Origin of the sequence: Exiguobacterium sp. s50, from assembly GCF_018618175.1 — a bacterium.
Taxonomy (GTDB): domain Bacteria; phylum Bacillota; class Bacilli; order Exiguobacteriales; family Exiguobacteriaceae; genus Exiguobacterium; species Exiguobacterium chiriqhucha.
Genome location: NZ_JACSLP010000008.1, coordinates 1 through 115,343, shown reverse-complemented (window position 1 = coordinate 115,343; position 115,343 = coordinate 1). Strand labels below are relative to the sequence as shown.

Annotated in this window: 113 protein-coding genes, 1 tRNA gene and 3 pseudogenes (1 of these 117 running past the window's edge); 35 read left to right on the top strand and 82 right to left on the bottom strand. The window is 52.7% G+C overall.

The window, feature by feature from the left end; all coding sequences use genetic code 11:
* Both KNP68_RS12295 and arr read left to right on the top strand, forming a co-directional pair.
* Positions 1-264 carry the 3' portion of a GNAT family N-acetyltransferase gene (locus tag KNP68_RS12295; protein WP_029595529.1) on the top strand. Its footprint begins 183 nt before the window's first position, so the window shows 264 of its 447 coding nt (coding positions 184-447); its start codon lies off the left edge, out of view; the stop codon is at positions 262-264.
* Between the two features lie 140 nt (positions 265-404).
* Entirely contained in the window at positions 405-821 is a 417-nt protein-coding gene (gene arr, locus KNP68_RS12290; protein ID WP_029595530.1) for an NAD(+)--rifampin ADP-ribosyltransferase, read from the top strand.
* 149 nt (positions 822-970) lie between these two features.
* Here the strand turns inward: arr and KNP68_RS12285 are convergent, their stop codons facing one another.
* The 4 genes from KNP68_RS12285 to KNP68_RS12270 all read right to left on the bottom strand — a co-directional run bounded on the left by KNP68_RS12285 (position 971) and on the right by KNP68_RS12270 (position 3,908).
* A complete protein-coding gene (locus tag KNP68_RS12285) occupies positions 971-1,213 on the bottom strand; it encodes a hypothetical protein (RefSeq protein WP_165569448.1) in 243 nt (80 codons plus the stop codon).
* Positions 1,214-1,268: 55 nt separating this feature from the next.
* Positions 1,269-2,327, bottom strand: coding sequence for an ABC transporter permease (locus KNP68_RS12280; protein WP_131472536.1), 1,059 nt, complete (start codon positions 2,325-2,327; stop codon positions 1,269-1,271).
* Entirely contained in the window at positions 2,327-3,187 is an 861-nt protein-coding gene (locus KNP68_RS12275) for an ABC transporter permease subunit (RefSeq protein WP_214799754.1), read from the bottom strand. Before KNP68_RS12275 ends, KNP68_RS12280 begins: the two co-directional genes overlap by 1 nt.
* 307 nt (positions 3,188-3,494) lie before the next feature.
* A complete protein-coding gene (locus tag KNP68_RS12270; protein ID WP_035385672.1) occupies positions 3,495-3,908 on the bottom strand; it encodes a hypothetical protein in 414 nt (137 codons plus the stop codon).
* A gap of 75 nt (positions 3,909-3,983) precedes the next feature.
* On the opposite strand from KNP68_RS12270, the gene KNP68_RS12265 reads away from it, so the two are divergent.
* Positions 3,984-4,391: a hypothetical protein gene (locus KNP68_RS12265; protein WP_029595535.1), complete on the top strand. Its 408-nt coding sequence runs from the start codon at positions 3,984-3,986 to the stop codon at positions 4,389-4,391.
* Positions 4,392-4,432: 41 nt separating this feature from the next.
* Here KNP68_RS12265 and KNP68_RS12260 read toward each other — a convergent pair whose 3' ends face one another.
* From KNP68_RS12260 to KNP68_RS12250, 3 genes are all read right to left on the bottom strand, one after another.
* Positions 4,433-5,191 (bottom strand): DUF817 domain-containing protein, encoded by a 759-nt coding sequence (locus KNP68_RS12260; protein ID WP_138859450.1) that lies wholly within the window; start codon positions 5,189-5,191, stop codon positions 4,433-4,435.
* Positions 5,192-5,200: 9 nt separating this feature from the next.
* Positions 5,201-6,061 carry a metal-dependent hydrolase gene (locus tag KNP68_RS12255; protein ID WP_214711048.1) on the bottom strand — a complete coding sequence of 287 codons (861 nt, stop codon included), beginning with the start codon at positions 6,059-6,061 and terminating at the stop codon, positions 5,201-5,203.
* Between the two features lie 219 nt (positions 6,062-6,280).
* Positions 6,281-7,276 (bottom strand): helix-turn-helix transcriptional regulator, encoded by a 996-nt coding sequence (locus KNP68_RS12250; RefSeq protein ID WP_034777546.1) that lies wholly within the window; start codon positions 7,274-7,276, stop codon positions 6,281-6,283.
* 115 nt (positions 7,277-7,391) lie between these two features.
* On the opposite strand from KNP68_RS12250, the gene KNP68_RS12245 reads away from it, so the two are divergent.
* On the top strand, positions 7,392-8,237 hold the full coding sequence (locus KNP68_RS12245) for an alpha/beta fold hydrolase (protein WP_214755045.1): 846 nt from the start codon (positions 7,392-7,394) through the stop codon (positions 8,235-8,237).
* A 22-nt stretch (positions 8,238-8,259) separates the two neighbouring features.
* On the opposite strand, the gene KNP68_RS12240 is transcribed toward KNP68_RS12245, so the two are convergent.
* From KNP68_RS12240 to KNP68_RS12200, 9 genes are all read right to left on the bottom strand, one after another.
* Positions 8,260-8,679, bottom strand: a complete 420-nt coding sequence (locus KNP68_RS12240; protein ID WP_214799752.1) for a YhfM domain-containing protein — start codon at positions 8,677-8,679, stop codon at positions 8,260-8,262.
* Positions 8,680-8,756: 77 nt separating this feature from the next.
* Positions 8,757-9,173 (bottom strand): YhfM domain-containing protein, encoded by a 417-nt coding sequence (locus tag KNP68_RS12235; RefSeq protein WP_214799750.1) that lies wholly within the window; start codon positions 9,171-9,173, stop codon positions 8,757-8,759.
* Between the two features lie 81 nt (positions 9,174-9,254).
* A complete protein-coding gene (locus tag KNP68_RS12230) occupies positions 9,255-9,542 on the bottom strand; it encodes a hypothetical protein (RefSeq protein ID WP_214711047.1) in 288 nt (95 codons plus the stop codon).
* Between the two features lie 107 nt (positions 9,543-9,649).
* Positions 9,650-11,068 (bottom strand): sucrose-6-phosphate hydrolase, encoded by a 1,419-nt coding sequence (locus tag KNP68_RS12225; protein ID WP_214711046.1) that lies wholly within the window; start codon positions 11,066-11,068, stop codon positions 9,650-9,652.
* An 18-nt stretch (positions 11,069-11,086) separates the two neighbouring features.
* Positions 11,087-12,517 carry a sucrose-specific PTS transporter subunit IIBC gene (locus KNP68_RS12220; RefSeq protein WP_214797652.1) on the bottom strand — a complete coding sequence of 477 codons (1,431 nt, stop codon included), beginning with the start codon at positions 12,515-12,517 and terminating at the stop codon, positions 11,087-11,089.
* Complete coding sequence (locus tag KNP68_RS12215; protein ID WP_214708666.1) at positions 12,514-13,458, bottom strand: carbohydrate kinase family protein; 945 nt, start codon at positions 13,456-13,458, stop codon at positions 12,514-12,516. The genes KNP68_RS12220 and KNP68_RS12215 overlap by 4 nt, the downstream gene beginning before the upstream one ends.
* Before the next feature lie 109 nt (positions 13,459-13,567).
* The gene (locus tag KNP68_RS12210; RefSeq protein ID WP_214799748.1) at positions 13,568-14,554 is read right to left on the bottom strand and encodes a LacI family DNA-binding transcriptional regulator; all 987 of its coding nucleotides are present in this window, start codon (positions 14,552-14,554) and stop codon (positions 13,568-13,570) included.
* A 47-nt stretch (positions 14,555-14,601) separates the two neighbouring features.
* Positions 14,602-15,078, bottom strand: a complete 477-nt coding sequence (locus tag KNP68_RS12205; protein WP_021067359.1) for a GNAT family N-acetyltransferase — start codon at positions 15,076-15,078, stop codon at positions 14,602-14,604.
* 86 nt (positions 15,079-15,164) lie between these two features.
* Positions 15,165-16,028: a cation diffusion facilitator family transporter gene (locus KNP68_RS12200; protein WP_214799746.1), complete on the bottom strand. Its 864-nt coding sequence runs from the start codon at positions 16,026-16,028 to the stop codon at positions 15,165-15,167.
* 180 nt (positions 16,029-16,208) lie between these two features.
* Here KNP68_RS12200 and KNP68_RS12195 point away from each other — a divergent pair, with 180 nt between their 5' ends.
* From KNP68_RS12195 to KNP68_RS12165, 7 genes are all read left to right on the top strand, one after another.
* Positions 16,209-16,520: a hypothetical protein gene (locus tag KNP68_RS12195; protein ID WP_021067357.1), complete on the top strand. Its 312-nt coding sequence runs from the start codon at positions 16,209-16,211 to the stop codon at positions 16,518-16,520.
* 38 nt (positions 16,521-16,558) lie between these two features.
* On the top strand, positions 16,559-17,344 hold the full coding sequence (locus KNP68_RS12190) for a class I SAM-dependent methyltransferase (protein WP_214799744.1): 786 nt from the start codon (positions 16,559-16,561) through the stop codon (positions 17,342-17,344).
* A 144-nt stretch (positions 17,345-17,488) separates the two neighbouring features.
* On the top strand, positions 17,489-19,861 hold the full coding sequence (locus KNP68_RS12185) for an immune inhibitor A domain-containing protein (RefSeq protein ID WP_214799741.1): 2,373 nt from the start codon (positions 17,489-17,491) through the stop codon (positions 19,859-19,861).
* 110 nt (positions 19,862-19,971) lie between these two features.
* Positions 19,972-20,042 (top strand) — tRNA-Thr (locus tag KNP68_RS12180).
* A gap of 560 nt (positions 20,043-20,602) precedes the next feature.
* The gene (locus tag KNP68_RS12175; protein WP_214799739.1) at positions 20,603-21,613 is read left to right on the top strand and encodes an Rv1352/Rv1906c domain-containing protein; all 1,011 of its coding nucleotides are present in this window, start codon (positions 20,603-20,605) and stop codon (positions 21,611-21,613) included.
* Between the two features lie 340 nt (positions 21,614-21,953).
* Positions 21,954-22,514: a putative periplasmic lipoprotein gene (locus tag KNP68_RS12170; RefSeq protein ID WP_214799737.1), complete on the top strand. Its 561-nt coding sequence runs from the start codon at positions 21,954-21,956 to the stop codon at positions 22,512-22,514.
* Positions 22,515-22,663: 149 nt separating this feature from the next.
* On the top strand, positions 22,664-23,359 hold the full coding sequence (locus tag KNP68_RS12165; protein ID WP_021067354.1) for a queuosine precursor transporter: 696 nt from the start codon (positions 22,664-22,666) through the stop codon (positions 23,357-23,359).
* Positions 23,360-23,390: 31 nt separating this feature from the next.
* Here the strand turns inward: KNP68_RS12165 and KNP68_RS12160 are convergent, their stop codons facing one another.
* Entirely contained in the window at positions 23,391-23,639 is a 249-nt protein-coding gene (locus tag KNP68_RS12160; RefSeq protein WP_029595550.1) for a hypothetical protein, read from the bottom strand.
* 145 nt (positions 23,640-23,784) lie between these two features.
* Here KNP68_RS12160 and KNP68_RS12155 point away from each other — a divergent pair, with 145 nt between their 5' ends.
* The 3 genes from KNP68_RS12155 to KNP68_RS12145 all read left to right on the top strand — a co-directional run bounded on the left by KNP68_RS12155 (position 23,785) and on the right by KNP68_RS12145 (position 25,257).
* On the top strand, positions 23,785-24,141 hold the full coding sequence (locus KNP68_RS12155; protein ID WP_214755923.1) for a PilZ domain-containing protein: 357 nt from the start codon (positions 23,785-23,787) through the stop codon (positions 24,139-24,141).
* Between the two features lie 87 nt (positions 24,142-24,228).
* A complete protein-coding gene (locus KNP68_RS12150; RefSeq protein ID WP_029595552.1) occupies positions 24,229-24,861 on the top strand; it encodes a hypothetical protein in 633 nt (210 codons plus the stop codon).
* A gap of 123 nt (positions 24,862-24,984) precedes the next feature.
* Positions 24,985-25,257: a hypothetical protein gene (locus tag KNP68_RS12145; protein ID WP_021067350.1), complete on the top strand. Its 273-nt coding sequence runs from the start codon at positions 24,985-24,987 to the stop codon at positions 25,255-25,257.
* Positions 25,258-25,329: 72 nt separating this feature from the next.
* Here KNP68_RS12145 and KNP68_RS15255 read toward each other — a convergent pair whose 3' ends face one another.
* Both KNP68_RS15255 and KNP68_RS12140 read right to left on the bottom strand, forming a co-directional pair.
* Positions 25,330-25,464 (bottom strand): hypothetical protein, encoded by a 135-nt coding sequence (locus KNP68_RS15255; protein ID WP_021067349.1) that lies wholly within the window; start codon positions 25,462-25,464, stop codon positions 25,330-25,332.
* A 56-nt stretch (positions 25,465-25,520) separates the two neighbouring features.
* On the bottom strand, positions 25,521-28,184 hold the full coding sequence (locus KNP68_RS12140) for a cation-transporting P-type ATPase (RefSeq protein WP_214799736.1): 2,664 nt from the start codon (positions 28,182-28,184) through the stop codon (positions 25,521-25,523).
* Positions 28,185-28,436: 252 nt separating this feature from the next.
* Between KNP68_RS12140 and KNP68_RS12135 the strand changes: the two genes are divergently transcribed.
* Complete coding sequence (locus KNP68_RS12135) at positions 28,437-29,471, top strand: PTS sugar transporter subunit IIC (RefSeq protein WP_214799734.1); 1,035 nt, start codon at positions 28,437-28,439, stop codon at positions 29,469-29,471.
* Positions 29,472-29,511: 40 nt separating this feature from the next.
* Here the strand turns inward: KNP68_RS12135 and KNP68_RS12130 are convergent, their stop codons facing one another.
* From KNP68_RS12130 to KNP68_RS12115, 4 genes are all read right to left on the bottom strand, one after another.
* Positions 29,512-30,558 (bottom strand): lipid II:glycine glycyltransferase FemX, encoded by a 1,047-nt coding sequence (locus tag KNP68_RS12130; RefSeq protein WP_214799732.1) that lies wholly within the window; start codon positions 30,556-30,558, stop codon positions 29,512-29,514.
* A 231-nt stretch (positions 30,559-30,789) separates the two neighbouring features.
* Positions 30,790-31,788 (bottom strand): Gfo/Idh/MocA family oxidoreductase, encoded by a 999-nt coding sequence (locus tag KNP68_RS12125; RefSeq protein ID WP_214755919.1) that lies wholly within the window; start codon positions 31,786-31,788, stop codon positions 30,790-30,792.
* Between the two features lie 59 nt (positions 31,789-31,847).
* Complete coding sequence (locus KNP68_RS12120; RefSeq protein ID WP_214713666.1) at positions 31,848-32,336, bottom strand: GNAT family N-acetyltransferase; 489 nt, start codon at positions 32,334-32,336, stop codon at positions 31,848-31,850.
* A gap of 79 nt (positions 32,337-32,415) precedes the next feature.
* A complete protein-coding gene (locus tag KNP68_RS12115; protein WP_214755917.1) occupies positions 32,416-32,841 on the bottom strand; it encodes an OsmC family protein in 426 nt (141 codons plus the stop codon).
* 95 nt (positions 32,842-32,936) lie between these two features.
* On the opposite strand from KNP68_RS12115, the gene cls reads away from it, so the two are divergent.
* Both cls and KNP68_RS12105 read left to right on the top strand, forming a co-directional pair.
* Positions 32,937-34,394: a cardiolipin synthase gene (cls, locus tag KNP68_RS12110; RefSeq protein ID WP_214799730.1), complete on the top strand. Its 1,458-nt coding sequence runs from the start codon at positions 32,937-32,939 to the stop codon at positions 34,392-34,394.
* A 232-nt stretch (positions 34,395-34,626) separates the two neighbouring features.
* Complete coding sequence (locus KNP68_RS12105; RefSeq protein WP_214713670.1) at positions 34,627-35,532, top strand: GGDEF domain-containing protein; 906 nt, start codon at positions 34,627-34,629, stop codon at positions 35,530-35,532.
* A gap of 44 nt (positions 35,533-35,576) precedes the next feature.
* Here KNP68_RS12105 and KNP68_RS12100 read toward each other — a convergent pair whose 3' ends face one another.
* The 10 genes from KNP68_RS12100 to adhE form a co-directional block, all read right to left on the bottom strand.
* Positions 35,577-37,556 (bottom strand): methyl-accepting chemotaxis protein, encoded by a 1,980-nt coding sequence (locus KNP68_RS12100; RefSeq protein ID WP_214799727.1) that lies wholly within the window; start codon positions 37,554-37,556, stop codon positions 35,577-35,579.
* 171 nt (positions 37,557-37,727) lie between these two features.
* On the bottom strand, positions 37,728-38,195 hold the full coding sequence (locus KNP68_RS12095) for an SRPBCC domain-containing protein (RefSeq protein ID WP_214799725.1): 468 nt from the start codon (positions 38,193-38,195) through the stop codon (positions 37,728-37,730).
* Positions 38,196-38,269: 74 nt separating this feature from the next.
* The gene (locus KNP68_RS12090; protein WP_214799724.1) at positions 38,270-38,662 is read right to left on the bottom strand and encodes a hypothetical protein; all 393 of its coding nucleotides are present in this window, start codon (positions 38,660-38,662) and stop codon (positions 38,270-38,272) included.
* Positions 38,663-38,860: 198 nt separating this feature from the next.
* Entirely contained in the window at positions 38,861-39,382 is a 522-nt protein-coding gene (locus tag KNP68_RS12085) for a GNAT family N-acetyltransferase (protein ID WP_138859476.1), read from the bottom strand.
* A gap of 133 nt (positions 39,383-39,515) precedes the next feature.
* The gene (locus KNP68_RS12080; RefSeq protein WP_214708640.1) at positions 39,516-41,423 is read right to left on the bottom strand and encodes a PTS fructose transporter subunit IIABC; all 1,908 of its coding nucleotides are present in this window, start codon (positions 41,421-41,423) and stop codon (positions 39,516-39,518) included.
* Entirely contained in the window at positions 41,420-42,349 is a 930-nt protein-coding gene (gene pfkB, locus KNP68_RS12075) for a 1-phosphofructokinase (protein ID WP_214799722.1), read from the bottom strand. The genes KNP68_RS12080 and pfkB overlap by 4 nt, the downstream gene beginning before the upstream one ends.
* Entirely contained in the window at positions 42,346-43,092 is a 747-nt protein-coding gene (locus KNP68_RS12070) for a DeoR/GlpR family DNA-binding transcription regulator (protein WP_029595570.1), read from the bottom strand. Before KNP68_RS12070 ends, pfkB begins: the two co-directional genes overlap by 4 nt.
* A gap of 139 nt (positions 43,093-43,231) precedes the next feature.
* Positions 43,232-44,143 carry an alpha/beta hydrolase gene (locus KNP68_RS12065; protein WP_214755909.1) on the bottom strand — a complete coding sequence of 304 codons (912 nt, stop codon included), beginning with the start codon at positions 44,141-44,143 and terminating at the stop codon, positions 43,232-43,234.
* Positions 44,144-44,246: 103 nt separating this feature from the next.
* Complete coding sequence (locus KNP68_RS12060; protein ID WP_214755908.1) at positions 44,247-45,437, bottom strand: zinc-binding metallopeptidase family protein; 1,191 nt, start codon at positions 45,435-45,437, stop codon at positions 44,247-44,249.
* Positions 45,438-45,578: 141 nt separating this feature from the next.
* Positions 45,579-48,170: a bifunctional acetaldehyde-CoA/alcohol dehydrogenase gene (gene adhE, locus KNP68_RS12055; RefSeq protein WP_214799720.1), complete on the bottom strand. Its 2,592-nt coding sequence runs from the start codon at positions 48,168-48,170 to the stop codon at positions 45,579-45,581.
* 386 nt (positions 48,171-48,556) lie between these two features.
* Here adhE and KNP68_RS12050 point away from each other — a divergent pair, with 386 nt between their 5' ends.
* From KNP68_RS12050 to KNP68_RS12040, 3 genes are all read left to right on the top strand, one after another.
* The gene (locus KNP68_RS12050) at positions 48,557-49,003 is read left to right on the top strand and encodes a MarR family winged helix-turn-helix transcriptional regulator (protein WP_214799718.1); all 447 of its coding nucleotides are present in this window, start codon (positions 48,557-48,559) and stop codon (positions 49,001-49,003) included.
* Between the two features lie 79 nt (positions 49,004-49,082).
* Entirely contained in the window at positions 49,083-49,796 is a 714-nt protein-coding gene (locus KNP68_RS12045; RefSeq protein ID WP_021067327.1) for a YebC/PmpR family DNA-binding transcriptional regulator, read from the top strand.
* A 145-nt stretch (positions 49,797-49,941) separates the two neighbouring features.
* A complete protein-coding gene (locus KNP68_RS12040; RefSeq protein WP_021067326.1) occupies positions 49,942-51,261 on the top strand; it encodes a Na+/H+ antiporter family protein in 1,320 nt (439 codons plus the stop codon).
* 149 nt (positions 51,262-51,410) lie between these two features.
* Here the strand turns inward: KNP68_RS12040 and KNP68_RS12035 are convergent, their stop codons facing one another.
* From KNP68_RS12035 to KNP68_RS12010, 6 genes are all read right to left on the bottom strand, one after another.
* Positions 51,411-52,862, bottom strand: coding sequence for a glutamate synthase subunit beta (locus KNP68_RS12035; protein ID WP_214799716.1), 1,452 nt, complete (start codon positions 52,860-52,862; stop codon positions 51,411-51,413).
* Positions 52,859-57,298, bottom strand: a complete 4,440-nt coding sequence (gltB, locus tag KNP68_RS12030; RefSeq protein WP_214799714.1) for a glutamate synthase large subunit — start codon at positions 57,296-57,298, stop codon at positions 52,859-52,861. The genes KNP68_RS12035 and gltB overlap by 4 nt, the downstream gene beginning before the upstream one ends.
* Before the next feature lie 279 nt (positions 57,299-57,577).
* Complete coding sequence (locus KNP68_RS12025; RefSeq protein ID WP_058763540.1) at positions 57,578-58,327, bottom strand: TspO/MBR family protein; 750 nt, start codon at positions 58,325-58,327, stop codon at positions 57,578-57,580.
* Between the two features lie 217 nt (positions 58,328-58,544).
* The gene (locus tag KNP68_RS12020; RefSeq protein WP_214799712.1) at positions 58,545-59,357 is read right to left on the bottom strand and encodes an aldo/keto reductase; all 813 of its coding nucleotides are present in this window, start codon (positions 59,355-59,357) and stop codon (positions 58,545-58,547) included.
* A gap of 66 nt (positions 59,358-59,423) precedes the next feature.
* Positions 59,424-60,221, bottom strand: coding sequence for an ABC transporter permease subunit (locus tag KNP68_RS12015; protein ID WP_214799710.1), 798 nt, complete (start codon positions 60,219-60,221; stop codon positions 59,424-59,426).
* Positions 60,222-61,094 carry an ABC transporter ATP-binding protein gene (locus KNP68_RS12010; protein ID WP_214799708.1) on the bottom strand — a complete coding sequence of 291 codons (873 nt, stop codon included), beginning with the start codon at positions 61,092-61,094 and terminating at the stop codon, positions 60,222-60,224.
* Between the two features lie 122 nt (positions 61,095-61,216).
* On the opposite strand from KNP68_RS12010, the gene KNP68_RS12005 reads away from it, so the two are divergent.
* Positions 61,217-61,786, top strand: a complete 570-nt coding sequence (locus KNP68_RS12005) for a TetR/AcrR family transcriptional regulator (RefSeq protein WP_214755901.1) — start codon at positions 61,217-61,219, stop codon at positions 61,784-61,786.
* A 62-nt stretch (positions 61,787-61,848) separates the two neighbouring features.
* Here the strand turns inward: KNP68_RS12005 and KNP68_RS12000 are convergent, their stop codons facing one another.
* The 4 genes from KNP68_RS12000 to KNP68_RS11985 form a co-directional block, all read right to left on the bottom strand.
* The gene (locus KNP68_RS12000) at positions 61,849-62,967 is read right to left on the bottom strand and encodes an NAD(P)/FAD-dependent oxidoreductase (protein ID WP_214799706.1); all 1,119 of its coding nucleotides are present in this window, start codon (positions 62,965-62,967) and stop codon (positions 61,849-61,851) included.
* A gap of 75 nt (positions 62,968-63,042) precedes the next feature.
* Positions 63,043-63,777, bottom strand: a complete 735-nt coding sequence (locus KNP68_RS11995) for a Bax inhibitor-1/YccA family protein (RefSeq protein WP_031200225.1) — start codon at positions 63,775-63,777, stop codon at positions 63,043-63,045.
* Between the two features lie 26 nt (positions 63,778-63,803).
* A complete protein-coding gene (locus KNP68_RS11990; RefSeq protein WP_021067315.1) occupies positions 63,804-64,328 on the bottom strand; it encodes a type 1 glutamine amidotransferase domain-containing protein in 525 nt (174 codons plus the stop codon).
* A gap of 99 nt (positions 64,329-64,427) precedes the next feature.
* Positions 64,428-65,348 carry an NAD(P)-dependent alcohol dehydrogenase gene (locus KNP68_RS11985; protein ID WP_214799704.1) on the bottom strand — a complete coding sequence of 307 codons (921 nt, stop codon included), beginning with the start codon at positions 65,346-65,348 and terminating at the stop codon, positions 64,428-64,430.
* Between the two features lie 222 nt (positions 65,349-65,570).
* Here KNP68_RS11985 and KNP68_RS11980 point away from each other — a divergent pair, with 222 nt between their 5' ends.
* Positions 65,571-66,365: a thymidylate synthase gene (locus tag KNP68_RS11980; RefSeq protein WP_214799703.1), complete on the top strand. Its 795-nt coding sequence runs from the start codon at positions 65,571-65,573 to the stop codon at positions 66,363-66,365.
* Entirely contained in the window at positions 66,362-66,841 is a 480-nt protein-coding gene (locus KNP68_RS11975) for a dihydrofolate reductase (RefSeq protein WP_029595585.1), read from the top strand. The genes KNP68_RS11980 and KNP68_RS11975 overlap by 4 nt, the downstream gene beginning before the upstream one ends.
* A 14-nt stretch (positions 66,842-66,855) precedes the next feature.
* On the opposite strand, the gene KNP68_RS11970 is transcribed toward KNP68_RS11975, so the two are convergent.
* The 6 genes from KNP68_RS11970 to KNP68_RS11945 form a co-directional block, all read right to left on the bottom strand.
* Positions 66,856-68,343, bottom strand: a complete 1,488-nt coding sequence (locus KNP68_RS11970; protein WP_214755896.1) for a GGDEF domain-containing protein — start codon at positions 68,341-68,343, stop codon at positions 66,856-66,858.
* A 169-nt stretch (positions 68,344-68,512) separates the two neighbouring features.
* Positions 68,513-69,913, bottom strand: a complete 1,401-nt coding sequence (fumC, locus tag KNP68_RS11965; RefSeq protein ID WP_058763516.1) for a class II fumarate hydratase — start codon at positions 69,911-69,913, stop codon at positions 68,513-68,515.
* Between the two features lie 106 nt (positions 69,914-70,019).
* Positions 70,020-70,409, bottom strand: coding sequence for a reverse transcriptase-like protein (locus tag KNP68_RS11960; RefSeq protein ID WP_214799701.1), 390 nt, complete (start codon positions 70,407-70,409; stop codon positions 70,020-70,022).
* Positions 70,390-71,175: a 5'-3' exonuclease gene (locus KNP68_RS11955; protein WP_251131506.1), complete on the bottom strand. Its 786-nt coding sequence runs from the start codon at positions 71,173-71,175 to the stop codon at positions 70,390-70,392. The genes KNP68_RS11960 and KNP68_RS11955 overlap by 20 nt, the downstream gene beginning before the upstream one ends.
* Positions 71,172-72,101: a CobW family GTP-binding protein gene (locus KNP68_RS11950; RefSeq protein WP_029595588.1), complete on the bottom strand. Its 930-nt coding sequence runs from the start codon at positions 72,099-72,101 to the stop codon at positions 71,172-71,174. The genes KNP68_RS11955 and KNP68_RS11950 overlap by 4 nt, the downstream gene beginning before the upstream one ends.
* Positions 72,102-72,116: 15 nt before the next feature.
* The gene (locus KNP68_RS11945) at positions 72,117-73,295 is read right to left on the bottom strand and encodes a DNA-binding protein (RefSeq protein WP_029595589.1); all 1,179 of its coding nucleotides are present in this window, start codon (positions 73,293-73,295) and stop codon (positions 72,117-72,119) included.
* A 156-nt stretch (positions 73,296-73,451) separates the two neighbouring features.
* On the opposite strand from KNP68_RS11945, the gene KNP68_RS11940 reads away from it, so the two are divergent.
* Positions 73,452-73,964 carry a hypothetical protein gene (locus tag KNP68_RS11940; protein ID WP_214799699.1) on the top strand — a complete coding sequence of 171 codons (513 nt, stop codon included), beginning with the start codon at positions 73,452-73,454 and terminating at the stop codon, positions 73,962-73,964.
* 43 nt (positions 73,965-74,007) lie between these two features.
* On the opposite strand, the gene hfq is transcribed toward KNP68_RS11940, so the two are convergent.
* The 7 genes from hfq to KNP68_RS11905 all read right to left on the bottom strand — a co-directional run bounded on the left by hfq (position 74,008) and on the right by KNP68_RS11905 (position 80,758).
* Entirely contained in the window at positions 74,008-74,256 is a 249-nt protein-coding gene (gene hfq, locus KNP68_RS11935; protein WP_021067304.1) for an RNA chaperone Hfq, read from the bottom strand.
* 12 nt (positions 74,257-74,268) lie between these two features.
* Complete coding sequence (miaA, locus tag KNP68_RS11930; protein WP_214799697.1) at positions 74,269-75,219, bottom strand: tRNA (adenosine(37)-N6)-dimethylallyltransferase MiaA; 951 nt, start codon at positions 75,217-75,219, stop codon at positions 74,269-74,271.
* A 238-nt stretch (positions 75,220-75,457) separates the two neighbouring features.
* On the bottom strand, positions 75,458-76,051 hold the full coding sequence (locus KNP68_RS11925) for an AmiS/UreI family transporter (RefSeq protein ID WP_214799695.1): 594 nt from the start codon (positions 76,049-76,051) through the stop codon (positions 75,458-75,460).
* A gap of 113 nt (positions 76,052-76,164) precedes the next feature.
* A complete protein-coding gene (locus KNP68_RS11920) occupies positions 76,165-77,025 on the bottom strand; it encodes a PPK2 family polyphosphate kinase (RefSeq protein WP_058763503.1) in 861 nt (286 codons plus the stop codon).
* A gap of 112 nt (positions 77,026-77,137) precedes the next feature.
* The gene (locus tag KNP68_RS11915) at positions 77,138-78,667 is read right to left on the bottom strand and encodes a M4 family metallopeptidase (protein ID WP_214799693.1); all 1,530 of its coding nucleotides are present in this window, start codon (positions 78,665-78,667) and stop codon (positions 77,138-77,140) included.
* 179 nt (positions 78,668-78,846) lie between these two features.
* Complete coding sequence (locus tag KNP68_RS11910; RefSeq protein ID WP_021067298.1) at positions 78,847-79,845, bottom strand: ABC transporter permease; 999 nt, start codon at positions 79,843-79,845, stop codon at positions 78,847-78,849.
* Positions 79,838-80,758 (bottom strand): ABC transporter ATP-binding protein, encoded by a 921-nt coding sequence (locus KNP68_RS11905; protein WP_031200222.1) that lies wholly within the window; start codon positions 80,756-80,758, stop codon positions 79,838-79,840. Before KNP68_RS11905 ends, KNP68_RS11910 begins: the two co-directional genes overlap by 8 nt.
* A gap of 117 nt (positions 80,759-80,875) precedes the next feature.
* Here KNP68_RS11905 and KNP68_RS11900 point away from each other — a divergent pair, with 117 nt between their 5' ends.
* Positions 80,876-81,625 (top strand): GDSL-type esterase/lipase family protein, encoded by a 750-nt coding sequence (locus KNP68_RS11900; protein WP_214799691.1) that lies wholly within the window; start codon positions 80,876-80,878, stop codon positions 81,623-81,625.
* A 35-nt stretch (positions 81,626-81,660) separates the two neighbouring features.
* Here KNP68_RS11900 and KNP68_RS11895 read toward each other — a convergent pair whose 3' ends face one another.
* Together KNP68_RS11895 and KNP68_RS11890 are read right to left on the bottom strand one after the other, a co-directional pair.
* Positions 81,661-82,332 (bottom strand): hypothetical protein, encoded by a 672-nt coding sequence (locus KNP68_RS11895; RefSeq protein ID WP_214799689.1) that lies wholly within the window; start codon positions 82,330-82,332, stop codon positions 81,661-81,663.
* Positions 82,319-83,449: a mandelate racemase/muconate lactonizing enzyme family protein gene (locus tag KNP68_RS11890; protein ID WP_214799687.1), complete on the bottom strand. Its 1,131-nt coding sequence runs from the start codon at positions 83,447-83,449 to the stop codon at positions 82,319-82,321. Before KNP68_RS11890 ends, KNP68_RS11895 begins: the two co-directional genes overlap by 14 nt.
* A gap of 78 nt (positions 83,450-83,527) precedes the next feature.
* On the opposite strand from KNP68_RS11890, the gene KNP68_RS11885 reads away from it, so the two are divergent.
* Positions 83,528-84,721: an HTH domain-containing protein gene (locus KNP68_RS11885; RefSeq protein WP_214799685.1), complete on the top strand. Its 1,194-nt coding sequence runs from the start codon at positions 83,528-83,530 to the stop codon at positions 84,719-84,721.
* 14 nt (positions 84,722-84,735) lie between these two features.
* Here KNP68_RS11885 and nhaC read toward each other — a convergent pair whose 3' ends face one another.
* From nhaC to KNP68_RS11815, 14 genes are all read right to left on the bottom strand, one after another.
* Positions 84,736-86,136, bottom strand: coding sequence for a Na+/H+ antiporter NhaC (nhaC, locus tag KNP68_RS11880; protein ID WP_214799768.1), 1,401 nt, complete (start codon positions 86,134-86,136; stop codon positions 84,736-84,738).
* Positions 86,137-86,297: 161 nt separating this feature from the next.
* Complete coding sequence (locus tag KNP68_RS11875; RefSeq protein ID WP_214799683.1) at positions 86,298-87,395, bottom strand: amidohydrolase; 1,098 nt, start codon at positions 87,393-87,395, stop codon at positions 86,298-86,300.
* A gap of 23 nt (positions 87,396-87,418) precedes the next feature.
* Positions 87,419-87,763 (bottom strand): DoxX family protein, encoded by a 345-nt coding sequence (locus KNP68_RS11870; RefSeq protein ID WP_214799681.1) that lies wholly within the window; start codon positions 87,761-87,763, stop codon positions 87,419-87,421.
* Between the two features lie 56 nt (positions 87,764-87,819).
* The gene (locus KNP68_RS11865; RefSeq protein ID WP_214799679.1) at positions 87,820-89,082 is read right to left on the bottom strand and encodes a S1C family serine protease; all 1,263 of its coding nucleotides are present in this window, start codon (positions 89,080-89,082) and stop codon (positions 87,820-87,822) included.
* A gap of 122 nt (positions 89,083-89,204) precedes the next feature.
* Positions 89,205-90,023, bottom strand: coding sequence for a fumarylacetoacetate hydrolase family protein (locus KNP68_RS11860; RefSeq protein WP_214799677.1), 819 nt, complete (start codon positions 90,021-90,023; stop codon positions 89,205-89,207).
* Positions 90,024-90,077: 54 nt separating this feature from the next.
* The gene (nrdG, locus tag KNP68_RS11855; protein ID WP_214755880.1) at positions 90,078-90,533 is read right to left on the bottom strand and encodes an anaerobic ribonucleoside-triphosphate reductase activating protein; all 456 of its coding nucleotides are present in this window, start codon (positions 90,531-90,533) and stop codon (positions 90,078-90,080) included.
* Positions 90,511-92,355: an anaerobic ribonucleoside triphosphate reductase gene (locus KNP68_RS11850; RefSeq protein ID WP_214799675.1), complete on the bottom strand. Its 1,845-nt coding sequence runs from the start codon at positions 92,353-92,355 to the stop codon at positions 90,511-90,513. Before KNP68_RS11850 ends, nrdG begins: the two co-directional genes overlap by 23 nt.
* Positions 92,356-92,544: 189 nt before the next feature.
* Positions 92,545-93,387 (bottom strand): formate/nitrite transporter family protein, encoded by an 843-nt coding sequence (locus KNP68_RS11845; protein ID WP_371819376.1) that lies wholly within the window; start codon positions 93,385-93,387, stop codon positions 92,545-92,547.
* Between the two features lie 208 nt (positions 93,388-93,595).
* Positions 93,596-94,264, bottom strand: a complete 669-nt coding sequence (locus KNP68_RS11840; RefSeq protein WP_214799673.1) for a 50S ribosomal protein L25/general stress protein Ctc — start codon at positions 94,262-94,264, stop codon at positions 93,596-93,598.
* A 163-nt stretch (positions 94,265-94,427) separates the two neighbouring features.
* Entirely contained in the window at positions 94,428-96,230 is a 1,803-nt protein-coding gene (gene mutL, locus KNP68_RS11835) for a DNA mismatch repair endonuclease MutL (RefSeq protein WP_214713713.1), read from the bottom strand.
* A 4-nt stretch (positions 96,231-96,234) separates the two neighbouring features.
* Positions 96,235-98,760, bottom strand: coding sequence for a DNA mismatch repair protein MutS (gene mutS, locus KNP68_RS11830; protein ID WP_214799671.1), 2,526 nt, complete (start codon positions 98,758-98,760; stop codon positions 96,235-96,237).
* A gap of 54 nt (positions 98,761-98,814) precedes the next feature.
* On the bottom strand, positions 98,815-99,246 hold the full coding sequence (locus KNP68_RS11825; RefSeq protein ID WP_021067281.1) for a YlbF/YmcA family competence regulator: 432 nt from the start codon (positions 99,244-99,246) through the stop codon (positions 98,815-98,817).
* Positions 99,247-99,347: 101 nt separating this feature from the next.
* On the bottom strand, positions 99,348-99,776 hold the full coding sequence (locus KNP68_RS11820; RefSeq protein WP_029595612.1) for a GNAT family N-acetyltransferase: 429 nt from the start codon (positions 99,774-99,776) through the stop codon (positions 99,348-99,350).
* Between the two features lie 15 nt (positions 99,777-99,791).
* The gene (locus KNP68_RS11815; RefSeq protein ID WP_214799669.1) at positions 99,792-101,255 is read right to left on the bottom strand and encodes a phytoene desaturase family protein; all 1,464 of its coding nucleotides are present in this window, start codon (positions 101,253-101,255) and stop codon (positions 99,792-99,794) included.
* Positions 101,256-101,395: 140 nt separating this feature from the next.
* On the opposite strand from KNP68_RS11815, the gene KNP68_RS11810 reads away from it, so the two are divergent.
* From KNP68_RS11810 to KNP68_RS11780, 7 genes and pseudogenes are all read left to right on the top strand, one after another.
* A complete protein-coding gene (locus tag KNP68_RS11810; RefSeq protein WP_214799667.1) occupies positions 101,396-101,896 on the top strand; it encodes a hypothetical protein in 501 nt (166 codons plus the stop codon).
* Between the two features lie 16 nt (positions 101,897-101,912).
* Positions 101,913-102,359 carry a GNAT family N-acetyltransferase gene (locus tag KNP68_RS11805; protein WP_021067277.1) on the top strand — a complete coding sequence of 149 codons (447 nt, stop codon included), beginning with the start codon at positions 101,913-101,915 and terminating at the stop codon, positions 102,357-102,359.
* Positions 102,360-102,372: 13 nt separating this feature from the next.
* Positions 102,373-102,894: a DNA topology modulation protein gene (locus tag KNP68_RS11800; RefSeq protein WP_214799664.1), complete on the top strand. Its 522-nt coding sequence runs from the start codon at positions 102,373-102,375 to the stop codon at positions 102,892-102,894.
* Positions 102,891-103,613: pseudogene (locus KNP68_RS11795) on the top strand (nucleotidyltransferase domain-containing protein). Before KNP68_RS11800 ends, KNP68_RS11795 begins: the two are co-directional and overlap by 4 nt.
* A gap of 9 nt (positions 103,614-103,622) precedes the next feature.
* Positions 103,623-103,748 (top strand): annotated as a pseudogene (locus KNP68_RS15195) (P-loop nucleotide/nucleoside kinase family protein); the annotation flags it as partial.
* 226 nt (positions 103,749-103,974) lie between these two features.
* A complete protein-coding gene (locus tag KNP68_RS11785; protein WP_021067270.1) occupies positions 103,975-104,733 on the top strand; it encodes a transporter substrate-binding domain-containing protein in 759 nt (252 codons plus the stop codon).
* Complete coding sequence (locus KNP68_RS11780; RefSeq protein WP_214799662.1) at positions 104,730-105,734, top strand: pyridoxal phosphate-dependent aminotransferase; 1,005 nt, start codon at positions 104,730-104,732, stop codon at positions 105,732-105,734. The genes KNP68_RS11785 and KNP68_RS11780 overlap by 4 nt, the downstream gene beginning before the upstream one ends.
* Before the next feature lie 39 nt (positions 105,735-105,773).
* On the opposite strand, the gene KNP68_RS11775 is transcribed toward KNP68_RS11780, so the two are convergent.
* Positions 105,774-106,328: a maltose acetyltransferase domain-containing protein gene (locus KNP68_RS11775; RefSeq protein WP_021067267.1), complete on the bottom strand. Its 555-nt coding sequence runs from the start codon at positions 106,326-106,328 to the stop codon at positions 105,774-105,776.
* Between the two features lie 90 nt (positions 106,329-106,418).
* Between KNP68_RS11775 and KNP68_RS11770 the strand changes: the two genes are divergently transcribed.
* Entirely contained in the window at positions 106,419-107,342 is a 924-nt protein-coding gene (locus KNP68_RS11770; protein WP_214799660.1) for a DUF7916 family protein, read from the top strand.
* Positions 107,343-107,384: 42 nt separating this feature from the next.
* Here KNP68_RS11770 and hisIE read toward each other — a convergent pair.
* From hisIE to KNP68_RS11720, 9 genes and pseudogenes are all read right to left on the bottom strand, one after another.
* Positions 107,385-108,022: pseudogene (gene hisIE, locus KNP68_RS15325) on the bottom strand (bifunctional phosphoribosyl-AMP cyclohydrolase/phosphoribosyl-ATP diphosphatase HisIE).
* Positions 107,971-108,738: an imidazole glycerol phosphate synthase subunit HisF gene (gene hisF / locus KNP68_RS11755; protein WP_021067263.1), complete on the bottom strand. Its 768-nt coding sequence runs from the start codon at positions 108,736-108,738 to the stop codon at positions 107,971-107,973. Before hisF ends, hisIE begins: the two are co-directional and overlap by 52 nt.
* Entirely contained in the window at positions 108,731-109,444 is a 714-nt protein-coding gene (hisA, locus tag KNP68_RS11750; RefSeq protein WP_021067262.1) for a 1-(5-phosphoribosyl)-5-[(5-phosphoribosylamino)methylideneamino]imidazole-4-carboxamide isomerase, read from the bottom strand. The genes hisF and hisA overlap by 8 nt, the downstream gene beginning before the upstream one ends.
* Positions 109,422-110,009 carry an imidazole glycerol phosphate synthase subunit HisH gene (hisH, locus tag KNP68_RS11745; RefSeq protein ID WP_021067261.1) on the bottom strand — a complete coding sequence of 196 codons (588 nt, stop codon included), beginning with the start codon at positions 110,007-110,009 and terminating at the stop codon, positions 109,422-109,424. Before hisH ends, hisA begins: the two co-directional genes overlap by 23 nt.
* Entirely contained in the window at positions 110,006-110,593 is a 588-nt protein-coding gene (gene hisB / locus KNP68_RS11740) for an imidazoleglycerol-phosphate dehydratase HisB (protein ID WP_214799658.1), read from the bottom strand. Before hisB ends, hisH begins: the two co-directional genes overlap by 4 nt.
* Entirely contained in the window at positions 110,580-111,593 is a 1,014-nt protein-coding gene (locus KNP68_RS11735; protein ID WP_214799656.1) for a pyridoxal phosphate-dependent aminotransferase, read from the bottom strand. Before KNP68_RS11735 ends, hisB begins: the two co-directional genes overlap by 14 nt.
* Positions 111,590-112,807: a histidinol dehydrogenase gene (gene hisD, locus KNP68_RS11730; RefSeq protein ID WP_214799654.1), complete on the bottom strand. Its 1,218-nt coding sequence runs from the start codon at positions 112,805-112,807 to the stop codon at positions 111,590-111,592. Before hisD ends, KNP68_RS11735 begins: the two co-directional genes overlap by 4 nt.
* Entirely contained in the window at positions 112,804-113,412 is a 609-nt protein-coding gene (gene hisG, locus KNP68_RS11725; RefSeq protein ID WP_214713732.1) for an ATP phosphoribosyltransferase, read from the bottom strand. Before hisG ends, hisD begins: the two co-directional genes overlap by 4 nt.
* Positions 113,409-114,332, bottom strand: a complete 924-nt coding sequence (locus tag KNP68_RS11720; protein WP_021067256.1) for an ATP phosphoribosyltransferase regulatory subunit — start codon at positions 114,330-114,332, stop codon at positions 113,409-113,411. The genes hisG and KNP68_RS11720 overlap by 4 nt, the downstream gene beginning before the upstream one ends.
* Positions 114,333-114,441: 109 nt before the next feature.
* Between KNP68_RS11720 and hisJ the strand changes: the two genes are divergently transcribed.
* A complete protein-coding gene (gene hisJ / locus KNP68_RS11715; protein WP_214799652.1) occupies positions 114,442-115,254 on the top strand; it encodes a histidinol-phosphatase HisJ in 813 nt (270 codons plus the stop codon).
* Positions 115,255-115,343 lie beyond the last annotated feature (89 nt).

Here is a 115,343-nt window from a genome sequence, read left to right as displayed (position 1 = left end):
ATCGTCTCGCTTGCGGGGATTGAGCTCCGCGTCAATCTATATCTCGAGAAACACGTCTTCATTTACGACCTCGTGACGTGCGTGAACCATCGCTCGAAGGGATATGGCGAGATGTTGCTTCACTTCATTCATGAATACGCACGCGACAGTGGTGCCAAATATGTCGCCCTCGAGTCCGGACTGGCAAGGACCGAGGCGCATCGCTTTTATAAAGACAAGATGGACTACGCCATCACGAGCTATTCGTTCCGAAAACAGCTTTGAATTCTATGTAACAAAAAAGGAAGAGCCGAACGCTCTTCCTGTCTTTATTATATCGCGATTCTCGAACCAAAAACAGACTGTGTTCTCCTAAATCCATCCACTATACTGTGAAGACAGCCTGACTGAAGGAGAGATAAAGCATGACCGATGACATGAAACCGCTCGACCCCGGCCCGTTTTTCCACGGAACGAAAGCCGAACTGAAACTTGGAGACTTGCTTGAACCGAAGCGACGCTCGAACTATCAAGACAAGCAGTCGAACTACATCTATTTCACGGCCACTCTCGACGCCGCCAAGTGGGGAGCCGAACTGGCGAGCGGAAATGCGCGTGAACGAATCTACGTCGTCGAACCGACGGGCGACTTCGAGAACGATCCGAACTTGACGGACAAGCGCTTCCCCGGAAATCCGACCCGGTCGTACCGGTCGAACGCCCCGCTCAAAGTCGTAGCCGAACTCGGGGCTTGGGAACGCCACCTTGACGATGTGATCGCGCATATGCGCGACTCACTTGAGAAACTGCGACACGCTGGAGAAGATATGATTGAAGACTGACACGAAGTAGATACACCTTGAATAAATCGTACAGGAAGCGCTGATATTCTGGAGAAATCGATTATAACAAGCTTAATGCATGGATTAATCGAGTCAAATCACAATCTGAAGATTAATTTATCATAGGTTTCTCATAATACTGAGCGAATTCAATCACTATGACTGGCTATCCGTCTTGATGAAAAGAAAGTAAAAATCCCACTCGCGATGGCTGAGAACACAATTTTAAAAAGAGAGTTGTGAGTAAAACCATCAATCACATATCCCTTCAGCTTTTGCAATAAAGCGGCTTCCGGAATCCAATCAATCACATAACCGATTCCTAACATTGAAGGAAGACTCATTAACAAGTACACCGAGACAAAAACGAGCATAAACGACTTCGTGTTCACCATCTTTACCTCCTTAGTTTTACGATAATCAAGTACTAAAAGAAAGCGGATGACATCAGTGTGTGATGCCGTCCGCTTTCTTTTGATTCATCTTTTGAAATGAGCCATCCGCATGCACAAGTGTGAACGGCTCGGCGAGCGACGCGGCCGCTGCCTCGGCTTGAGACATCGTCTCTTCCGTGATGACCGCTTCTTGTCGCCGTAACCGAAACGCCCGCTCGAGGCGACTCGTCAGCAAGTTACTGAGGAAGACGAGCATCGACAATCCAATCGCAGGGACGAGGAACATGTGACTCGTCATCCAGGTCGTCGCCGTGAACTGCTTGAAATAATAGCCGAACATCGACGACCATTCAAACAGTGTCGGCATCACACCTTCGAATAAGTAAATGGTCCCTCCGAAAAAGACGCCGAACAAGGACAGATGAATGAGTAACATCAATGTTTGCACAAACTGTTGCATGAAGACGATCACCATCGTCGGGACGAGGTGCGGCCACAGGTGTCGCCTCACTCGATGCCAGACGCTGCCGCCTAACGTCTCGGCGACAATCATAAACTCTTGTTGGAGCAACTGCCGGATTTCTGTAATCAAGTACAGCGTGACGGCAGGTAGACCGAGCAACACGAAGACCGTCAATTGAAGCGTCACGCGATCAACTAGCGGTGGCACCATCGTCGAGTCTGCGAACAACAGGGACGAAAACAGCATCATCATGGCAAGAAGGGAAATCGGTAGAATCAAAAACCCATCTAACAGCATTTTAAAGATTCGGTTCACGCGCGCCCCGCGAAACGCGAGTGGAATCCCAATCAATAGGCCGAACGCCATTCGTCCGAGCGCAACAATCGCACAAATACCAACCGTCCACTTGAAGCCTTCAATCATCATTTGGAACAAATCGTTCCCGGCCCGGTCGGTACCGAACCACTGATCTTTCGAAGGTTCGAGTGGCGGGATGCCAATCAACCGACCTTCGTCGGAGTAACGGTTCAAGAATTGATCGACTTGGCCATCACGGAATACGGTATTGCCGATACTGAGTAACAACAAGCTGACAAATATCACGAATCCAATCATAAATATCGGATCGCGCAGGAGTGCACGACGCATCAGATCCCTCCTTTCCAGGCATTCGGAATGAGCCATTCCGCTACTAAATCCAATAGGAAGATCGGGATATAAACGACCAACAAGATGACGAGCAGAATCGGCATGACCGGGTTATAGACGGCGAACCGGAAAATACCTTGGACGTTAAACAAATACTCGATAATCAACAGACTCGATAGCACCGTGATCAAGTTCGAACGGAAAAAGAGGTAGAAGCGATACACCAAATTCGGGAGCAAATGTCTCCAGAACAGGGCGGCCGGTCTGACGCCTTTGGCCCGGGCCAGTTCGAGAAACAACGACACCTCCTCCTCGAGGATATGTTTCGTCAACCACTTGAGGAAGAAGAACAGAATCGTGAGCGTCAACGTCACAATCGGCAAAAAGCGTATGTATTCGGCGAACCCACCTGCGACTTCAATTCGATCGAACCCTGTCTTCTTATAAATCGTGATGGCAAGAAATTGCGAGAAGATGAGCCAAAACAAATCCGGGATCATCTCGAGCGTCTGGCTCGTTTGCTGGAGCACCGTGCGCACGCGCTTCCCGCTCCGATAAAAGAAATAGGCGTACAGAAGGGCGAACCCGACCGAGACGATGAGTGACGTCATAAAGATGATGACCGTCTCTTTCATGAGCGGGGCGAGGTCTGGCAATAACGGTAACTCGCGTTGTGCGGTGACGTTGTAGTATGTAATCTCGTCGAGTTTCGCCAACTGACTGAATTGTTGTTGAATCCCGTTCCAGTAATTTGATGGCACGAACTCGAGTTCCACGACGAGTGACGGCAAGGCACTGATTGCAATCAATACAAATAGCGTGATGAAAAACTGAGCCGATTTTTGAGCAATCCAATTCATCCGATTCTCTCCTTTTGTGACATGAGTTTCTATTCTCTCAATGATTAGCCGCCTAAAACACAGTCAAAAAGAACTCTCTCCAAAATAAAACATTTTCTCGATACAAAAGTAAAATAAAACCATATGTGTGTTTTTTGATTCTATCACAGTAATATTGTAAATAATAACAATATTCAAAAAATAAGGAGGTGAATTATGCTATCTTTAAATTACGCACATACTCTGAGACAACTTTAAATGTGCTAGCTACATTGAACATCCCAATCAATAAGCAAATAAAAAAGTAGTCCTTCATGAAAGGAACACCTTAGTATGTTGAAAATAGAACGTCACCATCTTCAGACCGTAACTCATAGTCGACGAGCGTCTTCAACTCCTGCGTGAGCGTGATTGTGCATTCATATTCAATACCAGGACCGAACGGGATATCGGGACGATTGCGCGTTTCGTGCGGTACGCCATTCAAATATACATCGATATCACGGGCTTTAGCACCGTTATCGATTACATAGCACATTCCCGTCTCTGTCTTGTAGCGACTATGAATCCGATCATATGTGTCTGGAACCGTCACGAGCAACACTAGAATGACTAGCACGAGCGATCCAATAGACGCAAACAACTTTCCTAACTTTCGTCCTCTCCACCATTGGACGAAATACATGATCGTCGCACCCATAAGTGCGAGCGCAATACACCAAAACCCAATTATATCAATCAAACTTATCACCTCATCTTTTTATACGGGTGCTGCCAGACAAAGTTTCATCACCATTTCATTTTCAAGGAGACCTTCATGACACACTTTCTCAAAGTACAAAACCTCTCCATCCTGCTCGCACTCTGCCTACTTTTAAACATTCAACTACTCGCCAACAGCGGACGGATTCATTTGTTAATGGGTGATGCATATTTTCCAGCCATCACTATAATCGGCCTTATTTCACTCTTCGTGTTCACGCGGCTCATCGTTAAACGAATCAGGCAACTCGCCCCTTCACCATGGAACCTATCCCTGTATGTCTTATGGCTCCCTTATTTGACGCTGTTCACATACGTCTGGACGCGAATCGTCCCCGCTCCAAATGAAGCGGCATGGCCAAGTCGGGTCGTCGGGCTATTGATCATCGCGCTCACATTCACGTTCCCGCTCTATGTGTTCATCGTCCATATGGTCGCCCGCTCCAAACAACGAACGACGTAACCAAAAAACGTGTGCAACCCGAAGCGGGTGCACACGTTTTTTCATGAGAGCTCCTGTCTTCGTTTCTGCCACGCCACGAGCAAGATGCTGATGATGACGAGCAGGAACCACGACGACAGCTTGCCGAGGTCAACGAGCGCCCAACCGCTCAACTGGTTCGGATATGCCCAACCGTTGTAGAACGTGACGATATTTTCCGCGAACCAGATGAAGCAGGCAATCAAAAAGAAGGCGACGACGACGGGCATCGTGAAACGGCGGTCGTCGAGCCGGTACGTGACGATGGCACGGCCGAAGACGAGAAAGACGAGACCAATCAACACCCAGCGCAAATCGAGCCAAATGTGATGCCAAAAGAAGTTGAAATAGATGGCGATTCCCAGGCCGAACGCGATGAGCGGTGGAGGCATCTTGAGAAACTCCAAATCAAGGCGGCGCCACGACTGGACGACGTAGCTGCCGACGCTCGCATACATGAACCCCGCATAGAGCGGGACGCCGAACCATTTCGTCAACGCCTCGTCGGGATAGCTCCATGACCCCATCTGGACTTTGAACAGCTCGAGGCCGAGCCCGATAACGTGGAACCAACTGATGACCTTCACTTCTTCCATCGTCTCGAGCCCGGTCTTGACGAGCACGACTTGGACGAATAGGCACCAAATGAGGAGGACGTCGTAACGCGGAATCGGAAAGTCGAACCATTTCGTCAACGCGAGCGCCCCGAAGATGGCGACCGGGAAGATGCAACTGAGTGCCTGTTCGTAACCGAAGATGAACAAATAACGGATGCGCCGCATCGTAATCACCTACAATTCGATGTATTCGTAAAGGAATGACGACTCACCGTCAAAGAAGCGCGGATCGTAGAGGCCGAGCCGCTCATCATCCTCGACGACGACAACGAACGGGGACCACTGTTTGAGCGTGATCGCTTCTTTATTTTCGGCGAAGAGCGGATTCAAATCGGCATCGTCCGCACTCGTCAACTCGTATTGGACCTCGGGTTCTTGATAAACCGAGTCACTGTAAATCGACACCGACTCATCGGTCTTTGTGACGACCGTGAACTGGGTCGGGATGAACGAGGCCGACAGCGCCACTTCATCGTGATCGGCGGCATACGACTGATACAAGTACGCCCCTTGCGCACTTTGAATCAAGACGTGCACGACGATCGCTGCCCAGGCGTAGCGATACACCGTATGACTGATGTCAGTTCGCCATGCGATCAGCCAGGCGACGAGGAAAATGCCCCAATAGACGAAATCAACGATCGGGATGACACCGAACGTGACCCGGACATCCGATAACGGTTCGAAGTAACCCGTCCCCCAGGCGTTGAACAAGTCTGCCGTGTTATGGATGAACACGGACAAGAGCGCCCACCAGAAGTAACGGATATCGGTCACCTTGAACAAGAGGCGCACGAGTATGTAAATGAGTAGCGCGAACAACGGGACGAGGAAAATCGAATGAGTGATGCCGCGGTGCCACATCTGATACATCCCTTCCGTGTCCCATAACCGCGAGATGACGTCACTATCTGGGATTTGGCTCCCGACGAGCGTCGTGACGAACAAAGCACGTTTTTCGTTTTTCTGAAGCTCTCGCTTGTCGGCCGCCCCGTAGAGCGTCAGACCGAACAGCGTATGTGTGATGGTGTCCACCGGTCTCCTCCTTTTGGACGGAAAAGACATCCCCCTCATGACGAGAAGGATGTCCGTCCTAGCTTATTTCTCTTGGTCCATTTTCATGGCGCGTCTTGCGACGACAGCGACAAAAATGACAGCGACAATCGGAATGATTAATGGCATCCAATCTAACATCCGCCTGTCCCCCTTCTACAAGTGTCGCAAGCAGTATATCATACCTTCATTTCAATCGTTTCAGTGAATGCTCGCCTTCGCATATCGTTCGGCCATCGCCTCGATCGTCTCGCGCAAATGGTCGCGGAGCGTGATCGGTTCGAGCACCTCGACTTGCGTGCCGAGCGACAAGAGCCAGAAGACGAACCCGTCGGATACGGCCGCATCGAAGCGGATGAGGAAGCGTTCTCCGTCTTGAGTAATCGAGACGTCTTCGCCGAGCTTGTCGAAGATGACCGGGAGGACGCGCTCGTCGACGGCAAGGACGATTTCCTCGTCGAGCCCGTTGTACATATTGAACGACTTTTGGAAGTAGTCATCCGGCAAATGATGTTTCATGCGCGGCGTATCATCCTCGACAATCTCTGAGTTGACGATGCGGTCGACGCGATAGTTTCGGATTTCCCCGATCGACTCATCGATGCCAATCAAATAATATTGCTCATGGTTCCAGTGCAAGTCAATCGGATTGACGACATAACGCTCGCCGTCACGGCGAAGCGGGAACGTTCGCTTCGTGGCGTCAAAGCCGACGACGTCCGTATATTGGAACGAGATTGCCTTTTGTTCTTGGATCGCGCGCTGGATGCGATCGATATGGTAAGGAATCTGTCCGTGTTTCTTCTTCGGTGTCTTGATGATCGACTGGAGCGTTTCCGCTTCCGGAATACTCGTCAGTTTTTGAAGCTTTTCGACGATCCGCTCTGTCACGTCCTCCGAGATGAACTTCGCCGCGACGATGGCGTCGACCATCATCCGGAGCTCATGGATTTCAAACAAACGGGCCGAATGCCAATATTTTTTGGCGAGGCCGTTCTTCTCGAGCTCATCCTGCACCTCGAACCCCGAATCGGTCAATGCTTGGATGTCGTCTTTCACTGATTTTTTTGCTAACTTAGAAGTATCTCCGATCGTAGATAAATATTCGAGCAAGTCTTCTAACGTCTTTGGATGATTATCATCTGTGTGGCGTTCGAAAAACCGTCTCACCTCGAGTAACCTTTCTCGGTTGTTCACGGTTTAATCCCCTTTCACTTCTCTATGTAAAATATGTATAAACAGACAGTAGCATGTTATTTCCATGAAATAAAGGTATTTTCCATTACAAATCGTTTAAGGAGGCCCTTCCGCAGTGAAACATTACGCGCACGTCAACGGCACGAAAATCGAATATATGGACCGCGGTCATGGTCCGGTCATCGTTCTGATTCATGGGACCCAATCATCGAGCCTCGAACCGTACCATGTGGACCGGCTCGTCGTGTCCGGTTTTCGGGTCATAGTCCCATCCCGTCCCGGCTACGGTGAGACTCCGTACTCATTTTCAGCTTCACCGCAAGCGTTCGCCACCAACCTACGTCATTTGATGGAAATCATGGCAATCGATCGGTATCACGTGTACGGCATTTCGGCCGGTGGCCCGACGGCAATCGAGCTCGCATCGCAGAACGACCACGCGCTCAGCCTTACGCTCGCTGCCGCTGTGACGAGCGTCGTCGACTTCCCCTATCGGCAATACATCAGCCGTAACGTCGCTCAGCCTGCGTTCATCGCGCTGCAATTTGCGATGAAACAGTTCGTCGCCCGCGCCATTCAAAAACAACCGTTCGAGGCGACGGCCCGCATGATTCAATCGACGAGCCTGCTCGCACTCGATGTCATCCGCGACGAAGTGACCCCGTACGATATCTTCCTATTGAAACGAGTCGCTAGCCAAATGGCGTTCGGTCTTGGTGCCCAGTTTGACCTGCGGCAACAAGTGACCGATGAAGCGCTGCTCGGGGTGACGTGCCCGACGTATATCGTCCACTCCAAAAATGACAAGGCCGTGCCGGTCCGCCACGCGCATCACGCGAAACGGCTCATCCCGCACGCCCAGCTCACCATCTTGAACAGCCCCGGCCATTTGATTTGGATTGGTCGTCAAGCACGGAAGAGCGAGCAACAGATTGAACGCTTTATCCGCTTCAACTCATAAGACGCCATTCTAGGCGTCTTTTTTAGTCGCCTGGTTCGAGCAGATTGATCAATTTTTCCGTCACGTCAGCCGGAAGGCGGTAGCCGATATTTGTGTCGTCCGCGTCATAAAGACTGCTTGCCGACTTCGCATCATCGTTGAGCCAAAGGTAATAGCGGTCCGTCTCCCCGTCCTCGAAGCGGATTTCGATATCGTATTCCGGCCCAACCACATTGGCGACACCTGGAATTTCGTCTGCCTCACGCAGCATGTCTTCGAACACTCGAATCGATTCCGGTTCGTCGAACGTGACGATATCGCGCTCTTGAAAACTGCTGAATCCGTCCGATTCCGAGACGCGGACTTCTTCAATCCCATCCGTCCGAAAATCGTTCGAGGCACAGCCGGTCAAGGTAAGTGATAACGTGACGAGAGCAAAGACTGATGTATGTCGATGTTTCATAAATAGACTCCCTCTGTCTGTATATGGTTGATATACGCGATTCATGCAAGTAAAGTTTCACATTCCACGTCACTCGTTCACTCATCCACCCCGAGCACTTGAATCAACTGATTCGTCATATCTCTCGACACGAGATAGATGAGATGCGGATGCGTCACATCCATCAAAAAGCTCGGTTGATGTTTCTGTCCGAGCCAAAGATGATACTGTGCCATCATCCCGCCCTTCCAATGAAGCTCCAAGTCAAAGTCCGGTTCCCCGTGAATGGAATCTTCGAGCGCATCATCTGCATTACGCAGCATGTCCGCGAACGATCTCACTTTTTCGATTCCATTGAACATGATGAAATCTGTCTCATTGAACGAACCAATTCCTGACGACTCAGCAACTCTCGCTTGAATCATCTCTTCTCTATTCAACTCATTCTCCTCTGAGTTCATAAATGCTTTGAACATCGCCGAAGCCCCTGTGAAGATTGCCCGATCTAGTTTCATGTCCATCACCCCATTCATGTTGATCGTTATCTTTTACGAAAATCCGGACGAAAGGTTTCACAAATTTTGACATCGGATCATTCAGGCCTGTTTTCGCATTCGCTCCAAGAAAATCGGCAATATGTTCAATAGAATCGAGATGCTCGTTAAGACCCACCACGCTCGTCCCATACCTGGTATGACATCCGCCAACGCACTCCAATCCTCCGCTTCGACCCAGACTGATAAATAGCTGTAATCTGCACACACCGTCAATGCGGTCAAGGACAACGCAATCGCCATCGGTAGCTTATAGTCTTTCCCGATGCTGAACGTATACAAATTGAACAGTGTCGCCCCAATCGCGAGCAATCCTAAAACCATCCACACGTAAATCATCCCCTATGCTATATGTAATTTATTCCCTATTTCTAGAATAGCATATAGAGTTCATTCTGTAGGTAAACAAAAAAGCCAAGCCGAAGCTCAGCTCTTCCTTATTGATACGTCCAACCGGTCAGGCTCGCAGTCGCGCCTTCATAGCGCAACTGTTTCTCGAGCTCGCTCGGGAAGACGCGGAGCGTGGCGACCGCCTCACCGTCATTGACGAAGCATTCGACACTTGACGAGTCGACGAACACGTGAAGCGACGTCACATGAATCGCTTTCGTCCGTGTCGTGCCAAACTCGGTCGCGAACGGCTCTCCGGCATTCGTCCGGTCGATCGTCAATTCGCCTGCCGTCGCGTCGTAACGGATGACGAGTGACTCATTCTCGACCTGAAGCAGGTCGAGCGTGAAGTCTGACCCATCCGTTTTCACCTCAAGCTCATACCGGTCCGGTGTCGCGACGCTGATTGATGTGCCGGACGCGTCGAGGAATGTGTCTTTGCGAAGCGTTGTCATCTCCGCCACCGGACGCTGCTTGAGCATCCCTTCCTCAATTGTGAGCACACGCGGTAACGTCAAGGCGTGGGCCCAACCGAAGCGGTCCGTCGGATACTCGATTTCAGGGAGTCCCATCCAACCGACGAGAACGCGTCGTCCGTCCTGTTCTGTCGTCTGTGGGGCGTAAAAATCAAACCCGAAGTCGAGCTCCTCGAACGCTCCGTGGGTGAATGTTAACGTCTCAACGTCGAGCTTGCCGATCAAGAACCCAGACTGATAGATGTTGTGATAGCGATGCCCGTCCGGTTCAATCCCTTGCGGCGAGAAGACGAGGACGTGCTGCCCGTTCAGTTCGAACACGTCGGGACATTCCCACATGTAGCCGAACGAATCGAGTCCCGTCTTGATTTCACCGAGGAACGTCCAGTCATCCAAGTCGACCGAGTGATACAAGACGACGCAACCCGTCTCGTCCGTACGTTGTGCGCCGACGACGGCGTAATAGGCGCCGTCCTCGAGCCACACTTTCGGGTCACGGAAATGTTCCGTGTACCCGGCCGGCACGTCCGGAATCGCGACATTGCGACGTTCGATCTTGCCATCCCGCAACACGCCGAGCACTTGCGAGGCGTGACGCGTCCAGTCATCCGTCCGGTGATTGCCCGTGTACATGACGTGGAGTTCCCCGTCTTTCACGAACCCGCTGCCTGAATAGGCACCGTGTGAATCTTCGGTCGTCTCCGGGACTAACGCCACCCCGCGGTCCGTCCACGTGACGAGGTCGGGTGATGTGACATGATACCAGTGTTTGAGACCGTGTACCGGTCCGAGCGGGAACCACTGATAGAACATGTGATATTCCCCGTTGTAATACGTGAATCCGTTCGGGTCGTTCAGGAGTCCCGTCGGCGGTTGGATATGATATCCGAACCGCCACGGGGAAGCTGCCGTCTTCGTGCGGAGCGTCTCCATCTCGAGGGCACTCACGTCACGTAACGAGCGGTAACGCTCTGCCTTCGTCCAACTCATAACATCACTTCCTTTTCATTATGCTGCTTGTTTGACTGCTTCTTTTTTCGCTTGGCGTTTCGCGAGCACGAACGTCAATCCGAAGGCAACCGCGAAGGCGATAGCCATACCGATGATATACGAGACGATTGACGCTGGTGCGATTGAGATGATCCCTGGAAGACCTGCCGCACCGAGGGCAACGGCGAGGACTTCACGTCCGACGATGAACGCCGAGGCGACGCCTGAACCGATGATGGCCGCGATGAACGGATAACGAAGTTTCAAGTTGACCCCGAACATTGCCGGTTCCGTGATGCCGAGGAGTGCCGAGATCCCAGATGCTGAAGCGACACCTTTCATCTTTTGGTCACGTGTCAAGAAGAAGACAGCGAGTGTGGCCGCACCTTGCGCGACGTTCGACATGGCTGCGATTGGGAAGATGAATGATCCACCCGTACGTGCGATATCGGCAAGAAGCTGTGTCTCGATGGCGATGAAACTGTGGTGCATCCCTGTGATGACGATCGGTGCGTACAAGAGACCCATGACGAGACCGCCGAAGAAGCCGAGTGAGTCGTACGTCCAAACGAGACCGTCGATGATCAAGTTACCCGCTTCGCGTGTGATCGGTCCGACGAAGGCGAACGTGACGAACGCCGTAATGAGGAGCGAGAGGAGCGGTGTGAGCAAGATATCGAGTGATGCTGGCATGAATTTGCGAATATTGATTTCAAGTTTCGACAAGATATAAGCGGATACGAGGACCGGTAACACTTGTCCTTGGTAACCGAGTTTCTCGATTTCAAAGCCGAGAATGTTCCAAACCGGAATATCACCGACCGTTGCTTGCGCATAGGCGTTGACGAGATCCGGGTGAACCATGATCATCCCGAGCGCGGCGCCGAGGTACGGATTACCCCCAAACCGCTTGGCGGCGGAGAACCCGATCAAGACGGGCAGGAAGACGAAGGCGGCGTTCGCGAACGTGTTGATCATCGCGGCGAGATCGGCGATGCCTGGGTACTGATCGATGAGTGAGCTTCCTTCGAAGAACAAATCAGGTGCCGTGAGCAAGTTGTTGATCCCCATCAAGAGACCGCCGGCGACGATGGCCGGGATGATTGGGACGAAGATATCAGACAACATTTTGACGAACTGTTGGAGCGGGTTGCCTTTCTTCGCGCCGGCCGACTTGACGTCGCTTGTCGACATATCGCCGAGGCCTGTCAATTGGGCGAACTCAGCGTACACCTTGTTAACCGTACCTGCACCGATGATGATTTGATACTGGCCACCGGTCGAGAACGTTCCTTTGACGACGTCGAGGGCGTCAAGTTTCTTCTCGTCGACTTTCGATTCGTCGTTCAAGACGAGGCGGAGCCGGGTCGCACAGTGGGCCGCGGCGGCGACGTTGTCTTTCCCGCCGAGAGCCTCTAAAATCGCTTCTGCTTCTTGTCTGTAGTTCATGCTGGTTTGCCTCCTAGCGTTTCAAGCACGCGTTGTTGTGTTGGTATGGCCGGAATCGCGCCGTATGCCGTGCACGTCAAAGCGCCGGTCACGTTCGCGTATTCGATATCCTTCAGTAAGCGCTCGTCATCGATTCCTAGAGTCGCTAAGCGATACAAGTAGGCGCCGACAAAGGCGTCACCCGCTCCCGTCGAATCGACGCTTTCAATTTTCACTGAAGCGATGACGTCTTTGACGTCTTTCGTCGCAATCAGTGTCCCGCGCGAGCCGAGCGTGATGGCGATCCGTTTCGCACCCGTTTCGAGAAGCGACGCGATCGCTTGATTTAAATCGTCAAGCCCAGTCAACAAGTGCGCTTCTTCCTCGCTCAACTTGACGAAGTCTGCTTCGGCGATGAAGTGGAGCGAATCTTGTTTGAACGCCTCGAGGTCGGTCACAAGCGCGTCACGGTAGTTCGGATCGAACGAGACGAACAGGCCGTCACGCTTGGCGAACTGGAGCAGTTTGAAATAAGCGTTCTTTAACTCACCGTCGAGGAGTGCCGTCGCCGATCCGAAATGGACGATGTCTCCAGGCTTGAAGGCCGACAAGTCGATTGACTCGAAGGCATAGTCGCCATCGCTGCCGCGTCGGAACGTGAAATCTCGTTCCCCGTCTTCTTGAATCGACACGAATGCGAACGTCGTGTCACCTTCCTCCACCAAGTTTTCGACGCCGACGCCGTTGTCGACGAGCGTCTGTTTTAAAAAGCGTCCGAACGGGTCTGCCCCGACTTGACCGAGGAAACTTGAATTTCCTCCGTGTTTACTGACGACCGCCGCGACGTTTGCCGGTGCGCCCCCCGCTTTCTTTACGAATGTCGTTCCGTTGACGAGGTCGCTCGATGCGTCATCGCAAACCCAATCAATCAATAGTTCACCAATGCAATGTACGGTGTTCATCCGTCCACCTCCATGTCTGAATGTCGTGCTTCGTGCCATTTATCGAACCGGTTCCAAAAACAAATAAAAAATGTTGCGGAACCGGTTCCGCAACACAAATGTAATCGATTTAATTTAAAATGTCAACGCTTTCTCGCAGTTTTAATTCAAAAGTTGTGAACGTTTTCATCGGGATGGTTTCGCCTGTTAACAATTGGAGAATCATGTCAGCCGCACGAGACCCTGTCCGACGGTATGGAAGATGCACCGTCGTGATCGCTGGATGGAGCACTTCGGTGAAATCATAGCCGCCGAATCCGCTCACCGAGATGTCGCCCGGGACCGTCTTGCCGGCGTTGGCAAGTCCCTTCAACACGCCGAGTGCGATGTTGTCGGTCGCACAGACGACGAGTGACGCCGACAGCTCATGCCCTATCTGAGCCCCAATCGGAATCGCGTCATCGATTTTAAATGACGTCGTGTACGTCTTCACATCCGCCCCTGCCTCGTTGAAGGCGCGTAAGAAACCATCACGTCTCGTTTGACCGACGGCGATGTCGTACTCCTCGACGCCCACATAGATGATGTCGCGATGTCCCCAATCCATGAACTGCTTTCCGAGGGCGTACGCCGCGTCAAAGTCGGGATAAACGAGGCTATGAACGTGTCCATGTTCCTGACCGATCAATAAGACGGGGATTTGAATGTCTTGTATTGCCTGCAAGTGTCGCTCCGTCACGGTCGTCCCGAGCCAGATGATACCGGCCACTTTTTGTTTCGCCAAGTTATACAACTGCTCGATTTCCCGTTCGGTCTGTTGGGCCGTGTTGACGACAAGCATTTGATACCCGCGTTCGGTCAGTCGTTCATCGATGCCCATCATGGTCCGCGAAGCGGCATAGGAATCGAGCCGCGGCACGATGACACCAATCATTTTTGTCTGTTTCGACTTCAAGCTTTGCGCGAACTGGTTCGGCTCATAGTTCGTCTCTTGGATGACGCGCTCAATCTTGTCGCGGGTCGCCTGTCCGACCGAGCCCCCGTTCAAGTAACGGGAAACGGTGCTTTTCGCGACCCCGGCCAATTTGGCGATGTCATTGATTGTCACTTGTTTCATCTCAAAAACCTCCATACGAAAAAACTGACGCGTTAGACGCCGTCAGTTCAATGGTTGATTACATATCGTTTTTTAAAGTTTAAATAATAAAGGCCGTTCCGTTTCTCGAAGCCGTTCTTCTCGAGGACATGGCGTACCGCTTCCTGATGCGGACTCGTCGGCGGGATGCCGGCGCGGACCGTATGCCCTTCTTTCAAATCGGACTGCTCGAGCGCGAGGCGAAGCCCTTCAGTCGCATAACCCTTGTCTTTGAATGGGTCGAACACCATCAAATCAAGCTGATAGACGCGAGCCAGTTTCAAGAGCAACACTTTTCCGACGACTTGACCATCGACACGGAGGTCGTAATAGAAGTCCTCCCCATAGCTATGGGCGTCGGCTGAGTACACCTGCTCTTCGCCCATCTCGACAAAGATGCCTTTTAACTCTTCGGCTGACATGCCGTAAGAACTTTGACCGTATTTTTTAAAATGCTCATATTCGATCTCATCAATCTGACGAATAGGTTGACGCACGATTTCCATCCCGTGCCCTCCTTAACAGTTATCTCATTGTCTTTCCACACTCATTATATACGAACGGCGCCGTGAAGCGCAAAAGATAACCGAAATCAGACCGGTTCGATGTGAATGTGGACTGTATCGACGGCATGGTGTTCGTCGAGTTCGCGCTCGATGTCATCACATAAATCGTGCGCCTCCTCGACGGTGAGGCTTCCTTCGACGGCAATCGTCACATCGAGCATGACGTGATTGCCGAGGTGACGTCCTTTGATTTCACGGACTTCCTTGACGGCATCGAAATGTTGGATCGTCTCTTCATACGAATCGACAAGGTACGGAGGGAACCCGTCCGAGAGCTGATGGGTCGCGTCGAGAAAGATTTGAATCGCCGTCCGGATAATCATCCCGGCGATGAGGACGGCGAGCACCGTATCCATCCACGGTAATTTAAAGTAGGCAAACAGGACGCCGAGCGTCGCCCCGATTGAAATCATGGCGTCGGCGAGATTGTCTTTCGCTGCCGCCTTCAATGCGAGTGACCGGGTCTGTTTGGCCAATCTCGAATTGTACGCATATACGCCGAACATGACGAGCGCACTCACGAACGCGACGACGGCCGCGAGCGGGTTCGGTTCCACGTATTCGCCCTCGATCAGAGTGGCGATACTGTTCAATAGAACGAACACCCCAACGGCGACCATGATCAGTGATGCGACGAGTGCGGCGAGTGTCTCCATCTTGGCGTGCCCGTATTTATGTTCCGCGTCTCGGGGCAGCGCGGCGATGCGAATGCCGATATAGACGGCGATTGAAGCGATGATATCGGTCGTGTTATTGAATCCGTCGGCGAGGACGGCTTCCGAATTATACAAATAACCGAATACGACTTTTAGGACAGATAAGACCAAATACGTCGTGATGGATAAAATGGCGCCTTTGAGCGCTTTTGGTGGATGAGTTGTCGACTGCATCCGACCACCTCCTTATTAGCTAAGTCAGTATACCAGTCGAATGTCGTGTGGGCATAGAGAAACAGTGTTTCCCTCAGTCAAATAAAATGGAATATATTCCCGGTAGTTTCGTCTTTCGATAATTATGGTAAAGTAAATGAGAAGATACCTAACGGTTACCCAACAAAAGAGGTGAAACGAATGTTTACAGAACGTGATGGAATCAAGCTTCGTTTGGAACAAATTGACAGATTACTCGCCGATTTGAACCGAGAAGCAAAACAATTGATGGCTCGTCTACGAGAACTCGACGCAAGCGGTGAAAACCCGCATGAAGTGACGCTCAAACCGGAAGATCGTGATACGCTCAAATCGTCAATCGATGAGACGCTCGAAGCGCTTCAAAGCCGCTCGAAACGCCCGATCAACCCGAATGATGAGAAGAAGAAAGAACTCGCCTCGCATAAGGCGCTCATCGATGAACTGTCAGATTTACTCAGCAAGAAAAAATGAGACGCCTCCGCGTCTCATTTTTTCAGTAAGGAGATGCTATGACCTATATCGTTACGACTTGTTTACGCCCGACCGAGGCAACCATCGAACGGGCCGAGGCTCACGCAGCAAAGTACGGCGTCCGTTTTATCCCCCGGCGCAAACACTCCATCGACACGTTAAAGCAACGCCACCAGACAGGCGTCCTCGTCTTCGATAAGCGCCGTGTCGAATATACCCCACTCGACGGAGATGAACCGTTCTTTTTCCATCCATCGAGCTCGGTGTTCCGCGTCAAGCAGCTTGCACGTGGTGGGAACGACCCGCTCGTCGATGCTGCCGCAATCAAACCAGGTGACCGTGTCCTCGACTGCACACTCGGGCTCGGCTCGGACAGCATCGTCCTCAGTCATGCCGTCGGTCCGACCGGTCGCGCCGTCGGTCTCGAGAGTGAGTTCGTCACCGCGATGCTCGTCAAAGAAGGCTTGACCGTCTGGGAAGAGAAACACGACGCGGTCAATGAGGCGATGCGTCGACTCGAGGTCGTCTGGACGGATGCCCTCATCTATTTGAAGTCATGCCCGGACGATTCGTTCGACGTCGTCTACTTCGATCCGATGTTCGAAAAGACGATTTCAGAATCGGTTCACTTGAACCCATTACGTTCACTCGCCAACACAAATCCACTGTCTTTTGAACTCATGACGGAGGCCCGTCGTGTCGCGGCCAGACGGATTGTCCTAAAGGCTCATTTTGAGAGTGAGACGTTCGAAACGTTTGGTTTTACAAGGATTGTTCGCAAAACATCCAAATTTCATTACGGCATCATCGATTTAGAGACTTGACCCCTTAGGTCTTTAGGACCAATCGGGACGAAAGTCTCTTTTTTCGATTCTTATTTTCTGAATATTGACATTAATCTGACACAAGTTTAATGTTGGATTCAAGCTCACACAATTTCCCATTATTTTCACAGGAGGTTAGTACAAATGAAAAAACGTTCCATCCGTCGCACGACGCTCGCCGTCGCGCTGACATCGGTCATGAGCGTCAGTGCGATCCCGGCCGTCGGTGCCGCTCCACTCGCCGCCTCACCGCTACCAACCCCGAGCACGAATGCTCCATTCGATCACAACATCATCGATGAGGATCGGCTCGCCAAAGCGCTCGAGAAACGAGGCGTCATCAAAAAAGGGCTTTCGGCTACTGAGCGCCACAAGGCCGTCGATGCCTATATCGAGAAGAAGCAAGGCAATGCGAAAGACGTCCATAAGCACGGCTTGAACGATAAAGCCGCTGAAGCTAAAGAGAAGATACATAACCAATTCGAGAAAGAATCGAAACGTCTCCTCGACAAAGCGAAAAAAGGACAAGCGAACTATCGGAAAGGCAAGCCGAACGGCCAAGTCAAAGTCGACCCGGCCAAGCAAGCTGGCTATAACGGCGCCGTCCGTGAAGACAAAGTACTCGTCCTTCTCGTCGAATATAGCGACTTCAAACATAACAACGTCGTCCAAGAAGAAGGTTATCTTTATAGCGACAACTTCAGTAAAGAACACTACGAGCAGTATATGTTCGGCGACGAGTCGTTCGAACTGTTCAACGGTGAAAAAGTCCAAACGTTCAAACAGTATTATGAAGAGCAGTCGGGCGGCAGCTACACGGTCGACGGCACGGTTTCTGACTGGTTGACCGTCCCAGGCACGGCGAAAGACTATGGTGGTGACAATCCGGCTGGCGGGAATGACAACATCGGACCAGGCCCGCGTCAACTCGTTAAAGACACGTTGAACGCGGCAGTCGCTTCAGGCATGGACCTCGCCGAATATGATGAATACGATTTATATGACCTCGACGGTGACGGCGACTTCAACGAGCCGGACGGCTTGGTCGACCACTTGATGATCATCCATGCCGGTACCGGCCAAGAAGCGGGTGGCGGTGTCCTCGGTGATGACGCAGTCTGGTCACACCGTTGGGTCGTCGGGAACAGTCCTTACCGTGTAGCTGGAACGACAGCAGACGTCCCGTACTGGGGCGGTCAAATGGCGGCATTCGATTACACGATTCAACCGGAAGACGGCGCAGTCGGCGTCTTCGCTCACGAATATGGTCACGATCTCGGTCTTCCAGATGAATACGACACACAGTACACAGGTCAAGGCGAACCAGTCCAATCATGGTCGATCATGAGTGGCGGCAGCTGGGCTGGTAAAGTGGCAGGTACGGAGCCGACGAGCTTCTCGCCACAAAACAAAGAGTACTTCCAAAAATTGATGGGCGGCAACTGGGCGAACATCACGGAAGTTGATCTTGAAGACATTACACAACAAGGTTTCGTCTCGAAACTCGATCAATCCGTGACGAAATCGACGAACCCTGGATTGTTGAAAGTAAACCTTCCAGACAAGAAAGTAAAAGGCATCGAGCCAGCATTCGGCGAGTATTACTACTACTCGACAAAAGGCGATAACTTGCATACCGAACTCGCAACACCGACGGTCAAACTCGGCGCGGACGGTACGCTCGCTTTCGACACACGTTTCGATATCGAATTTGACTACGACTACTTGTACGTTAAAGCACTCAGCGGCGGCAAAGAAGTCGTCCTTGATGTCTACGGCGATGACAACACTGGAAACGGTGCGGAATCGACGAACGGTGCTTGGGTGAACAAATCGTACGACTTGTCTCAATTCGCGGGTCAAGACGTGCAAATCGTCTTCGAATACGTGACAGACGGTGGACTTGCCCTTGAAGGATTCGCACTCGACAACTTGTCGATTACGTCAGGCGGTCAATCGCTTCTCGCAGACGATGCGGAAGGCGCAGAGAAAGTCACACTCGACGGTTTCGTCAAGTCGGACGGCTATGACACGAAACCTCACTACTACTACCTTGAATGGCGCAACCATGAAGGTGCAGACACAGGTCTCTTGAACGGCCGTGGCGTCAAGTACAACACAGGTCTCGTCGTCTGGTATGCGGATGATTCGTTCTCAGACAACTGGGTCGGGATTCACCCGGGTGAAGGTTTCCTCGGTGTCGTCGACTCGCATCCTGAGGCCCTTATCGGCAACTTGAACGGTCAAGAAACAGTCGCTGGCAGCACGCGCTACCAGATCGCAGATGCGGCGTTCAGCTTAGATAAGACGCTCCCATGGTACATCGATTCACCGAGCCGTGGCATCTATGACTACAAAGCTCAACCAGGCGTGAAACAGTTCAACGACGCCAACACGTACATCAACTCGCTCATCCCAGATGCGGGCCGTAAACTTCCACAATACGGACTCGTCGTCGACGTCGTCGGCGAAGCGAAAGACAACTCGGCTGGAGCTGTTTGGGTCCGGACGAAGTAAGCTTGATTCAACGCACCCCCGCCCTTCTCACCATGAGGAGGACGGGGGTCTTATTATTCTAAAAAAGCTTGAAATTTCATGACAGACTGTGTAACATACTAGATGTAACCGCCTCTGTAGGTTAGTGGCAGACCTCAGCAATGGTAATGCTGCAGCACGAGTTCGATTCTCGTCGGAGGCATCAAGAATACCGCTCAACCAAGTGGTTCAAAGCACTTCCTGTATCTTTCAGGAGGTGCTTTTTATTTATCCGTGAAAACAACTTTGACAGACGACAAAAAACGCCCCGAAGGACGCTTATTTGCTCATTTGATGCATTCCCTAATCTTTTTTAAACTTTTAACTGATCATTCAATTTGTTTTCTTTAGGTTGATAGCTCTTTTTAGAAGTGAAAAAGAAAATGATAGACAGTATAAAAAGTGCTACAGGAAATATTATTAAAGAAGGATTAAATTTTGTGGAACTAACAGCATACTCGCCATACAAATAAATCGTCATCCATAAAGAGTTACATAATAAAATCACTGCCGATATAACTTTCATAATTTGCCCACCTTTCAAGTGATATTATAACCGATTTCCGAGCCACTTTTGGACGTTTCCTAAAATTCACAAAATATCATTCATTAATATTATTTATTGGTGTCTAATTACAATTAGATACTTCATTTAACAAATATGGGTATACATAGTTTAGATGATGTTACAATAGACTCGATGAAAGAAGGGAGTGTTTTTTGATGTCAGTCGACTGGTATTACGCTCTGAACATAATCTTGATGTTGACGGCGGGAATCGCGTTCATGGCGAGAAGTTATTTTATCAAGAAAGTCATTGAGGGTGACGAATCCGTCTACCAACACAAGCAAAACAAGCGTCGCGTCCATCAATCGAGCATTATCTTGGCGGCTGGGGTTCTTGGGATTCTCATTTTAATAGGAGCAACCAGCTTACAAGAAGACGATCCGGCAGTCGAAACAGCGACGGACCAGACGGAAACAATGATACTCGCGGATGGCGAATTTGGGCCAGGCACTTATAAGGTCGGTACAGACATCGACGCCGGTGAGTACAAGCTCACTGCTGCTGATGAAGATTATCACGGCTATTATGAGGTAAAGACTGATTCTTCGCCAGATGGGGACATGGTCGGAAACTCGATGTTCGAAACCACAGAGTATGTAAGTGTCGAGGATGGCCAGTATTTAATCGTCAAACGCGCAACCTTCGCAATGAGTAAAGAGGCTACCGTGGCTGAACCAAAAGAAACGGACAAAGATTCAATTTTAGAGCCGACCGATGACACTGTCGATGCGTTCTTTGATACTCCGGAACAGGAAGCTGAGTTTTTCAAAGCAATCGCACTGACGGTGGAACAAGGACGTGAGACGATACAGTTAGCATCTGCCTTGACGCGAACATGCGGAAAGCTATGCCCTGATGTCCCTGGTAAGGAGTGGGTGTTGCAACTCGAATCGGCGAACAACGAAATGTTCGGACTGCAACGAAGTCTTCACGATTTCGCTATTGACCTACGCGTTATCCCCGTCGGCAGTTCGGAGAATATCGACTTTACGCAACGGGACGAGCTTGCCAGTGAATTTGAACGAGTCTCAGAACTCATCACCCCTATTATGCTGAAAGAAGATTGGGCGACATGGGACGACGCCAATGCGGCGGTCGATGAAGCAATCACGCTTATGCAAAATATGCGCGCCGAAGACGTTTACACGGTCCCGAATCAACAATGAAGTTATGTAAAAATCGTGCACAGTAACGTGCACACTTACCGCCCATGCACAGGCGAATTCACAGTTTTTCCAACTACTTTCTTACAAATTCAAGACCATCAACCCGCATAACGGCGCGAATTCTCAAGCGTTCTCATTCCCACGAAAAACCAAAATAGAAATGGTAATGCTGCAGCACGAGTTCGATTCTCGTCGGAGGCATCAAACGCATTCCGTGACACGGACCAACACAAGCACTTTCTCAAACCTTGAGAGAGTGCTTTTTTATTGTCGATCGCTCATCCTGATATTCCAATAAATGGTATGATGGATAAATACTTATCTATAAAGGAGACTCGATATGAAACGTATCCTCATCATACTTGCTACCGTCGCCTTATTGGCCGCCTGTACCGAACAGACGACAGTTCCTACGTCTGACTCATCCCCGAAAGCTAAACATGTCGTGATCGATGTATCTGAGACGCAACCTTTCTCCGAGCCCGTCCCGACCAAAGAAGAAGTCACAATCTTTTTAGGATATCTCGAATCTCTGAGCAGTGACACACTCGGGTCTTTGCGTGAATCAGAGCAATCGATTTTCCCCTGTGGGAAGTCTTGTGAAGATCGTCCGCTCGACGAAATCTCTGCGCAAATCGACAGTAACCGGGAAGGGCTCGAATCCGTCCGTGCCGACATTGATGAGATTCTCCCGGCGCTCGATCACCTTGTCGAATCTGACGCGTCAGGCATCGACCGCGAAGGGCTGACCAGCGTATTAAACGAACTCACAACCGTCAGCGAGGGAATCTCGCAGTTTTTAGAGGCTGACGATTGGGCATATTGGGAAGAAGCGCGCAGCCGATTGAATTACCTGTCATCGCTTATGAAAGGTATCTCCATTAATCTAAGTGGTGTATAATGGCATACCAACTAGATATATCGCTCTCACCAAAAACTATGGTGAGAGCTTTTTCCGTTTAGTCATGGAAACTGTCTTGACACGGTTTCCGTTCCTCTATAAACTTGTAAAGTTGACAGAATGAATGATTTGGAAGGAGTACGATCCCCATGCACAATGAATGGTTATGGATTCCTTCTGCCTTGCTCACGCTCGGTCTGCTCGTCCTCAGCTACAAGCTGTTCGGACGCGTCGGACTGTTCGCCTGGATTGCGATGGCCTCGGTCGTCGCCAACATCCAAGTGACGCAGCAGATTGTAATCGGTGGTTTCATCTTTACTCTCGGGAATATCGTCTACGGTTCCCTTTATTTAGCGACAGACATCTTGAATGAAAAATACGGTCGTCACACCGCCCGTAAAGGCGTCTGGCTCGGCTTCTTCATCTTGATCGTCTCGACCGTGCTCATGCAATTCGCATTGCTCTATGAGCCGTTTGAAGAGGCGTTGTTCATGCATGAGAGCTTCGAAGCGCTGTTCTCGATGCTTCCGCTCATCACGCTCGGTAGTCTCGCCGCGTACCTCGTCTCGCAACTGTTCGACGTCTTCATCTATTCGAAGATTCGCGCCAAGACGGGTGAGAAAAAACTGTGGCTTCGGACGACCGGTTCGACCGTCGTCTCTCAGTTCATCGATACGCTCACTTTCTGTACGATCGCCTTCTGGGGCATGGAATGGGATATCTGGTGGAACATCTTCATCACGACATATGTCGCCAAGTTCATCATCGCTTGGATGGCGACGCCGTTCATGTATTATGCGAAACGGACCGTCCCACAGGACGACGAAAAAGAAGAAGCAGCCTAAGCAAAACCGCGAGCCCATCGGCTCGCGGTTTTTACTTTCCTTTGATATGGAGCCGCACCGCATAAGGGCGTGCATCTTCAAGCGACGATTTCTCCCGACAAACGGTGAGTGCCACGTACGCGTCGATGGCGAGCGCCTCGATGGCCTCGTCCGTCGCCTCGACCTCTAGTATGGTGTAGGGCGGCAGTTGCTCGATTTTGACCCACTGCCCGTGTAGATTTTTCGCGTAGATGATTGGTTCGTCGATCGAATAGCGTCGGAGTAAGTCCTTGACATTCATACGATCCCTCCTTCACCAACTCTGTCTTTCTATTATAGAAAGCGTTTGCAATTCTGTAAACCGCGCTTCCTAAATTTTGGTGGCTCCCCCCTTCACGAATCGCCACAAATAGCCGATAATCTAGGTAGAGAAATGAGGTGAACCGATGCGCTATCGACGACAAGAAACGTTTCGCTATATTTTACCGAATCCCCGCTTCATCCCATATCGCCTCATTTGGGAAGACAAAGAACTGCATGACGGGGAAGCACAACTGCTCAATATCAGTGCCCACGGTCTGAAGATGCGGTGCGACTACTTATTCCCACTTTCAGAAGGGCTGAAAGTCCAAGTCAAACTCGACCTCGTCCCGTTGATTCAACCGATCGATCTGACAGGTCACGTCCGCCACCGCGGACAAATGGGAAGCCAATATGATTACGGGATCCGACTCGAATCAGACTCAGACGAGACCCAGCAACTCGTGACGATGATTAAAGCGTATGCTCGTGAAAACCAATGAGAACGTGTCGATTGACACTTCTCATTTTTTGTTCGCTTGATTCCGGGGTATACTAATGGAAACAGAGACAGACTCGAGGTGTAGGGCATGACTAGAAAGTTTTTACTCATTCCGTGGGCCGCCGCGATCGCGATCGCGCTCCTCGGCCCGAATGAACCGTTCTCGAGCCGGTTTTTGCTCGATTTCATCACGTATAACACGGACGCCTATGAAGGATATTCGCTTTCCCTTTTCAGCATCCTAGGCGTCTATCCGCTCGCCTTGTTCCCGCTTCTTTGGTCCGAGGTGAACCAGTTGCGCCCGAACCCGCTCTTACCGGCAGCGACCGGTTTCGTCGTCGGCGGCTTCATCATCGCCCCGTACTTGGCGTTCGCGCGGCAGTCGCCTTATCCGACACCGATTAAGCCGCTCCCGACGCGACTGCTCGGGGTGCTGCTCTTGCTCGTCACGATCGGCTTGTTCATCGCCGCCTCAACGACCGGGAACGTGGCCGAGTATTGGTCTTACGTCGAACAGAACCAGTTCGTCCGGACGATGACGGTCGATTTCTTCTTGCTCGCCTTCATCCAAATCACGTTGATGAATCGGGATGCCAAGCGCTACAAGATGAGTTTGTGGCCTCTGCCTTATATCCCCTTGTTCGGTTTGTTGTTCTGGCTAATCATTCGCCATAAACAACCGTTCAACGAGGCACCACCGAACCGCCACAAATTAAAATGAGACGAGCCCCTTTCACATTCAACACGGAAGGGGCATCTCTATGGAAACCGGGATGACGGTTCCCAAATCAGGCCAGCTCCTTTATACTGAGAATTCAGCTTACAGACGAAAGAAGGTACACCAATGAGATTTTTTAAAGTGATGACGCATACGAACGACAGAGGCGAAGACATCATCTTGAGCGAATACTTCAAAATTAACGACAAACAAGTCGATCAGTTTTTGAAGGACACGCTCGAGCTTGATATGTACGACCAGAAAGTGACACTGAAAGAGTGTCAAATCGCCAAAGACCGTTGGGAATGCCCGGTCGGCGATTTCGTCGTCGTCGAGTATTTCAATGAGAAAGAATTCGACAAGATGACCGAGTATCGCAGCCCGGCACCGAAGAAATAACAGCAAAAAGGGATTTCCGACATTGATCGGAAATCCCTTTTTGTATGAATCGCCGATCAAGCATCGGCGTCCTTAGTTTGAGTCGTCATTGTCCTGTTCCGGGTCTGGATCTGGATGTTGGGTCGGTGCCGGTTTAGTGGCCGGATCTGACTCTTCATCCGGGACTGGATCTGGGTGTACCCCAGGTTGTGATTCATCACGTTTCATTGAGCATCCCTCCTCTGCATAATGCATTAATTCCACATTCCGTCTTCACTAAAACATTAGTGTATGTCTTTGTTACCGATGACACGACGTGAGATGGCTTTCTCGATTTCGACGATGACAAAGACGATGAGACCGAACGCGACCGGATAAATCCAGTCTTGCAGCTCGAGCGGTGCCGTACCGAACAACGTATGCATGAACGGGACGTAGGTGATGAACAACTGGAGCCCGATCAGTAGTGCCGAGACGACAAAGGCGATTTTATTGTCGAAGAAGTGACGGTTGAACGCTGGCGCGAGCTCGGTCCGACAGTTGAACAAGTGGAACAGTTGCGCCATGACGATCGTATTGAGCGTGATCGTCTGCAACTTATCGGTCGAGTAATCGAAATCACCGAGCATATAGTTGATAATTAAACTACCGCCCCCGATTAAAATCGAGACGAACGTGATGCGGAAGACGTAGTAGCGACTTAACAACGGTACGTTCGCAGGGCGCGGCGGCCGTTTCATCGTGCTTTCTTCGAGCGGCTCGAACGCAATGGCGAGTGAGAGCGTGATGGCGACGACCATGTTGACCCAGAGGATTTGAACCGGGCTGAGTGGTGCCGCTGCGCCAAGCAAGATACTCATGGCGACGAGAAGTGCTTGTCCACCGTTTGTCGGGAGCAAGAACAAAATCGTCTTCTTCAAGTTATCGTAGACACGGCGTCCTTCACGGACGGCGTTGTAAATCGTCTTGAAGTTGTCATCGACGAGGACCATCTGCGAGGCCTCTTTCGCGACTTCCGTTCCTTTAATCCCCATCGCGACCCCGATGTCGGCCCGTTTCAAGGCCGGTGCGTCATTGACGCCGTCTCCGGTCATCGACGTGATTAAGCCGTTCTGTTGCAACCCTTTGACGAGACGAAGTTTATCGTTCGGGCTCGTCCGGGCGAAGACGTCATTGTGAACCGACGCCTCTTTGATTTCTTCGTCGGACATGTTCGTCAATTCTTTCCCTTCGAGGGCACCTTCGACTTCCATGCCGAGTTCTCGCGCGATGGCGACGGCCGTGTCTTTATGGTCGCCGGTGATCATCTTGATACGGATCCCAGCGTCACGACAAGCCGCGACCGCTTCGATTGCTTCTTGACGTGGCGGATCGACGATACCGTATAGGCCGAGGAACGTGATGCCGTTCTCGACGTCTTCGTGGTCGACCGTCTCTTTCGAGACGTCGACGCGCTTGAAGCCGCCGCCGAGCACGCGTTGTCCGCGGTCGGCAATCTCTTTTCGTTTCTCATCCCAATAGGCGCGGTCAAATTCCGTGTCTTCCGCCATATCGAACAGGCGGTCCGGCGCCCCTTTGATGAAAATCATGCGCTCGCCCTTATAATCGACGAGCGTCGCCATATATTTGTACTCCGAATCGAATGGAATCTTCGAGATGACGTCCAAACGTTCGATCGGCCGCTCCGCCTTTTCGGCGAGCGTGAGCAAGCATGCTTCCGTCGGGTCACCATTGACGACCCATTCGCCGCCTTCTTCGTACAACTGAGCGTCATTACACGTTTTCCCGACCGTTAACAAATCGATCATCGACTCGTCATCATCCAAATCGAACGGTTGACCGTTCAATTCCAAATCACCGTCCGGCTCATAACCGCTCCCTGACACTTCGATGTCGTGTTTGGCCGTGACGACTTGTTTGACGGTCATCTCGTTTTTCGTCAATGTCCCGGTCTTATCGGTACAGATGACCGATACGGCGCCGAGCGTCTCGACCGATGGTAGGCTGCGGACGATGGCTTTTTTCTCGGCCATGTTTCGGACGCCGAGCGCGAGGATGATCGAGATAACGGCCGGTAATCCTTCTGGAATCGCGGCGACGGCAAGACCGATCGTCGTCAGCATCAACTCGATTGGGTCAAAATCACGGACGAAGTAACCGAATGCGTAAATGACAACCGAGATGACGAGGATGGCAATCGATACCGTCTGACCAAATTTTGTTGTCTGACGGATGAGCGGAGTCTTCACCGTCTCGACTTCAGCAATCGAGGCGTTGATTTGGCCGAGCTCCGTACCTTCTCCGATGGATGTGACGATCGCTTTCGCGCTTCCTGTCGCCACGCTCGTACCTGAATAAATCATGTTCTTGCGGTCTCCGAGGACGGCGTCTTCCGGTACGACTTGAATTTTCTTCTCGACCGTCGTCGCTTCTCCCGTCAATGCCGATTCCTCGACTTTGAACTTCTCGGCCTGGATGACACGGGCGTCAGCCGGGACCTTGTCCCCGGCGGCAAGGACCAAGATGTCCCCGACGACGAGGTCGCTCGAGTCGACTTGGCTCTGCTTGCCGTCACGGATGACGCTCGCTTTCGTCTCGAGTAACTTTTTGATGCCTTCTAACGCTTGCTCGGCCTTGTTCTCTTGGAGGTAACCGACGACCGCGATAATCGTCACGACGAGCACGATGACGATCGTATCGATGTACTCCCCTAAAAAGCCGGTGACGACAGCGGCACCAAGCAAGACAAAGACAAGAATATCATTGAATTGACGCAAAAATTTTATAATTTCAGGTGTCTTCTCTTTCTCGGGCAGCACGTTTTTCCCGTACTGTTCCTGTCGACTTGACACTTCCCCTTTCGACAGACCGCTGGATGTGTCTGTCTCGAGCGAACTCTTTACCTCATCCGGTTCGAGTGCGTGCCAATTTTTTGTCTCCATCTGCATCTCTACTCCTCCTTGATCATTCCTAGTATGAAAAGTCGTTCCCCTTTCTCTTCCCACTCCGGACCGTACTGACACATCTGAGCTTGTTTTTTCGTAAATTTTACAGCCGATTCCGTTCACAATTTTCCAATTCTTGAGTTGGAAACGCTACCATATAAAAAAGTCGTGTCAGATGGATGAAATGGCTTTACAGAACCGTTCGAATGGTTAACTATAGAGGAAATATACAACAGAGAGAAAGAGGTACACCGTATGGTCATTATTCAAGGGATCGCACTTTTACTGTTGATTCTCGCCCTATTCACATTATTCAGCTACAAAGCCCCGTTCGGGATGAAAGCGATGGGTGCCCTCGCTGGTGCCGCCATCGCCAGTTTCTTGGTCGAGGCGTTCAACGCCTACGCCATCGGCGGTCTGCTCCCGCTTCCTTTATATGAAGAAGTCGGACAAGCAGCCGGTTCGCTATCAGGCCCTGCCGCAGCCGCGCTCGTATCAATCGCCCTCGGCATCAATCCGGTCTACGCGCTCATGCTCGGACTATCGGTCGCGGGCTTCGGGATTCTTCCCGGCTTTTTCGCCGGCTATATCCTCGCACTCGCCGGTCGCAAACTAGACCGTCATTTACCGGCCGGTGTCGATATGATTTTTTACGTCATCATCATGGCTCCGCTCGCCCGTCTCGTGGCGACTGGCGTCGACCCGCTCGTCACGAACACGCTGACACAAATCGGTGCGGTCATCGAACTCGCCGCGACACAGAATCCGGTCGTGATGGGACTTGTCCTTGGTGGCATCGTCACGGTCGTCTCGACGTCGCCACTTAGCTCGATGGCACTCACGGCGATGCTCGGTTTGACAGGCGTACCGATGGCCATCGCTGCCCTCGCCTTGACGGCGTCGATCTCGATGAACTTTTTGCTGTTCAAACGGTTGGACATAGGAACGAAGAAAGACCAACTATCGGTCGCGATCGAACCGCTCACGCAAGCCGACCTCATCTCGGCGAACCCGATTCCCATCTATAGCGTCAACTTTGTCGGCGGTGCGATTGCCGGACTCATCGTCGCCATGACCGGGATGGTGAACGATGCCCCAGGTTCCGCTGCCGGGATTCCGGGATTGCTTGTCATGTACGGCTTCAATGATTGGCAAACCGTGACGGTGACGGCTCTCATCTTGTTCGGAGTCGGAATCGTTGCCGGACTCGTCGGCAGTAAACTGTTCCGTAACTTCCCAATCACGCGCCAAACTGAAAAAATGGCCGCTCCCGACGAAGAGGCCGCTTAATATGAAAGGTTCTCACTCCATCTCGAGTGAGAACCTTTTGTTATCGTTCTGCTTGCACCTCGGCGACCGTCTCTTCAACCGGTGTCCGATAGAGTGGAAAGAAATCAGATGGTCCGTAGCGGAGCAAATGGTCTTGATTCAACCGGTGGTAAACCGCCTCATCGAGCACGGACTGTCCGATATAGTATGTGAGCGGCTCATCCCCTGAGAAGCTCTGCTTGAAGTCATAGAGCGCATCTTCCCCGGTCGCTCCGCCACCGAGATGTACGTATGCTTTCTCTTTCTCGGCCGCGCGGCGGATCATCTCGCGGAACAAGAAATGGTTCGGTCGCAGCGCCAAGTAGTTCGCGTCCGAGCCTCCGAGATGATAATGCGCCCCATCGTCCCCGAACAACATGAACACGCCTGCCACGATGACGCCCTCATGGACAGCGAATAACAGCTCCGTTTCGCATGTATCGCTGTTCCACAGGTCCTCGAAGTATCGGTCCGAGAAATAGTACGCCTCGTTCGCTGCTCGACGGTCCATCGTCGCCCGATAAAGCCGGATGAATTCACATAGTTCATGGGTCTGCCCTTGTACCGCCGTCACTTGTTCACGGATAGCCCGCTTCACGTTTCGTTTCGTCATTTTACTGAAGCGTTGCTCGAGTTGGTCGAACGGGTCATCGAGCCGGACGTGCACCGTTTGACGAATCGGGACGGCTTGGCCGAAGGCACACATCAAATCATGGTCGAAGCGGCAAGGATGATATCGAATCGTCTCAGTAACCGTGGCTTGATTCTCAGGACGTTTTAAAAAGAGACGTCTAGCCTCTGCGACGTCCTCGTTCGAAAAGTTGCCTTCACGGAACGGGCCGCCATAACCATACGCCGTCACGAGGTCATCATGACGATGTGCAATTGGACGACGGATGTATGGATACAACAAGATGCCGTCCTCTTTGGCCGCAATATACAACTCAGGCTGCTCGCCCGGTTCACAGTTGGCCAACACATAGTCGTAATGGTCATACGAATCACAGTTGACCTCCCGCAACCAGTTCTCCCACTCCCAACGGTGTTTCACGATTTGATTGAACATCATCCGTTCCCCTCTTCCTAAAGTTCGTCATTGGTTCGAAGCGTGACAGGACAGTCTGAAGTCGTTTCCTAATGTCTTGTTCCCATTCACCGCTGACTATTTGAAAGAGACGGATAGCTTTTTGTTGTTAACAAACATGAAGCGAGTTTGTTCATTCACAATAAAATCATCATGATTTCTTTTAAATTACGGAAAAAGACGACCGTGCCGAACACGGCAGGTCGTCCTACAAAATTATGAGTTGAAGTCGAGGACACGTTGGGAACGGGACGACTCACGGGCCGTCTCGATGACGCGTGTCGTCAAAAGCGCGTCATCAAGTGGGACGAGCGGACGTCGCGTCGTATAGCTATCCGAGAGCGCTTGATAGAATGTCACATAGCCGCCCGGTTCGATGTCAATCGTCGTTTCCGAATCCGTGACGACCGCTCCGGTCTCACGGTCGGGGCATCTGACCTCTCCGTTCCGGAGACACGCCTCCTGTGGATCGAGCCCGAATTTGAGGAAGCTGCCTTCCGTCCCGTGCACTTCGAACCGCGGCGCCTCGATGGCGATGAACGGGTTCGAGCGAAGATAGACCCGCTTCTCTCCATAATGCAACGTCACATGGAAACCATCATCGGACTGACCCCCGTCACGTTGTACCATGACATCGGCCGATACCTTGTCCGGCGCCCCGAACAAGACGAGTGCTTGGTCGATCAAATGACTGCCGAGGTCGAATAAAATTCCGGCGCCCGGCCCCGCGTTCTCGCGCCAACGGTCACGGACGATCGGACGGAACCGATCGAACCGGGACTCGAGCACTTTCCAATCGCCGAGGCGTCGTTCTTCCAGCAGCCGTTTGACGGTCAAGAAGTCTCCGTCCATCCGCCGATTATGGAACACGTTGACGATGCCGTCACTTGCCTGTTCCAGTCGGAGTAACTCCTCCCCTTCCTCGGTCGTCACGAACGCCGGTTTCTCGACGAGCACGTCTTTGCCTGCTGTCAGGCAATGTTCGACCATATCCTTATGTAAATGGGATGGTGTCGTGATGACGAACAACGAAGCGTCTGTCGCAAGTGCCTCGTCTAACGTCGCGTACACCGAGACGTCACCGAGTACGGCTTGTACATCCTCAGGGCGTGAAGAGACGACACCATCGATTTGGAAGTCATCGAGTTCCTGTAAAAAGGGTAAATGGAATGTCGTCGCGGAGAAGCCGAAACCGACAAGTATTGTATGAATCATTTTGTTTCCTCCCATCAATTCGCTTTTCAGTATACCAAAAAAAGGGGTTGGTTGACCCCTTATGCACTGACACTCTCATCCATATTGTATTCGAACGTGTTGTATCCGTCCCGTGAGTCCACGAAGACGAAGCCAAACCGTGGATAATAACTATTCAAGAACGCATTGTCGGCCACACAGTCGAGTCGAATCGGTTCATGTGTGTCGGCCTCACGCAAGACGTGCTCCATCAGTTGTTGACCGACGCCTTGGCCTTTTAACCGTTCGCTGACGACGATTCGATGGATGTATTGACCGCGTTCGCCATCTTCCCATAAATTGTGATCCCAGTCATCTGCCGGAAGTAAGGCGATCGAGGCCAATACCGATTCGTCTTGCTCGTACACGTAAACGTGTCCCGAGGTGATGTCCGTCTGCACCCGATCCATGAGGTCCTGCTCCAAATATTCCGTCCATTGGTCGCTACCTTGTTGTTTTAGCGCTACGGCTCGTTGTTCGATTAGGTCCGCGATGTGCTTGGCATCGCGTTTCGTCGCGAGTCGAATCATAACGTCCTCCTTTGTATTGCAGTATTTGAAATACAAATATAACGGACCATTTCGACTCGTTTCAACCATCTTGCTCACATCATGTGAACGGGACGACCTCGCCGCCGTTCAATTGATAGCTGTACGTCATTGTCGCGTTCAGACTGTGCGATACGGAACAATAGCGGTCGACCGACAACTCGATGGCACGGCGGACCCGTTCTTCCGGCATATCCCCGTCAAGGACGTACAAGATATGAATCGCTGTGAACTTCTTCGGATGTTCCGTCGCCCGGACGCCGTCGATTTTCATCTCGAACCGCTCGAGCGGCAAACGCATCTTATGCAGAATCGAGACGATATCGATGCCTGTACAGGCCGCCGTCGCCTGCAGGAGCATCTCGGTCGGCCGTGGACCGGTGTTGAGACCACCGACTTCCTCCCCGGCGTCGAGCGTCACATCATGCCCCGACGGCGTCGTCGTCTGGAACGCCATCCCTTGTTTCCAATTCACTTGTAAATGCATCTCTGTCTCCTCCTTATGTTTCGATAGCTTACTATTCCCTTGAATGAGGTATTATTAATCTATGCAGTGAAATTGTCGTTTAGGGAGTTGGTCGCATGGATTGGTCGGTCATTATTAGTTGGGGACTGTATATCGTCCTCGGATTGAATTTATTGTTCGCATTAGCCGTCATATTCGCGGAGCGCCGTGACGTCGGGGCGACGTGGGCATGGCTGCTCGTTTTATTTTTCTTACCAATCCTAGGGTTCATCGTCTACATGTTTCTCGGACGTCAGTTAAAGAAAGATAACTTCTTCAACTTGAGCGTCGAAGAGCGCTCGTTCCACGCCCTTCAAGTCGACAGTCAAATCGAGCAGATTCGCCGGAAAGAGACGATGATTGCTCAACCGTTATTCGAGAAGTACGAGCAACTGCTCGAGATGAACTTACGCTCCTCAAAATCTTTGATTAGTGTCTACAACAAATCTGCCATCATGCACGACGGGGAACAAAAGTTCAAAGCGCTCATGGACGATATTCGGAGCGCCGAGACGGAAATCAACATCCAGTACTATATCATCCAACGGGATGCGCTCGGAAAGGCATTGATCCATGAACTGATTGAACGAGCCAAGGCAGGCGTCAAAGTGCGGCTCCTCTATGACGCGGTCGGTTCGCGCAGCCTCCGCAACTCCGACTTCAAAGAGTTGATTGCCCATAACGGCGAGGTGCGTGTCTTCTTCCCGCCGACGCTCGGTTTAATCAACTTTAAGTTGAACAACCGGAACCACCGGAAAGTCGTCATCATCGACGGTAAAATCGGTTACGTCGGCGGCTTCAACGTCGGGACCGAATACCTCGGCCTCGTCGAGAAGTTTGGTTACTGGCGCGATACGCATCTCCGTGTCGAGGGGGATGTCGTCTATCATTTGCAACACCGGTTCATTCTCGATTGGAACTATTCCGGTAGCAAACATCACGACCCGGAGAACTCATTCTGTTTCGCCCGCCACGATATTAAGGATATGTCTCCAATGCAAATCGTGACGAGTGGTCCAAACTCGGACACGGAACATTTGAAAAACATGATGATTAAAATGATTATGTCGGCGAAGGAGCGCGTCATCATCCAGACGCCTTACTTCATTCCGGATGCGAGTTTCATGGACGCCTGTAAGATGGCACTTCTGTCCGGCGTCAAGATGGACATCATGATTCCCGGTAAGCCCGACCACCCATTCGTCATGTGGGCGTCGCTGTCGTTTCTCGGTGAACTGCTCGACTATGGGGCGAACGTGTATATGTACGGACAAGGGTTCCTGCACGCCAAGACACTCGTCGTCGATCATGAGATTTCAACCGTCGGGACGACGAACTTGGATGCCCGTAGCTTCCGCTTGAACTTCGAAGTGAACGCCGTCATCTATGACGAGCGAGTCTCGCTCGAACTCGCCTCATTGTTTGAGTCGGACGTCGCTGTCAGTCGCAAGTACACGGTCGACGATTACGCAGCCCGGAAATGGACCGTCCGGATGCGCGAAGGCGTGTCACGATTGCTCAGTCCGATCTTATAACGTCTATTTTTATGGAGTCGCCCTGTTGTGTCGGATTAGCCATCGACATGACGGGGCGATTTTGTTGGGTCGAAGGTGAACGTTTACCTCACAACAAGCTATGACGGTTCCTCGTCATATTCTAAATTTTGTTAGCTTTTAAAAGAATACTCGCTAGTTCTTTCCCAATTTAGGGTATAAAGTATCAGTACGAACGTCCTACACTATCGCTACGGTTAGGAAAGGAGGAAGTATGCGTTCACGCATATGTCATACAATGGCTGATCAAGAACGGACTCATCATGACACGCACACCACGAAACCCGATCCTTCCTCATGGGACCAGCTTCCAATCGGCCTGTTCGCCTTCGATCGGCACGGCCAAATCGTGAGCTACAATGAATCATTTGTCCATTTACTTGGGATACTTCCAACCTCGAATCTAATATTCGAGCGATGTAGCTCTTCCTCGTTCGACTTCTTGGGCGCCATCCGGAACGTCTTGAACGGCGAGACGATTCGCTTGGCCGGCTGGTATAAGGCGCCGGAGCGGCAACCTCGCTTCATCCGGACGACGATGTCCCCGAGTTTTTCAGCAGATGGAAAACTCGACGGCGGTGTCGGTATTTTAGAAGACGCGACGGAACAACGTCGCTATGAAGAGCGGATGGAACACTTGTCTTCGCTCGATCCGCTGACGGAACTATACAATCGGAAGAAAGTCGGGGATGTTCTCTCGACGACGGCTCAGGAGACCGTCGACAAGCGGGCACCCGCCGCTGTCATCATGCTCGATATCGACTACTTCAAACTTGTCAACGATACGTTCGGCCATCCGACCGGAGACCTCGTCTTACGTTCGATCGCCCAACTACTCAGGCGCAACATCCGCAAGTCGGACTCGATCGGCCGCTGGGGTGGTGAGGAATTTTTAATCGTCGCCCCGCAGTCGACACTCGCCGATGGCGTTCAGCTCGCGGATAAGCTCCGGCAAAAGATTAACGCCGAGCCGTTCGGTCCCGTCCCGCGCGTTACATGCTCGTTCGGCGTCAGTTCGCTCGAAGGCGGAAAGACGGTCGAGCAGGCACTCCAAGACGCAGACGAGGCGCTTTATGTCGCCAAAAACCGCGGCCGCAATCAAGTGTCGAGCAAACGTTAACTAACTGATGCCACCAAAAAGAGGATGCCGCAGCATCCTCTTTTCTATACATTGAAGCGTGAGACAAGCTCCTGCAACTCTTCCGCCATATCCGCGAGTGCCTTCGCGGACTGTGCGATTTCTTCCATCGAACCGAGTTGGTCCTCGGTCGTCGCCGCCACTTGTTTCGAGGCGACCGAGTTCTCGTCGGCGATATGGGCAATTTGTGTCGCCGCGGCCGATACTTCCTCTACGTTCGCCGCGATCTCTTCAACCGTCGCCGTCACGTCCTCGATGCGCGGCGTCATCGCTTGCGTTTGCGTCATGATTTTTTGGAAACGCTTGGCCGTGTTCTCCGTCGTCTCGAGCCCAGCTTTCGTATGGGCCGACACTTCTTTCATCAACTGGACCGAACGTTCCGTCTCTTGTTTGATATTATCAATCAACTCGGAAATCTGTTTCGTCGACTGTTGTGACTGTTCGGCAAGCTTTCTGACCTCGCTCGCAACGACGGCGAAGCCTTTCCCGTTCTCGCCGGCCCGTGCCGCTTCAATCGCGGCGTTCAAGGCGAGCAAGTTCGTCTGGGTAGCGATGCCGTTGATGACGTCGACGATATTGCCAATCTCGTTCGACCGTTCGGCGAGCGAATGGATGACTTTGCCGAACGTCTCGACCGATGAGTCGATCGCTTGCATCTGGGCCACGTTCTCCGTGACGGCAGTCGTCCCGTTCTCGGCCTCGAGCGCCGTCTCACGGGACAGTTCTGACACGTCGGTCGAACTTTCAGCGATACGCATGATGCCACCAGTGATGGCTTGGAGCGATACGGCGTTATCGTCGAGTTGACGTTTCGAGTCATCCGCTCCGGCTGCCATCTGTTGCACCGATCCGGCGATTTGTTCCGAGGCGGCCGTGTTCTGCGCCGAGTTGGCCATCAGTTCCTGTGACGAGGCGGCGACTTGCCCGATCGATTGATCGAGGTTTTGGATGATGGCGCGCAAGGAACGCGTCATCTCGTTGAAGCTCGCCGCGACACGACCGACTTCGTCGTTCGACTCGACGATGATGTCCTCGGTCAAGTCACCAGCTTGAATCCGTTCAGCTCCGACCGTCAAGCGGTTCAATGGACGTAAAATTGAGCGTAAGATGAAGTAAAGTAGTCCCACTGCCAAGACGAGCATCAACGCGATCACACCGACGGTCGTCCATAGGATGCCAGACGTCTCATCCGTGATCTCCTCGTCATAAAGTGTCCCGGCAATCTTCCAACCCGTCAACTCGTTCGTCATGAAGTCCATCTGCTTGCCTTCATTCTCGAACTCATAGCCAAAGCGGCCCGCATCTTCCGCATAGAGTGGTTCAATCCATTCGCCTTCGCCTTTCTCCCCGGCCGCCATCGTCGGGTGGGTGACGAAACGTTGCAACGTATCCAGAATCGTCACATAGCCTTCTTTCCCGATTTGAATGCTCGCCGCGACGGCTGCGATATCGTCGACCTCGACGTCAACCGCGATGACACCGCGACCGTCCGTCCCTGTCTGAGACAGCGTGACCATCATCTTGTTCGAGGCCGCATCGACGTACGGGTCCGTCACAACGACGTTCCCACCGGCCGCTTCGGCCGCCTCATACCATGGACGAGTCCGCGGGTCGTAATCATCCGGTAACTCTTGTGCCGGATAAATCGTCATCTCCCCTCCCGTCGAGGCGTAGTAAATATTCGTCACGTTCGGATGCGTCTCCAAATACTCAAGAAACTTCTCTTCCAAATCAAGGTTCTCTGCCCCCGACTCATAGAGGGACGAATCAATCCGTCCGGCAAAGAACGCAACATCGCGTTGAATCGGTTCAATCAAGTTGGTAATCTCATCATTCATCCGCTCCACTCCCGCGTGGGCCGACTGCATGATTTGTTCGGTGATCTTTTGTTTCGCCTGATTGTAGGCGACAAATCCAATCAATAAAGAAGGGATCAATAATAACACCAACGACATCGTAATCAGTTTTTGTTTAATGGTGATCGTACGGTCGTGCTTTCGTCTCATAAAACATCTCCCATTCTCGAGAAAACTCGTTATGTTAACCATTGTATCGGACAGATGGGGGAGGATGTTGACACCCTAGACAAAAAAACATCACCTTTTTCTATTTTTCGTTACTGAAACCCTTTTCATACACAAAAAGACCGTCTGCTTGCACGAGGCAAACAAACGGACTCAGTCGTTGGTCAAATAGCGGGCCAGATTATCGAGTGTGGAGCGAAGTCCGACATCATGATCTTGTTTCCGGATGCCCGGCTGCACGTTCTCACAAACGATTGTGACGCGTGTCCCTCCATCGAGCGCCTCCAAATACCACGTCTGAATCATCTCACCAGCAAAAGCCGAGTCTGCTGACTCGAATGTACCCACCTGCACAATCTTGAGACCGGGGACGAGGTCCAAAAAGCGTCCGGTCGACACATCGGTCCGGTCCGTCGTTTTGCCGGAGAGGAGATCGGCTTCTTCATACGTGAGGACGAGCTGATACGTGCCGCCGACCCATGGCTCGAACACGGTCGCGCGAGCCGACATCCCTTTCGGTGGAAGCCACTCGACGAGCTCATCAGAGTTGAGAAATGCATGATAGATCCGTTCTGGAGTTGCCTCAATCCATGCCACGGCTGTATCGATGCGTCGATTCATATCGGATCACTCCTTTAGCTCATGCTACAGTACAGTCAGTCGTGCGGAACTTCCTTTTAAATTTCTTCGCCAAATCAACTCTCAAGATACATATCCATGCGCAACAATTCGTCTCGAAGCGGGGATAAATCTATTACCGAATGGACGCCCATCATATAGTCGTATCCAAAGATCACTTTGAACCTATACTCTTCGTCTGACTCATTCACTTTAGACTCTAACTCAGCGTAAAGCGCATTCCTTAACATGAGTCGAAGCATGTTCGGGATTTGGTCTCGTGACAGTGCCTTCCCTGGCCTCACTTTTTTACGAAGATCTCTCATCCGGATCGGATAAAGCGCATTGAACGCGCTTTTCGAAGAGGGGCGATACGCATAATCACGTCGTTCAAGATAGGAGACAGTCAATGTCTTCACTCCTAAATAACCCATGATTCGCTCAATCGCTTCAACGTAATTCGATTCCACGCGGAGATATTCCTCCAACGTGAAGACGACACCGTCAAACGTTCGGAGGATGTCCGTGATTTCCGTCCACTCGTCAATTTTTCCTCTCGTTTCAGGATGATATTTGGTTATGCTATAGATGTTCACATAGTCACCTAGCCTGTTCCTTTGTTTTGTGTGTAGTCTAAAAAAAGGACACGACAGTAGAGTCGTGTCCGATTATGCTCCGACAATCGCGTCGTGATTCCCTTTCGTCCATCCGTAGGCGACTTCACGGAGGGCAAGTTCCCCGAACAAGCGCTCTTTCGCATCGATGACTTGCCCGTCACGTTGCTCATAGAACGTGCGGTAAGGGTTCAATTCGAGCGCCCAAATGATGAGCCCGTGATTCGACATCGCTTGAATCGCTTGCTCCAGCAATAGCGAACCAATCCCGTTACGCTGATGGTCCTCTAGAATGTAAATCGCATAAATCTCATTCGGATGGTCCGGATATTCGCCCGTCCGTTCTTCCCCGTAAAGAACGAACCCGACGATTTCCTCTTCGACGATGGCGACAAACCCTTCGACTTCTCGTTTCGCGAGGGCGCTGCGGACCTTTTCAGACCACTCGATTGCGTTCGAACCGAGCTTCAAGAGAAAGTCGGCCGGCACAATTCCCCGATAGGTTGTGCGCCATCCGTTCACCCTCACCCGCGCAATCCCGTAAGCGTCTTTTGGCTCGGCTTTCCGTATGAGCATCCGTACCCCCTCCTTAGCGTAAGTTTTACAAGTATTTTACCACAAATCACCCAATCGAAATCAGACTTCTTCCAGATTTGACTGACAATCATTTGACAAAAAACGACCGTAGGAAATCCTACGGTCGTACTGGTCAAGCGACGTTACGCGTTGTTGTAGCTTGCGTCTCCGTCAATGGTTTTTTCAAGAACGAGAGGAGCAGTGCTCCAATCAAGGCTCCGGCAAGAATCGCGAGGGCGTAAAGACCCATGCTCATGACGACGTTTCCAGCTCCTTCAAGAAGTGGGAAGACGAAGACTCCACCGTGTGGCGCTGGCAATTGGATAGCGAAGAAGGCTGACAATCCACCAGCGATGGCTGATCCGAGAATCGCTGACGGCAATACCCGAATCGGGTCGGCCGCTGCAAAAGGGATGGCCGCTTCCGTGATGAACGAGGCACCCATGATATACGCTGTCTTCCCGGCTTCACGTTCTTGTTTCGAGAACTTTTGACGGGCGAACACAGTCGAAGCGAATGCGACGAGAAGCGGTGGTACCATCCCACCGGCCATGACAGCTGCCATGATTTCTTGGTTACCGGCAGTGAGTGCAGCTGTACCAAAGACGTAGGCTGTTTTGTTGATCGGACCACCCATATCGACGGCCATCATTCCACCGACGATAACACCGAGCAAGATGGCGTTGGCGCCGCTCAGGCTGTTCATGACATCCATCAACCATGTCATGAAGGCTGCGATCGGTTTATTGACAACGAGTAACATGATCATACCGGAAATAAATGACCCAAGTAACGGATAGAGTAATACCGGTTTAATTCCTTCAAGCGAGGCCGGTAGTTTAGAAAGTGCTTTAACCAAGAAGAGGACGACATATCCGGCAAGGAAACCGGCGATGAGTCCGCCGAGGAATCCGGCGCCACCTTGGCTGGCTAATAAACCAGCGACAAGACCTGGTGCGAGACCTGGACGGTCGGCGATTGACATCGCGATGAAACCGGCAAGAATCGGGACGAGGAAGCTAAAGGCTGCACCACCGATTGTGTTGAGTTGTGCCGCAAATTCATTGAATGACGGGTCATCCGGGTTTGCCGAGTTGATGCCCCAGAAGAAGCTGATGGCGATCAAGAGACCACCAGCGACGACGAGTGGGAGCATCGCGGATACACCGCTCATCAAGTGCTTATAGATGCCTGTGCGCTGTTCTTTCGTCCCACCTGACGAACCGGTTCCTCGATACACCGGTGCGTCTTGTTTGACGGCCCGGTTGATCAACTCTTCCGGCTTCCGGATGCCTTGGGCGACCGGGACTTCGATGACATGTTTTCCGGCGAACCGGTCCATCTCGACGGCTTTATCGGCCGCGACGATGATGGCAGTCGCTTTCGCGATATCGGCAGCTGTCAATTCGTTTTTGACACCGGTCGAACCGTTCGTCTCGACTTTGATGTCAACTCCCATCGCCTCTGCTTTTTGCTTCAAGCTATCGGCAGCCATGTACGTGTGCGCGATACCCGTTGGACAAGCCGTGACAGCAAGGATGTAAGGTGCATCGGCTTGAACCGGTTTCGAAGCAACAGGAGCCGCCTCAGCCGCTTCTTTTTCTTCGATGGCCCGGATGACATCATCTTCTGATGTGGCCGCATAGAGACGTTCTTGGAACGCTGGATCCATAAGGAAGACAGATAATTTCGAGAGTGTTTCCAAGTGTTCGTTATTGGCGTGCTCTCCGGCGGCGATCATGAAGAACAAGCGGCTGTCTTGGCCGTCGAGTGCTTCGTAATCGATTCCTTCCGAGCGTCCGAAGGCGATGGCCGGTTGTTTGACGGCTTTCGTCTTCGCATGCGGGATGGCGATCCCTTCACCGAGTCCGGTCGTACTTTGTGCTTCACGTGCGAGAATCGCGTCGCGGTAGCCGTTACGGTCCGATAGTTTGCCAGCGCGGTCGAGCACGTCGACGAGTTCTTCGATGACTTCGGCTTTCGAACGGCTGCGGAGATTCAGTTGAATCGTGTCCTTTTTAAGAAGGTCCGTGATGTTCATGTTGTTTCCTCCAATCGAGATAGTGGGGTGACGCTGACTTCGCCGACCAAGCGGTCCACGTCTTCTTTTGTGCACAGCCCGAACGTATATGCAGACGCGCTGCCGGTCGTAACCGCATAGCGGAACGCTTCGGTTGCGTCGTGGTCGAGAATGTTGGCGACGAATCCGGCGACGAGTGAATCGCCTGCGCCGACCGAGTTGACGAGTTTGCCACGCGGTGTGTTCGCCGTATAAGCTCCTGAAGCGTTCACGAGCATGGCACCGTCACCGGCGAATGAGACGATGACGTTTTGAGCACCGCGTTCGACCAACTGCTCCGCATATGGGAGTGCCTGCTCGAACGTCTCGATGTCTGTATCGAACAGTTCACCGAGTTCATGGTGGTTCGGTTTAATCATGAGCGGTTTGAGTGAGAGGACTTCGAGCATCGCTTCCTTCGTCGTATCGACGACGAACTCGGCACCGTTTGCCCGAACCGTCTCAGCGAGCGTGCGGTAGAGTGTATCCGGCAGATTGCCCGGAATGCTTCCGGCGAGGACAACGATGTCTCCCGGTTGAACGTGATCGAACTGACGCGTCAACCGTTCAAGTTCCGTGTCCGAGATGACCGGGCCGCTCGCGTTCAATTCCGTCTCTTCTTGCGCTCGAATCTTGACGTTGATGCGCGTTTCTCCATCGACTTCGACGAAATCGGTTTGGACGCCCTTGTCGGTCAGCGCCTTCTTGATGAAGTCTCCCGTCGTGCCGCCGACGAATCCTAACGCGACCGTGTCGACGTCATATTCACGTAAGACGAACGCGACGTTGATGCCTTTTCCTCCGGCCCGCTGCGTCGTCTCTTGAATCCGGTTGACTTCACCGAGGACGACTTCAGGGAGCGTCACGTAATAATCGATTGAGGGGTTCAGTGTTAACGTGTAAATCATTGGGCGTTCACCACCTTTGTGATTGATTGAATTGAACTGACGCTTGTCGAGTCGCTCCATGTGACGAGTGTGGCCGCTTCGAGCGGTGCCACCCGGCTGAACGAACGTTTCCCGAATTTTGAATCGTCCGCCAAAATGTACGCCTCGCGAGCCAGTTCGATTGCTGTTTTTTTGACGAGTGCCTCTTCCGGGTCTGGGGTTGTGTACCCGGCCTCTAGGTCGACGCCATTGATGCCAAGGAAAGCGAGGTCGACCCGATAGTTCATCATGCTCTCCCGAGCGTTATAGCCGACGAGTGCCTGTGTCGACCGTTTCAACTCACCGCCGATCACGAACGTCTTAATATCGAGGTCGAACAAGTCGTTGGCGATCGGTAAACTATTCGTCACGACGATGACGTCTTTTCCATCTAAGAAAGGAACCATCGCTTGCGTCGTCGTCCCGGCATCGAGATAGACGGACATCCCGTCTTCGATGAATGTCGCGGCCTTCCGTGCGATCGCGACTTTTTCATCGACGTGTTGATCTCGTTTCTCCTCGAACGTCGGCTCTTCTTCGTAGCGGGCCACGAGCGTTGCGCCGCCGTGTACCCGTTCGAGATAACCTTCTGCTTCGAGGTCGGTCAAATCCCGGCGAATCGTCGACTCCGACGATGCCGTCAACTCGACCAATTCTTTCAATTTGACAATCTTTTGCTCCGACAGACGTTGCAAAATCAGTTGATGTCGTTGCTTCGTTAACATCATATTCCCTCCGTAGCTCTAATATAAAGCGTTTTCATTTAAAAAACAATCATAAACATTCAAAAACATTCATCTTTTTTTACGTTGTCACAATTATAACATAAAAAACGGTCACTTAGTGACCGTTTTTGACAGTTCATTATCGTTTCATCAACCAATCGTTCAATCGGCGGATGAGTTCGGGATGAAGCGGCGCCTCAATGGCGTCCCGATATTCCTTATGCAACGTGAGGAGCGCGTGCGGACTCGTCCGTTCGACGAGCAAGTGGTTCATGTCATGGATGATGTGGCTGTCGACGTCCCCTTTCGTCCGAATCGAATGGACGTGCTCCGGTGGGACTTGGACGTCGCGGTCGCCGGTCAGGGCGAGCACGGGAACACGCACATGTTCGAGCCGCTCCCGGACGTCATAGGATGCATGCTCGCGAATCCATTTGGCGTTGACGACTTGGCCGCGGTACTTGAAGGCGGCGACGTTCGTCCGTAACGACCGTTCAAGCAAATCGTCTTGGCGCTGGCGAATCTTCTTCGGGACGCCGGTCAATCGATAGAACACGCCCTTGAGTCCTTTCACCGAACCGACTTCAGTTGCGAGTGCGTCGGCTTGCAGCAAGAACATCTTCTTCGAGGAATCGTTGAATCCGGCAAGAAGAATCAGTCCGGCCGCGTTCGTCTCTAGCTGGACCGCCGGGGCGATGACGGCCCCTTCGCTGTGACCGAGCACATACATGTCCCCTGCGTCCGGCTCCTGTTTGATGACGTTGACGACGGTGATCGCATCTGTCACCAGGTCGTGCAGCCCGACTTTATTGAAATCACCGTCCGATTCTCCGATGCCTTGTTTGTCATACCGGTAGACGTTGACACCCATCTTAAAGAGCGCCTCGGCCAGTTTTTTATACGTGCCGAATTGGGATGGTCCCAAATTGCCGTCCCGGTCGCTCGGCCCACTCCCGCTGAGCAGGACGACCGTCTTTCGGGGCTCGCCGTGGGTCATCCACGTACCGGCCAGTTGTCCATAATTCGTTGTCACGTTCAGTTGTCGTTCCATCGTATCGCCTCCCCTTTCATCATACCGAAGTATTTAAGAGAGGACGAGTGTTTATCCGTAAAGAAAAGACGTTCTTATTAGGAACGTCTCGGGGAAAATCGTTTCATTGAGTGATCAGCCACTGCTTCAGCCATTCAACTTGCTCTTCCATCACTTCATTGGATAGACGATCTAGATTATCGTATTCAGTATGCAAGTCATAAACTGCCAACCGCGAATCGCTCAGGACGGCCAGAGGTAAGTCAGCTTCTCCGTAGCTGTCCAGACTTGAACTGCCTAATATCGTCACATCAAGTGCGTCGAACGGTTCTGTCTCTAAAAAGGAGTGGCGTTTCATCCCGATCGTTCGAATGTAAAGTGGGTCGTCCCCCGTTCCCATGGCATCTAACTGCAGAATCGTCTTTACCGATGGTTGACGCTCTTTCAATCGAGCGAGATAGTCATCACTTGCCTCTTCTCCAAACCCACTACCATTTAAAAAAACGTAGCGGATTGTGGCATCGGTTTTCACACCGTCCATCTTTTCTAATAAATGATAAAGGACGGAAGACCCACTAACGCTTGAGAGGACATGATCCCCTTTCCACGAAGCGTCAAGGCGAGACATGATGACAATTTCTTCATCCCCTTCCCCTTGTTGAACATACTCTATGTACGGTATTTCTTCGCAGTACGGTTCGATGACAATCATTTCGCCATCACGAAAAGCTTTGGCCGCCTCTCCATCGACTCCGGTACCCCCAATCGGTAATGTATAGGAAACAATCACGAAGCCGCTCTCATCCGGTTCATTCGGATGCGGTGTAATGACGTAACCGGCTGCCCCTGCTTCAGCGAGTTTACCTAAGTAACGGTTGGCCGCTTCATCATTATCGATGACCCCGTAATAATCTGACGTATAGGCCGTATGCGACTTTTCGAGAGAAGTGTCTGTCATCGGTAACACAATCACTTTGCCTTCCACTTGTTCGATGGGGTCATCCCAGTTCATATGTAAAAGTTCACCTTTGATCTCCTGTTCGAGCGCCATGCTCGAATATCCTTCAAAATAATCGTCGCCTAGATAAATGTCCGTCCAATAAGTAGAGCGCTCCACGTAATGAACGACACGCTTCGCACTCACTTCTAGCTCTGTACCAAATGTGTCAAAAAACTCAAAACTATCGTAACTATCTGCATCCCGATCTTGTGACGCAAAATATTCAGCCGTTTCATATGGACTTGTTGATGAAAGCGGATTGAAATAAAGAAAAACGGTAAATAGTGCCGACAGTAAGCTGTACATAATTGTCATCTGCGTATCTCCATCAAAAAAACTCACCAATAAATGGTTGTATTATCCTATTATATTAAGTGATCTGACAATTGTATATTTCTTTTTCACAAAAAAACGGCCTCCCTCCGAACGAGGGAAACCGTTTGATTGGTGCAAGACTTATACGCCTTCGTAAGCAGCGTACATGATCTCTTTCAATTCTTCAACGAGCGGCATTTTCGGGTTAGCCGTCGTACATTGGTCTTCGAACGCGTCGACTGCCATCTTGTCGACTTTCGCGTCGAGGTCCGCTTTCTTGATGCCTTGGGCTTTGAACGAGAGTTTGATGTTCAAGCGCTGACCGAGCTCGATGATCGCTTGGATGAGCGACTCGACGCCTTCTTCCGTCGTGCTGGCTGGAAGTCCGAGGTAGCGCGCGATTTCAGCGTAACGCTCGTCGGCGATGAATGACTCATATTTCGGGAACGCCGCGAGTTTCGATGGGCGTGTCGCGTTATAGCGGATGACGTGCGGCATAAGGATCGCGTTCGTCCGTCCGTGTGGGACATGGAACTCGCCACCGATTTTGTGTGCGATCGAGTGGTTGATACCGAGGAACGCGTTCGCGAACGCCATACCAGCCATTGTTGATGCGTTGTGGACTTTCTGACGTGCTTCGGCGTCACTGCCGTTCTCATACGCTTTCGGAAGGTAATCGAAAATCATCTTCATCGAACGAAGCGCGAGTCCATCCGTATAGTCGTTTGCCATGACCGAAACGTACGCTTCGATGGCGTGTGTCAACACGTCCATTCCTGTATCCGCCGTGATTGAAGCTGGGACCGTCATGACGAACTCAGGGTCGACGATGGCGACGTCCGGTGTAATCGCATAGTCAGCGATCGGGTATTTGACGTTGCGTTTCTTATCCGTGATGACCGTGAACGGTGTCACTTCAGAACCCGTACCTGATGTTGTCGGGATGGCGACGAACATCGACTTGTTACCGAGCGTCGGGAATTTGTACGTCCGCTTGCGGATATCCATGAATTTTTGGCGAAGGTTCGAGAACTTCTCTTCTGGGCGTTCGTAGAAGAGCCACATGCCTTTCGCAGCATCCATTGGTGATCCACCGCCGAGGGCGATAATCATATCTGGTTGGAAGTGACGCATCGCTTCGGCACCGCGCATGACCGTCTCAACTGACGGGTCTGGCTCGACTTGGTCGAAGATGCGGTACTCGACGCCAGCCGGCAAGTTTTTGACGACTTTATCAGCAAATCCGAGTTTGACCATCATTTCATCCGTGACGATCATCGCCCGTTTTTTCGATGTGAGCGATTGAAGGTATTGGACCGAGTTTTTCTCAAAGTAAATCTTTTCAGGGACTTTAAACCATTGCATATTCACGCGACGTCTCGCCACCTTTTTCACGTTGAGTAGATGTTTCGCCGTCACGTTCTCAGAGACGGAGTTTTTACCGTACGACCCACAACCGAGTGTGAGTGATGGTGTCATTTCGTTATAGAGATCACCGATCCCGCCGTGTGCCGTTGGCGAGTTGACGATGATGCGGCAAGCTTTCATCCGGAGTCCGAATGCGAGGATGGCGGCGTCGTCAGTCGAGTGGATGGCTGCCGTATGTCCGAGACCACCGATTTCAAGCATCTTCTCAGCGATGGCGAATCCTTCTTCACGCGATTGGACTTTGTAGGCTCCGAGTACTGGGCTGAGTTTCTCATGTGAGAGCAGTTCTGTCGCACCTACCGTCTCGAGTTCGGCGATCAAGATTTTCGTATCGGCCGGGACTGTGAGTCCAGCTCGTTCGGCGATCCAGGCTGCAGGCTTCCCGACGATTTCCGGGTTGACCGCACAAGAGTCTGTTTTAATGACGAGTGTCTCGAGTTTTGCTTTCTCTTCTGGTGAGCAGAAGTAGCAACCGAGCGCCGTCATTTCGGCTTTCACTTCTTCGTACACTTCTTGGTCGACGATAATCGCTTGTTCAGATGCACAGATCATCCCGTTATCGAACGTTTTCGACAAGATGACGTCCGAGATGGCACGTTTTACTTTTGCTGTTTTGTCGATGTAGGCCGGAACGTTACCAGGACCGACGCCAAGGGCTGGTTTACCAGTCGAGTAGGCTGATTTGACCATCGCCGCTCCACCAGTTGCGAGGACCATGGCGACTCCTGGGTGGTTCATGAGCGCTTTCGTCGCGTCGAGTGACGGTTTTTCAACCCATTGAATCAAGTGTTCCGGAGCTCCCGCTTCGATGGCTGCGTCACGAAGGATGCGTGCCGCTTCACTTGAACACTGTTGTGCCGACGGGTGGAAACCGAAGATGATCGGGTTACGTGTTTTGATGGCGATGATTGCTTTGAACATCGTCGTTGATGTCGGGTTCGTGACCGGTGTGACCCCGGCGACGACTCCGACTGGTTCTGCGATGTACGTGATACCGTTTTGCTCATCGTCCTCGATGACGCCAACCGTCTTCTCGCCACGGAGTGAGTTATAAATATATTCTGTCGCAAAGATGTTTTTGATCATTTTATCTTCAAACACACCGCGACCTGTTTCTTCATATGCATGTTTCGCGAGGGCGACGTGTTGTTCGAGACCGGCTAACGCCATCGCTTGAACGATCGCATCGATTTTCTCTTGGTCGAACGTCATCAATGTCTCAAGCGCCGTGTGGGCTCTAGTGACGAGCGTATCGACCATCTGTTCTGCTGATGTTTCTACTACTGCTTTCTCTTTAACTGCCATGTTGGTTTCCTCCTCATGAATGAGAGCTTATACTGTTGACTTGATGGAGAGCACGGGGCAATCAGTTGGTTTGAGAAGAGTTTGTGCTTTCCTTCACATTCATAGAATACAATGTTTCTCGCATTTTGTGCGTGACAACAATGTGAACTCTTTCACAATATTTTTTAGGAGAATGAGGATAGGGCTTGCTTTTTCATATGACGCTCAGTAAAATCGAATGCGTTTTCATGAAAATAAAGCATATGCGATATGTAAACGCTTACATCCATTGTGTCCATGATGAGGCGAATGCGCTGTGCAAAATGTCACGGGATGAGGATTGGTCGTCCACCCTGCGCTCGGTCGTGTATAATGAAGAAAGAACCTAATTAGGAAGTGACATGATTATGCCGAGACAAGACGCAGCCGATCAGTTCGTGAAACTGATCCCATTAATTCGCCGGAAGTTATTACGTCGTTCCGACCTTCCGCAAATCCCAAACTTAAACTTTTCCCACTTTCATCTCCTCATGTTGATTGAAGATGAACGCGCGGTCACGAACGGACACATCAGTGAGACGTTATCGATTGCCCCGCCGAACGTGACGCCGCTCATCACGAAGCTCGTCGATGAGGGCTACATCACCCGCGTCCCGGACGAACGCGATCGCCGCGTCATCTGGAATCAACTGACCGAAAAGGGCGAACTCGTCCTCCGCGAGCGTCGCGATTCGTTCCGTCGCCTGTTCGAGGACCGTCTCGCGTTTCTGAACGAGGAAGAGACGGACCGCCTAATCGACAGTTTGAAGACGTTGACGGAGATCGTCGAGAAGATGGATAAAAGCGAGGGATGATTTTTGCTCGTCAACATCCACGTCTTCTTATATAATCGAGGATGAATCAATCGAACAATGGAAAGAGAGATGACATGTAATGGGTCGTAAATGGAACAACATTAAAGAGAAAAAGGCGTCAAAAGACGCCAATACGAGTCGCATCTATGCGAAGTTCGGCCGTGAAATCTACGTAGTCGCCCGTCAAGGGGAACCAGATCCAGAATCAAACCAAGCACTCAAGTTCGTCGTCGAACGAGCGAAGACGTACAACGTCCCGCGCGCAATCATCGACCGCGCCATCGACAAAGCGAAGGGCGGCGACGAAGAGAACTTCGATGAGCTCCGCTATGAAGGATTCGGACCGAACGGCTCGATGCTCATCGTCGACACGCTCACGAACAACGTCAACCGGACGGCGTCTGAAGTCCGCGCCGCTTTCGGTAAAAACGGCGGCAACATGGGTGTCAGCGGGTCGGTCGCTTACATGTTCGACGCGACGGCTGTCATCGGTGTCAACGGCATGTCTGCTGACGACGTACTCGAACTCATGATGGAGCACGACCTCGACGTCCGTGATGTCATCGAAGAAGATGAGACGGTGATCGTCTATGCGGAACCAGAAGCGTTCCATGCCGTCCAGACTGCCTTCAAAGCAGCAGGCATCGAGACGTTTGAAGTCGCCGAGTTGACGATGCTGCCACAAAACGAGATTGCCCTCGACGACGAGTCGAAAGAACAGTTCGAAAAACTACTCGACGTCCTCGAAGACCTCGAAGACGTGCGCCAGGTATACCATAACGTTGAAGGATGACGAACGAGCGATAACTTTTCGGAGTTATCGCTTTTTTTGAACAATCGATTTGACAACCCGAAACACGTATGTTAAATTTCAAAAGTCTTTATCATATTAAAGCGATAACAAGAGAAAGAGTTTTGAATGAAAGGTGTTGGAAATGATGAATGCTGTCTTATTAGCTGTTATCGTATTATTCGCTCTTGCGATCAGTCGAGTTCACATCGTCTTATCGCTCATCCTTGCCGCCGTCGTCGGTGGTCTGGTCGGAGGTCTCGGGTTTAATGAGACGTTGACCGCCTTCAGTGACGGGCTCGGCGGAGGTGCGACAATCGCCCTCAGTTACGCGTTGCTCGGCGCATTTGCCGTCGGTCTATCAAAAACAGGGCTCCCAGACGTCCTAGCTGAAAAGTTAATCAGCATGTCAGGCCGCGACGTCACAGGCAAAAGTGTGACCCGGGTCAAGGCATTGTTGCTATCGTTCCTCTTATTACTAGCAATCAGTTCGCAGAACGCGCTACCGATTCACATCGCGTTCATCCCAATCGTCATCCCGCCGCTCCTCGTGCTATTTAACGAGTTGAAGCTCGACCGCCGTCTCGTGGCGACGATTCTCACATTCGGTCTCGTCACCCCGTACATGTTACTCCCGGTCGGATTCGGTGGCATTTACTTGAATGAGATTTTGCTGCCGAACGTGGAAACGAACGGCATGACCGTCGGTGATGTCAACATCGTCAGCATCATGGCCATCCCGGCCCTCGGTATGCTCGTCGGTCTCATCACCGCCTTCTTCCACTATCGGAAGCCGCGTTCGTATGAGACGATTCAACTCGGACCAAGTGACTATGAGGTCCGGACGTTGAGCCCGCTCAAGATTTGGCTCACGGCCGCTGTCATCCTCGTCGTGCTCGTCGTACAGCTTCAAACCGAGTCGATGATCGCCTCGGCCGTCACAGGACTCATCTTGTTGACGTTACTTCGCCTCATCCCTTGGTCAGAGGCCGATGACATCTTCACGAGCGGCATGCGCATGATGGCCTTTATCGGCTTCGTCATGATTGCAGCAAGCGGTTTCGCCGCCGTCATCCGCGCGACAGGTGCCATCGAACCACTCGTCAGTGGTGCGAGCGGCATTATGGGTGACTCACAATTTGTCGCCGCACTCGTCATGCTCCTCGTCGGACTCGTCATCACGCTCGGCATCGGTTCGAGTTTCTCGACGGTTCCAATCATCGCGGCCATCTTCGTCCCGCTTTGCATCCAGTACGGTTTCTCGGTCGAGGCGACAATCGCCATCATCGGGACAGCCGGTGCGCTCGGTGACGCCGGTAGCCCAGCGAGTGACTCGACACTTGGCCCGACGAGTGGCTTGAACGCCGACGGTCAACACGACCACTTGCGTGAGACGGTGTGGCCGACGTTCCTTCACTACAATATCCCGCTCATCATCTTCGGTTTGATTGCCGCCATGGTATTGTAATCACTTCCGATTGCGTCGCGCGTAAATCGTGCCGAGCAAGACGAGCACGAGTAAGAACCAAATCCCGGTATACATGAGGATTTCGATAATCATTGCTAACTCCTCCTAAATATCCATGTAAAAAAGGAGCGACATCGCGTCGCTCCTTTTTATGATGAAGTTTTTAGCTGTTGTTGACAAGTGTTCAAGTATCCGTCGACGGTATCCGCGACTTCGCGGCCTTCCCGGATCGCCCAAACGATCAAACTTTGTCCCCGTCTCGCATCCCCTGCGACAAACACACCTTCGACGTTCGACGTATAGTCATGGTTCGCCTCGATGCCGACCTTCCGGAGTTCACGTTCCGGTCGTTCGAATCCGATGGCGACTAGCACGAGATCGGCTGGATACGTCTCGATCGAACCGTCGACGACGAAGAATGTCGCCTGTCCGTCCGGTTTGACGATTTTCTCCATCCGTTCCGTCTCAATCCCGACGACCTGATCCCCTTGTTTGATGACCCGGTTCGAACGAATTAAATACGTACGCGGGTCACGGTCGAAGTGTTCGATTGCTTCCGCATAGGCGTAATCGGTCGACAACGTGTCCGGCTGGAGCGGCCATGGCCGTTCCGGTGCCCGGAACATGCCTTTCTCCGGGTGCTTCCCAAACTGTGTCACCGACTTGGCGCCTTGACGGATCGCCGTCGCCACACAGTCCGCGCCCGTATCCCCGCCACCGATGACGATGACGTCTTTCCCGTTCGCGTCGTATCGGGCGTCGAGCGATTTCCCGCCGAGCGTACGCGTCGACTCGGTCAAATAATCCATCGCCGGCTCAACGCCTGTGGCATCATCCCCATCGATGCCGAGCGTACGTTGCTTTTGAGCGCCCGTCGCGAGAATGACGGCATCGTACGTGTGACGGAGTGACTCGATCGTCACATCGGTCCCGACGTTGACGCCCGTCTTGAAGCGGATCCCCTCCGCCTCGAGTAGACGTACACGACGCCGGACGACATCTTTCTCGAGCTTCATGTTCGGGATGCCATAGAACAACAGGCCGCCCGCCTCATCCGCTTTCTCATAAATCGTGACCGCATGACCGAGCTGATTCAACTGATCGGCCGCTGCGAGCCCGGCCGGCCCGCTACCGATGATGGCGACACGGCTTCCGGTCCGTTTCTGGACGTGACGAGGTTTGACCCAGCCTTCCTCGAACGCCCGGTCGATAATCGTCCGTTCGATCGATTTGATGGCGACCGGGTCCTCACTGATGCCGAGCGTACACGAGCCTTCACACGGCGCCGGACAGACACGACCCGTGAACTCTGGGAAGTTGTTCGTCTCCATCAATCGCTCGTAGGCCCGATACCAATCTTGATCCGAGACAAGCTTGTTCCACTCCGGAATCAAGTTGTGAATCGGACAACCGATCGTCTCTTGTCCGATCATGTCCCCGACGTGACAGAACGGGGTGCCGCAATCCATGCAGCGCTCGGCTTGTTTGACGATTGGTCCGTCTTCCATGCGGGAAGCGTATTCTTTATAATCATGAACCCGTTCGACGACAGAACGCTCCGGCAATGTCTGTCGTGGGATATCGATAAATTTATGTCTCATACTCCCCCTCCTTCAGTCACGACACGGAATAGTTCGAGGGCGCGGTCGGCGTCACTCAATTCCGGACGCGTCGCCTCGATGTGACGCATGACGTCAAGCACGTTCGCATAGTCACGCGGCACGATTTTGACGAAACGTTTGCGTTCTTGCTCGAACGCCTCGAGCACGGCTCTCGCTTTGACACTGTCCGTATGGAACTGGTGCATCTCGAGCAGTGCATAAATCTGTTCGGCATCCTCGTCGGTCAATTCACGGTCGACCGAGACGAGCTCTTGATTGACGAGCTGTTCGTACGCTTGGTCCCCGTACAGATAGGCGACCCCGCCCGACATCCCGGCCCCAAAGTTACGCCCGACATCCCCGAGTACGACGACCGTGCCGCCGGTCATATATTCACAGCCATGGTCACCGACCCCTTCGGTCACGGCGACGGCACCCGAGTTACGGACGGCAAACCGTTCTCCGACGTGACCGTTGAAGAACGCCATCCCGGACGTCGCCCCGTAGAGACAGACGTTCCCAGCGATGACTTGTTCACTCTCTTCGAACGGGGCATGTTTCTCGGCGATGACGGCAAGCTTTCCACCGCTCAAGCCTTTCCCGACATAGTCGTTGGCGTCGCCGATAACCGAGATGGTGATCCCGTTCGGCAAGAAGGCACCAAGGCTTTGTCCGGCCGAGCCGCTGAGTCGGAGTGAAATCGTGTCCTCGGCGAGTCCGACGTTGCCATGCACTTTCGTCACTTCATGACCGAGCATCGTTCCGACGGCGCGGTCCGTATTGCGGACACGTCCGACGAAGAACGTCGGTTGGAGCGATTTGATAGAACGCGAGACGGCTGGAATCAATTTGCGGTGATCATACGACTGATAGGCCGGATGGGCCAACTCCTCTTTCTCCGGCAAAGCCGTCGGAATCGACAACATCGGCGTCAAATCGAGTGTTTTCGCTTTCGGATGAGCTTGTTTCCAGGCACTCTCCTCCAATAAATCGGTCCGACCGATGACGTCACGAAGCGAGGTCGCTCCGAGCGAGGCTAAAATCTCCCTTACTTCCTCGGCGAGAAACGTCATCAAGTTGACGACATGTTCGGGTTTCCCCATGAACTTCGCACGCAACGCCGGATCTTGGGTCGCGACACCGACAGGACACGTATCGAGGTGACACGCCCGCATCATGATGCAACCGAGCACGACGAGCGGTGCCGTCGCGAATGCGTATTCCTCGGCACCGAAAATGGCGGCGAGGACTATATCGCGTCCGGTCATGAGTTTGCCGTCAGTCTCGAGCGTGACGCGGCCCCGAAGCCCGTTCAACGCGAGCGTCTGGTGCGTCTCGAGCAGACCGAGCTCCCACGGGAGTCCCGTATGCTTGATTGACGTCCGCGGCGACGCCCCGGTTCCACCGTCATAACCGCTGATGACGATCGTATCGGCGTTTGCCTTGGCGACACCGGCTGCAATTGTCCCGACGCCTGACTTCGAGACGAGTTTGACGCTGATTTTCGCGTTCGGATTGACATGCTTCAAGTCGAAGATGAGTTGCGCTAAATCTTCAATCGAATAGATGTCGTGGTGTGGTGGCGGCGAGATGAGACCGACACCTGGGACGGAGCCGCGCACTTCGGCGACCCATGGATATACTTTGTTCCCGGGCAATTGTCCGCCCTCACCCGGTTTCGCCCCTTGCGCCATCTTGATTTGAATCTCATCGGCGTGATACAAGTATTCGGCCGTCACGCCGAAACGTCCACTCGCGACTTGCTTGATGCGACTGACGCGTTCACTGCCGTCCTCGTCAGGGGTGAACCGCTTCCGGTCTTCCCCGCCTTCCCCTGAGTTACTCTTGCCGCCGATTCGGTTCATGGCGATGGCGAGTGTTTCATGGGCCTCTTTTGACAAAGATCCGAACGACATCGCTCCCGTCTTGAAGCGACTGACGATTGATGCGACCGACTCGACCTCGTCGAGCGGAATTGCATCCTGTTGTTTAAATGCGAACAATTGGCGCAAGAATTGACCTGATGACTCATGGAGCTTGACGTAGGCGTCATAATACCGGCGCTCGTTCTCGCGGCAGGCTCGTTGTAAGAGGTGAATCGTCTTCGGATTGAAGGCGTGCTCTTCCCCATCGGCGCGCCACTGGAAGTCGGTCCCGGCCTCGAGTGGTCTCTCGCGCTTATAGGCGGATTCGTGCTGCCGGCGCGACTCGTCTTCAAGTTCGGTGAAACCGACACCGGACAACTGTGACGTCGTCCCACGGAAATGGCGTTCAATCAAGGCGCGGTCGATGCCGACCGCCTCGAAGATTTGGGCACCGCGGTAACTTTGTACGGTCGAGATGCCCATCTTCGACATGATTTTCACGATGCCGTCGACTGAGGCCGTCTGATAGCGGCGGACCGCCTCATCGAACGAGTACGAAAGTTGACCGGCTTCGACCGCCTCGGCGATTGTCGCATAGGCGAGATACGGATAGACGGCGTCGGCGCCGTAACCGATTAAGGCGGCCGCTTGATGGACCTCGCGAACTTCACCGCTCTCAGAGACGAGACTGCAGGATGCCCGTAGATCGACGCGAATCAAGTGCTGGTGGACGGCGCTCAATACGAGGAGCGCTGGCATCGCGAGCATATCTTCATTCATGTTTCGGTCCGACAAGACGATGACGTCGGCACCGTCGCGGATGAGCGCCTCGACTCGCCCGAACAACGCCTCTAACGAAGCCTCCAAATCGTGTGTATATGACGTATCGACCCGTTCGACGCGCAACGTCTCGTTCACTTTTTCGAGTGCGACCGCATCGAGGAACGGGTGCTTGAGCCAGACGCGACGGGCATGACCACGGCCGGTATGGACCGGGTTCGCTTGTGGCCCGAGCCATGTGAATGTCGCCGTGACGATTTTCTCACGCAATGCATCGATCGGCGGGTTCGTGACTTGGGCGAAGTGCTGTTTGAAGTAATGGAACAAAGAGCGTGGCCGCTCAGACAACACCGCGACCGGTTGGTCATGTCCCATCGACCCGATTGGATCCTTTTTCTCGAGGATGAGCGGGACGAGATATTGTTCAATGTCCTCTTTCGTGTATCCGAACGCACGTTGCTTCCGATGCAGGTCGGCGACGAACGGCTCGTCGACCGGTCCATCGCTGAGCTCGGTCATCTGCTTCAACCATTTACCGTAAGGCTCGGCCCGTGCGATCGTCTGTTTGATTTCCGCGTCCGGGATGAGTCGTTTCGACTCCAAGTCGATTAATAACAGCTGCCCAGGACGGAGTCGTTGCTTCGACTTCACGTTCTCGGCTTGTACCGGGATGACGCCGCTCTCTGACGACAAAATGAGCTCACCATCCAGTGTCTCGATATAGCGCATCGGTCGTAGTCCGTTTCGATCCAAGATGGCCCCGATTTGACGGCCGTCCGTGAAGACGACACCGGTCGGCCCATCCCAAGGCTCCATGATCGACGAATGATATTGATAGAAGTCTTTTTTGAACGGGTCTATTTTTACTTCCGCGAACGGCTCAGGGATGAGCATCATCGCCGTATGGGCGATGGAACGTCCGGTGCGTGTGAAGAACTCGAAGGCGTTGTCGAGCATCGACGAGTCGCTTCCCGTCTCTTGAAGGACCGGGAACAGCTGATTGACATCCTCGAACAAATCGGTCGAGGTCACGCCTTCACGAGCCCGCATCGCATCGATGTTTCCGCGGAGCGTATTGATTTCCCCGTTATGGACGATCATGCGGTTCGGATGAGCCCGCTCCCATGACGGGAACGTGTTCGTCGAGAAGCGGGAATGGACGATGCCGAACGTGCTCTTGAAGGACGGCGCCTGTAAATCGAGATAAAAGCGCTCGATTTGTTCCGGCGTGAGCATCCCTTTGTAGACGATCGTCTTCGTCGACAAGCTCGGCATGTACAGGTTCAACGCTTCGGTCTTTTCAATCGTCCGCCGGAGCTGATAGAGTGTCCGCTCGTTTGAGTCATAGTCCGCGAACGGGCACGAGACGAACCATTGGTAGATGGTCGGCTGTGTCACGCGGGCATGCTCACCGATCGCATTTGGATTGACCGGGACTTCGCGCCAGGCGATGGTCGCGAAATCAAATTCGTCGGCAATCGCTTCCATCTGACGTTGCTTATCCTGCAGTCTCGACTCATCCGGTTGAAAAAAGACCATTCCGACGGCATAGCGACCTGGTGTCGGCAAATTCATCGTCTCAAGGAACAGTTCGTGCGGCAGCTCGGTCATGATTCCCGCGCCGTCACCGGCATCGATGACGCCTTGCCCGCCTCGGTGTTCTAGCTTACAGAGCATCGACAGCGATTTACTGACGATGTCATGTTTTTTCTCTCCATTTAGGTTGACATATAGCCCAATGCCACATGCGTCTTTTTCGAATCGTGAATCGTACAAGCCTGTTCGCTTCATCGAATCAACCCCTCTCTCTCGAACTTGTTTCGTAAATTTTATTTTGTTCTAAATATTCTGATAAATCAAGTGGGTTGTATACTATTCTGCATAACACAGATCGTCTAAGTCATAATTGAAAGCGGATTCATTAGCTTTATCAAGCTATTTATGAAAATCACTTATAATCTATAAAGAATAATTATCCATCAAATATATTAGTATATAGGTTCGAAAGAACTTAAATATTCGCACAAAAAAGCGATAGCCTCATAGACTATCACTTCTCTTTACATTCGCTTATTCGACCGTCTTGCGGGAATGGTGTAAAAATGCCCGGGGCTTCTTCCAAATGATTAAGCCGACATAACCGAGCGTGAGCAAAATCAAGGCACTGACGAGGACGACGTAAAGCGTCGCTTCCTCGATTCGTGCAAAGATGGCGATGTACGCCCAGACGAAGACGAGCGGATAGATGAAGTCACGATGCCACCACATGAAGACGAGCGCCAGGACGACCCCGACCATGAGCATGAGCGATGTCCAAGCAAGTTCGTCGAGCCCGAGCACGGTCGTGACCCGCTCCCGATTCATGACGACGAATACGTTGACGATTGTTGCGACGGAAACCCAACCGATATAAATCGAGAATGGGAACCGATCGAGCCAACTTGTCGACGTCCGGAAGGCGATGTAATAGAGCCAGGCGAGCGTCGCCAAGAAAGCGACCATGACGACGAGCGAGGCGATGAACCACTCGTTCGTGAACGTGAGCAACCAAAGGCCGTTCAAGATGCACGAGACAAGAAAGCCCGCTTTCATCCGATTCGCCTGCCGGTTCGCGACCGACCCTTTCTTCAATTGCAAGACGAGCCAGACGGCGAGCGCGATATAAATCACACCCCAAATTGAGAACGCATAGCCAGCCGGTTTGAAATAAATGTCGATGCGGTCCGACACAGCAGCGTTTTCACCGCTCGCGAAGTAGTTGATGACGACCGTCGCCAAAAATGCCAGCCAGTTGATTAAAGGCCATTTTGATAAGTCCATAAGTACGATCCTCCGAAGAAGACCTGACACCTCCTTTTTTAGCATAGTTTTCTATACCCATGTGCCAACGCTCATACACTTCTCGACTTGTTCCTAAATAAATCGTTAGACACATAACAAAACGACCCCGGCCTTAACCGGAGTCGTTTCGAAGAAGCGGCAGTGTCACCACATTCGAGATTGCCCACCTGAGTTCATGGACAAAAGCATCAATTGTTTAGAAATCAATCTCGTTCGGGTCTGGACCGAGACGGTCATGTGTTGCCACGGCATCGATTTTTGCCAAATCGTCTGCATCGAGCGCGAAGTCGAACACATCGAAGTTCTCTTGAATCCGGTGCGGTGTGACCGATTTCGGAAGCGCGACGTTCCCCGTGTCTAAATGCCAGCGAAGCACGACTTGAGCCGGCGTCTTCCCATGTTTCTCAGCAATCTCGGCAAAGGCCGGGATATCGAGAAACTTCCCTTGCATGAGCGGGCTCCATGCCTCGACTTGGATGCCCTCGTCTTGGCAATATTCGACGAGATCAGGTTGCGGGAGTTGCGGATGGAGCTCGATTTGGTTGATGAGCGGCGTCATGAGACCTTCCTGTTTCAACGTCTCGAGATGATGCTCTTTGAAGTTCGACACGCCGATCGCCTTGATTTTACCAGCCTCATAGAGGTCAATCAAATCTTTCCATGCCTCGACGAACCCGTCGACTGGCCAGTGGAGCAGACAAAGATCTAAATAGTCAGTCTCGAGTCGAGCAAGTGATTCGTCAAACGCCTCTTTCGTCCGGCGCTGGCGAATGTCTTCGTTCCAAATCTTCGACGTCAAAAAGATATCTTCACGAGCGACGCCTGATGTTTGAATCCCTTTGGCGACACCCTCTTCATTCTTATAGACGGCTGCCGTATCGATATGGCGATATCCAACTTTGAGTGCCTCGGCGACGGCCTGTGGCGCCTCCGTCTCGTTGTCGACTTGCCATACCCCAAAGCCGATCATTGGAATTTTGACACCATTGCGTAGCGTTGCGAGTTGCATACAATCATTCCCCTTTCCAATCTGTTCGAGCTGATTGTATCATACCCGTCATTCTATTTCGAAAAACTAAATCGTCAAATCTTTTCGCGTGAAGCGTCCATAAGATAGGAGCATTGCGACGACGAGAATCCCCGCCAACAAGAAGAAAGAACGAAGCGTGGAATCCCCTTGGATTTGTGCGTTGGCGTCAAACAACGAGAAAATCGACAGCGCATTCAACCAGTCGAGCTGGTCACTAAATCCCGAGAACACGTTCGCCATTAAGAAGAGGGCGAATATCCCTCCCGTGACCATGTAGGACCGCGAACTGTCGTCGAACAGGCTCGCGAGCACATAAGCGAGCGTTCCGAGCACGAGCAGCATCAGACCCGCGTTCAACTGAAGTGTCCACAATAAGCCGAGGTCAATCTGTAAATCAAACAACACGTTGGCGAGCATGAGACTAAGCCCATTCAGTCCGACGAGCAAGGTTGACGCCATCAAGAGCACGATCAGACTGGCCGTCACGTAACCGCTGCGCGAAATCGGTGCGGCCAAATAGAGCATGACCTCGCCAGAGTCGACTGGTTTGGCCATGAGCCGTGAGGCGAATGTGAGCGCGAACAGAATCGCCAACACGTAAAAGATGAGCCCATAGTAATTGCCGGCCAATAAATTCATGACGTTGTCCATCGCCATATTCGGATCGATTTTGAACACATCGAGCAGCTCAGGTGGCAACGAATCCAATTTGCCTTCAATCAGCCCCGTCTCTTGGATAGACGGGAACACCGCCGCCAAAAAGAACAAGTAGAGACTCGTCCCGAGCGAGTAGCCAAAAATCCAGCTCCGGTTTTGTTTGAACAGTGCCGAAATGAGAACCATTTAGTTCGCCTCCCCGTAATATTGCATGAATAGATGCTCAAGCTCGTCGGTGCCGCTCGACAACGATTGGACCTCATGACGAGTGAGCCGATGAATCAAGTCGTTCAACTCCTCGACCGTCGACAAGTTGACAGTGACGACCACTCCGTCCCGCACACCAATTTCTTCGCTCAAGCGCTGAGCTGCCACCTCGTCCTTCAATTCGATTCGATACGTCTTCTGACTATGCCGTTTCAACTCTGTCATCTCCGCTTCGATAATCATCCGACCGTCGCGGATGAGCGCGGCCCGGTCGCATGTCTTCTCCATCTCGGGAAAGTGGTGCGAACTCATCAACACTGCCTTGCCCGCAGCCTTCTCCGAGATCACCCAATCGACGAGCCGTTCCTGCATGAGCGGATCGAGTCCGCTCGTCGGTTCATCGAGAATATACACGGGCACATCTTTCATGAAACACGTGACGATGGCGAGCTTTTGTTTCATCCCTTTCGACATCTTACGCACTTTGAGCGATGTGTCAAAAGCGAACACGTCACGCAATGTCCGTTCGCGCTCAGCACTTGTCGCATGAAGCTTTCGGGTAAGACGGATGACGTCCTCACCGGTCATATCCTGAGGGTAATTGATTTCGCCCGGTAAATAACCGACGAGCGCCTTCACCGTCTCGCTCTCGTTCCAACAGTCGTGACCCATAACGGTGGCAATACCGGAATCGGCGTGGAGCAATCCCATCAAGTGACGAATCGTCGTTGATTTCCCTGCCCCGTTCGGCCCGATGAAACCGAAGACGGTACCAGGTTCGACGGTGAACGACACGTCGAAGATGCCGTGGGATGAATCAAACCGTTTCGTCAATCCTTTCAATTGAATCACTGTCCTCACTCCTTAGTTTTGAAATATATAGTTTATATGATTACAAAACTAGTATATCACGTTATTTTTTGAAATGGAAATGGTATATTGGTTACAAAACTACAAAAGAAGCGAGGATGCCCATGGATGGATTCACAAAACGGACCGAGACGAAGCGACGCGCGATTTTAGACGCTGCCGTTCGACTGATGGCCGTGAAACAGTCCCGTTTCACGGTGAGCGAGCTTGCCCGCGCCGCGTCGGTCTCACCGGTATCGATTTATAATTATTTCGGATCGAAAGAACAAGTAATCATCGCCGTCTTGACCGAGATGACGGAAGAACAGATGGGATGGATTGAGTCACAAATCGCTGACCATGTCCCGTTCGATCAATTGCTGATCGAGATTTTGTCTCGTAAAATTGAGACGGCTGGGCTGTTCGACGAGACGATCACGACAATGATTCAAGCGGACCCATCGTGGCAACAGTTGGCCGGTCGAGGCTACGCCGCATTCCGGCAATTGATTGAATATGGAAAGACGAGCGGGGCCATCGACCCGGAGCTGTCGACCGATTCGTATATACGGTACGTCCAACTCGTGCAGCAGGCGATTTTATCCGACCCGAGCCTGTCGACGTCACCGATGACCGATTCGATGCAAGATTATTTCCGATTTTTCCTTCACGGCATCATCCGGAAACATAACTAAAAAGTCGCCTTCCCCTTCTTATGTATATAGTAAGGGGGTAGGCGACTTTTTATATTTCATTATTATTTATCGTTCGTTCGGAACACGGATTCCTCGATTGGATAGAGTGACAGGTCAAGCTCGCAGTCCCCGGTCATAACGAGGTCGGCGAGCACTTTCCCGATGAACGGACCGACCGTCAAACCGGACGAGCCGAGACCGTTCGCGACGAGCAACTGCTCCGCTCCCGGAACGCGTCCGAGAATCGGAATCGAGTTCGGGGTGACCGGGCGAAAGCCGACCCGCGTCTCAATCAGTTCGGCCTCAGCGAGTCCAGGGGCCGATTCCAGCCCTTTCGAGAGCACTTCATGAATTCCGATTGCCGTCGGCCGTGCGTCGAACGCCTTGTCACGCTCATGCGTCGAACCGATGACGATTCGCCCTTCTTCAAACCCGAGCAAATAACGACGCCGTGGTGGCATGACGACCGGCCAATCAGACGCATCCGTGTCCGGCAGCTGCACGTGCACGATTTGCGCTTTCTCCCCGGCGACACGGGCCGTATAGCCGATCGGCTCCATCAAATCGGGCAACCACGCCCCACAGGCGAGCACAATCTCATCCGCCTCAAAGCGGACACCGTCGCACTCGACATGATAGCCGTCCGTTTCGACGAGGACGGCCGAACCGTCGACCAAGGTCACGCCACGCTTCACGGCGACCCGTTCGAGGGCCGCTCGCAATTTCTCTCCATCCACACGAGCCCCGCCTTCGACAAGGAGGGCGTCATATTCGTCCGAGAGCGGTGGAAATAGCGCTCTCGCTTCTTCCGCTGTCATCCGGGTCAACTCCCCGATTTCTGGTGCTTCTTCCCGGCGTAGCGCCGTCCGTTCTTGCATCTCGTTCAATTTCTTGTCTTCATGCAAGGCGAGCGTCCCGACACGTTTGTAGCCGGTCTCCGTCTCGCCTTCTTGTTTCAAGTCCTCGACGACCGTCGCATAGTAGTGAGCGCCGCCTTTGGCGAGCGCGTACCATGCCTTATTGCGACGCTGGGCAATCCATGGGCAGACGATGCCTGCCGCGGCGTCGGTGGCACGGCCTTTCTCTTTCCGGTCGATGACGGTGACGTCGGCTTTCCCGGCTAAATGGTAAGCGGTCGAGATGCCGACGATTCCTGATCCAATTATAATCACTTTTTTCATAACAGCTGCGCCTTCATCGGTTCGATGTCGGCTTCACATCCTTTCATAAAAAATCACCGGCCTGAAGGCCGATGATCAGTCGCGCATGGCGAGGCGATACAGTAAATCAAGAATTTCAATATAGAGCCAGATGAGCGTCACAATCAAACCGAACGCTGCGACCCATTCGAGCTCTTTCGGAGCCCGGCTCTCGACTTGACGAGCAATATAGTCGAAATCGAGGACGAGCGCGAGTGAGGCGATGATGACGATCACAAATTGCACGCCGATGGCGAGCGGTGACGAGCCCGTCATGAACGGGAGTCCTGAACCGAAGAAACTCATCCCGATTTGGACGAGATAGAGCAACATGACCGTAAAGATCGCGGCTGTGACTCCGGCACGGAACTTTTGCGTCACTTTGACGAGACCCGTCGAGTAGACGAACCACATCGCGAACGCGACGATGAACGTCGTCAAGACGGCACGGCCGACGATGCCCGGGAGCATCGCTTCAAAGAAATAGGAAATCAATCCGACGAACACACCTTCAACGATGCCATACAATGGTGCGACAACGGGTGCTGTTCTCGGTTTGAACGTGATGACGAGCGCCAAAATTAAGCCGAGAATGAGCGAACCAATCATGAGCGGGAACAGCAATGCTTCTCCGATTGTCGGTACGAGCATCCACGTCGTCCCGGCGGCTGCCGTGACGAGCAAGAGTAATGTGAACACTTTCGACCACGTGCCGGCTTTCGTCATCGGCGTGGTGCTATAAGCTGTTGTCTCCATCGATTTACGGAGAACTGGATTCGATTTAAGTCTCAACTGTCGTTAACCCCTTTATTCTATTTTCAGTGTTTGGCCATGACTTTGATGAATTCCCGCATATAGTCAGGCAGGTCAGGTGGACGGCGGCTCGAGACGATATGGCCATCGACGACGACCGGCTCATCATGCCAAATCGCACCGGCGTTTTCCATATCATCTTTAATGCCCGGTGTGCTCGTGACGTTGACACCATCGAGAATTTTGGCTGAAATCAACACCCAGCCCGCGTGACAGATTTGACCGATCGGCCGCTTCTCGTCATGCATATAACGGACGAACCCTTTCACCGAATCAAATCGGCGCAACAAGTCTGGGGACCAGCCACCCGGGACGAGTATGGCGTCGTACGATGAGATGTCGACGTCATCGAACGCGATGTCCGATTTGGCCGGGACGCCGTACTTGCCGATATAGGCGTGATCCGCCTTCTCGCCGGCCAGGATGACGTTTGCGCCTTCCTCGCGCAACCGATGGACCGGATACCATAATTCTAAATCTTCAAAGTCGTCGCTGACGATTTGCAGGACATTCTTACCTTGTAATTGCATCGAATCCCTCCCTTTATTTGTCTTTCACAAGTATACCCCATAAGCCACGTGGCGAAAACAGGGACTGTCCACCAAGTGCGCATCTCGCTCTCGATTGAATCAATTTGTTTGTGTCACGGTCACGATCACATTTCCAGCCTTTCCTCCGGCATCAACGTATCGGTGCGCTGCGACGATGTCCTCGAGCGGATAAACCGAATCGATGACAGCCTTTAACCGGCCGGCTTCAAACAGCTCGTTCAAGAAAGCCAAATCCTCTTTCCGTTCACTGGCAGGTCCTTGCCCAGCGACAGAACTGAATTTCCCGTGTGCGGCGACATGTTTCCGGGCCATCCGCTTATCGATTTTACCAGCCGCATCGAACACAGCGTCGTATGTGGTCAGTTTCTCGTCGTAGCCGTCTATGGTGTAGTCAATCATCACGTCCGTGCCGAGATTTCTGACAAGTTCGAAGTTTCGCTCCCGACAGACTGCCGTTACGTGAGCCCCGTAATATTTCGCGATTTGAACGGCCATCGAACCGACTGCCCCGGACGCCCCGTAAATTAATACGGTCTTCGCTTGTTCGATGTTCGCTTTACGCAAAAAGTGAAGAGTCGTCGTCCCGCCGAACGGCAAGCTGGCTGCTTCGACAAAACTAGCGTTGTTCGGCATGCGTTCGACACATTTACTCGCTTTGACACACGCATATTCAGCATAGCCGCCGAACCGCATCCCGGTCAGTGCATAGACGCGGTCGCCGACCTTGAACTGCTCGACACGGCTGCCCGTCTCGACGACCTCGCCTGCCAAGACGACACCGAGAATCGGTTGGCGCGGTGCCTTGAAACCGACGACGATTCGCATCGGCAGCTTGCCTAGAGGCGGTACATCGAGTGACCGCAACCGCCGGTCACCTGAATGGACGGCTGTCGTATGGACTTGAATCAATAACTCGTCCGATTTTGGTACAGGCTTGTCGACTTCTTGAAGCTGTAACACGTCCGGTGGTCCATATGCGGTACAAATCACTGCTTTCATCATGTTCCTCCTCACAAGACTGAACAAAACAATGAGCTGTCACGACAAAGGATTTTTGCACGTTTTATTCTACTATTGTCACATCTTCAACTTGTGAAACATCAGTGTTCTCAAATCGATATTTAGAAGACAACTCTGCTGAATGACCATCATTTTATCAATATATTGTGTTATAATGAGTGCGACTTTTTGTAAATTCGAACGAGAAAGGGGACTTCCCACATGAAGCAATATCATGATTTATGCACCCATATCCTTGAGCACGGTGTCGTCAAAGAGGACCGGACCGGGACCGGGACGACGAGCGTGTTCGGCTACCAGATGCGGTTCAATCTTCAGGAGGGATTCCCCCTGGTCACGACGAAAAAACTACATACCCGCTCAATCATCCATGAACTGCTCTGGTTCATCACCGGCAATACGAACGTCAAGTATCTTCAAGATAACGGTGTCCGCATTTGGAACGAGTGGGCAGACGAGGACGGCAATCTCGGCCCTGTCTACGGGGCGCAGTGGCGCTCGTTCCCGAAACCAGACGGCACGAGTGTCGACCAACTCGCGCAAGTGATCGAGCAGATTAAGACGAACCCTGATTCGCGTCGCCTCATCATCTCGGCATGGAATCCAGGGCAACTCGAGGACATGGCGCTCCCGCCGTGCCACCTGTTGTTCCAATTTTACGTCGCGGACGGCAAACTATCATGCCAGCTCTATCAACGTAGCGCTGACACGTTCCTCGGCGTACCATTCAACATCGCGTCATACGCCTTGCTCACGCACATGGTCGCCCATGTGACCGGCCTTGAGGTTGGCGACTTTGTCCATACGCTCGGCGACGCCCACATTTACCATAACCACCTCGAACAAGTGAACCTTCAATTGACACGTGAGCCACGCCCGCTCCCGACATTGAATATCTTGCGAGATGTGACGTCGATCGAGGACTTCCGTTTCGAGGACTTCGAAATCGTCGGCTATGACCCGCATCCTCATATCAAAGGAGCGGTCAGCGTATGATCGTCCACGTCGTCGCCATCGGAAGCAATCGAGAAATCGGGAAAGATAACGCCTTGTTGTGGCGCCTGCCCGATGACTTGAAGCAGTTCAAAGCCATCACGACGGGCCAAACGGTCGTCATGGGTCGTAAAACGTTCGAATCGATCGGTCGTCCGTTACCGAACCGCCGCAATATCGTCGTCACGTCAGACCGATCGTTTTCAGCTGAAGGTGTCGATGTCTGGCACGACCTCGAGTCGCTCAACACCGAGACGACAGACCTTTACATCATCGGCGGCGCGACGCTTTATGAGCAAACACTCTCGATGACGGACCGGTTCTATGTTACTGAGGTCGACGGCACGTTCGAGGCGGACACGTATTATCCACCGCTGCCGGACGGGCTCACCGTGACGGACGAACAGTTCCATCCGGTCGACGAGCGGCATGCCTATAGCTTCACTTTCCGTCAATATGACAAAAGGGACATCGACTGAGTCGACGTCCCTTTTTAGTCGGGCAATTTTTCGAGCCATTGCTCGATTTTTTCAGTGATGACATCATGATGGTCCTGTTCGGCCAAGTCGTCGTATAGCGTACCGAGCTCGAGTGCCGTCCGTTTCGACAACGCTAACACATGACTGTACTTGCCACGCTGCTCTTTGACGGCCGAGAGCGTCCCTCTCGTCTCCGTCGTACTCGATTCGTCTAAAATGAACATCTCCATATGATCGTTACAGGCGTAACGGTCGTAAGGACGATAGATGACCTCGTATCGTCGATGCTGTTTCGGCAACTGTTCGGCGAGCATGATGTACTTCTCCGGGCTCATCGTCACGTAAGCGAGCCGTTTTTCTTCCCGGACCGCCGTCGAATAACGGATGATTCGATTGCGACCGTCACGCTTCGCCTTGTAGAGCGCCTCGTCGGCGTAAGCGCACCACTCCCCGAGTGTCATCCCGGTCTGACAGACGCGCGTATAGCCGATGGACACCGTCACGTGATGCTCGTATGTAAACGTCATCTCTTCGATTCGGCTGCGGACCCGTTCGAGCACCGCATCGACGACGTGGCGCTCAGACACGTTCAAGATGATGAGGAACTCTTCCCCGCCGTAACGAATCAACTCGTCACTCGAGCGAATCGCCAAACGAACCTCCTCGGCGACGCGATGCAGCACCTCGTCCCCATACGCATGACCAAACGTATCGTTCAACTGCTTGAAATGGTCGATGTCGAGCAGCGCGAGGGTGAAGCTTTCACCGGACCGCTCTAGACGGGACATGAAGCGACTGAACGTCGCTTTCAAATATTTACGGTTGAAGGCGCCTGTCAATTCGTCGACGAGCAGCGCATTCGAGACGAGCCGTGCCTTCTCGATATGATGTCCGAGCCGCACGAGCCGCTCTTCCATCGGGATCCATTCTTCCCAATAGTCATCGAACCCATACGAGTAGGCGGCGAGTCGATAATGTTCATTCGTTCCGATCACAATGAGCGGGACGTACAGCTTCTTCATCTTGCTGACGAACGATTGGATTGCCCGCTCCGGGAAGCGTGCCCACAGTTCGACGTCCATGATGATCGCCTTCGGCACATCTTCATAATCGTATTCGACGGCTTCTTCTAACGTCTGTAAAAAGACAGGACGCGCCCCGAGCTTTTCCACCCGCGGCTTATAACGGCTGAACGTCGCAAAGTTGTTCGACAAAATCAAGACGAGGTCCTCGTCTTCTTGCTCGATGCCGAGGATCGTATGGATATATCGTTTCACCGGGGCAATCAACGCCATCGCTTCTGCTTGCGTCAGGACGGCCGGCAACTCACGCACGTCAGATTCGACACGACTGAAGATTTCAAGCAAGTGCATGAACCGTCGCTGTTTCACTTCTTGTTTCATCCAATCCAATAAAAACTCGATGTCTGTTGTTTGAATCTGTCTCGCGCTCGTGATTTGCGCCAAAATCTTATGTATACGATCTGTGAGTTGCTGCTTCATTCCCGACCCCCCAGTTTCGTTCTCCCGATATTCGCTTCTGACTATGATTATGCGACTTCATCCACGAAAATACAACTATTTACTTATTTTTTCCCTATTGTTTTACAGAAAGTTAGTGCTTACGACCTAATAGACAATAATTAAAGAGCGGTCATGGACCGCCCTTCCCTTATTTACCAACTTTTAGGTTAGGAGATGTCATCTCTTCCGGACGAATCCATTGATTGAACTGCTCTTCCGTCAATAGTCCAGTCTCGAGCGCCGCTTCCTTCAACGACGTCCCATTTTTATGGGCGAGCTTCGCGATTTTGGCTGCGTTCTCGTAACCGATATGCGGGTTGAGTGCCGTCACGAGCATGAGCGAACGTTCCACGTTGTGTGCGATGACGTCCAAATCCGGTTCGATGCCGACGGCGCAATGCACGTCGAACGAATGTAGACTGTCCGTCAACAGACGGCACGTCTGGAGGAAGTTGTACATGATGACAGGCTTGAACACGTTCAACTCGAAGTTTCCTTGGCTCGCCCCGAATCCGATTGTCGCATCATTGCCGAGCACTTGAGCCGCGACCATCGTCAACGCCTCGCTCTGCGTCGGGTTGACTTTTCCTGGCATGATCGAGCTGCCCGGTTCGTTTTCCGGAATCAAAATCTCGCCGATACCGGCACGCGGACCAGAAGCGAGCCAACGGACGTCGTTGGCGATCTTCATCGCGTCCATGGCGAGTGCTTTCAAGGCACCATGTGTGAATACGAGCTGATCGTGGCTCGTGAGCGCATGGAACTTGTTGACGGCCGTGATGAACTGTTTGCCGGTCTCTTGCGAGATTTTCTCGGCCACGACTTCGCCGAACTGCGGATGGGCGTTGATGCCCGTCCCGACTGCCGTTCCGCCGAGAGCGAGCTCTGTCAACGGTTCGAGCGTACGCTCAATCATCTGTTTCGACAGCTCGAGCATACGGACCCAACCGCTAATCTCTTGACCGAGCGTAACCGGCGTCGCGTCTTGCAAGTGCGTCCGACCGATCTTCACGATGTCCATGAATGACTCGGCTTTCTTCGCGAGCGTCGCGTGGAGCGCCTCGATTGACGGCAACACATGATCCTCGACTGCTAGGATGGCCGCAATGTGCATCGCCGTCGGATACGTGTCGTTCGAGCTTTGCGACTTGTTGACGTCGTCATTCGGATGGATCGTAAGCGTCTGACCACGCTCCTTCAACTTATCGTTCGCCAAGTGGGCGATGACTTCGTTGACGTTCATGTTCGACTGTGTCCCTGAACCCGTCTGCCAGACGACGAGTGGAAACTCGGCATCATGTTGCCCAGCGACGATCTCATCTGCGACTTCGGCGATGACGTCGGCTTTCGCTTGCTCCAACACACCGAGCTCAGCGTTGGCGAGTGCGGCACCTTTTTTCAAAATCGCGAAGGCATGCACGACCTCAAGCGGCATTTTTTCCGTCCCGATTTTAAAGTTCTCTAGACTGCGCTGTGTTTGGGCTCCCCATTTGGCTGAAGCCGGAACGTTGATTTCCCCCATCGTGTCCCGTTCGATCCGATATTCCATGAAAATTCCCCCTCTTTTTTTGACTACGCTTTCATTTTAGCGAAACTTTTGCAAAAAAGAAATCATTCCCCTGCAATTGACAAAAAGTCGGGCCCACGCCCGACTTTTAGCCTGTCATCAATGCCCGTTTCGCCACGTCGTGAGCCCGGTTCTCTGCTCGCGGAATCCATTTGATGAACTTATTCGGCAATTCGTCATACAGCGTTAGCGCCTTGACGAACAACGGACGCATCGATTGGTCTTTGAGGAAGCGCTGTTCAAGCGCCCGTACGACCGTCTCGGCGTCTGAATAGAACATAAATGTCAATTCGCCCGTCAGTTCGTGTGCTTGTTCGAGGGCGAACGCGAGCGCGGCGAGCTCCGCCTGAACGCTGGTCAACCCGACGCGTTTGGCGATATACGTGGACACCGTGCCGTCGGTCGTCTTGATCCAGACGCCAAGACCGTTCTCACCCGCCTCCTGGTTCGTCGCCGCATCAAAATAAATGTGAACCAAAGCGATACGCCTCCCAATCGGTCTCAATCGGTGCATGAATATCGATGAGCGAGAGACGTTTCGACAAGAGCGCCACTTCTTCTTGCCCGTCGAGTTTCTTCGCAAACTTCTGATGCGCCTCTTGGAGCGCTTCTTGTCTCACGATGTCGTATAGTGTTTCGACCGTGTCATACGACTGGACAAGAATGGTCGCTGTCTTCGGTCCAATGCCGCGGACACCGGGAATATTATCTGAGGCGTCGCCTTGGAGCGCCTTCACATCGACGAACTGCTCTGGTCGGACGCCGTACGTCGCAACGAACAATTCCCGATTCATGATCATCTCTTCCCCTTTTTTCGGAACGATTTGAAACACGTTCGGGGAAAGCAACTGATGCAAATCGCGGTCTGACGAATACATATACGATTCGCCCGGGAACGCGGTCGCGACGGCCCCAATCAAGTCATCGGCTTCGTACCCGGCGAGCTCAGACTGAAAAATCCCGCGCTCGGTCAACGCTGCCCGCAACTTGACGTAATCGTGGAACAACGGTTCCGGTAAGCCGGTGCGAGTCGCTTTATAGTCCGGAAAGAGGGCGTAACGATGCGTCGTTTCGCGTGGTCCGTCCCAAAAGAAGGCGATATGCGTGAAGTCGTTCGTCCACCCGTCAACTTTTCGAAGTAACCCCTTCAACGTCACATCGGGGTCGAGAGCCCGACGACGCTCTGTGGCAAAATAATAACGTGACAGGAGGTTAAACCCGTCGACCAACATCAATTTCATCATGCATTCACCTCACAAGCTTGTAATCCGCGCGTGAGCGCGTCCCGGTCGAGATTCTTTCCAATCCAGACGAAGACGGAACGCGAGTCGTCGCTCGGTTCGTTCGCGAAAGTCGCCCCCATCAGTTGATTCGTCGCTTGGACGACGAATTTTGATGTTTCTCCGTCTAAACGGACAATCGCCTTCAAGCGATAGACATCATCTTCATAGTGCATGAGCACTTCTCGGACGTATTGAGTGACGCGTTCCCGTTTGAGCGGCACGTCCGTCGTGAGCGTGATGGCCCGAAGTGATGAGACCGAGGAGTGCCCGGCCGTCAGTTGCCCGAGGAGCTGTTCGTCGATTCGTGAGAGCTGGAACGTATTCTCCGTCAAGTCATAGTCGCCGACCGTCTGAACCGTCTCGATGACTCGAACGGTCGGATTCAGCGCATTAATCCGCTCATGCGCCTGTTCGAGCGCATCCGCATCGACGAGGTCGACTTTATTCAACAAAATTACGTCCGCATAGGCGATTTGATGAATTCCTTCAATAAATAGCTCACGGTCCAGTTGACTGGCATCGACGACCGTCAAAATCGCCGTCAACTTGAAACGCGTGCGCAAGTAGTCGTCATAATAAATCGTCTGAATGATCGGTGCCGGGTCGGCCACACCGGTCGTCTCGATGACGATGCGGTCGAACGTATCCTTTGATGCGAGTTGATAGAACGTCTTGCTTAAATCGCTTTGAATCGAGCAACAGATGCAACCGTTCGACAACTCGATCTGCTCTTGGTCCATCTTGACGATCAACTGTTCGTCGATATTCACCGACCCGAGCTCGTTGACGATGACGAGCAACCGCTCGTCCGTCGCTTCTAGCAAGCGATTCATATAGGTCGTTTTTCCGGCGCCTAAAAAACCGGTCACCAATTGCACGGGAATCATGTACTGCACCTCACCTTATAAATTTTCGTGAACTCGCGCCCATTTCTCATAGCGCGCATCCAGCAAGTCAATCAAATGAAGCATCCATGCTTCTGTCGTGACCGGTAACACGCTCGAGCCCCACTCGCGCTTGCCGTGGTGGGATAAAATCATATGCCAAATCCGATGATGGGCGTCGAGCGACAACGTGACGCTTGCGGCCTGTTGACTCTTCTCGAACAACAGTCCGCCGTACGGCATATGTCCGATCAAGCTTCCCATCGGATTGATCGAGATGCCGGTCGTCTCACTCGTACCGTTGACCGAGAACAGTTGCTCGAACCGTTTCGGGGACGACAGCAAGTGACTGTACTCGAACAACTTGCCGATATCATGGAATAAAATCCCGAGCGCGAGTTCGTCCCAACGGAGCGGCTCCTTCAATTCTGCGATGGCCTCGCAGGCCGCATAGAGCGACTCGAACGTGCCCCGGAACGCCTGTTCAACTTTTACACCGTTCATCGTATTCCATACGTCTACTTTGTGCAACTGCTCGGCTTCTTTGATGACCCGGAACGCCATCGCCAAATGGTCGTCCTGTTCTTGGATGCGATAACCGAGTCGAAGCATACAGACCGTGTGCTTCAAGAGGCCGCCGACATAGTTATGATGATGATACAGTGCAGCCGGTGCGAGAACGAAATCGTCCCAATAGCGGTCGAGTAGCGACATCGCGATTGCTTGATAGTCAGGCGAGAGCGTCGACAGAATCGCGAACAGCTCGTCGGCGTATTGATCCATCGTCTCGTCTCCAGGAAGACCTGGCAACAATGAGACGGCCTCGTCCCGGGCAATCGGTTTGGCCCGGTCGATTGTGATTGACTTGGCGCCGTCCGGTTTCGGATAGACGTCGATTTTCCCTTCAAGCTCGATCACACCAGACTCGTAAATCGGTAACAGCTGCTCTTCGTTGCCACGCAACCATTGCTTGGCACGGATGAGTCCGCTCGATGTCGTCAAATTCAGTTGCAGCCATTTGGCACCCGATTTGCCTTCTCTCACTTCGACTGTACTGACGAGCGCTTTCGTCTGGACCGGTGTCCCGTCCGTAAGGTCAGTCAATCGCGTCGACGCTTTTTCGACGGTCGGGAGTTGGAACCGCGTCCGGTCGAAGCCGCTCCCCGTGATCGGATCAATCTGTTGGTAATAATTCATATACAATCCCCTCCTTCTTCTCTTTGCCCATTGTATCGTGTTTTCCACTTCGAGGCGAACATACTTTCGTTATAGGTCATGAAGTTCCCTAAATTATATTGAAAGCGCTTACTATAATTGATACGATAAAGATAGCTAGATAAAGGGGGAACTCACATGATTTCATTGGTAGATACGTACGAACGATTGATCGCAACAGGGGAAGCGACACGTTACGCCACTACGCATTCAACAATCGCCAGCATATTACAGGCATCGACTTGCCCGGTCTCACATCACGAACTCGTCGCGGCAGTCTCAGGACATGCCGGCAACCCATATACGCCGGACCTACTCGTCGACTCGGTCATCGAACATGAGATGAAAGGCGCGATGGCCGTCCTCGTCGTCGCCGGCTATCCGATTCAAACACCGCTAGCCAAAGCCGTCGTCTTATCGGCGTTCGCTCGCACGAACCGGATGAATATCGAGAAGCTGAAAGAACTCGGCCATGCCGACCTACTCGTGCGCATCCAGTCGGCCGAACGGTCATGGAAACGAACGTATACACACTTATACCGCTCGGCACCGAGCCAGCTCTGTGACCAACTCGACTCACTCCTCGGCGGTTGTGCCGTCCATCGTGTGCTCGAAGCCATCGATTTCGATTCGAACGTAAAAACGGCATAAAAAAAGAGCGGTCCCCGGGCCGCTTCTTTTTTTATGCCGTTCATTAGCCTTCTGTCACTTCAACCGCTTCCGGTTCGAACAATGTGACGTTCCGTGCTGGTGAGAACGTTGAAATCGCATGTTTATAAATCAACTGTTGGCGCCCTTCCGATTCGACGATGACCGTGAAGTTGTCAAACGATTTAATGACTCCCCGAATTTGAAACCCGCTGACTAAAAACACGGTCGTCGGCACCATTTCTTTACGTAATTGATTCAAAAAATGGTCTTGAATGTTATAGCTAGCCTTCATGTTGCATTCCCCCTAGTCTATGTCTCTTTGAAATAATCGGAATTTTCGAAAAAACTCCTCAACTTCATCATAAATATTTTGATACGATAGTTCAAATGATTTTCGTCCCATATCGACCCAAATCCCATTAAATTGATGACGGAACCATGTCAATTGACGTTTTGCGAACTTGCGCGTGTGCTGTTTGAGCGTCTCGCTCATCTGCTCTCGGGTCATCAATCCATCAAGATACGGAACGACTTCCTTGTAACCGATGGCGCGCATCGCTTGCGTGTCCCGGTAACCAGCCGCGAGCAAGCGCTCGACTTCCTCGATGAGGCCCGCTTCGAGCATCAAGTCGACACGATGGTTGATGCGCGAGTAGAGCACGTCCCGGTCCGCATGCAAGATGAACAGTTTATAGGCGTAATGTTCCGACGGGAGGCTGTCCATCGCCTGGGCGTCGCCTTGGAGCGCGACTTCAAGGGCCCGGATGACGCGGCGGACGTTATTCGGATGAATGCTCTCGGCCCGTTTTGGATCGAGCGATTGCAGACGCGCATGCAGCGCCTCAGGTCCATCCGTCTCAGCTTCTAACTCGAGCGCTTCTCGCAATTCGTGATTGACCGGTCGTTCTGTGAACTCATAGTCATAGAGAATCGCACGGATGTAGAGACCTGTCCCGCCGACCAGAATGGGCAATTTTCCGCGCGCATAAATATCATCGATCGCCGCCCGGGCCAACTTTTGGAAAGTGGCGACGCTCATCGCCTCGTCCGGGTCGCATATATCAATCAAATGATGCGGAACCCCTTCCGCCTCCTCGACCGTCACTTTTGCCGAACCGATATCCATCCCGCGGTACACTTGGACCGAGTCGCCCGATACGATTTCACCGTTGAACACTTTGGCGAGCTCAATCCCTGTCTTCGTCTTCCCGACAGCCGTCGGTCCGACGAGGACGATGACTGGTGTCTTTTCCATCCTTGTCACTCCTCAAACGAAAGACCGTCCCTTAAAGGAAACGGCCCGTTAAATTCTTCTTTTAATTGTATCATCAAACACGACCGCAAACAGCATCCATCCGCATAATAATAGTCCCATCAGTAAAATTAAGCCGTCACTCATCCGAGGTCGCCTCCTTTACGTATCTCATTCCCACTTTTCACATTTTAGACACAAATGAATGCGCAAAAAAACGACGCTCCCAAAGGAGCATCGTTCATTGTGTCACTTCTACTAACCGGCGCTGGCGCCACATCGTCAATCCAAAATAAAGAATCGCGGTGCCGCTCGCGGCCCACCACATAACGCCATAGAGCGGCGTCATCAAATTCGCGAGACCGAACAGTGCCGGAATAATCAACGTCAACCAGGCGAGCACGAATGCGACCCGGGCCGTCAATCCGTCAATCTGGCGCCCAAGGCCCATTCCCATAAAGAACAGTCCCCACAAAAGCGACCAGAACAACCATGTTACCGCGCCCATCATATCACCCGTCGTGAATCCGATGATCGCATAGAAGATGGCTGAAATCGATACGAAGAGCGAGAACCATCCGACGCCACGTCCGTCCAAATTGAATAGGAACGTCACACCGACGTACAAATACGTGAACGCGAACAAGTAGATGCTCGCATATCCAAACATCTCCGCCGAACTCGCCCCGATGACGAGCCACGTCGCGATAAACGTCTGCAACAGGCCTGTGAACAGACTAAACACACCCGCACTCTTAACGTCCACTTTTCCAAACAAAACGAGGCTGTTGATGAACAGTGCCACGCCTCCAAATAATAAACTTATATTTCCCACACTCATTGCTCCTTCGTACAGATGTCTGACGTCTAATTTTATCTACGTCCACTGTAACGTGAATTCGCTTTCAGTGCAAGCGGAGAAATGGACGTTCACCGACTCGACAAACGTCACTCGTTTTCGAGCGTCGCAATCGCCTCGTCGATGCGTTCCTGTTCGTCTTCGGTGAACGTCGGAAACTGCGGATCAATGTCTTCTAACACGTCAATCATAACCGTCGAGACGATATAACGGGCATACCAGTCATCATCTGCCGGTAGCACATACCACGGGGAGAGTTCTGTCGCTGTGTTCGATAACATCTCCTCAAAGATGGCTTGATAATCGTCCCAATGCTTGCGTTCTTCGACGTCGCTGAACGAGAATTCCCAGTTTTTACTCGGATCTTTCAGACGTTCGAGCAAACGATCGCGCTGGACTTCTTTTGAGACGTTAAAGAAAAATTTGATGACCTTAAACCCGTTCTCATCTAAATATTGTTCAAAGTCATTGATTTGGCGATAGCGGACTTTCCATACCGATTCTTTATCCTCCTCATCCGGAATGACCTCTTCTCCGAGCAAATCATGGACGCGCGGGGCGATCACTTCCTCATAATGGGAGCGGTTCAAAATACCGACTTGGCCTCGCTCCGGCATGAGGTCATGCATCCGCCATAGATAGTCATGTTTCTTTTCCGTATCCGATGGTTTTTGGAACGCGTTCGTCTTCAACCCTTGCGCGTTCAGATTGGAAAAGATATAACTGATTGCCTCATCTTTACCGCCCGCATCGAGCGCCTGTAAGACGACGACGACACCTTTTTTGGCTTCGGCATATAGTTTCCAATGCAACTCTTTCAATCTTTCGACGCTCTCCGGAATCAGCTCGTTTTGCAACGTCTCGTCCGATGGGCGGTCCTTGATCGTGGTTGGGTAATCGTCCAGACGAATCCCGTTTTTATGGTCAATGCGAAATGATTGAATGTCCATATATCCTCCTTGATTGCGACAAATTTTACGTACAATCTGTATTTACCCTATTCTTTCAAAAAATAGCGACAAAAAAATCCTTTCCGCCGAAGCGAAAAGGATTGAATCACGTTTAGTTGATGCCGACCGCATCGAACGATTTCGCCGCTGCGACTGCTTGCGTGCTCGTCGCACCATGCAAGTCTTTGGCCGATTGAACGACCGCTTGACGTAGGCTTGAGAAGTTCGAAGTCGGTGTCAAGTAGACGGTGAGGGCACGGTAGTAGATGTCCCCCATCTCCATGACGCCGATACCTTGGACCGATACGCCGTAGTGTGAACCGCCGCTCGCCAAGAGGTAAGCTGCTTTGTTGACGATTCCCGAGTTGATGTGGACGCCGCCGTTATCTTGTGTCCCTGTGTAACGGACCGAGTAGTGATCTGGGTCACCGTTGGCCGCTGGATTGGACATTGACCGAAGACCGTCACCGGCGATGCCAGGCGTATAGATGTCTTCCCCGACCAACCAGTCGAAGTTCGAGCCGACGCTATACTCCGCGACCGTACCGAAGATATCGGATACCGCCTCGTTGATGGCGCCCGATTCGTTCTGATAAATTAAACCGGCCGTATATTCTGTGACCGCGTGTGATAATTCGTGAGCGACGACGTCAAGTGCGCCAGAGAGGTACGTGAACGTTTGCCCGTCACCGTCACCGTACACCATCTTGCTGCCATCCCAGAACGCGTTGTTGTAGCTGCGGCTATAGTGGACCGTCGAGTTGAGGGCCGCACCGTTGTTGTCATAGCTGTTACGACCGTATGTGTTCTTGAAGAAGTCATACGTCTTCGTTGCGTTGACGTGGGCGCTGACAGCGGCACGGTCGTATGTCGTGTTCAAGACGTTATCAACATCGGCCCAAAGTGATCCTGGAAGTCGAGTCCGGTTTCCGGCGTCATACGTATAGATGCCTTTACCGCGTGTCGAGTCTTGGAGATAGTAGTATGAACCGCTCTTCGTCGTCTTGAACGTTTGGCTCTGACCAAGGACGTCGATTCCTGTTCCCGTAAACGTCGTACCTGTGACACCATTCGCCGGTTTGGCGTGTGCCAATTGGTTGTACTTGTTCAATACTTTCCCGCTTGCCGCATCGATGAAGTACGTCCAGCGTGACGGCTCATCCGCATCAAGAATCGTCCCGGTCACTTCATACGCATAGACCGCCTCTTCCCCGTTCGGATAGACGACGAGTTCCGCTGCCGGCTCAAGCTCGTATGCGCCTTTGTGGCCGACAAGCTCTTTATAACGAGCGACCGCTTTTTGTTCGTTCAGTTTGATCGATTTATGTAATCCTTTGAGTTGTTTCGTGTCATCGACGACCGTTTTCAATTGGCCATCGTTATCGACGACACCGACGACGATTCCACCGAAGACCGGCACTCCGTCAACCGTCTGTTGTAATTTGACCACTTGTCCGACTTTGTCACGCTTCGATTCGAGCGTTTTGAATTCGCCTTTCGCTTTCGCATACTCTTTGACGATTGTCGTCGGAGCCTCGTTCGATGGTTTCGTCAACGTGCCCGACTTGAGCTCCGCCGCGCCGACAAGTTGCGGCACGAGCAAGACGCCTGCGATGAGTGATGTAGATAAAACTTTTTTCATGTGTGTTTCCCTCCTTATGTGGTGTCTCCTACTTTACATAGTTTCCCACATTTAATGTATCCAACTTTTTAATTATTTTGACAATTCAAATTATTAAGACATTTGAACTAACCCATCATTTTCTCTAGTCGTATCAGCCGTAACAAAAAAAGCGTCACCGTTGAAGGTGACGCCAGTCATCAATAGACATCTTTTTGTGTGAAATGGTAGAACGCATACGCGAGAGCCGCTAGCGACCAGACGAATATGACGATGAGCGAGAACGGTAATGTCATCCCCTCGATCGGTGGGGCTTGCCCCTCGAGATAGGTATGAAGACCGAAGTTGACGTTCACCAAATATTTCGAGCTGTCCCAATTCGACCCGAGCGACGTGAGGAGCGGTCCTGAAATCAGGACGGCCATCATGATCCCAATCCCAGTCGCCGTATTTTTGACGATGACTGAGATCATGAGTGCGATTGTCCCGACGGCCGCGACGACGAACCAGGATAGGCCGACTGACATGAGCAAATATTGCCACATCGGCAGCGTATGGACGAAGTCGGTCGAGAACGTCCCGGTCGCCGAGGCTTGGAACCCAGTCAAAATCGGCGCGGTCCATCCGTCCCAACCGAGCACGATGCCAGAGATGACATAACTGACGAGTGCCGTGATGAAGATAAGAATCGACGTATACAGCAGCGTCGTCATCCATTTAGCAAGCAAAATCTTAAAGCGCCTTACCGGACGGGACAACAGCGTCTTGATTGTGCCATCATTATGCTCACCGCTGACGATATCGGCCATCAGGACGATGATGAAGAGTGGGAGCACGAGCGTCGTCCCTTGCGAGAAGAAGACACGCATGAACGTCGGCGCCCCAGGATAGTTCGGGTTAATATCATTATCTAAGTAATATTGATTCTGTTGGACCTGGAATTCCAAAATTTGACGGAACTCATCCTGAACGTTCGCCGAGGCGAGCCGGTTTTGCGTATCAACGATCTCTTGCTGTAAATCGACACGCCAGTCGATCGTTCCTTGTTCTTCCCGTTGTTTTTCGATCTGCCGGTAGTTGGCATACGTGAACATCGAGACGAGCACGATGAGAATGGTCGACACGACGAGAAGCCGACGTTTCTTATGAATCTTTAAGACTTCGTTCCGAATGAGGCCAAGGATTGACGGATTAGACAATATGGTCACCCCCGGTCAATGAGATAAACAATTCTTCTAGCGTCTGGACGCGTCGTTCGAGACCGAACACGTCGACGCCTCGATCGAGCAAGTAGCGATTCAATCGGGCCGTATCTTCCAGATTCATCGAGACCCGAATCGTCCGTTCATCGACAACGTCGGCGTGATCAATCGACTCGAATCCGCGGATGATCGGCAAGACTTCAAAACTGTCGGCCACGTGGACATCGACCGTCGACGCCAACTCATGAATCAGCTCCTCGACCGTGCCGACTTTCACGATTTTCCCGCGCGACATGATGGCGACACGGTCCGCGAGCAGTTCAATCTCGGCCAAGATGTGGCTCGAGACGAGGACGCTCAATCCTGTCTCTTCAACGAGACGGCGGATGAAGAGTCGAAGGTCACGAATCCCCATCGGGTCGAGCCCGTTCGTCGGTTCATCGAGAATCAAGACACGGGGATTGTTCAACATGGCCTGAGCGATGCCGAGCCGTTGCCGCATCCCGAGCGAGTAGGTCTTCACTTTATCATCGATTCGTGCCGTCAAATCGACGAGATCGATCACTTCTTGAATCCGGGCCTCATCGACACCGGGCAACATCCGCGCGAAGGCGTTCAAGTTCTCACGCCCGCTCATGAACTTGTACAGTTCCGGATTCTCAACGATGGCGCCGATTTGATTCATCGCCTGAACGAATTGACGTTCGACGCTGAACCCACAAATCGAGACGGTCCCGTTCGTCGGCTTAATCAATCCGACAATCATCCGAATCGTCGTCGTTTTACCGGCCCCGTTCGGTCCTAAGAAGCCGAACACTTCACCGGGGAACACATCGAACGAGATGTCATCGATGATTGTTTTTTTACCGATTACTTTTGTCAAATGGTCTATCTTCAATGTTGGTTGCATCATCTCACCTCTCCTACATTCTATCGGACTCGATCGCATCTGTCCTATTCGAACATTCACATAGGGCAGGTTCACACTTATTTGATATGATAGTTCTATAGAAAGTGAGGTCATCACATGAAAAATGGGAAATGGTATATGTTTTTAATCGGTTCTGTCTTCTTGACGGGCATCGCCCTATACGGTTTATGGATCGGTTACCAAGATATCGTCAATCCGCCGGAACGGACACTCTCGGTCAGCGAAGATACGAGACCCGAACCGGTCGGTGATGTTTACGTCGCACTCGGAGATTCATTGACACGCGGGGTCGGCTCTACATCAGGTGCGGGCTACGTCCAACCGGTCGGTGAAGCGCTCGAAGAGAATGATATCCGTACGCAGAATCTGGCCGTCTCCGGCGCCCGGACGGAAGACTTATTGGCGCAGCTCGAACAACCTGAAGTAAGACGCACGATTGAGAACGCCCGCTATATCACGCTCACGATCGGCGGCAACGACTTGTTCAACCGCGGCGAGAACGTCGACAATTTCGAATCGGTCGATATCGAGCAAGTCGTGACCGATGCGAAGACGAACTTGAATGATATCTTCGAACAAGTTCGCGGATTGAACGATACGGCGCAAATCGTCTATATCGCGCTCTATAACCCGTTCCAAGAGAACGAGAACGGTGAGGCGTTCAATCAATTGATTCTCGACTGGAACGCCTCCGCGGCCACGTTCGGCAACGCGCAACGCATCGATGTGATCGATCCGTTCGCTTACGTCTCGGACGTTGGCCGTGACCTTGCGACCGACCAGTTCCATCCGAGCGACCGGACATATGAGAAGTTAGCCGAGGACGTATTGTTCATCCTCGAATAAGCAACATGGCCTGATCGTCGCGAACAGGCCATTTTTCATCGTTCATATTTGACGAGCCAGCTCTCCCCGTCTCGTGTCATCATCGTCCCGAACCAGCCTGCCTTCAATAAGGCGACTTGTTGCTCCGTCTCGCCCATATCGAGCCACGTCGTGTCACCAGTCGGGCGCCAGTCGCTGTGCAGTTCCTTCATAAAAATGTAGCGCAGCTTTCCGCCATATTTCGGTTTGAGGGCACCGATGCGAAGGCCGAGGGCGAACTTGTCCTTCAGGCTCGGGATATTGAAAGGCGCCACGGTCGCACAGACGAGGTCGAACCGACTGCCATGTTCAAGCTCTTTCATGAGGAGCCTACCGAGATGTTGTTGCAGACCGTAGCCGCGGTAGTCCGGATGGACGTTCGTCACTTCTTGATACAAGATGCGGTCGAGCGCATCAAGCGGATAACCGATGTCGTATCCTAGATGCTCTTCGTCGAGCGGCGGGATGAGCAGGGCTCGGAACGCAATCAACGTCCCTTCGTGATACGCCCCAATCAATGTGCGGTCGGTCAACAGCTTTACGAACTCCTCAGTCGTGAGGGACTGGTACTGGCTTCCTTCCGTCAATGTGGCCATGACGGCCTGTTGCACCGCCTCGACTTGTGCGAGCTCTGTCATCGTCAAATAGTTGACCTCGATGTCGAGGCCGTTATACTCACTGCGCCACATGGTCGACCCCTCCGATGACATACGTCGCCGTCGTCAGCCGTGACAAGACGGCCTCATCGACGTCGACACCGAGACCTGGCTCATCGGACAGGCGGATGAACGGCAAGTCGTACATCAAGTTGCCGATGTCTTCGGCGAAACGAAGCGGACCTGTCAACTCGACCGATTGGACGATTTTGCTCGAGAAGGCGACATGAAAGCCTGCACTCGAGGCGACCGACGACTCGACCATCGACCCGATTTGACACTCGATGCCCGACATTTCGGCCATATGCAAGAGTTTTTTCGCCGGGTAGATGCCGCCACACTTCATCAGTTTGATGTTCACTTTGTGGGCGGCCTGCATCATCGTCAACCGACGCATCTCCGTCATGCCGCGCACGCCTTCATCAATCATGAGTGGCACCGAGATTTTCCCTTTCACTTCGACCATTCCTTCAAAGTCGTCAGCCTTGACCGGCTGTTCGACCCAATCGATGTGGAATGGCTCAAGCTGCTGCATCGCTTGCAGTGTCTTGGCGGCATTGACCCAGCCCTGATTGACGTCGACCCGAATCGGCACGTCGGGACCGACGGCACGCCGGACCGCCTCGACACGGCGTACGTCCGAGGCGACATCGACACCGACTTTCATCTTGACGGCAGTGTACCCATGTTCGATTTGTTCCCGAGCCTCGGCCGCCATCGCATCCGGGTCCCCGATACTGAGGACGTGTGTGACCGGGAAGGCCTCGTGATACCGGCCGCCGAGCAAATCATACACCGGAAGTCCGAGCTTTTTCCCGACGACGTCATGACAGGCGATATCGAGCGCCGCTTTCGCCGCTGGCACGTCACGGATGGCCCGGTCCATCACGTCGTGAATCCGTTCCATCTGCATCGGGTTTTCGCCAATCAAGAGCGGTCCGAGCACATGTCGAATCACACTGATTGTACTATCGAGCGATTCGCCCGTGACATGTTCATCGGCGACGGCCTCGCCATAGCCGACGTGACCACATTCCGTCGTCAATTTCACGATCACTGACGGCATGTCGTCATAACGATGATAACTGACGATGAACGGCACTTTTAACGGCAATCGAATCGCAAGCAATTCTAGCTTCTCTATTCTCATATCCATTCTCCTTTACTTCTTCTATGTCATTAGTTATATTGTCGTTAAATAGTCGTTAAATTGCAAGGAGGAGTTTTGATGTCCATCCATATCGCCATCGTCGGATCACACGAATTCGTGGAGACGATTCGTTCGCTCGGTTCACCAGAGGACGTCCGGTTCGCCTATCATCCGTATGAGCATCCGCACGAAGTGGCGACCATCGCTCAAACGCTCGGCTCGTTCGACGGCGTCTTTTTTTCCGGCTCGTTCCCGTTCGCCTATGCGACCCCTTATCTTACCAACGTGGCGGCACATCACGTCGTCCAAGACGAGACTGTCCTCTTGACGACGCTTCTCTATGCGACGCTCACCCACTCCGTGTCGCTCAATCAAGTATCAATCGATTTGGTCGAACCGAGACGACTGACGTCGATTCTCGACTCGTTCCCGAACGAACGGGTCGCCCCCGTTGTGATGCGTATCCATCCCGAACTCGCATTCGAGGACGTCATCGCTTTTCACGCCAGCCATCAAGCCGGACAAGCGAATCTGGCCATCACGAGCATCGAGCGCGTGCATCATGAACTCGTTCGTGCCGGATACAACAGTCAACTGATGATTGAGCCGACAACGACCGTCAGGCACCATCTCGATCGGTTGATTCAACAAGTTCGGCAACAGTTGGCCGATGCCGCCCAGTTCGCCATCATCCGTTACGAGACGAATGAGCAGACGTTGCATGACCATCTTGCCTCGGTCCGGTATCTGGGTGGACATCTCGAGTCCCCGCATGACCATAACATCACGGTATTGACGACCAAAGGTGAAGTGATAAACGCGTTCGATGAAGATACGCTCGCACCAAACGGGACGTACCTCATTGGAATCGGCTATGGGACGGACTATCAACAAGCGGACGAACATGCCCACATCGCCTTGTCTGCCGCGAGTGACGAGCGCATCCGTATCGTCGATGATTCGAAACGATTATCGTTCCCGACCCGTGACGCGCAGGTCCCGTATCGGGTGACAGAACAACTCGCCTTCGACTTCATCAAACAAGCCGGAGTCAGCCCCGTCAATATCGGGAAGATTTTACAATTCGCCAAACGCAAGCACGAGTTCACGGCAAAAGAGTTGACCGACTACCTCGACGTGACCCGACGAACGACGGAACGGCTCATCAAAAAACTTCATGGCGCCGGCATCGTCGATGTGATCGGCGAAGAAATGAGTTATAGCCAAGGCCGGCCCCGCGCCGTCTATAAATTCAATTTCCCGACCTCATGAGGCCGGGAAATTTTTCATTGCGCCGCTTGTTGGTCGATCGATGGTTCTGCCCTTAACACAGCAATCCGTTCAATCGTGAAACCTGTGAACGCATAGATGATTGAAATGACCGGAACGACAAAGTTTAGAATGGCGTATGGCGCATATTCGAACGCCCCGACGCCGAGTGTCCCGAGAATGAACACGCCGCACGTATTCCACGGGATGAAGACCGACGTGAGCGTGCCGCCATCTTCAAGCGCTCGCGACAAGTTCTTCGAATGAAGTCCCATCTTCTCGTAGGCACTGGCGAACATGCGTGACGGCACGACGATTGAGATGTATTGTTCGGAACATGATGCGTTCGTCGCGAACGCCGCTAAAATCGTCGAAGCGACCATTGAACCTGCCGTCTTCGCCAGTTTGACGATTTGATTCATGATGGACTGAAGCATGCCCGAGTATTCCAAGATGCCCCCAAACGTCATCGCGACAATCGTCATCGAGACGGTATACATCATCGCATCGAGACCACCCCGACTGAACAAGTTATCGACCAACTCATTGCCGGTCTCGATCACATATCCACTTTGGAGCGCGCCGACACTATCTGAGAGCGAGCCACCCTGGACGATGACTTGCGCCAAAAAGCCAAGGGCGATGCCGACGACGAGTGCTGGAATGGCCGGCACTTTTTTCGCGACGAGCGCGATGACGGCCAGCGGGATCACTAACAACCATGGTGAGATGACGAAACTGTCTTGCAAAATATCAAGCGTCTGGACGATTTCCGACGAATCCGTCGTCGTCTCGCTGAAGCGGCGGCCGAGCCACCAATACGCGCCAAGCGCAATGATAAGGCCCGGGATAGTCGTATAGAGCATGTGACGGATATGGACGAATAGGTCCGTATGCGTCAAACCGGCCGCCAAATTCGTCGTATCCGACAGCGGCGACATCTTGTCCCCAAAATAAGCGCCAGAAATGACGGCTCCGGCGACCATCGGTGCTGGTATCCCCATACTTAGCCCGATGCCCATCCCGGCGACGCCGATCGTCCCCATCGTCGACCATGAACTGCCGATGGAGAGCGCGACGACCGCACAGATGATACAAATCGTCACGAGGAAATAGGCCGGTGAGATAATCGTCAACCCATAATAAATCATCGTCGCGACGACGCCTCCCCCAATCCACGCCCCAATCGTCAAGCCGACCAAAATGATGATGACGACCGCCGGCAAAGCGAGTCGAATCCCTTTGTACATCATCTCTTCAATTTCTTTCCACTTATAGCCGTGTCGCCAGGCGACGAGTGCCGCCACCGCAGTCCCGATGATGAGCGGGATGTGTGGGCCTTGTTTTAATTGGACGATGGCTACGAGCATGACCCCGATCATGACAAGTAGCGGCAATACTGCCCAGCGAAGCTTCATGTCTACCTTGTTCCCCTGTTGTTCCATGTGTCTTCCTCCCCGATAGCGAAAGATTCTGAATTGTCGTTATATTGTCGCTAATAAGATGATGATAACGCTTACATTCGAGGAAGGCAATAAAAAAATGAACGGAAGCGCAATCGCCTCGTTCATTTCGTCAATCATGTAGCGTGTACGACCCGTCGCAACGTATCGGCGAGCAGGGCGGCCGCTTCCGGTAATACGTCACGATCGAACGTCATCTGTGGATGGTGAAGCCCTGGCGTCAAGTTGGCCCCGATTCCAATCATCGTCGCATCAAGTCCCGGCTGTTCGACCGTATAAAAATGAAAATCATCGCTACCTGACGTGATGATGCGATCGACGAGCGCATCATCCCCGAACCGCTGACTAATCGCTTCAGCCGCATGTCGGCTCGAACGCTCGCCAATCAAGGCGCCTGGTGTGAAATCTTGCCACTCCCAGTCGATCGTCACTCCATGTAGGACTGCAATCTGGTGCAACATCGTCTCGACGCGGTCGCGCAGCTCAAGCAGTTCCTTGTTCTGTTGGGCCCGGACATCAATCGAGAATGTCGCATTGCCCGGAATGATGTTCAAATTCTCACTCCCGGCCTGGACACCTGTCAATTTAATCGAATGCGGCTCGAACGGCGACAAGTAGATGCTTTTGAGCATCTGTTGAATCGTGAAGATGACGTCTAACGCGTTCTGGCCTTGATGCGGCCGCGCGCCGTGGGCGTCGTCCCCGCGGATGCTGCCTTTCAAGAAGAACGCGGCCCCGTGTTGAATCGCAGCCGCATATTGACCGCGTTTCAGTTCTTCGAGCGGACGCAAGTGGATGCCGTACAGCTGACTGACGCCTTGTAACGCCCCGTGTCGAATCATCGCGAGCGACCCGTTTCCTTGTTCTTCCGCCGGTTGGAAAATAAAGCGGACCCGTTTCGGCAAGTGCCCATGCCGCAACTCATCGAGTGCGCCGAGCACCATGCTGATATTCGCATCGTGGCCGCAAGAGTGGTTGGCTTGGAACGTTCCGTCGACTTGTTGCCAAAGGGCGTCGATATCGGCCCGGACAGCGATGACATCATCTCCTTCACCAATCTCGGCGATGACGCCGGTGACGTCGGCAAACGTCTCGTGACGGACTTGCCATGACGTCAAGATGTCGGCAATCGTCTTCGTCGTCTCGATTTCTTTCCAGCTCACTTCGGGATGGGCATGAAAATGCTCAAACCAGTTCAATACGTTCGTCGTCATAATCGATCCCCCATATTATGTACTTATATTTTTTTGACCCCTTTAATCAATACCCATTGCAACGGCAATCGGGCCCACGTCACCCATTTCGGGAGCGGCATCTTGCCGAGTTTCGATGGCTTGAGCGCCATATTGATATTGGCCGGAAAGACGGCGATCAAAAATGCGGGTAAGGTGCTCTTCACGAATCGTGTCCCTTTGTTCGTGAGCAACAGCGCGCCATAGACGACTTCGATGACACCGCTCGCTTGGACCATGAACCGTTTGAACGGCCATGATTTCGGGATAATCGATATGAATGCCCGTTCTTGGACGAAGTGCATGATGCCGGCCCCTAAAAATAAAACCCCATACAGTGTGCGAATCAATGGAATCCCCTCCTTTTTTCTAAGCATAACAAAAAAGATGGGCTATGTGCCCATCTTTACAATGCATCCCCATTCGCATTTTGAATCTCGACATCGACCGTATCGGTCTTGCCGTCACGAACGTATTCGATTGTGACCGTTCCGTCCGTATCCCGGATCAGTTCACTCCGAAGGTCGATGAACGACGAGACGGCTTGATCGTTAATTTTCACGATGACGTCGCGTGCTTCGAGTCCGGCCCGTGCGGCCGAGCTATTCGTCTGCACTTCGACGATAATCGTACCGGCCGTCACCGACTCCGGCAGATTGATTTGCTCGGTCAAGTACCCGGGTGGAAACTCGGACACGTCACGGAGCGACACGCCGAGCGATGGATGGTTCACTTCGCCCGTCTGTTCGATTTGGTTGATGAGCGGCAAGGCGATATCGACTGGAATCGAGAAGCCGACCCCTTCCACCGAATCGGTCGCAATTTTCATCGAGTTGATTCCGACCAATTGGCCCGATTCGTTAATCAAGGCGCCACCGGAGTTACCTGGGTTGATGGCAGCATCCGTCTGGATGACCTCGGCATTGAAATCGGCTTGTCCGTTCTCATCCGTATCGACCGGAACGAGACGGGACGTCGACGAGACGACGCCGCGCGTGACCGAGTTCTCAAACTGGCCGAGCGGATTGCCGATGGCGATGACAGTCTGTCCAGGCTTCAGTTCACTCGACTTCCCGATCGTGATGACGGATGAGACTTTGTCCGCATCGACTTCGAGCACCGCCAAGTCGTACGTGGCGTCACTGCCCATCAACTTGGCGTCCGCTGTCGATCCGTCATTGAATGTCACGGTCAAACGGTCAGCACCGTTGACGACGTGATGGTTCGTGACGATGTAAGCCGAGTCACCGTCTTTCTTATAGATGACACCCGAGCCGACACCAGCTTCGACCGATTCATTCGATAATCCGTTCGAAGCAAAATTGTTTACCGTCACGACGGCAGGTTGTGCGGTCGCGACCGCATCGATGACCGAGCTGTCCGCCGTCGTCGATGACGTCTGGACCGGTGACCCTTCCGACGTCACGTTCGTATCAGACACGTTCGTTGGGACTTGATCGATGAACGGGAAGGCGATGGCCCCAGTCAAGACAGCACCGATTACCCCACCGACAAACCCAGGGAACATCCGACCGACGAATGAAGGTCGGGCCGGTTGTGTTGCGCGCGACGGCTCTTGTCGTTGTTCGGACGAGCCAAGCTCGGTGTCGAGCCAATCCTCGCGGCGATTTGGTTCATTTGATTCTGTTGGACGATCGTTGCGTTCCATGTGTAATCATCTCCTATATGATGTTTCCTCTTTTGTTATACCCTTAATATAAGAGGCATAGTCATCGTTGTGCGGAAATGAGACATCGATTACAAGATTCTTCACAATTTGCGTCAATTGGGTCAGACGATAACGTTTTTTAACGTCCCGAGTCCCGTGATGCTCACTTCGATTGTATCCCCAGATTGGAGATAGACGGGCGGTTTAATCCCATGGCCGACCCCCGCCGGCGTACCGGTGGCGATGATATCACCAGCTTCTAGCGTCATCCCTTTCGACAACGTCCGAATCAACTCTTCAATTGGACGAATCATGTCCGCTGTCGACCCGTTTTGGCGTGTCTCACCGTTCACGACCGTTTGAATCACAAGTGGAAACGAGAGCTCATCCGGTGTGACGATATACGGTCCGAGCGGACAAAACGTGTCGAACGATTTACCGCGGAAAAATTGGACGTGCTGTTTTTGAACGTCCCGGGCCGTGATATCGTTCAAAATCGTATAGCCGAAAATATGGGCGTCGACGTCGTCGATGTCCCGTCCTGATTTCCCAATAATGACGGCGAGCTCGCCTTCGTAATCGAGTTGGTCGGTCAGTTCAGGATGACGTTCGACGACAGCCCCTGGTCCAACGACCGAAGTCGGAGCTTTCGTGAAGATGACGAGTTTGCCGGCTCCCGCCGTATCCATCTCTTTCACATGCTCTTCATAGTTCTTGCCGATACAGATCACGTTTTTGAGTGGTCGGTATGGCGCGACGAGCGTGACGTCGGTCAATGGGATCCGAGGTGCGACGTCCAAATCGACATCCGGTTCAAACTCCCGCGCGATGACCTCTAACAACGAAGTCGTATGTAATTGGTCACTGACGTCATAAACAAACTCCCCTGCCACGACACCGACCCTTTGCTCTCCTTCAACTTGAAAACTACACCATTTCATCAAAATTCCCCCTTTTTTGCTAGTATACAAAAAATCGGGACGCGACGGTCCCGATTACACTTTGTTCAAGAAAATAATTCGCTGATTGCTCGACCCCCGAAATCGGAGCGACCGGTCCATGAGCGGCTGTTCGAAACGACCGTCGACGAGCACATCGGCACGATCGAGCACACTGGTAACATGTTCATCGTCCATCGCTTGTAACTGTTCGAACGTATAGCCTGTATACACCCACACATTTTTCTGAAGTGCCTTGCACCCGTCGACGAGCCGGGCTAGTGCTTCCGGTTGCAGGAACGGCTCTCCGCCCGAGACGGTGACACCGTCCCAACCGGATTGTTCGATTCGAGTGAGCAGGTCCTCGACTGGTACGTCTTCCCCACCTCGCGGGTTCCATGATTCCGGATTGTGACATCCAAGACAGCGATGAGGGCATCCCGCCGTAAAGATGACCGTGCGAATGCCTGGACCGTCGACAACCGATTCGTCAAGTACGGATAGGACGCGCATGATGCTTCACCCTCGCTCGTTCTTCATCTCGTTTCGCCGAATTCCATCGGTCCATCGTGCCGACCAGATAGCCGGTGATGCGACGAATCCGTTCAATCTGCTCTTCCTCGCCACACGTCGGGCACGCGGCATCGATCGTTCCCTCGAGGCCGCAGTTACCGCACCGGTCGACGGGATGATTAATCGATCCGTAGCCGACGTTTTCGGTTCGCATGAGCCGGACGATTGCTTCGACCGCTTCCGGGTTATGGGCGAGCGACCCGTCGACTTCGACATAAGTGATATGACCCGCGTCACAGAGCGCATGGTACGGTGCCTCCAACCGAATCTTGTCACGAATCGACACTGACTGGTATACCGGCACATGAAACGAGTTCGTATAAAAGGCGCGGTCGGTGACACCCTCGATCATCCCGAACGCCTGCTGGTCCTTCAATACGAACTTCCCAGACAATCCTTCGGCCGGCGTGGCCAAGAGCGAAAAATTTAAATCGTGCTGCTCTGCCGCCTGTCTCATCCGATCACGTAAATGAGTGACGATATCGAGTCCGAGACGTTCCGCTTCCCGTGAATCGGCATGCGTGCCGCCTGTGAGCACGCGTAGCGCTTCGGCGAGACCGATGAAACCGACGGACAACGTCCCTTGCTTCAGTACATCCCGTAGCTCTTCTTCCGGTTGGAGTCTCTCGCTGCCCCTCCAGACGTGTTGAGCGTAAAGGAAGCGGAATTCGTCGGCATGACGCTTCGCTTGATAGTCGTACCGTTCGAGCAATTGATCGATGGCGACGTCGACGTAGGCGTCGAGCGTCTCATAAAATGTATGGATGTCCGAAGCGACGAGCGCCATCTTGACCAAGTTCAAGGTCGAGAACGATAAATTGCCTCGTCCGATCGACGTCTCGGCGCCGTGACGATTCCCCATCACTCGTGTCCGACACCCCATATAAGCCACTTCTGAGTCATGACTCCCATCATAATATTGCAAGTTGAACGGGGCATCGACGAAGGAGAAGTTCGGGAATAGACGCTTGCCCGTCACGCGACAGGCGAGTCGGAACAAGTCGACGTTCGGGTCGGTTTCATGAAAGTTGACACCCTCTTTTACTTTAAAGATTTGAATCGGGAAAATCGGCGTCTCCCCGTTACCGAGCCCTCGTTCGGTCGCATGCAATAACTCGCGGATGAAAATTCGACCCCAACGGCTCGTGTCGGTCCCATAGTTGATGGAGACGAATGGCACTTGGCCGCCTCCTCGCGAATGCATCGAATTAGCGTTATGAATGAACGCCTCACACGCTTGATACGTCGCTGTGATTGTCTCGGTCTCAGCGACTTCGAGAAGTTGCTCGGTCGACCATTCGACCGGAAGCTTCTTGAGCCGCTCGAGTTGACGTTCATACGTCTTTTCGACGTATGGCGCTAAATCGACATCGAACATCGGGAACGCTTGACCCCCGTGTTGCATATTCTGATTCGCTTGAAGAATGATCGAAGCGAGTGCCATCGCCGAACGGATGTCCTGGGGTGGTCGAATCGTTCCGTGTCCGGTATGAAATCCGTTCGTCAGCAACTCGCCGAGCGGGATTTGACAACACGTCGTCGATCCCGTCACGTAATAGTCGGCGTCATGGATGTACAAAAAGTTGTCTGCGACGGCCTGACGTGTCCGCTCTGACAACAAGTACATTGTCGACAGCTGTTTCGATACTTCCGAGGATAATCGTGCCAGTTTGCCAAGTGGTGATTTCCCGTCGACGTTGGCGTTCTCTTGTACGAGATCTTGATCTGGGAGAACACAGACATCTTCATAAAGCTGGAGCATGTTCACTCCGCATCACCTCACTATATATTGATAAGAATCGAGTTCATAACTCGATTCAATTCCATATATAGATTATGTCATGTTTGAGCATGGAGATGTGGAGTCTAAATTGTGAGCGTTGGTTGTGATATAAACGCAAAAACAGCCGAGCCCGCATATGGACTCGACCGTTCTTTCAAGTGATCAAACTTATAATTCTTTAGCCGGTTTCACGATTTTTAATTCAACTTCTTCTTTTTCCTCTGACTCTTGGGCTTCGCGCAAGCCTTTCGCGTTCAACCACGTATAAATCGCACCCATGAACAAGGCACCGCCGATGATGTTACCGAACGTGGCCGGAATCAAGTTGTGGATGGCGCCGGCAAAGCTAATCGCCTCAGGGTGTGGGACGACCAGCGTGAGCGCAAACAAGACGAAGTTGGCGATGACGTGATCAAATCCTGACGCGAAGAAGACGGCGACGAGGAAAATCATCGAGAAGATTTGAGCGAACTCATTTTTCATCTGTTTTGGTAAGAAAATCGCGAGACAGACCATCCAGTTACAGAAGATGGCACGGAAGAAAATCTCGACCGTCGTATGATGCATCTTGCTCTCGACGACCGAGAACAGCCAGTTGTCCATCCCGAGTTCTTGGATGACGCCGGTCGGGGCGAGCAACAAGGCGAACAAGACGCCACCGAGCGCGTTCCCGACGAAACAAAGTAACCAGACGAGCATCGTGTCGCTGAGCGTCGTATAGCCGCGTAACGTCGAGGTCGTGAAATACATTGTGTTCCCCGTGAACAGTTCGGCTCCGCCGTAGATGATCATGACAAGCGCGATCCCGAATGAGAACCCACCGATGAGTGTCGTGAACGGCGAATCGATCAAGTACATCCCGTTGACAACTTTAAGTGTGAAGATTGAAGCGAATCCGATAAAGATCCCCGCGAGCATTGCCCGTAAAAAGTATTCCATTGGCCGATAATGAATCATTTGCGAAGATGCCTGAGCTTTTTTTCGTAATGATTCGAGTGCATGGATTTCCATTGATGCCATGTCACAAACCCTTCTTTCTGTTTGAATGAACCCATATAATAAGAACGAACATGTGAAATCATTAACAATATAAGCCCGAATCCAATAAATTGCAATCGACCTTGGACCGTGTTGACATATTTTTCACATCGTAATCGTTTACATTTGTCGGATTTGTGACGAAAAAAACGACCCTTCGCAAAGGGTCGTTCGATACAGCTTATTCTTTGTCTGCAGACTTCTCTTCAGACTCTTCAGATGATGCCTCAGCCGACTCTTCTTCAGTTGCTTCGGCTTCACTTTCTGTCGTTGTGTCTGTGTCTGCCTCGAGCTCTTCAAGAGAGACCGGCTCGTTCACAGATGCGATTTGAAGCTCGCCATCCGAGACGATGTCATAGTCTTTGTTCTCTGGAATGTCAGCTACCGTGACCGAGTCACCGATACCGAGTCCAGAAACATCGAGTTCAATGCGTTCCGGAATGTTAGCCGGTGTCGCCGATACTGTAACTTTATAGAGCGTTTGCGCCAAGAAGCCGCCTTCTTTGACACCTTTCGCGTCACCGACGAGTGTGACGTCCGCTTCGACTTCCGTCGCTTCGTCCATCTTCACGGCCATGAACTCGACGTGCTTGTATTCGTTCGTGAACGGGTCAACTTCAGTCCCGTGAACGAGCGTGTTTACTTTCTTGCCGTCAATGTTCAACTCGATTAGCGCGTTGTCACCGTGGTCGCGGAGAATTTTGCGAAGTGCCATCTCCTCGAATGCTACTGGTGTGCTCTCGACTTTATAGCCGTAGACGACACCTAGTACTTTACCTTCTTTACGCAAGTTTGCGCGGACCGAACGTGGTCGTAATTCTCGTTTCGTTACTTTAAGCGTGTCTGCCATAATCTTTTCCCCCTACTGGTTTATCGATCATGTCTACATCTTGAGGGTGAGGCAGTGAAAAAGCCACCTCTCAACCTCGATGCGTTGAGTGACATGTGTATATTGTTCCCATAGGCACCCGGACATAAACGTTACAGCCGATTAAAAAAAGATTACAAGCGTGTCACATAACCCGTTTGAACAACTTCTCAAGTTCGTACGTACTCCATTTCACCAAAATCGGTCGCCCGTGCGGACACGTATACGGGGACGTCGTCTGATTGAGGTCATGCAGCAATTGCCGCATCATCTCATGGTTCAATGGATGGTTCGCTTTAATCGACCGCTTGCACGCCATCAAGATTGACGCGTCTTCCCGATATTTGGCGAGATTGACAGAGCGGTCCCGAATCGCCATCTCAATCAAATCGCGGACCGTCCCTTCCAAATCATGCTGCGGGTACCACGTCGGAATCTCTCGGATGAGGAACGTGTTGCCACCGAACGGCTCCAAATCGAGCCCCGCTTCTTTCAAGAGCGGAGCGACTTCTTCAATCGCGAGCGTCTCTTCTTGCGTGAACTCGAGTGTGAGCGGGAGCAGCAACAATTGATACTCTTTGTCTGGATTCCCGAGTTGCTCATAAAACAATTCGTATTTGATCCGTTCCTGAGCCGCGTGTTGGTCGATGACATACATGCCGTCCTCGGCGCCGCAGACGATATAGCTCGCATGCAATTGGCCGATGACGTCGAGCGGCGGCAACCGCTCTCCTTTCGTCTCAATTGCGTCTGATTCGACAATCGGGTCGGTCGGTGCAGGCGCTTCATTGACGAGCGGGGTCGGTGACCATCGACTCGGTGACGTGACAGGCTCACGTGGAATCGGATAGTTCCACGTCGGCGGTTCATCCGTGACAGGTGTCCGTTCGACCGTGAAATCAAGTCGCTCTTGTTCGGTCCGATTGACCGGTCGCTCTTTCGGTTTGACCGACGGGATTAAACGCTGTTCCCGGAGTGTCAGTTGGACCGTCTCGCGAATCAACTGGCACAGCTCTTTCTCTTTCGAGAGTCGGACCTCCCGTTTTGTCGGATGGACGTTGACGTCAATCAACATCGGGTCCATGTTCACTTCGAGGACGGCAATCGGATAACGACCAATCGGGAGTAACGTATGGTAGCCCTCGAGTACACTTTGGGTCAACGCAAAGTTCTTGATGCTCCGACCGTTCAAGATGAGCGTCACGTACTGCTTGTTCGAACGCGTCACTTCAGGCCGGACGAGATGGGCGCTCAAACTATAGTCGTTCGTCTTGCTCGACGCGGTGACGATTTGCGCTGCAACTTGACGCCCATAAATGGCGAGCATGACTTGCTTGATGTCGCCATTCCCACTCGTCCGCAGGAGTTCCTTGTCTTCATGGAACGCCGTGAGGCGAACTTCCGGGTGGGACAAGGCGATCCGGTTCAACGTATCGGTGATGCTCGCGAGTTCGGTCGCCGACGTCTTCAAGTATTTGAGGCGGGCCGGTGTATTGTAGAACAATTGACTGACCGCTATCTCTGTTCCGACGTTTGCGGCGGCCGGTGTTTGCGCCGTAACGACACCCCCTTGGAGCGTCATCTCAAATCCGTCCTCTTCAGTTCGGCGTGACTTCAATGTCACATGACTCACTGAGGCGATAGACGCTAAGGCCTCCCCACGGAAGCCGAGTGTGCGAATCCGGAACAAGTCGTGCTCGTCCCGGATTTTGCTCGTCGCATGACGTAAAAAAGCACGCGGGGCGTCCTCTTCATAAAAACCATGCCCGTTATCCCGGACTTTAATGAGACGTATCCCGGCTTCCTCCAAATCGACTTCGATTTTCGTGGCACCGGCGTCAATCGCATTCTCGACGAGCTCTTTCACGACCGAGGCTGGGCGTTCGACGACTTCCCCGGCAGCGATTCGGTTGGCCAGTTGTTCCGGTAACTCTTGAATGATTCCCATTGACTCACCCCTTCTTCGCGGATTGTTGGAGCGCATAGAGCGCCTGCATCGCCTCAATGGGGTTCATCGCCAGCAAATCCAGGTCGAGCAGTTGTCGTTTGATGTCGTCTTCCGCCTCAAATAGTGACAGTTGGGCCACAGGTTCAGCCGGAGCCGGCTGTTCTACAGCTGCCCGTGCCGGTTTCGGTTCTGTCTCGAGCTCAGACAAAATCGTTCGCGCCCGTTCAATCAAATCAGGCGGCAAATCAGCGAGTTCGGCGACGTGAATCCCGTACGATTTGTCGGCCCGTCCCGGATGAACTTCATGCAGGAAGACGACACGTCCGTCCCGTTCAATGGCACGGACGTGCACGTTCTCAAGGGCTGGAATTGTGTCTTCGAGCACGGTCAACTCGTGGTAATGGGTCGAAAACAATGTTTTCGCGCCGATGGTGGCCGCGATATATTCGACGATGGCCTGTGCGAGCGCCATACCGTCATACGTCGAGGTTCCTCGTCCAATCTCATCGAGAAGGATGAGACTATCTGCTGTTGCTTCCGTCACCGCCTGACGTGTCTCCGTCATTTCGACCATGAACGTCGACTGTCCGCTCACCAAATCATCGGCTGCCCCGATGCGGGTAAAGATGCGATCGAACAAAGGAAGTTCGGCCGCTTCGGCCGGCACGAATGAACCGATTTGATGCAGGATGGCAATCAGTGCGAACTGACGCATATACGTCGATTTACCGGACATGTTCGGTCCGGTGATCAAGAGCATGCGCCGCGTGTCATCGAGCGTCAAGTCGTTAGCGACGTATTCACCACGAGGCAATACCGTTTCGATGACCGGATGGCGTCCACGATCGATTTGGACGTGCTTCGACGTCGTCGGCCGGACATAGTCCCGTTTTTCGGCGACAATGGCGAGCGCGAGCAGGACGTCGAGTTCACTTAACGAGCGGGCCAGTTGTTGAAGTGGTTTCGTCTCTTGTTTGACTTCTTCACGTAACGTGACGAACAAGTCATATTCAAGCGTACAGCTCTTCTCCTCGGCACCGAGGATGAGCGCTTCTTTTTCTTTTAACTCAGGCGTGACATAGCGTTCGGCGTTCGTAAGCGTCTGTTTCCGTTCATACCGCCCCTCTTCGAGCAAGCGCGCATTCGCTTTCGTCACTTCCAAATAATAGCCAAAGACACGGTTATAGCCGATTTTCAGCGACTTGATGCCGGTCGCGAGCCGCTCTTGTTGCTCGAGATTGGCAATCCACGTCTTCCCGTTCGCTTTCGCCTCGAGCAGTTCATCAAGTTCGGCCGAATAGCCTGAACGAATCATGCCGCCTTCTTTAATTGAGATGGGTGGTGTCTCGACGAGCGCCGCCTGAAGTCGTTCCGATAGCGCGTCGAACGTGTCGAGCGTCGCATCGATGTGATGCAATCGCGTTGCCGTGACATTCGCGAGCAACTCTCGTACCGCTGGAATGCGTTCAAGCGTGTTCCGCAACTGGACAAGGTCACGTGCGTTGGCCGTCCCGTAACCGACTTTCGCGACGAGCCGTTCGATATCGTAGACGTGACGTAATTGCTCCCGTAATTGATCGCGGAGCATGAAATCATCGACTAAATTTTCGACGGCATCTTGGCGTTCACGAATCGCCTGTTCCGTATAGAGTGGCTGTTCGAGCCAACGTTTCAATAGTCGTCCCCCCATCGCTGTCGTCGTCTCATCGAGCAGGGCGAGAAGTGATCCTTTCCGTTCCCCGGACCGGGCCGAACGGAACAGCTCCAAGTTGCGGGCCGTATTCGCATCGAGTTGCATATGGGCCTCAACCTCATAGGCGACAGCGGGCTGCAAGTGATCGAGGGCGCGTTTTTGCGTCCGCGTCAAGTAAGCGAAAAGGAGTTCGAACGCACTTACTTGCGCCTCGTCGCGGGCGCCGCTCGACAATGAGCTCGCCAATCGCTCTGTCTGCACCGACAGCGGAATGCCGAGTGATGAGAGATGGTCTGCCAACTCGGCGTCATCAACGATGATTTCACTCGGGACCAACCCTTCGACTTCGCGTAGGACGGCCTCGCGCGACGGTAAGGTCGTCAACCAAGATTCACCTGTCGTCACATCGCCGCGGGCGATCCCAAAACGGTCTGCGACGTTCACGACCGATATTAAATACCGGTTCTCTTTCTCACCGAGCGCGGCCATATATGTACCCGGCGTGATGACTTGAATGACTTCACGTTTGACGAGTCCTTTCGTCGCTTTTGGATCTTCCATCTGCTCACAAATCGCCACGTTGAACCCTTTTTCAATGAGTTGCTCGATATAAATCGCAGCGGAATGATGCGGGACCCCGCACATCGGAATCGGGTGCTCGGCGTTTTTTCCGTTTTTCGCAGTCAATGTCAATTCGAGCTCTTTGGCGACGATTTGAGCATCTTCAAAAAACAGCTCGTAAAAGTCACCGAGCCGGTAGAAAAGAAAGGCGTCTGGATAATCGGCCTTGATTGAAAAATATTGTTTCATCATCGGGGTTTGATGTATCGTTTCCATTCGTGTTCACCTCTAGAAATTAGAACAGCTGACCAAAGGCCAGCTGTCTGTTTGTTAGTATCCGCAGCCGCCGCGTGATTTCTCCGCTGCCATGCCGCTTCCTGTTTTACCGGCGAGAACGTCACCGTCCGTCGATTCGATAATGCGATCTGTCACCGAGTTGGCGAGTGTGACCGTCACGTATTGAAGCAAATCGTTCACTTCGACTTGCGTCTCTTGGAACGCCTGAACGACCGGAATCGAATCGAGTTCGTCCATCGCCTTGTCGATTTTTAGCTCGACTTTGGCGAGTGCTTCCGTCTTCCCGTAGTGCTTGCAGTTGACGGCTTCTTTTTGTAAGTATTTGATACGCTTAATCAACGTTTGAACGCGCTCACTTTCGTTCACTTTCGTTTCCGCTTCTTTGAAGCGGGCCACTTCCGGCGTGCTCGCCAATAAGTCGGCTAATTCTCTCGCTTTTTGAATCACAGTTTGATCAGTCACCATCGTAAACCCCTTTGCTCTCTATGATTGAACGCACGTCTTTACGCACGCAAGTATTCCTCATCATTCTACCACGAACTTATGGCAAACGGTACCGCATCGATTCACTTCGAGACGGTCGCCGTCCGAACCATATCGACGTGGGGAATCCCATCCTCTAAGTACTCCTCGCTCGTTCGTGTGAACCCAAAGCTTGCATAGAACGGCTCCACGTACGTTTGCGCTTGCAAATACAAATCGCGATCCCCAAAGTCGGCCACGGCTTCTTGCATCAAGCGCCGCGAATGGCCTTGTCCCCGATGCGTCGATTTTGTGACGACACGACCGATGGCGATTGGCGATTCATCCTCGAGGACACGTAACGCCGCAATCGGGCGACCGTCTGCCTCAATCCAGTAATGGACCGCCGTCACATCTTTCCCATCGACTTCTTGGTACGGGCAATCTTGTTCCACGACAAAGATTTCGGTGCGGAGCGCCAATAACTCATAGAGCTCTCTCGTCGTCAATTCGTCAAACCGTTTTTTCTGCATCTCAACTTGTCCCCCTCATAACTTCGAACCGAGCGCTCGGGCGACGTGGAGCCCGCTCGTCATCGCCCCAATCGTCCCGGCACCTGGAAACACCGTGTCGCCGCAAACGTAAAAATTCGGAAGGTTCGTCCGATAGCTCGCCGCATGGAATAACGCTTGTTGCGGTGTTTGGGCATATCCACCGACCGCACCGTGCGGACGTTTCGTATATTTCACCCATGCCCCCGGTCCGCCCGGAAGCAACAACGACGATGTGCCTGTCCAACTCGGGAACGCCCGTCGCACTGCCTTGACGAGGCGCTCGGTCCATTCTGTCTCTAGTTTCTCATACGTCTCCTTGTCTTTCCAAGCCTGCCACTCCGACAAATCGATATGGGTCGAGACGGTCAATGTTCGTTCCGGCCGTTCGGTTCGGCGCGTATCGTCCGCATCTGACATCGAAATGAAGGCGTGACCTGACGGCAAATCATCACTATATACTTGTTGGAAGAGCGGACGTCCCGTGCACGCCGCTTCCGGTAACGTGACGTAAAGACTGAACGTCCCCCATTGCGACCGTTCTAGTTGACGGCCGTACTGTCTATGGAACTGTCGAGCCGCTTGTCCCGTGACCAACTGAGCGGTCGCCTCGAGCGGGATGGCCGACACGACGACATCGACGAGGTCGAGCCGGCCCCGGCGATCGGTCAACAACCAACCGTCAGCAATCCGCTCGATTTTAACAATTTGTCGTCCGAGAATCGTTTTTCCATCGTCTCTTCGAATCGACCGCTCCAACGCGTGGGCGAGTGTGTACAATCCCCCATCGACGTAATATGCTCCCTCATGGTAAATGGATAAAGCGACGGCCGCGAGCAAATGGCTCGCCTCGCGGGCACCAGTCTGCAAGCTATCGAGCAAAATCCCGTCGATAACCCGCTCGAACGCAGTCCCGTTCAATCGATGCCGTTTTAACGTTGTACCGAGTGGTCGATACAGCTTCCGGAACGACCGGAGCTGTGCCGGTCGAAACGCTCGTATCGCAACCGATGCGTCACGAATCGTTCGAAACGGCAACGCCGGTAGCGTCTCAAACAAAGGACGGATCGTCTCGAAATCGGTCCACACTTCATTCAAAAAAGCACGAATTCGCGGAGCGAGCTCTGGAAATATCGACTCAAGTTCTGCTAAAAACAGATCCCGGTCTTGAAGATAATGGACAGTCTGTCCGTCGAGATGAATCTGCATCACCTCGGTTAACGGGCGAACGTCAATCGTTTCACCTAAGTAGGACAAGACTCGCTCATGCAGGCCGCCCGGTTCAAATCCCATCCCGAGCGTCGCCCCGGCCGGGAACCGATAGTCCCCCCGTTCGAATTTCCCGGCACAACCACCCCATTCTCGTGACGACTCGTATACGGTCACGTCATGGCCGATTCGGCTCGCTAACGCACCCGTCGTCAATCCGGCAACTCCTCCACCGATAATCCCGATTCGCATGTTAATCCCCTCCTGCCTTCATCATACATGGCTTCCCGAAATCCGAGACATTTCAACGTGTTCCGTAGACATATTTCACCGGTCAGGCAGGGTTCTGCCGGTAGATGGCGAAAAAATCGATAAAGGACAGGTGAAACCATATGCGAAGTCGGGTCATCATTTATCTGCTCATTCCAATCTTGATTTTTATCGGTATTTTGATTACACCTCCATCAGAAGAATCACAAAAAGTCGCCACCATGACGGCTGTCAACATTCAAGAGATGATTCCGTATGAACGCGAGTACACGGCACAAAAAGTGTTACTCGAGGAAGCGAACGACGGCCGCGAGGCGATGATCGAGGAGTGGCGGCTCGAACGCGGGGCGCGCACGACTTATAGTTACGTGTTGCGACTTCAGGGGTTCGATACGGTGATTCAAGTTGATGCTGGGGCGGCCAACACACGCTCGGACGGCTATTATGCCATGCAGGCGCACAGCCCCGTCTTTGAAGCGGACGAACCGCTGTCGATCGGTTATCCGATTGTGCTCTTCGCTAGCGAGCAGCGGCTCGTACTGAACCAGATGGAAGTACGCGTCCTATACGAAGAGGACGGTGTCATTGAAAAATGGCGTATCCTAGAATCCACAGAATCTTAATGAAGGCGGAACTAATATGAATCTCACATTTCAACGGGCAACCGAATCACAACAAGCCGAAATTTATGCACTTGCAGGCGTCAATCGTGAGGAAGCGACCAACCACGTGTCGACTGATAGCCGAGAAAAGATGATTGAAGCGTACGAACATTCTGCAAAGTTCGGTGCTTATTTTCTCTGTCTCGTCGATGACGAGACACTCATCGGCTGGACGCAAATCGACAAAGCGTTCGATTATTTGACGGGTGCGGAGGTCGGTTGGGTGAACGACCTATATATCAAACCCGTTTTTCGCGGGCACGGTTATGCCAAATTATTGATGCAAGAGGCGCTCGCCACATTCAAACAAATGGGCTATACCGACGTGCGCTTGAACGTGTATGCGCATAATCAAACAGCGATGCATCTATATGAACAACTTGGCTTCTCCGACGTCAGCAAGTTCATGAAAATTGACATATGAGAGGCGAGACGTCATGCAAAAAATATTATTAATCGGTTCAGGCGGTTCGGGCAAGTCGACACTCGCCCGCGAGTTGGGCGCCCGACTCGGAATCGATGTTCATCACCTCGACGCGTTACTATGGAAGCCGAATTGGACACCCGCCACGCGACAAGAACAAATTGCCACGCAGTCAGCGTTGATTGAACGCGATTCGTGGATCATCGATGGGAATTACGGGGGGACGCTCGATTTGCGAGTAGATGCTGCCGACACGATTGTATTTCTCGACTTACCGAGGATCATTTGTACGTATCGCGTCTTGAAGCGCATGCTTTCCTATCGTGGCAAGACACGTCCGGACATGGGACCAGGTTGTGAGGAACGGTTTGACCCGAAGTTCTTGAAATGGGTGTGGGATTATCCGAAATCGCAACGCCCGCTTGTGATCAACCGATTGCAAGCCCTTCCTGATAACAAACAACTCATCATATTGCATTCACGGACAGAGGTTCGTGCCTTTATAACGCGCGTCGGCACGGAGCAACACCTATGATTCCTAAACTTGAACCAATCGTAGCAGCGAAGACGTTCGTCATAACGCGTTTCCCCAACTGTCGGGCCGCACTGCTCGCCGGGAGCGTCGTCCGTGGTCAAGCGACCGCGACGTCGGATTTAGACATCATTCTCTTCGACGACACGCTCGTCTCGTCTTATCGGGAATCGTTCATCGAAGACGGATGGCACATCGAGCTGTTCGCCCATAACTTAACGTCATATCGCGCGTTCTTCGAACAAGATTGCCGGCGCGCCATTCCATCGTTGCCGAGAATGGTCACCGAAGGCATCGTCTTGAAGGACACGAATATCGTCGAAGACATTAAACGTGAAGCGAGAGCCTTGCTCGACAGCGGGCCGGAGGCATGGTCAAACGAGACGATTGAGATGAAACGTTACTTTCTGACCGATACGCTCGATGACTTGATCGGATGCACTACTCGCGCTGAAGGATTATTCATCGCGAGTACCCTTGTCACGTTAGTCTGCGAGTTCATCCTGCGTACGAATCGACAATGGACAGGATCTTCCAAATGGACGTACCGCGCTCTCGACCGCTACGATGCGATAGCGGCCTGAAAACTCGTCGTGGCCCTTGAGGCGTATTATCAAACGGACGAAACTGATGCGCTCATCCGTTACGTCGATGAGACGCTCTCCCCCTTCGGCGGCCGGTTGTTCGCCGGATTCAGCTGCGGGAAATCAAACGAAACGTGAGGGTATCCCATGTTCTTTCTTCAAATGTCCGGTTTCCCTGGGTCCGGCAAATCGACGCTGTCTCGGGAAATCGCTCGACGACTGGATGCGGTCATCGTCGATTACGATGTCCCGAAGACGGCACTGCTCGAATCGACTTCACAACACCCACTTATGCATACGCTTACAATCGATATGAATCGCCCGTTCGAAGCGTATTTATCCGAAGTCATCGCTATCTCCAAGCGATTGATTGACCACCTGATGCATCCTGTGACTTTTTCCTGGATGTATTTTTTTAATCGTATTTGTATTTTTATGCTTTACAATTAATAATCATACATATACACTTAGTCTCATATCTTGAAGGAGGAATTCATACATGAAAAAGTGGGTCATTACAGGGGGATTAGTGGCAAGTGCATTACTAGCAGGATGTAGCCAAGAGACGACGGGCGAAGAGAAAAAAACACTCGTCATGGGAACGAGCGCCGATTACTTCCCATATGAGTTTGTCGATACGGCGAACGGAGACGAGATTGTCGGATTCGATATCGAGATTGCCGAAACGGTTACGGAACGCCTCGGCTACGAACTTAAAATTGAGGACATGGACTTCGGTAGCCTGCTCGGGGCACTCAACGCCGGACGTGTCGACTTCGTCATGGCCGGTATGACGCCGACCGAAGAGCGGAAAGAAAATGCCGCCTTCTCGGACATCTATTTGTCGGCGACGAACTTAGTCATGACGAAAGATGAGTCACTCGAGTCGATTGAAGCGCTCGCCGGCAAGAAAATCGGCGTCCAAACGGCATCGATTCAAGAGAACATCGCCAAAGACCAAGCTCCGGATGCAGAGCTCGTCTCATTGAACAAGATTCCAGAAATCGTTCAAGAGTTGAATACGGGTCGGATTGACGCGATGGTCATCGAGGACACGGTCGCCCAAAAATACTTGGATCAAGATGCCGGACTGTACACGTTCGCCTTGAAAGAAGATGGCGAGAAAGGTTCTGCCGCCGCCTTTAAATTGGAGGATGACCTTCGCGATCAGTTCAACGAGGAGTTGAACAAGATGATCGACTCAGGTGAAATCGACAAACTCGCCAAGAAATGGTTCTCGATGGAGCCGACGGAATGAGACAAGTCTCGCTACCGATTTATCCAGTCACCTATCCAGAAGGGTACCGTTTGAATCAAAACGAGAGCCAGTTCCCGGTGCCGTCCCGGTTGTATGACCAACTTGCGACAATCTCGTTCCAAGACTTGCATGAGTATCCGGTCCAACCGATTGACGAGTTGTTCACCCGTTATGCGGCCTACGCCGGTGTTGACCCGAATCAGCTGCTCGTCGGTTGCGGGAGTGACGAGATGATTCATGTCGTCACCCAGGCGCTGTTGGCACCGGAAGACGTCGTCTTGTCACCGAGTCCGGATTTCGCACTCTATCCAATTTTCACGACAATCGCCCATGGCCGGCACGTGCAAGCCGATGACCTTTCTTATGACGCACTCGTCCAGGCGATTACGCAACACGAACCGAAGCTGTTGCTGTTGTCGAATCCAAACAATCCGACCGGTAAATTGTGGAGCGTCGCCGAATTGGCCGAACTCGCAGGACTCGTCCCATATTTAATCGTCGACGAGGCGTATATCGACTTTTCGCCGAACTCGAGCATGGTGGCCCACCTTGATTCATTCACGAACGTGATTGTACTGCGGACGTTATCGAAGGCGTTTGGCTTAGCCAACGTCCGCCTCGGTTTCATGGTCACGACGCCTGAACTCACCGCTTATTTCCGTCAGTTCGTCCCACCGTTCAACATTAGCGGGGTCAGCGCGAAAATCGCCAATGTGTTTTTACAAGATGCTACGTATCTCGACGAGGCCATCTCTTGGCACGCCGACATGCGCGGACAGTGGACCGACTTGTTCGCCACCATCGGCCACGTCCATCCCGCCGAGGCAAACTTCATTTACGTCACGCTCGATGAGCCGGAGGCCGTTTGGGCCCACCTCGCCGCGCATGGGGTTCACACATCGAAACAACCGAACGGGATTCGCATCACGCTCGGCAATCAACAAGCCCTTGCCCTGGCACACGAGGCGCTCAGCATTTACGCAACCCAAACGACGAATTAATCAACAACGCTCCGACTGTTTCCAGTCGGAGCGTTGTTGTCATGGGATGAGTTTGATGACTTTTGCCGGATTACCCCCGACGACGGCACGAGCTGGCACATCTTTCGTCACAATGGCGCCAGAGGCGATGACAGCATCGTCACCGACCGTCACCCCTGGATTCAAGATGGCACCGCCGCCAATCCATACCCGATGTCCGACCGTGACCGGCTTCCCGTATTCAAGACCTGAAATCCGTTCAGTCGGGTCGAGCGGATGCGTCGCCGTATAGACGTGCACACCCGGACCGAGCATGCAATCGTCACCGAATGTGATCGGACAGATGTCGAGGAACACACAGTCAAAGTTAGCGAAGAACCGTTCTCCGAGATGAATGTTATAGCCGTAGTCGCATTTGAATGTCGGCTCCAGATAAAACGAACTCCCGGTCGAGCCGAATAGCTCCGCTAACACAGCTTTTCGGTCGTCGATTTCGTCGATGCCGGAACGATTGAATCGTTCCGTCAAACGCCGGGCCTGACGCCGGTCGGCGACGAGCTCCTCATCCCCTGCCATGTAAAGGTCGCCCCGAATCATCTTTTCTTTTTCTGTCATCTGCTTCTCCCCCTTTTCTTTTTTTAGTATAGAGGAATTTCTGACCAAACGGGGAATAGGAACATGACGAACTAGAGGAGGAATAGACAGATGAAACGAATTCTTGATTGCAGAGCCAGTGATTTCTTGACGTTCAACCGCTCGGATTTGATTGGATCGATTCGGAAAGCCGAGGGGCGGACCGTACTCGCCGAGGTCCTCCCGACCGTGCAGCCGCTCTATCCAGAAGTGACGAACGCCGAACTCGCTCGAGCGTTCGGAGCCGATATGATTCTATTGAATATGCTCGACGTGTTCCACCCGTACATAAAGGGTCTCGAAAGCCACGCCTTGTTTGGTAACGTACCGGGCGAGACGATGTCTGACAATCCGATTATGGAATTGAAGCGGCTCGTCGGTTTGCCGATTGGGGTCAACCTCGAGCCGGTCGACTTTTCCGAGAAATCGGAGGACATGTATGACGTAAAACAAGGACGGCTCGCGACACGGGAAGCGTTCGCCAGAGCGTCAGAGCTCGGTATCGACTTCATCTGCCTGACCGGAAACCCGAACACCGGGGTGACGAACGAGGCGATCGAGCAAGCCATCATCAACGCCCGCCAAGAGTTCGCTGGGGTCATCATCGCCGGGAAGATGCATCAAGCCGGCGTCGGCCGTGTACTCGATCAAGAGGCGTATGTCCGCTTCGCTGAGGCCGGGGCCGACATCATCTTGATTCCTGCGCCTGGCACTGTTCCCGGCGTCCGCGAAGACGAATTCTATGAAGTCACGCGTGAGATTCAGGCGTTGAACAAACTCGTCGTCGCCGCCATCGGCACGTCACAGGAAGGGGCCGATGAAGCGACGGTTCGTGACATCGCCTTGTCCTCGAAGCGCGGCGGTACCGACGTCTTCCATATCGGCGATGCCGGTCTGTCCGGAATCGCCACACCGGAGAACATTCAGGCGTTATCCATCGCCATTCGGGGACGGCGCCATACGTATATCCGCATGGCCGCCTCGGTCAACCGCTAATCAAAAGGAACGAAGCCGATAATGGCTTCGTTCCTTTTTGTGTTACCAGTCGGTGACGTCTCGGCGCGGTTTCGCCGGAGTCGTCGTCCCGTGCCGTTTGGCGAGGAGCGCCTCGACGTCTTGTAATGACACGCCTTTGGCGGCGAGCAAGACGAGCAAGTGGTACAAGAGATCAGCCGACTCTTCGACCAAATCTTCATCGTTCAGCGCCGCGATGACGACCTCGAACGACTCTTCCCCAAACTTCTTGGCAATCTTGTCGACACCTTGGTCGAATAGATAAGACGTATACGACCCTTCTTTCGGTGACGCCTGTCGTTCTTGAATCAACTTCTCTAATTCGTGAATCATCCTTCCACCTCCGTGAAAAAGCAGCTTCGATTTCCCGTATGACACGTCGGCCCATTGGCACGGACCCGGACCAAGAGTGCGTCTTGATCACAATCGACGTGGATGCTTTCGAGCTCGAGCGTATTTCCGCTCGACTCCCCTTTCATCCAGAGTCGCCCTTTCGAACGTGACCAGAACGTGACCGTGTTCGTCTCGAGCGTCTTCTGAATCGCCTCCTCGTTCATGTAGCCTAACATGAGGACGGCGTCGTCCTCTGTCGACACGATGATGGCTGGAATCAATCCGTTTGCGTCGTAACGAACCGCATCGGCAAGTTGTGCTCGCTGCATACGTGTTTCACCTCTTCCACTGTCGTTTTCCGGTCATGCAAAATCGAGGCGAGTAGCGCCGCATCGACCTTCTCGAGCGCGTCGACGACATGATTCGCGTTCCCGGCACCGCCAGAGGCGATAATCGGGATATCGACGGCGTCCCGGAGCAAATCAAGGATTCGCAAATCGTAGCCACTCTGCTTTCCGTCCTGATTCATCGACGTGACGAGCAGTTCACCCGCCCCAAGTGCAGCCACTTGCTTTGCCCAATCGACGGCCCGCAACTCGGTCCGGTTCTTCCCGCCATACGTATAGACGAAGTAATCGTCGTCTTCGAACTTGACGTCGATGGCGATGACGATACATTGTGACCCGAACCGCTCGGCCGCTCGTTTAATCAAATCGGGTGATTCGACGGCGAGCGTGTTGAGCGACACTTTATCGGCCCCGGCTTTTAAGAGCGAGGAAATATCCTCAAGCGACCGAATACCGCCACCAACCGTGAGCGGAATGAACACTTTCCGGGCGACGGCACTGACGACGTCAAGCATCGTCTGGCGGCGTTCCGTACTCGCAGTGATATCTAGAAACACGAGCTCATCCGCACCGGATGCGTCATAATACTTAGCAATCTCGACCGGGTCGCCGATATCCCGGAGTGCCACGAACTCGATTCCTTTGACGACACGACCGTCTTTCACATCAAGACACGGAATAATGCGACGTTTAAGCATGGCGCGCCTCCCACTCGATCAAGTCATCGAGGCTGACTTGTCCGGAGAGTAGTGCCTTCCCGACGACCGCTTCGTCGATACCGGCCGCTTGAAGTGCTTCGACATCAGCCTCGGTTGTCACACCACCCGAAGCGATGAGCGTGACCGAAACAGCCTCACGCAGCGCCTTCATCCGCTCGAGATTCGGTCCGTTCAACTTCCCGTCCGACCCGATGTCCGTATAGAGAATCGTTTTGACACCACGGTCAACGAGCCCTTTAGCGGCATCGATATCTTTTAAGTCGGTCGCTTCTTGCCAGCCGTTGACGGCGACGATACCATCATAGGCATCGAGGGCGACGGCGACACGATCCCCGTACTTCGCGAGCGCCCGGTCCAAGAAATCCGGGTCTGTGAACGCTTTTGTCCCGAGCAAGACACGGTCCGCACCGGTCGCCATGACCGCGTCGAGCGCTTCCTCGGAACGGATGCCCCCGCCGGTCTGAACGAAGAAACCGCACGTTTTGGCAAAGCGGACGACATCGAGATGTCTCGGTTCACCGGCTTTCGCCCCTTCGAGATCAATCAAGTGAAGCATCGGTACGCGCCCTTGCCACTCCTTCAATTTCTCATACGGGTCTCCGTACTGTTCTTCTGTATTGAAATCGCCTTCTGTCAAGCGGACGATTTTTCCGTCAATCAAATCAATGGCCGGTAGTAATCTCACGTTCGACCGCCTCCTTCCATTCTTTCAATAAACTGAGTCCAAACGCGCCGCTCTTCTCCGGGTGGAACTGCATCCCCGTGACGAGCCCTTTTTGCACGATGGCTGGCACGTCTTCCCCCATATAATCGGCAGAAGCGATCACATGGGTCGGGTCGGTCACGACGTGATACGAGTGAACGAAATAGACGTCCTCGTCTCGCAAAATCGAGTTCCATCCGACGTGTGGCAGACGTTTCGCACGCATCCGTTCGACGCGGCCTTCAATCAAACCGAGTCCTTCTGTCGGCACCCCTTCCGTGCTCGACTCGAATAAGAGCTGCATGCCAAGGCAAATGCCAAGGAACGGTTTTTCTTGTGCCGATCGTTTCAACAGCGGAATCAGTCCCGTCTCGTTCAGCGATTGCATCGCCTGGGGGAACGCACCGACGCCCGGAAGCAAGATGGCGTCAGCTGCCTCGATGTCGACAGGATCGTTCGTGATGGTGACGTAACAGCCGATGGCTTGGAGCGCCCGTTCGACATTGAATACGTTGCCCATTCCATAATCGATGACCGCGACCTTCATCCTTCGATCAGTCCTTTCGTCGATGGGAGTCGATTCGATCCGTCTTGCCCGATTGCTTCAGCGAGGGCGCGACCGAACGCTTTGAACAGCCCTTCAATCATATGGTGCGAGTTCGACCCGTAGAGCACCTCAAGATGAAGCGTCAAGCGGGCGTTCATCGCCACGGCCCGGAAAAACTCTTCGGCGAGCTCGGTATCAAAGTCCCCGAGTTTCGGATTTTTGATTTCGGCCCGGTAGACGAGGAACGGACGGCCGGACACGTCGACGACGGCACGCGCGAGCGTCTCGTCCATCGGCAAATAACTCGTGCCGTAGCGGCGGATACCGATTTTGTCACCGAGCGCTTGATTGATCATCTGCCCGAGGGCGATCCCGACGTCTTCGACCGTATGGTGAGCGTCGACCCACGTATCCCCTTCGACATGGACCGTCAAATCGATTTGGCTGTGGAACGCGAACAGTGTCAGCATGTGGTCAAAGAAGCCGACGCCTGTCTTAATATCACTTTGCCCCGTTCCGTTTAAATCAAGCTTGAGCTCGATGTTCGTCTCTTTTGTCTCTCGTTTCGTCTCAGCTGTTCTCAAGTGAAGTCACCTCTTCTATCGTTTGTTGAAGCACGCGGTACGCCTCGTCCGTTCCGGCACTGACACGAATCCCGTCCGCGAACGCGCGAACATGTACATCTTTTTCAAGGAAGCGGGCTGCCCAAGCTTCGCTGTCCGGTGTCTCGACGTATAGGAAATTTGCACGGCTCGGTAAGACGTTCCCAATCGGTGCGAGCAACGTCTCAAGCTTTTGTCGCTGCGTTTGATGGAAACTGATCGACTCATCGATATAAGCGGAGTCGTTCAACACGACCGTCGCCACGGCCGCACTCAGCCCACTCACATTGAACGGCGAGCGGAACCGGTCAATCTTCTCGATTAAGCGCTCATCGGCGATCATGAAGCCGATGCGCAGATTCGCGAGTCCGAACGCTTTCGATAACGTCCGGAGAATGATGACGTTCGCGTGGTCCGCCAGGCGGTCTTTGAATGAATCTTCCATCGTGAAATCGATATACGCTTCGTCGACGACCAAATACGGGACTCGACTGGCAATCGTCTCGAGATCATCAAGCGACCACATCTTTCCGGTCGGATTGTTCGGGTTCGATATGAGGACAAGTTTCGGGTGTTCCGCCTCAATCGTTTGCATGAGCGACTTGAACGACAATCCGTCCGCATCCGGCTGCACGAAATTCCCACGGGCGATATGCGTGTAAATGCCATACATCGAAAAGTCTGGAATCGGTGCGGCGACGACATCGTCGGCATCGAGAATGGCCTGACAGAGAATCGCGAGCAATTCATCGCTGCCACTGCCGACCATGAGTTGCTGCGGGCTCACACCGGCATACGCCGCATAGCTTTGTTTAAGCGCCGTCAACTCGTCGACCGGATAATGGCTCAAGTCGAGCGGAAGCTCTCGGATAGCCGTCTTCAAGCGCTCTGGAAAGACATATTGGCTTTCGTTTTGATTCAACGCGTGCCCTTTGACCGCATGCGGGACGTAGCGTGGAATCGTCTCATAGTTCAGTCTCATACGTCCTCCATTCGGACCGCCATCGCCCGGGCGTGGCCGTCAAGTTGTTCTTGTTGCGCGATTCGAATCGCGGCACGCGTGATGCGCTCATCGAGTTCTGTCATTTGCAGGAACGTCTGGCGTCGGTAAAAATCATCGACCGAGAGGCCGCTCGAGAAACGGGCCGTCCCGCTCGTCGGCAGGACGTGGTTCGGTCCAGCGATGTAATCCCCAAACGCCTCCGCCGCTTCATGACCGAGGAAGAACGATCCGCCGTGACGGATGGCTTGCATGTAATCTTCCGGGTCGGCGACGGCGAGTTGGACGTGTTCAGCCGCCATCTCGTTCGCATAACGAATCGCCTCAGCCTTCGTCTTCACGAGGACACCCCCGCGCTTCATCGCCTCTATCGCAATGTCACGCCGCGGTAATTCAGCCAATTGTCGTTCTAATTCTTGTCGAATCGCTTCGGCCAATTCGCCAGTCGTGACGAGCGCAAGTGCCGTCGCTTCGACATCGTGTTCGGCTTGGGCGAGCAAATCGGCGGCGACCCATTTCGGATGGGCCGTCTCATCGGCGATGATGAGCACCTCGGACGGTCCAGCGACCGAATCGATGCCGACGATATGGGAGACGAGCGATTTTGCCGTCGCGACATAGGCATTCCCGGGACCGACGATTTTATCGACCGGTTGAATCGTCTCGGTGCCGAACGCCAAGGCGGCCACGGCTTGCGCCCCGCCGACGAGATAGCATTCATCCGCCCCTGCGATTTTTGCCGCAATCAATAACGACAAATCGATGCCGTCTTGTTTCGGCGGCGTCACCATGACGACACGTTTCACACCGGCCACTTTCGCCGGAATGATGTTCATCAACACGCTCGACGGATAGACGGCCGTCCCGCCTGGCACGTACACGCCGACCGAGTCGAGTGGCATAAAACGGCGTCCAAGTCGGAACATCTCGTCTTCATACACATCGTCTTGACGTCGCTGACGACTGTGGAACGTACGAATCCGTTCGGCCGCGAGCGTCAACGCCTCGGTCAGTTCAGCATATGCGTCAGGTGGCGTAAACGTCGTCAAATCGACCGTTTCGATTTTGTCGACGCCGTCAAATTTTTTCGTGAACTCGAGGAGCGCCTCGTCCCCGTTCGACTCTACGGCCTCGAGGATCGGTTTGACCGCTTCTGCCCAGCTTTCCCGCCGGGCTCGGTTCGTTTCTGTACTCATCGGGCATCCTCCTTGCTCAAGCGACGAATCCACGCCTTCAATTCATCAGGATTGTTGGCGAGAGCCGCCTCACTCGTGATGAACTTGGCGTTCACCGTGAAAATTGTCTCGTATTCTTCAAGGTCGTTCGCGCGGAGCGTCGCCCCCGTCTCGACGATATCGACGATGCAATCGGCGAGTCCTGTAAGCGGTGCGAGTTCGACCGATCCGTTCAACGCAATCACTTCGACGTTCTGTCGTTTCGAGGCGAAGTGAGAGATGGCGATATTCGGATATTTGCTCGCGACTTTCAATTTTTTTGTTCCATTCTTCCGTTCTTTCGGTCCGCAGACCGCCATGCGGCAACGGCCGAACGGCAAGTCGACGACTTCCAGCACGCCAGGCGTCTTCTCTCGCAAGATGTCTCCGCCGACGACGCCGACATCAGCCGCGCCGTGCATGACGTATTTGTAGACGTCATCCCCTTTGACGAAGATGAACTCATGCCCGTCGACTTCGACCGTCAGTTCGCGGCCACGCTTTTCAGGCCAAACGGTAAGTCCGACTTGTTCGAAATAGTCTCGGGCCGCTTTTTCAATGCGTCCTTTTGCGATGGCTACTTTCATAAAATCACCTCACCTAACTGTTCTAAATCAAGGGACAGTCCGAACGCCCGACGAGATTGGCCGAAATGTCCGTATAATGAATCATATCGACCACCCGATAGGACGCGTCGTCCGTCGATGCTGCCTGTCACCGTCAATCCTGAATAATAATCAAAATCACCGGTCTGTCCGAAGTCGTACGATACGTTCAAACCGATGGACCGTAAATGTTCGACCGCCCGCTCGACTTCATCGATTGCTGCCGTCAAGCCCGGCTCGGCGACTTCACGTAACTCACCAAGTGCCGAGTCGCCAATCAAGAACGGTAATTTCGCGATTAACGGGTATTGATACGTATCGGCGAGTTCCCGGAGTGACTCCAAATTGCGAAGCGCCAAATATTGGCGGAGCGTCCGCTCAGGGATACCGGCTTCGTCGGCCACGGCGGCGACCAAGGCTGCTGATCCGACTTGAATCCGGAGTCCGTCTTGTGGCAGGACACGCTCGGTCATACTGAGGAACGAGGCAATCAACTCCATATCAGGAGCGTCCCCGTCAATCCATTCGAGACCGAGCTGTTGACGTTCATGCGGCTGTCCCGAATGCTTCGGGGTACGCCGGTAGACGGCACCGGCATATGCAACACGCATCGGCTCATGACCGTCCGCGAGTTTCCGTGCGATTTGTAACGTATAGTCTGGACGCATGACGAGCAACTCTCCGTCATTTCCGAACAGACGATAATAGGCCGACTCATCGAACAAGGCCAAGTCTTGATAGTGCGAATAATATTCTACGAGTGGCGGTTCGATCACGCTGTAGCCGTTCGATTCAGCTCGTTCGAGAAATGATAACATCCACTGCTTCGGACGCAGAACGTCCTCCCCTTGCAATTCGTGCCATCCTTCCGGGATGGATCCTTTTGTATTGAACCAAATCATCGATATCACCCTTTATCTTATTATCACTTTACCAAACTAAAGTAGTGTGTTAAATTTATCAAACCAAGCCGGTGCTGTCAACCGGCGAACTCGAAAGGAATGTCGCTTGATGATTGACTTTACCCGTGATGGTCACCTTCACACCCCATTTTGTCCACATGGCTCGACAGACCCGCTCCAGGCGTACGTCGAACAGGCGTTAGCCCGTGGTATCAAGACGCTCACGTTCACAGAACATGCTCCGCTCCCAGCCCGGTTTCAAGACCCAACACCAGACAAAGATTCGGCGATGGCGTTCGAATTGCTTCCGGATTATATCGAGGCCGTGCAGTCGTTAAAACGGAAGTATCCCGAACTCGACCTTCGCCTCGGCTTAGAGATCGACTACTTGCCCGGCTATGAAGCTGAGACGTTGACGTTGCTCGAGCCGTATGCCGACGTATTAGATGAAACAATCTTGTCTCAACACTTTCTACTCGTCGCCGGTGAGCTCCTGCCTGTCGACTTCTCGCTCGAGACGTTTCATATCCTCGTCGAACGTGTCGGTTCGTTCGAGGCTGTGATGAAACAATACTATTCGGCGCTCGCTGCCGGCCTCGTATTCCCTTGGGAACGCCTGAAAGTGGACCGCATCGGACATATCGATTTACCAATCAAATATCAGACCAAGTATGTATGGGACCGCTCAAACGCCCTGGCCGAACAGTCGCGCCTGCTCCAGACGATGGCCGCTCGCGGTTTCGGTCTCGACCTCAATACGGCCGGACTGCGCAAGCCTGAATGCGGACAGCCGTATGCCATCGACGTCGCATCTGAGGCGGCCAGACTTGGAATCCCGTTCGTACTCGGTTCGGACGCCCATATCGCCAAAGACGTGGGCGCTGGGTTCGAAACAATACAAAAAAAAGCCACGTTCCTATGAGAGGGCACTGAAAAACTTCAAATGATTTTGAACAGAGGAGCGTCGTCCCGGGAGGGATGACGCTCCTCTGTTTTCATCGCCCTTCAGCC

Bases quoted from the DNA above. Each gene is read 5' to 3' on its own strand.
- arr (WP_029595530.1), top strand. From the start codon at position 405: ATGACCGATGACATGAAACCGCTCGACCCCGGCCCGTTTTTCCACGGA.
- KNP68_RS12280 (WP_131472536.1), bottom strand. From the start codon at position 2,327: ATGCGTCGTGCACTCCTGCGCGATCCGATATTTATGATTGGATTCGTG.
- KNP68_RS12275 (WP_214799754.1), bottom strand. From the start codon at position 3,187: ATGAATTGGATTGCTCAAAAATCGGCTCAGTTTTTCATCACGCTATTT.
- KNP68_RS12265 (WP_029595535.1), top strand. From the start codon at position 3,984: ATGACACACTTTCTCAAAGTACAAAACCTCTCCATCCTGCTCGCACTC.
- KNP68_RS12260 (WP_138859450.1), bottom strand. From the start codon at position 5,191: ATGCGGCGCATCCGTTATTTGTTCATCTTCGGTTACGAACAGGCACTC.
- KNP68_RS12240 (WP_214799752.1), bottom strand. From the start codon at position 8,679: ATGAAACATCGACATACATCAGTCTTTGCTCTCGTCACGTTATCACTT.
- KNP68_RS12235 (WP_214799750.1), bottom strand. From the start codon at position 9,173: ATGAAACTAGATCGGGCAATCTTCACAGGGGCTTCGGCGATGTTCAAA.
- KNP68_RS12225 (WP_214711046.1), bottom strand. From the start codon at position 11,068: ATGAGTTGGACGAAGGCAGAGCGTTACCGCTCGTTACGTGACGTGAGT.
- KNP68_RS12220 (WP_214797652.1), bottom strand. From the start codon at position 12,517: ATGAACTACAGACAAGAAGCAGAAGCGATTTTAGAGGCTCTCGGCGGG.
- KNP68_RS12215 (WP_214708666.1), bottom strand. From the start codon at position 13,458: ATGAACACCGTACATTGCATTGGTGAACTATTGATTGATTGGGTTTGC.
- KNP68_RS12210 (WP_214799748.1), bottom strand. From the start codon at position 14,554: ATGAAACAAGTGACAATCAATGACATCGCCAAATTGGCCGGGGTCGCG.
- KNP68_RS12205 (WP_021067359.1), bottom strand. From the start codon at position 15,078: ATGGAAATCGTGCGTCAACCTATTCGTCAGATTGATGAGATCGAATAT.
- KNP68_RS12200 (WP_214799746.1), bottom strand. From the start codon at position 16,028: ATGCAGTCGACAACTCATCCACCAAAAGCGCTCAAAGGCGCCATTTTA.
- KNP68_RS12195 (WP_021067357.1), top strand. From the start codon at position 16,209: ATGTTTACAGAACGTGATGGAATCAAGCTTCGTTTGGAACAAATTGAC.
- KNP68_RS12190 (WP_214799744.1), top strand. From the start codon at position 16,559: ATGACCTATATCGTTACGACTTGTTTACGCCCGACCGAGGCAACCATC.
- KNP68_RS12185 (WP_214799741.1), top strand. From the start codon at position 17,489: ATGAAAAAACGTTCCATCCGTCGCACGACGCTCGCCGTCGCGCTGACA.
- KNP68_RS12175 (WP_214799739.1), top strand. From the start codon at position 20,603: ATGTCAGTCGACTGGTATTACGCTCTGAACATAATCTTGATGTTGACG.
- KNP68_RS12170 (WP_214799737.1), top strand. From the start codon at position 21,954: ATGAAACGTATCCTCATCATACTTGCTACCGTCGCCTTATTGGCCGCC.
- KNP68_RS12165 (WP_021067354.1), top strand. From the start codon at position 22,664: ATGCACAATGAATGGTTATGGATTCCTTCTGCCTTGCTCACGCTCGGT.
- KNP68_RS12160 (WP_029595550.1), bottom strand. From the start codon at position 23,639: ATGAATGTCAAGGACTTACTCCGACGCTATTCGATCGACGAACCAATC.
- KNP68_RS12155 (WP_214755923.1), top strand. From the start codon at position 23,785: ATGCGCTATCGACGACAAGAAACGTTTCGCTATATTTTACCGAATCCC.
- KNP68_RS12150 (WP_029595552.1), top strand. From the start codon at position 24,229: ATGACTAGAAAGTTTTTACTCATTCCGTGGGCCGCCGCGATCGCGATC.
- KNP68_RS12145 (WP_021067350.1), top strand. From the start codon at position 24,985: ATGAGATTTTTTAAAGTGATGACGCATACGAACGACAGAGGCGAAGAC.
- KNP68_RS15255 (WP_021067349.1), bottom strand. From the start codon at position 25,464: ATGAAACGTGATGAATCACAACCTGGGGTACACCCAGATCCAGTCCCG.
- KNP68_RS12140 (WP_214799736.1), bottom strand. From the start codon at position 28,184: ATGCAGATGGAGACAAAAAATTGGCACGCACTCGAACCGGATGAGGTA.
- KNP68_RS12135 (WP_214799734.1), top strand. From the start codon at position 28,437: ATGGTCATTATTCAAGGGATCGCACTTTTACTGTTGATTCTCGCCCTA.
- KNP68_RS12130 (WP_214799732.1), bottom strand. From the start codon at position 30,558: ATGATGTTCAATCAAATCGTGAAACACCGTTGGGAGTGGGAGAACTGG.
- KNP68_RS12125 (WP_214755919.1), bottom strand. From the start codon at position 31,788: ATGATTCATACAATACTTGTCGGTTTCGGCTTCTCCGCGACGACATTC.
- KNP68_RS12120 (WP_214713666.1), bottom strand. From the start codon at position 32,336: ATGATTCGACTCGCGACGAAACGCGATGCCAAGCACATCGCGGACCTA.
- KNP68_RS12115 (WP_214755917.1), bottom strand. From the start codon at position 32,841: ATGCATTTACAAGTGAATTGGAAACAAGGGATGGCGTTCCAGACGACG.
- cls (WP_214799730.1), top strand. From the start codon at position 32,937: ATGGATTGGTCGGTCATTATTAGTTGGGGACTGTATATCGTCCTCGGA.
- KNP68_RS12105 (WP_214713670.1), top strand. From the start codon at position 34,627: ATGCGTTCACGCATATGTCATACAATGGCTGATCAAGAACGGACTCAT.
- KNP68_RS12100 (WP_214799727.1), bottom strand. From the start codon at position 37,556: ATGAGACGAAAGCACGACCGTACGATCACCATTAAACAAAAACTGATT.
- KNP68_RS12095 (WP_214799725.1), bottom strand. From the start codon at position 38,195: ATGAATCGACGCATCGATACAGCCGTGGCATGGATTGAGGCAACTCCA.
- KNP68_RS12085 (WP_138859476.1), bottom strand. From the start codon at position 39,382: ATGCTCATACGGAAAGCCGAGCCAAAAGACGCTTACGGGATTGCGCGG.
- KNP68_RS12080 (WP_214708640.1), bottom strand. From the start codon at position 41,423: ATGAACATCACGGACCTTCTTAAAAAGGACACGATTCAACTGAATCTC.
- pfkB (WP_214799722.1), bottom strand. From the start codon at position 42,349: ATGATTTACACGTTAACACTGAACCCCTCAATCGATTATTACGTGACG.
- KNP68_RS12070 (WP_029595570.1), bottom strand. From the start codon at position 43,092: ATGTTAACGAAGCAACGACATCAACTGATTTTGCAACGTCTGTCGGAG.
- KNP68_RS12065 (WP_214755909.1), bottom strand. From the start codon at position 44,143: ATGGAACGACAACTGAACGTGACAACGAATTATGGACAACTGGCCGGT.
- KNP68_RS12060 (WP_214755908.1), bottom strand. From the start codon at position 45,437: ATGACAATTATGTACAGCTTACTGTCGGCACTATTTACCGTTTTTCTT.
- adhE (WP_214799720.1), bottom strand. From the start codon at position 48,170: ATGGCAGTTAAAGAGAAAGCAGTAGTAGAAACATCAGCAGAACAGATG.
- KNP68_RS12050 (WP_214799718.1), top strand. From the start codon at position 48,557: ATGCCGAGACAAGACGCAGCCGATCAGTTCGTGAAACTGATCCCATTA.
- KNP68_RS12045 (WP_021067327.1), top strand. From the start codon at position 49,083: ATGGGTCGTAAATGGAACAACATTAAAGAGAAAAAGGCGTCAAAAGAC.
- KNP68_RS12040 (WP_021067326.1), top strand. From the start codon at position 49,942: ATGAATGCTGTCTTATTAGCTGTTATCGTATTATTCGCTCTTGCGATC.
- KNP68_RS12035 (WP_214799716.1), bottom strand. From the start codon at position 52,862: ATGAGACATAAATTTATCGATATCCCACGACAGACATTGCCGGAGCGT.
- gltB (WP_214799714.1), bottom strand. From the start codon at position 57,298: ATGAAGCGAACAGGCTTGTACGATTCACGATTCGAAAAAGACGCATGT.
- KNP68_RS12025 (WP_058763540.1), bottom strand. From the start codon at position 58,327: ATGGACTTATCAAAATGGCCTTTAATCAACTGGCTGGCATTTTTGGCG.
- KNP68_RS12020 (WP_214799712.1), bottom strand. From the start codon at position 59,357: ATGCAACTCGCAACGCTACGCAATGGTGTCAAAATTCCAATGATCGGC.
- KNP68_RS12015 (WP_214799710.1), bottom strand. From the start codon at position 60,221: ATGGTTCTCATTTCGGCACTGTTCAAACAAAACCGGAGCTGGATTTTT.
- KNP68_RS12005 (WP_214755901.1), top strand. From the start codon at position 61,217: ATGGATGGATTCACAAAACGGACCGAGACGAAGCGACGCGCGATTTTA.
- KNP68_RS12000 (WP_214799706.1), bottom strand. From the start codon at position 62,967: ATGAAAAAAGTGATTATAATTGGATCAGGAATCGTCGGCATCTCGACC.
- KNP68_RS11990 (WP_021067315.1), bottom strand. From the start codon at position 64,328: ATGCAATTACAAGGTAAGAATGTCCTGCAAATCGTCAGCGACGACTTT.
- KNP68_RS11985 (WP_214799704.1), bottom strand. From the start codon at position 65,348: ATGAAAGCAGTGATTTGTACCGCATATGGACCACCGGACGTGTTACAG.
- KNP68_RS11980 (WP_214799703.1), top strand. From the start codon at position 65,571: ATGAAGCAATATCATGATTTATGCACCCATATCCTTGAGCACGGTGTC.
- KNP68_RS11975 (WP_029595585.1), top strand. From the start codon at position 66,362: ATGATCGTCCACGTCGTCGCCATCGGAAGCAATCGAGAAATCGGGAAA.
- KNP68_RS11970 (WP_214755896.1), bottom strand. From the start codon at position 68,343: ATGAAGCAGCAACTCACAGATCGTATACATAAGATTTTGGCGCAAATC.
- fumC (WP_058763516.1), bottom strand. From the start codon at position 69,913: ATGGAATATCGGATCGAACGGGACACGATGGGGGAAATCAACGTTCCG.
- KNP68_RS11955 (WP_251131506.1), bottom strand. From the start codon at position 71,175: ATGATGAAATTGATGTTGGTCGACGGGTTTAACCTCCTGTCACGTTAT.
- KNP68_RS11950 (WP_029595588.1), bottom strand. From the start codon at position 72,101: ATGATTCCCGTGCAATTGGTGACCGGTTTTTTAGGCGCCGGAAAAACG.
- KNP68_RS11945 (WP_029595589.1), bottom strand. From the start codon at position 73,295: ATGAATTATTACCAACAGATTGATCCGATCACGGGGAGCGGCTTCGAC.
- KNP68_RS11940 (WP_214799699.1), top strand. From the start codon at position 73,452: ATGATTTCATTGGTAGATACGTACGAACGATTGATCGCAACAGGGGAA.
- hfq (WP_021067304.1), bottom strand. From the start codon at position 74,256: ATGAAGGCTAGCTATAACATTCAAGACCATTTTTTGAATCAATTACGT.
- miaA (WP_214799697.1), bottom strand. From the start codon at position 75,219: ATGGAAAAGACACCAGTCATCGTCCTCGTCGGACCGACGGCTGTCGGG.
- KNP68_RS11920 (WP_058763503.1), bottom strand. From the start codon at position 77,025: ATGGACATTCAATCATTTCGCATTGACCATAAAAACGGGATTCGTCTG.
- KNP68_RS11915 (WP_214799693.1), bottom strand. From the start codon at position 78,667: ATGAAAAAAGTTTTATCTACATCACTCATCGCAGGCGTCTTGCTCGTG.
- KNP68_RS11905 (WP_031200222.1), bottom strand. From the start codon at position 80,758: ATGCAACCAACATTGAAGATAGACCATTTGACAAAAGTAATCGGTAAA.
- KNP68_RS11900 (WP_214799691.1), top strand. From the start codon at position 80,876: ATGAAAAATGGGAAATGGTATATGTTTTTAATCGGTTCTGTCTTCTTG.
- KNP68_RS11895 (WP_214799689.1), bottom strand. From the start codon at position 82,332: ATGTGGCGCAGTGAGTATAACGGCCTCGACATCGAGGTCAACTATTTG.
- KNP68_RS11890 (WP_214799687.1), bottom strand. From the start codon at position 83,449: ATGAGAATAGAGAAGCTAGAATTGCTTGCGATTCGATTGCCGTTAAAA.
- KNP68_RS11885 (WP_214799685.1), top strand. From the start codon at position 83,528: ATGTCCATCCATATCGCCATCGTCGGATCACACGAATTCGTGGAGACG.
- nhaC (WP_214799768.1), bottom strand. From the start codon at position 86,136: ATGAAGCTTCGCTGGGCAGTATTGCCGCTACTTGTCATGATCGGGGTC.
- KNP68_RS11875 (WP_214799683.1), bottom strand. From the start codon at position 87,395: ATGACGACGAACGTATTGAACTGGTTTGAGCATTTTCATGCCCATCCC.
- KNP68_RS11865 (WP_214799679.1), bottom strand. From the start codon at position 89,082: ATGGAACGCAACGATCGTCCAACAGAATCAAATGAACCAAATCGCCGC.
- KNP68_RS11860 (WP_214799677.1), bottom strand. From the start codon at position 90,023: ATGAAATGGTGTAGTTTTCAAGTTGAAGGAGAGCAAAGGGTCGGTGTC.
- nrdG (WP_214755880.1), bottom strand. From the start codon at position 90,533: ATGCGCGTCCTATCCGTACTTGACGAATCGGTTGTCGACGGTCCAGGC.
- KNP68_RS11850 (WP_214799675.1), bottom strand. From the start codon at position 92,355: ATGCTCCAGCTTTATGAAGATGTCTGTGTTCTCCCAGATCAAGATCTC.
- KNP68_RS11845 (WP_371819376.1), bottom strand. From the start codon at position 93,387: ATGGAAATCCATGCACTCGAATCATTACGAAAAAAAGCTCAGGCATCT.
- KNP68_RS11840 (WP_214799673.1), bottom strand. From the start codon at position 94,264: ATGGCAGACACGCTTAAAGTAACGAAACGAGAATTACGACCACGTTCG.
- mutL (WP_214713713.1), bottom strand. From the start codon at position 96,230: ATGGGAATCATTCAAGAGTTACCGGAACAACTGGCCAACCGAATCGCT.
- mutS (WP_214799671.1), bottom strand. From the start codon at position 98,760: ATGGAAACGATACATCAAACCCCGATGATGAAACAATATTTTTCAATC.
- KNP68_RS11825 (WP_021067281.1), bottom strand. From the start codon at position 99,246: ATGGTGACTGATCAAACTGTGATTCAAAAAGCGAGAGAATTAGCCGAC.
- KNP68_RS11820 (WP_029595612.1), bottom strand. From the start codon at position 99,776: ATGCAGAAAAAACGGTTTGACGAATTGACGACGAGAGAGCTCTATGAG.
- KNP68_RS11815 (WP_214799669.1), bottom strand. From the start codon at position 101,255: ATGCGAATCGGGATTATCGGTGGAGGAGTTGCCGGATTGACGACGGGT.
- KNP68_RS11810 (WP_214799667.1), top strand. From the start codon at position 101,396: ATGCGAAGTCGGGTCATCATTTATCTGCTCATTCCAATCTTGATTTTT.
- KNP68_RS11805 (WP_021067277.1), top strand. From the start codon at position 101,913: ATGAATCTCACATTTCAACGGGCAACCGAATCACAACAAGCCGAAATT.
- KNP68_RS11800 (WP_214799664.1), top strand. From the start codon at position 102,373: ATGCAAAAAATATTATTAATCGGTTCAGGCGGTTCGGGCAAGTCGACA.
- KNP68_RS11785 (WP_021067270.1), top strand. From the start codon at position 103,975: ATGAAAAAGTGGGTCATTACAGGGGGATTAGTGGCAAGTGCATTACTA.
- KNP68_RS11780 (WP_214799662.1), top strand. From the start codon at position 104,730: ATGAGACAAGTCTCGCTACCGATTTATCCAGTCACCTATCCAGAAGGG.
- KNP68_RS11775 (WP_021067267.1), bottom strand. From the start codon at position 106,328: ATGACAGAAAAAGAAAAGATGATTCGGGGCGACCTTTACATGGCAGGG.
- KNP68_RS11770 (WP_214799660.1), top strand. From the start codon at position 106,419: ATGAAACGAATTCTTGATTGCAGAGCCAGTGATTTCTTGACGTTCAAC.
- hisF (WP_021067263.1), bottom strand. From the start codon at position 108,738: ATGCTTAAACGTCGCATTATTCCGTGTCTTGATGTGAAAGACGGTCGT.
- hisH (WP_021067261.1), bottom strand. From the start codon at position 110,009: ATGAAGGTCGCGGTCATCGATTATGGAATGGGCAACGTATTCAATGTC.
- KNP68_RS11735 (WP_214799656.1), bottom strand. From the start codon at position 111,593: ATGAGACTGAACTATGAGACGATTCCACGCTACGTCCCGCATGCGGTC.
- hisD (WP_214799654.1), bottom strand. From the start codon at position 112,807: ATGAGTACAGAAACGAACCGAGCCCGGCGGGAAAGCTGGGCAGAAGCG.
- hisG (WP_214713732.1), bottom strand. From the start codon at position 113,412: ATGAAAGTAGCCATCGCAAAAGGACGCATTGAAAAAGCGGCCCGAGAC.
- KNP68_RS11720 (WP_021067256.1), bottom strand. From the start codon at position 114,332: ATGATTTGGTTCAATACAAAAGGATCCATCCCGGAAGGATGGCACGAA.
- hisJ (WP_214799652.1), top strand. From the start codon at position 114,442: ATGATTGACTTTACCCGTGATGGTCACCTTCACACCCCATTTTGTCCA.